General features: G+C 67.1%; 104 protein-coding genes, 1 tRNA gene and 2 riboswitches (1 of these 107 only partly in view). Of the genes, 73 read left to right on the forward strand and 32 right to left on the reverse strand.

The annotated features are described in order from the left end of the window. On the forward strand, positions 1-252 hold a 252-nt coding region (locus AC1DKN_RS17570), incomplete at its 5' end, for an L-serine ammonia-lyase, iron-sulfur-dependent, subunit alpha (protein ID WP_476851260.1). 93 nt (positions 253-345) lie between these two features. Here the strand turns inward: AC1DKN_RS17570 and AC1DKN_RS17575 are convergent. Next, a complete protein-coding gene (locus tag AC1DKN_RS17575; RefSeq protein ID WP_476872034.1) occupies positions 346-915 on the reverse strand; it encodes a TspO/MBR family protein in 570 nt (189 codons plus the stop codon). Positions 916-1029: 114 nt separating this feature from the next. Here AC1DKN_RS17575 and AC1DKN_RS17580 point away from each other — a divergent pair, with 114 nt between their 5' ends. Further along, positions 1030-2103 carry a lipid II:glycine glycyltransferase FemX gene (locus tag AC1DKN_RS17580; protein WP_476872035.1) on the forward strand — a complete coding sequence of 358 codons (1074 nt, stop codon included), beginning with the start codon at positions 1030-1032 and terminating at the stop codon, positions 2101-2103. 30 nt (positions 2104-2133) lie between these two features. Then, complete coding sequence (locus AC1DKN_RS17585; protein ID WP_476872036.1) at positions 2134-3630, forward strand: threonine/serine exporter family protein; 1497 nt, start codon at positions 2134-2136, stop codon at positions 3628-3630. A 195-nt stretch (positions 3631-3825) separates the two neighbouring features. On the opposite strand, the gene AC1DKN_RS17590 is transcribed toward AC1DKN_RS17585, so the two are convergent. Beyond that, on the reverse strand, positions 3826-4665 hold the full coding sequence (locus tag AC1DKN_RS17590; protein WP_476872037.1) for a siderophore-interacting protein: 840 nt from the start codon (positions 4663-4665) through the stop codon (positions 3826-3828). Between the two features lie 51 nt (positions 4666-4716). Further along, positions 4717-5523 carry a uracil-DNA glycosylase gene (locus AC1DKN_RS17595; protein WP_476872038.1) on the reverse strand — a complete coding sequence of 269 codons (807 nt, stop codon included), beginning with the start codon at positions 5521-5523 and terminating at the stop codon, positions 4717-4719. A gap of 124 nt (positions 5524-5647) precedes the next feature. On the opposite strand from AC1DKN_RS17595, the gene AC1DKN_RS17600 reads away from it, so the two are divergent. From AC1DKN_RS17600 to AC1DKN_RS17625, 6 genes are all read left to right on the forward strand, one after another. Next, positions 5648-5989 carry a DUF3263 domain-containing protein gene (locus AC1DKN_RS17600; RefSeq protein ID WP_476872039.1) on the forward strand — a complete coding sequence of 114 codons (342 nt, stop codon included), beginning with the start codon at positions 5648-5650 and terminating at the stop codon, positions 5987-5989. A 93-nt stretch (positions 5990-6082) separates the two neighbouring features. Beyond that, positions 6083-6721, forward strand: a complete 639-nt coding sequence (locus tag AC1DKN_RS17605; protein WP_476872040.1) for a LytR C-terminal domain-containing protein — start codon at positions 6083-6085, stop codon at positions 6719-6721. 158 nt (positions 6722-6879) lie between these two features. Then, the gene (locus tag AC1DKN_RS17610; RefSeq protein ID WP_230008017.1) at positions 6880-7083 is read left to right on the forward strand and encodes a cold-shock protein; all 204 of its coding nucleotides are present in this window, start codon (positions 6880-6882) and stop codon (positions 7081-7083) included. A gap of 59 nt (positions 7084-7142) precedes the next feature. Next, positions 7143-8411: an ABC transporter substrate-binding protein gene (locus tag AC1DKN_RS17615; protein WP_476872041.1), complete on the forward strand. Its 1269-nt coding sequence runs from the start codon at positions 7143-7145 to the stop codon at positions 8409-8411. A 295-nt stretch (positions 8412-8706) separates the two neighbouring features. Beyond that, positions 8707-10344, forward strand: coding sequence for a chaperonin GroEL (gene groL, locus AC1DKN_RS17620; protein WP_079555368.1), 1638 nt, complete (start codon positions 8707-8709; stop codon positions 10342-10344). 135 nt (positions 10345-10479) lie between these two features. Beyond that, positions 10480-11493 (forward strand): RNase H family protein, encoded by a 1014-nt coding sequence (locus tag AC1DKN_RS17625; protein ID WP_476872042.1) that lies wholly within the window; start codon positions 10480-10482, stop codon positions 11491-11493. Between the two features lie 13 nt (positions 11494-11506). Here the strand turns inward: AC1DKN_RS17625 and AC1DKN_RS17630 are convergent, their stop codons facing one another. The 6 genes from AC1DKN_RS17630 to AC1DKN_RS17655 all read right to left on the reverse strand — a co-directional run bounded on the left by AC1DKN_RS17630 (position 11507) and on the right by AC1DKN_RS17655 (position 18622). Further along, on the reverse strand, positions 11507-11794 hold the full coding sequence (locus AC1DKN_RS17630) for a WXG100 family type VII secretion target (protein WP_026538909.1): 288 nt from the start codon (positions 11792-11794) through the stop codon (positions 11507-11509). 190 nt (positions 11795-11984) lie between these two features. Next, positions 11985-13451 (reverse strand): sensor histidine kinase, encoded by a 1467-nt coding sequence (locus AC1DKN_RS17635; RefSeq protein WP_476872043.1) that lies wholly within the window; start codon positions 13449-13451, stop codon positions 11985-11987. A gap of 2 nt (positions 13452-13453) precedes the next feature. Continuing rightward, positions 13454-14164 carry a response regulator transcription factor gene (locus tag AC1DKN_RS17640; RefSeq protein WP_018775770.1) on the reverse strand — a complete coding sequence of 237 codons (711 nt, stop codon included), beginning with the start codon at positions 14162-14164 and terminating at the stop codon, positions 13454-13456. Between the two features lie 78 nt (positions 14165-14242). Then, positions 14243-15889, reverse strand: coding sequence for a DNA repair helicase XPB (locus tag AC1DKN_RS17645; protein ID WP_476872044.1), 1647 nt, complete (start codon positions 15887-15889; stop codon positions 14243-14245). Further along, positions 15886-18378 (reverse strand): helicase-associated domain-containing protein, encoded by a 2493-nt coding sequence (locus AC1DKN_RS17650; protein WP_476872045.1) that lies wholly within the window; start codon positions 18376-18378, stop codon positions 15886-15888. The genes AC1DKN_RS17645 and AC1DKN_RS17650 overlap by 4 nt, the downstream gene beginning before the upstream one ends. Positions 18379-18388: 10 nt before the next feature. Continuing rightward, complete coding sequence (locus tag AC1DKN_RS17655) at positions 18389-18622, reverse strand: hypothetical protein (protein ID WP_079555362.1); 234 nt, start codon at positions 18620-18622, stop codon at positions 18389-18391. Positions 18623-18799: 177 nt separating this feature from the next. Here AC1DKN_RS17655 and AC1DKN_RS17660 point away from each other — a divergent pair, with 177 nt between their 5' ends. From AC1DKN_RS17660 to AC1DKN_RS17670, 3 genes are read left to right on the forward strand one after another with little or no spacing between them, the layout of a single operon-like run. Continuing rightward, positions 18800-19183 (forward strand): cold-shock protein, encoded by a 384-nt coding sequence (locus AC1DKN_RS17660; protein ID WP_018776003.1) that lies wholly within the window; start codon positions 18800-18802, stop codon positions 19181-19183. 8 nt (positions 19184-19191) lie between these two features. Continuing rightward, positions 19192-19797: a DUF3027 domain-containing protein gene (locus tag AC1DKN_RS17665; protein WP_476872046.1), complete on the forward strand. Its 606-nt coding sequence runs from the start codon at positions 19192-19194 to the stop codon at positions 19795-19797. A 44-nt stretch (positions 19798-19841) separates the two neighbouring features. Further along, complete coding sequence (locus tag AC1DKN_RS17670) at positions 19842-21161, forward strand: MFS transporter (RefSeq protein ID WP_476872047.1); 1320 nt, start codon at positions 19842-19844, stop codon at positions 21159-21161. Positions 21162-21222: 61 nt separating this feature from the next. Here the strand turns inward: AC1DKN_RS17670 and serC are convergent, their stop codons facing one another. Next, a complete protein-coding gene (gene serC / locus AC1DKN_RS17675; protein ID WP_476872048.1) occupies positions 21223-22353 on the reverse strand; it encodes a phosphoserine transaminase in 1131 nt (376 codons plus the stop codon). A 359-nt stretch (positions 22354-22712) separates the two neighbouring features. Here serC and AC1DKN_RS17680 point away from each other — a divergent pair, with 359 nt between their 5' ends. The 9 genes from AC1DKN_RS17680 (at position 22713) to AC1DKN_RS17720 (ending at position 33454) form a co-directional block, all read left to right on the forward strand. Continuing rightward, the gene (locus tag AC1DKN_RS17680; RefSeq protein WP_079555358.1) at positions 22713-23408 is read left to right on the forward strand and encodes an iron-dependent transcriptional repressor DtxR; all 696 of its coding nucleotides are present in this window, start codon (positions 22713-22715) and stop codon (positions 23406-23408) included. Between the two features lie 150 nt (positions 23409-23558). Then, positions 23559-23772: riboswitch (cyclic di-AMP (ydaO/yuaA leader) on the forward strand. 4 nt (positions 23773-23776) lie between these two features. Further along, the gene (locus AC1DKN_RS17685; protein ID WP_476872049.1) at positions 23777-24598 is read left to right on the forward strand and encodes a M23 family metallopeptidase; all 822 of its coding nucleotides are present in this window, start codon (positions 23777-23779) and stop codon (positions 24596-24598) included. Between the two features lie 136 nt (positions 24599-24734). Further along, positions 24735-24904, forward strand: a riboswitch (cyclic di-AMP (ydaO/yuaA leader). A gap of 295 nt (positions 24905-25199) precedes the next feature. Further along, positions 25200-25958 (forward strand): NlpC/P60 family protein, encoded by a 759-nt coding sequence (locus AC1DKN_RS17690; RefSeq protein ID WP_230009730.1) that lies wholly within the window; start codon positions 25200-25202, stop codon positions 25956-25958. A 219-nt stretch (positions 25959-26177) separates the two neighbouring features. Further along, positions 26178-26678 (forward strand): HNH endonuclease, encoded by a 501-nt coding sequence (locus AC1DKN_RS17695; protein WP_026266867.1) that lies wholly within the window; start codon positions 26178-26180, stop codon positions 26676-26678. 94 nt (positions 26679-26772) lie between these two features. After that, a complete protein-coding gene (gene mobA, locus AC1DKN_RS17700; RefSeq protein WP_230009569.1) occupies positions 26773-27444 on the forward strand; it encodes a molybdenum cofactor guanylyltransferase in 672 nt (223 codons plus the stop codon). Positions 27445-27465: 21 nt separating this feature from the next. Then, the gene (locus tag AC1DKN_RS17705) at positions 27466-27753 is read left to right on the forward strand and encodes a DUF6457 domain-containing protein (RefSeq protein ID WP_079555354.1); all 288 of its coding nucleotides are present in this window, start codon (positions 27466-27468) and stop codon (positions 27751-27753) included. After that, on the forward strand, positions 27750-29321 hold the full coding sequence (locus AC1DKN_RS17710; protein WP_476872050.1) for a molybdopterin molybdotransferase MoeA: 1572 nt from the start codon (positions 27750-27752) through the stop codon (positions 29319-29321). The genes AC1DKN_RS17705 and AC1DKN_RS17710 overlap by 4 nt, the downstream gene beginning before the upstream one ends. A gap of 134 nt (positions 29322-29455) precedes the next feature. After that, complete coding sequence (fdhD, locus tag AC1DKN_RS17715; protein WP_476872051.1) at positions 29456-30328, forward strand: formate dehydrogenase accessory sulfurtransferase FdhD; 873 nt, start codon at positions 29456-29458, stop codon at positions 30326-30328. A gap of 90 nt (positions 30329-30418) precedes the next feature. Continuing rightward, entirely contained in the window at positions 30419-33454 is a 3036-nt protein-coding gene (locus tag AC1DKN_RS17720) for an alpha-mannosidase (protein WP_476872052.1), read from the forward strand. Between the two features lie 258 nt (positions 33455-33712). Here the strand turns inward: AC1DKN_RS17720 and AC1DKN_RS17725 are convergent, their stop codons facing one another. Genes AC1DKN_RS17725 through AC1DKN_RS17735 form a run of 3 tightly spaced genes read right to left on the reverse strand, consistent with a single transcriptional unit; the run spans position 33713 to position 35974 of the window. Next, entirely contained in the window at positions 33713-34456 is a 744-nt protein-coding gene (locus AC1DKN_RS17725) for a hypothetical protein (protein WP_476858028.1), read from the reverse strand. Positions 34457-34499: 43 nt separating this feature from the next. Then, the gene (locus tag AC1DKN_RS17730) at positions 34500-35231 is read right to left on the reverse strand and encodes a hypothetical protein (protein WP_476858029.1); all 732 of its coding nucleotides are present in this window, start codon (positions 35229-35231) and stop codon (positions 34500-34502) included. Further along, entirely contained in the window at positions 35228-35974 is a 747-nt protein-coding gene (locus tag AC1DKN_RS17735; protein ID WP_476872053.1) for a hypothetical protein, read from the reverse strand. The genes AC1DKN_RS17730 and AC1DKN_RS17735 overlap by 4 nt, the downstream gene beginning before the upstream one ends. 278 nt (positions 35975-36252) lie before the next feature. Here AC1DKN_RS17735 and AC1DKN_RS17740 point away from each other — a divergent pair, with 278 nt between their 5' ends. Beyond that, positions 36253-37920, forward strand: a complete 1668-nt coding sequence (locus AC1DKN_RS17740) for an ABC-F family ATP-binding cassette domain-containing protein (RefSeq protein ID WP_223914280.1) — start codon at positions 36253-36255, stop codon at positions 37918-37920. After that, positions 37917-39830, forward strand: coding sequence for an ABC transporter ATP-binding protein (locus AC1DKN_RS17745; protein ID WP_476872054.1), 1914 nt, complete (start codon positions 37917-37919; stop codon positions 39828-39830). Before AC1DKN_RS17740 ends, AC1DKN_RS17745 begins: the two co-directional genes overlap by 4 nt. A gap of 46 nt (positions 39831-39876) precedes the next feature. Here AC1DKN_RS17745 and AC1DKN_RS17750 read toward each other — a convergent pair whose 3' ends face one another. From AC1DKN_RS17750 to AC1DKN_RS17760, 3 genes are all read right to left on the reverse strand, one after another. After that, positions 39877-40284 (reverse strand): NUDIX hydrolase, encoded by a 408-nt coding sequence (locus tag AC1DKN_RS17750; RefSeq protein ID WP_223914278.1) that lies wholly within the window; start codon positions 40282-40284, stop codon positions 39877-39879. Then, complete coding sequence (locus AC1DKN_RS17755) at positions 40281-40868, reverse strand: DUF6314 family protein (protein ID WP_476872055.1); 588 nt, start codon at positions 40866-40868, stop codon at positions 40281-40283. Before AC1DKN_RS17755 ends, AC1DKN_RS17750 begins: the two co-directional genes overlap by 4 nt. A gap of 1 nt (position 40869) precedes the next feature. Then, positions 40870-40942, reverse strand: a tRNA-Arg gene (locus tag AC1DKN_RS17760). 82 nt (positions 40943-41024) lie between these two features. On the opposite strand from AC1DKN_RS17760, the gene AC1DKN_RS17765 reads away from it, so the two are divergent. Then, positions 41025-41822 (forward strand): DUF998 domain-containing protein, encoded by a 798-nt coding sequence (locus AC1DKN_RS17765; RefSeq protein ID WP_476872056.1) that lies wholly within the window; start codon positions 41025-41027, stop codon positions 41820-41822. 75 nt (positions 41823-41897) lie between these two features. Here the strand turns inward: AC1DKN_RS17765 and AC1DKN_RS17770 are convergent, their stop codons facing one another. Next, positions 41898-43499: a chitinase gene (locus tag AC1DKN_RS17770; protein ID WP_476858034.1), complete on the reverse strand. Its 1602-nt coding sequence runs from the start codon at positions 43497-43499 to the stop codon at positions 41898-41900. A 519-nt stretch (positions 43500-44018) separates the two neighbouring features. Here AC1DKN_RS17770 and AC1DKN_RS17775 point away from each other — a divergent pair. Genes AC1DKN_RS17775 through AC1DKN_RS17785 form a run of 3 tightly spaced genes read left to right on the forward strand, consistent with a single transcriptional unit; the run spans position 44019 to position 48080 of the window. After that, positions 44019-46052 carry a glycosyltransferase family 2 protein gene (locus AC1DKN_RS17775; RefSeq protein ID WP_476860156.1) on the forward strand — a complete coding sequence of 678 codons (2034 nt, stop codon included), beginning with the start codon at positions 44019-44021 and terminating at the stop codon, positions 46050-46052. Then, positions 46049-46558, forward strand: a complete 510-nt coding sequence (locus AC1DKN_RS17780; RefSeq protein WP_476872057.1) for a DUF7793 family protein — start codon at positions 46049-46051, stop codon at positions 46556-46558. Before AC1DKN_RS17775 ends, AC1DKN_RS17780 begins: the two co-directional genes overlap by 4 nt. Beyond that, positions 46548-48080, forward strand: a complete 1533-nt coding sequence (locus AC1DKN_RS17785; RefSeq protein WP_476860158.1) for a putative bifunctional diguanylate cyclase/phosphodiesterase — start codon at positions 46548-46550, stop codon at positions 48078-48080. Before AC1DKN_RS17780 ends, AC1DKN_RS17785 begins: the two co-directional genes overlap by 11 nt. Positions 48081-48223: 143 nt before the next feature. Here the strand turns inward: AC1DKN_RS17785 and AC1DKN_RS17790 are convergent, their stop codons facing one another. Further along, positions 48224-48373: a hypothetical protein gene (locus AC1DKN_RS17790; protein ID WP_164468567.1), complete on the reverse strand. Its 150-nt coding sequence runs from the start codon at positions 48371-48373 to the stop codon at positions 48224-48226. A gap of 208 nt (positions 48374-48581) precedes the next feature. On the opposite strand from AC1DKN_RS17790, the gene AC1DKN_RS17795 reads away from it, so the two are divergent. Further along, positions 48582-49607: a hypothetical protein gene (locus AC1DKN_RS17795; RefSeq protein WP_476872058.1), complete on the forward strand. Its 1026-nt coding sequence runs from the start codon at positions 48582-48584 to the stop codon at positions 49605-49607. Positions 49608-49864: 257 nt separating this feature from the next. Here the strand turns inward: AC1DKN_RS17795 and AC1DKN_RS17800 are convergent, their stop codons facing one another. Then, the gene (locus AC1DKN_RS17800) at positions 49865-50515 is read right to left on the reverse strand and encodes a hypothetical protein (RefSeq protein WP_476872059.1); all 651 of its coding nucleotides are present in this window, start codon (positions 50513-50515) and stop codon (positions 49865-49867) included. Between the two features lie 101 nt (positions 50516-50616). Between AC1DKN_RS17800 and AC1DKN_RS17805 the strand changes: the two genes are divergently transcribed. From AC1DKN_RS17805 to sucD, 4 genes are all read left to right on the forward strand, one after another. Then, positions 50617-51474, forward strand: a complete 858-nt coding sequence (locus tag AC1DKN_RS17805) for an inositol monophosphatase family protein (RefSeq protein WP_476872060.1) — start codon at positions 50617-50619, stop codon at positions 51472-51474. Between the two features lie 361 nt (positions 51475-51835). After that, positions 51836-54394 carry a DNA helicase PcrA gene (gene pcrA / locus AC1DKN_RS17810; RefSeq protein WP_476872061.1) on the forward strand — a complete coding sequence of 853 codons (2559 nt, stop codon included), beginning with the start codon at positions 51836-51838 and terminating at the stop codon, positions 54392-54394. Between the two features lie 394 nt (positions 54395-54788). Then, positions 54789-55958: an ADP-forming succinate--CoA ligase subunit beta gene (sucC, locus tag AC1DKN_RS17815; protein WP_018776032.1), complete on the forward strand. Its 1170-nt coding sequence runs from the start codon at positions 54789-54791 to the stop codon at positions 55956-55958. 12 nt (positions 55959-55970) lie between these two features. After that, complete coding sequence (gene sucD / locus AC1DKN_RS17820) at positions 55971-56873, forward strand: succinate--CoA ligase subunit alpha (RefSeq protein ID WP_028275595.1); 903 nt, start codon at positions 55971-55973, stop codon at positions 56871-56873. A 183-nt stretch (positions 56874-57056) separates the two neighbouring features. On the opposite strand, the gene AC1DKN_RS17825 is transcribed toward sucD, so the two are convergent. Together AC1DKN_RS17825 and AC1DKN_RS17830 are read right to left on the reverse strand one after the other, a co-directional pair. Next, positions 57057-57539, reverse strand: a complete 483-nt coding sequence (locus tag AC1DKN_RS17825) for an SRPBCC family protein (RefSeq protein WP_476857098.1) — start codon at positions 57537-57539, stop codon at positions 57057-57059. Next, positions 57536-57898: an ArsR/SmtB family transcription factor gene (locus AC1DKN_RS17830; RefSeq protein WP_223914265.1), complete on the reverse strand. Its 363-nt coding sequence runs from the start codon at positions 57896-57898 to the stop codon at positions 57536-57538. The genes AC1DKN_RS17825 and AC1DKN_RS17830 overlap by 4 nt, the downstream gene beginning before the upstream one ends. A 294-nt stretch (positions 57899-58192) precedes the next feature. Here AC1DKN_RS17830 and AC1DKN_RS17835 point away from each other — a divergent pair, with 294 nt between their 5' ends. The 9 genes from AC1DKN_RS17835 to AC1DKN_RS17875 all read left to right on the forward strand — a co-directional run bounded on the left by AC1DKN_RS17835 (position 58193) and on the right by AC1DKN_RS17875 (position 68718). Then, entirely contained in the window at positions 58193-58597 is a 405-nt protein-coding gene (locus AC1DKN_RS17835; RefSeq protein ID WP_476872062.1) for a tautomerase family protein, read from the forward strand. 244 nt (positions 58598-58841) lie between these two features. Continuing rightward, entirely contained in the window at positions 58842-59843 is a 1002-nt protein-coding gene (iolC, locus tag AC1DKN_RS17840) for a 5-dehydro-2-deoxygluconokinase (protein ID WP_223914263.1), read from the forward strand. Further along, a complete protein-coding gene (locus tag AC1DKN_RS17845) occupies positions 59840-60790 on the forward strand; it encodes a Cgl0159 family (beta/alpha)8-fold protein (RefSeq protein WP_476872063.1) in 951 nt (316 codons plus the stop codon). Before iolC ends, AC1DKN_RS17845 begins: the two co-directional genes overlap by 4 nt. Before the next feature lie 39 nt (positions 60791-60829). After that, positions 60830-62758: a 3D-(3,5/4)-trihydroxycyclohexane-1,2-dione acylhydrolase (decyclizing) gene (gene iolD / locus AC1DKN_RS17850; RefSeq protein ID WP_476872064.1), complete on the forward strand. Its 1929-nt coding sequence runs from the start codon at positions 60830-60832 to the stop codon at positions 62756-62758. Between the two features lie 48 nt (positions 62759-62806). After that, positions 62807-64315, forward strand: a complete 1509-nt coding sequence (locus AC1DKN_RS17855; protein ID WP_476872065.1) for a CoA-acylating methylmalonate-semialdehyde dehydrogenase — start codon at positions 62807-62809, stop codon at positions 64313-64315. Between the two features lie 91 nt (positions 64316-64406). After that, the gene (locus tag AC1DKN_RS17860; protein WP_230010006.1) at positions 64407-65318 is read left to right on the forward strand and encodes a sugar phosphate isomerase/epimerase family protein; all 912 of its coding nucleotides are present in this window, start codon (positions 64407-64409) and stop codon (positions 65316-65318) included. Positions 65319-65334: 16 nt separating this feature from the next. Beyond that, a complete protein-coding gene (locus tag AC1DKN_RS17865) occupies positions 65335-66348 on the forward strand; it encodes a Gfo/Idh/MocA family protein (protein WP_476872066.1) in 1014 nt (337 codons plus the stop codon). Positions 66349-66430: 82 nt separating this feature from the next. Then, positions 66431-67306 (forward strand): sugar phosphate isomerase/epimerase family protein, encoded by an 876-nt coding sequence (locus AC1DKN_RS17870; protein ID WP_476851295.1) that lies wholly within the window; start codon positions 66431-66433, stop codon positions 67304-67306. Next, positions 67303-68718 carry a sugar porter family MFS transporter gene (locus AC1DKN_RS17875; protein WP_476872067.1) on the forward strand — a complete coding sequence of 472 codons (1416 nt, stop codon included), beginning with the start codon at positions 67303-67305 and terminating at the stop codon, positions 68716-68718. Before AC1DKN_RS17870 ends, AC1DKN_RS17875 begins: the two co-directional genes overlap by 4 nt. 102 nt (positions 68719-68820) lie before the next feature. Here the strand turns inward: AC1DKN_RS17875 and AC1DKN_RS17880 are convergent, their stop codons facing one another. Beyond that, positions 68821-69270: a MarR family winged helix-turn-helix transcriptional regulator gene (locus AC1DKN_RS17880; protein WP_223915289.1), complete on the reverse strand. Its 450-nt coding sequence runs from the start codon at positions 69268-69270 to the stop codon at positions 68821-68823. 164 nt (positions 69271-69434) lie between these two features. Between AC1DKN_RS17880 and AC1DKN_RS17885 the strand changes: the two genes are divergently transcribed. Continuing rightward, positions 69435-70700 (forward strand): MFS transporter, encoded by a 1266-nt coding sequence (locus AC1DKN_RS17885; RefSeq protein ID WP_476872068.1) that lies wholly within the window; start codon positions 69435-69437, stop codon positions 70698-70700. 46 nt (positions 70701-70746) lie between these two features. Next, positions 70747-71574, forward strand: coding sequence for an aldo/keto reductase (locus AC1DKN_RS17890; protein WP_476872069.1), 828 nt, complete (start codon positions 70747-70749; stop codon positions 71572-71574). A 27-nt stretch (positions 71575-71601) separates the two neighbouring features. Here AC1DKN_RS17890 and iolB read toward each other — a convergent pair whose 3' ends face one another. Together iolB and AC1DKN_RS17900 are read right to left on the reverse strand one after the other, a co-directional pair. Then, entirely contained in the window at positions 71602-72498 is an 897-nt protein-coding gene (iolB, locus tag AC1DKN_RS17895) for a 5-deoxy-glucuronate isomerase (protein WP_476872070.1), read from the reverse strand. A 94-nt stretch (positions 72499-72592) separates the two neighbouring features. Continuing rightward, positions 72593-73333, reverse strand: a complete 741-nt coding sequence (locus tag AC1DKN_RS17900; protein ID WP_223914252.1) for a GntR family transcriptional regulator — start codon at positions 73331-73333, stop codon at positions 72593-72595. 348 nt (positions 73334-73681) lie between these two features. On the opposite strand from AC1DKN_RS17900, the gene AC1DKN_RS17905 reads away from it, so the two are divergent. The 6 genes from AC1DKN_RS17905 to AC1DKN_RS17930 are packed head-to-tail and all read left to right on the forward strand — an operon-like array spanning position 73682 to position 79672. Then, positions 73682-74677 (forward strand): substrate-binding domain-containing protein, encoded by a 996-nt coding sequence (locus AC1DKN_RS17905; protein WP_028275612.1) that lies wholly within the window; start codon positions 73682-73684, stop codon positions 74675-74677. A 52-nt stretch (positions 74678-74729) separates the two neighbouring features. Continuing rightward, positions 74730-75779: an ABC transporter permease gene (locus AC1DKN_RS17910; RefSeq protein ID WP_028275613.1), complete on the forward strand. Its 1050-nt coding sequence runs from the start codon at positions 74730-74732 to the stop codon at positions 75777-75779. 15 nt (positions 75780-75794) lie between these two features. Next, the gene (locus AC1DKN_RS17915) at positions 75795-76712 is read left to right on the forward strand and encodes an ATP-binding cassette domain-containing protein (RefSeq protein ID WP_476851300.1); all 918 of its coding nucleotides are present in this window, start codon (positions 75795-75797) and stop codon (positions 76710-76712) included. A gap of 31 nt (positions 76713-76743) precedes the next feature. Continuing rightward, a complete protein-coding gene (locus tag AC1DKN_RS17920) occupies positions 76744-77847 on the forward strand; it encodes a Gfo/Idh/MocA family oxidoreductase (RefSeq protein ID WP_476851301.1) in 1104 nt (367 codons plus the stop codon). Continuing rightward, entirely contained in the window at positions 77847-78641 is a 795-nt protein-coding gene (locus AC1DKN_RS17925; protein ID WP_476872071.1) for a TIM barrel protein, read from the forward strand. Before AC1DKN_RS17920 ends, AC1DKN_RS17925 begins: the two co-directional genes overlap by 1 nt. Next, on the forward strand, positions 78638-79672 hold the full coding sequence (locus AC1DKN_RS17930; RefSeq protein WP_476851303.1) for a Gfo/Idh/MocA family oxidoreductase: 1035 nt from the start codon (positions 78638-78640) through the stop codon (positions 79670-79672). Before AC1DKN_RS17925 ends, AC1DKN_RS17930 begins: the two co-directional genes overlap by 4 nt. 21 nt (positions 79673-79693) lie before the next feature. Here the strand turns inward: AC1DKN_RS17930 and AC1DKN_RS17935 are convergent, their stop codons facing one another. Beyond that, positions 79694-80467: a gamma-glutamyl-gamma-aminobutyrate hydrolase family protein gene (locus AC1DKN_RS17935; RefSeq protein ID WP_476872072.1), complete on the reverse strand. Its 774-nt coding sequence runs from the start codon at positions 80465-80467 to the stop codon at positions 79694-79696. A 39-nt stretch (positions 80468-80506) separates the two neighbouring features. On the opposite strand from AC1DKN_RS17935, the gene AC1DKN_RS17940 reads away from it, so the two are divergent. The 5 genes from AC1DKN_RS17940 to AC1DKN_RS17960 all read left to right on the forward strand — a co-directional run bounded on the left by AC1DKN_RS17940 (position 80507) and on the right by AC1DKN_RS17960 (position 85336). Next, on the forward strand, positions 80507-81001 hold the full coding sequence (locus AC1DKN_RS17940) for an SRPBCC family protein (RefSeq protein WP_223914246.1): 495 nt from the start codon (positions 80507-80509) through the stop codon (positions 80999-81001). 14 nt (positions 81002-81015) lie between these two features. Then, a complete protein-coding gene (locus tag AC1DKN_RS17945) occupies positions 81016-81723 on the forward strand; it encodes a FadR/GntR family transcriptional regulator (protein ID WP_079550394.1) in 708 nt (235 codons plus the stop codon). A 193-nt stretch (positions 81724-81916) separates the two neighbouring features. Further along, complete coding sequence (locus AC1DKN_RS17950; protein WP_476851305.1) at positions 81917-83290, forward strand: MFS transporter; 1374 nt, start codon at positions 81917-81919, stop codon at positions 83288-83290. Between the two features lie 27 nt (positions 83291-83317). Then, positions 83318-84094, forward strand: a complete 777-nt coding sequence (locus tag AC1DKN_RS17955) for an SDR family NAD(P)-dependent oxidoreductase (protein WP_018775918.1) — start codon at positions 83318-83320, stop codon at positions 84092-84094. Positions 84095-84202: 108 nt separating this feature from the next. After that, positions 84203-85336, forward strand: a complete 1134-nt coding sequence (locus AC1DKN_RS17960) for an LOG family protein (RefSeq protein WP_476872073.1) — start codon at positions 84203-84205, stop codon at positions 85334-85336. A gap of 4 nt (positions 85337-85340) precedes the next feature. Here the strand turns inward: AC1DKN_RS17960 and AC1DKN_RS17965 are convergent, their stop codons facing one another. Continuing rightward, on the reverse strand, positions 85341-86300 hold the full coding sequence (locus AC1DKN_RS17965) for a matrixin family metalloprotease (RefSeq protein WP_476872074.1): 960 nt from the start codon (positions 86298-86300) through the stop codon (positions 85341-85343). Next, positions 86300-87592, reverse strand: coding sequence for a VIT1/CCC1 transporter family protein (locus AC1DKN_RS17970; RefSeq protein ID WP_476872075.1), 1293 nt, complete (start codon positions 87590-87592; stop codon positions 86300-86302). The genes AC1DKN_RS17965 and AC1DKN_RS17970 overlap by 1 nt, the downstream gene beginning before the upstream one ends. A 234-nt stretch (positions 87593-87826) precedes the next feature. Between AC1DKN_RS17970 and AC1DKN_RS17975 the strand changes: the two genes are divergently transcribed. Then, positions 87827-88063: a hypothetical protein gene (locus AC1DKN_RS17975; RefSeq protein ID WP_476872076.1), complete on the forward strand. Its 237-nt coding sequence runs from the start codon at positions 87827-87829 to the stop codon at positions 88061-88063. Between the two features lie 108 nt (positions 88064-88171). On the opposite strand, the gene AC1DKN_RS17980 is transcribed toward AC1DKN_RS17975, so the two are convergent. Then, a complete protein-coding gene (locus AC1DKN_RS17980) occupies positions 88172-89695 on the reverse strand; it encodes a sodium:solute symporter family protein (protein WP_476872077.1) in 1524 nt (507 codons plus the stop codon). A gap of 282 nt (positions 89696-89977) precedes the next feature. Here AC1DKN_RS17980 and AC1DKN_RS17985 point away from each other — a divergent pair, with 282 nt between their 5' ends. The 14 genes from AC1DKN_RS17985 (at position 89978) to AC1DKN_RS18050 (ending at position 107578) form a co-directional block, all read left to right on the forward strand. Next, entirely contained in the window at positions 89978-90553 is a 576-nt protein-coding gene (locus AC1DKN_RS17985; RefSeq protein WP_476872078.1) for a helix-turn-helix domain-containing protein, read from the forward strand. 102 nt (positions 90554-90655) lie between these two features. After that, entirely contained in the window at positions 90656-91432 is a 777-nt protein-coding gene (locus tag AC1DKN_RS17990; RefSeq protein ID WP_476872079.1) for a hypothetical protein, read from the forward strand. A 240-nt stretch (positions 91433-91672) separates the two neighbouring features. Beyond that, complete coding sequence (locus AC1DKN_RS17995; protein WP_476872080.1) at positions 91673-93118, forward strand: ammonium transporter; 1446 nt, start codon at positions 91673-91675, stop codon at positions 93116-93118. Further along, entirely contained in the window at positions 93115-93456 is a 342-nt protein-coding gene (locus AC1DKN_RS18000; protein ID WP_476872081.1) for a P-II family nitrogen regulator, read from the forward strand. Before AC1DKN_RS17995 ends, AC1DKN_RS18000 begins: the two co-directional genes overlap by 4 nt. Positions 93457-93545: 89 nt before the next feature. Then, positions 93546-94625: an agmatinase gene (gene speB / locus AC1DKN_RS18005; RefSeq protein ID WP_476851378.1), complete on the forward strand. Its 1080-nt coding sequence runs from the start codon at positions 93546-93548 to the stop codon at positions 94623-94625. After that, positions 94622-96298: a thiamine pyrophosphate-binding protein gene (locus AC1DKN_RS18010; RefSeq protein WP_476872082.1), complete on the forward strand. Its 1677-nt coding sequence runs from the start codon at positions 94622-94624 to the stop codon at positions 96296-96298. The genes speB and AC1DKN_RS18010 overlap by 4 nt, the downstream gene beginning before the upstream one ends. A 93-nt stretch (positions 96299-96391) precedes the next feature. Then, positions 96392-96769, forward strand: coding sequence for a MarR family winged helix-turn-helix transcriptional regulator (locus AC1DKN_RS18015; RefSeq protein ID WP_476872083.1), 378 nt, complete (start codon positions 96392-96394; stop codon positions 96767-96769). A gap of 103 nt (positions 96770-96872) precedes the next feature. Next, the gene (locus tag AC1DKN_RS18020; protein WP_476872108.1) at positions 96873-98870 is read left to right on the forward strand and encodes an MDR family MFS transporter; all 1998 of its coding nucleotides are present in this window, start codon (positions 96873-96875) and stop codon (positions 98868-98870) included. A 308-nt stretch (positions 98871-99178) separates the two neighbouring features. Then, a complete protein-coding gene (locus AC1DKN_RS18025; protein ID WP_476872084.1) occupies positions 99179-100912 on the forward strand; it encodes an ABC transporter ATP-binding protein in 1734 nt (577 codons plus the stop codon). After that, positions 100909-102984 (forward strand): ABC transporter ATP-binding protein, encoded by a 2076-nt coding sequence (locus tag AC1DKN_RS18030; protein WP_476872085.1) that lies wholly within the window; start codon positions 100909-100911, stop codon positions 102982-102984. The genes AC1DKN_RS18025 and AC1DKN_RS18030 overlap by 4 nt, the downstream gene beginning before the upstream one ends. A 98-nt stretch (positions 102985-103082) precedes the next feature. Further along, on the forward strand, positions 103083-103514 hold the full coding sequence (locus AC1DKN_RS18035; protein WP_476851383.1) for an acyl-CoA thioesterase: 432 nt from the start codon (positions 103083-103085) through the stop codon (positions 103512-103514). A 59-nt stretch (positions 103515-103573) separates the two neighbouring features. Next, entirely contained in the window at positions 103574-103918 is a 345-nt protein-coding gene (locus AC1DKN_RS18040; protein ID WP_476857119.1) for a hypothetical protein, read from the forward strand. Positions 103919-103986: 68 nt separating this feature from the next. Then, entirely contained in the window at positions 103987-106218 is a 2232-nt protein-coding gene (locus tag AC1DKN_RS18045; RefSeq protein ID WP_476872086.1) for an McrB family protein, read from the forward strand. Next, positions 106211-107578: a 5-methylcytosine restriction system specificity protein McrC gene (locus tag AC1DKN_RS18050; protein WP_476872087.1), complete on the forward strand. Its 1368-nt coding sequence runs from the start codon at positions 106211-106213 to the stop codon at positions 107576-107578. Before AC1DKN_RS18045 ends, AC1DKN_RS18050 begins: the two co-directional genes overlap by 8 nt. Here AC1DKN_RS18050 and AC1DKN_RS18055 read toward each other — a convergent pair. The 3 genes from AC1DKN_RS18055 to AC1DKN_RS18065 form a co-directional block, all read right to left on the reverse strand. After that, positions 107575-107931, reverse strand: coding sequence for a hypothetical protein (locus tag AC1DKN_RS18055; RefSeq protein WP_476872088.1), 357 nt, complete (start codon positions 107929-107931; stop codon positions 107575-107577). The two genes, AC1DKN_RS18050 and AC1DKN_RS18055, sit on opposite strands and share 4 nt — an antisense overlap. Before the next feature lie 133 nt (positions 107932-108064). Next, positions 108065-108556, reverse strand: coding sequence for a very short patch repair endonuclease (locus AC1DKN_RS18060; protein WP_476872089.1), 492 nt, complete (start codon positions 108554-108556; stop codon positions 108065-108067). 147 nt (positions 108557-108703) lie between these two features. After that, a complete protein-coding gene (locus tag AC1DKN_RS18065) occupies positions 108704-109138 on the reverse strand; it encodes a pyridoxamine 5'-phosphate oxidase family protein (protein ID WP_223915503.1) in 435 nt (144 codons plus the stop codon). 268 nt (positions 109139-109406) lie between these two features. On the opposite strand from AC1DKN_RS18065, the gene AC1DKN_RS18070 reads away from it, so the two are divergent. Both AC1DKN_RS18070 and AC1DKN_RS18075 read left to right on the forward strand, forming a co-directional pair. Beyond that, positions 109407-110000, forward strand: coding sequence for a DUF6318 family protein (locus tag AC1DKN_RS18070; RefSeq protein WP_476872109.1), 594 nt, complete (start codon positions 109407-109409; stop codon positions 109998-110000). A 164-nt stretch (positions 110001-110164) separates the two neighbouring features. Beyond that, positions 110165-110941: a hypothetical protein gene (locus tag AC1DKN_RS18075; protein ID WP_476872090.1), complete on the forward strand. Its 777-nt coding sequence runs from the start codon at positions 110165-110167 to the stop codon at positions 110939-110941. A gap of 7 nt (positions 110942-110948) precedes the next feature. On the opposite strand, the gene AC1DKN_RS18080 is transcribed toward AC1DKN_RS18075, so the two are convergent. After that, complete coding sequence (locus tag AC1DKN_RS18080; RefSeq protein ID WP_476872110.1) at positions 110949-112286, reverse strand: helix-turn-helix domain-containing protein; 1338 nt, start codon at positions 112284-112286, stop codon at positions 110949-110951. A 205-nt stretch (positions 112287-112491) separates the two neighbouring features. Between AC1DKN_RS18080 and AC1DKN_RS18085 the strand changes: the two genes are divergently transcribed. Together AC1DKN_RS18085 and AC1DKN_RS18090 are read left to right on the forward strand one after the other, a co-directional pair. Further along, complete coding sequence (locus AC1DKN_RS18085) at positions 112492-114282, forward strand: NAD(P)-binding domain-containing protein (RefSeq protein WP_476872091.1); 1791 nt, start codon at positions 112492-112494, stop codon at positions 114280-114282. A gap of 147 nt (positions 114283-114429) precedes the next feature. Further along, on the forward strand, positions 114430-114807 hold the start of the coding sequence (locus AC1DKN_RS18090; protein WP_476872092.1) for a 2,3-butanediol dehydrogenase. Its footprint extends 678 nt past the window's final position; the window shows 378 of its 1056 coding nt (coding positions 1-378); the start codon lies at positions 114430-114432; the stop codon falls past the right edge of the window.

Raw genomic sequence — 114807 nt, forward strand, 5'->3', positions numbered from 1 at the left:
GCGATGGAACATAACCTGGGCCTGACCTGCGATCCGATCGGCGGGCTGGTCCAGGTCCCGTGCATCGAACGCAACGCGATCGCCGCCGCCAAGGCCATCAACGCCGCCAAGATGGCGCTCTGGGGCGACGGCACGCACCGGGTCTCCCTGGACGAGGTCATCGTGACCATGCGCGAAACCGGCAAGGACATGAGCTCCAAATACAAGGAAACCGCGATGGGCGGCCTCGCCGTCAACGTCGTGGAGTGCTAGGAAGCTGACCGCCGCCGGCCCGGGCTGAGGTGGCGCTAACCGGCTGCTCCGGCCATGCGGCCTACAGCTGTGCGGCCTGCAGCTGTGCAGGCGCTAGTTGTGCAGTGCCGCCCACAGGTTCAGCGAGGATGCGTACACGATCCACGACAGGTAGGGCAGCATCAGCAGTCCTGCCGCCCGGCTGATCGGTCCGAAGAGCACCACCGTCACGGCCACGGCCACGGCCAAAGCCACGATGATCCCGAACGCGATCCACAGCGCAGGCGTCCCGAGCGCCGGGTACAAGGCGAAGAAGACCGGCGTCCAGAGCAGGTTCAGCCCCAACTGCACGCCGTAGGCTGTCAGGGCCGCTTTGGACCCCGGGGCGCGGCTGCGCCAGACCAGCCACGCCGCGACGGCCATAGCGGCGTACAGGACCGTCCAGACAGGCCCGAAAACCCAGTTCGGCGGGGACCACGGGGCCTTGTCCGCGGTCGCGTACCAGCCGTTGACGTGGTTGGCCGTGGCCAGGCCGCCCAAGGCCGCAACGAGCGCCGACGCGCAGAGGAACAGCAGCAGCGCGACCACCTGGGAGAAGCCGCCGCCCGCGCCGCTTCCGACGCCCTTAGAGTGGCCGCCGGGCGCCCCCGGACGGCCTTCCAGCGGTTGTTGCTGAGCCTGCATGAGACCAGCGTAACCGCCTGACCCGGACCGGCGGCAGGGTGCGGACCGATAGACTTGGGGCTGCATGTCCGCATGCCGCCGAAGCTCGTACCGCAATGATTGGATACCGCACCCTTGCGAGAATTCACTGCCCGTTTTGCCTCTGCCGAAGAGATTGCCAACTGGGATGCCCACGTCACCGCGAACCCCAACGGCGGCAATCTCCTGCAATCGGAAGCCTTCGCCGAGGTCAAACAGCACTTTGGCTGGAAGCCCTTGCACCTGGTGTACGAGTCGGCCGATTACACGAGCTACAACCTGGTCCTGGAGAAGTCCTTTCCGGTCCTCGGCAAGCTCTGGTACCTGATCAAGGGACCCGACGTGGCGTCCGTCGAGGACATCCCCGGGATCGTCGCGGCGAACGCGGACTTCGTCAAAAGGGCCAAGCTGGGCGTCTTCGCGATCAAGATCGAACCGGATGTTGTCTTGTCCGACGACGCCGCGCGGATCCTTGAGGGGGCCGGACTGGTCAAGACCCACAACCTGCAGCCGAACGACTCAACGGCGCTGCTCGATATTGAGCCCGAGGAAAACCAGCTGCTGCGCAACCTGCACTCCCGGGGCCGCAACGCCGTGCGCCGCGCCATCCGCGAGGGCGTGGAAGTCCACAACGTCGAGCCCACGGAAGAGAACTTCCGGGCCATGTATGCCCTGATGACCACCACGGTGGAAGCCAAGTCCCAGGTCCGGGTGCGCGAGTACGAGTACTACCGCCAGTTCTGGACCAACTTTCTGAAGCGGGACCAGGGCAGGCTGCTCTTCGTGTACGAAAACGGGGTGCCCTCGGTGGGCGCGTTCGTGATCAACTACGGCCGCAAGGGAACGTACAAGGACGGCGGCTCCCTGCAGAAGCGTGGCCAGTACGGCGACTCGCACCTGGTGCAGTGGACCGCAATCAACCAGGTCAAGGACCTTGGCTGCACCGAATACGACTTCTGCGGCACGCCGCCGAGCGACAAGCTCAAGGACACCTCGAACCCGTTCCATGGCCTGGGCCTGTTCAAGACGAGCTTCAGCAAGACCGTGACCGACTTCGTCGGCTGCTATGACCAGGTCCTGAGCCCGCTGAAGTACAAGGCCTGGATGACGGCGGGGGAGCGCGTCGCACGACAGGTCTACACCCGGCGCACGGGCCAGCAGTTTTACTAAACAGCCGACGAGGACAGTGAGGAGGCCGGAATGAATAACGGATACAGCGGCCACCGCAGGCCGCCCACGGACGGCCTGCCCCGAACGCAGCCGATGTCGCCGGTGGAGGTGCGCCAGAACGCCGCCGCGAAGCGCATGTTGCGCAGGTTGGTACAGGGCGAGAACCCGCCGACGGCGCCCATGAGCATCGTTGACCGGCTCGCCGGTAGCCCCTATGCGAACCCGATGATCCAGGTCGGCGGCGTCGACGCCTCGGCCCGCAAGACGATCGACTTTGCCTTGCATCTGGCGGAATCGATGTTCCGTTACGGCGCCGGAGCCCTGGAAGTTGAGACCAGCATCATCGCCATCACGGCCGCCCTGGGACTGAAGAACATCGAAGTGGACATCACCAACCAGTCGGTGGCCATCAACTATGCCCCCAAGGACCAGACGCCCATCACGTTGCTTCGTGTCGTGCGGTCCTGGACCAACAACTACGCGGGCTTGGCCAAGGTGCACCAGCTCGTCACGGACATCGTCTCCGGCGGCGTGGGACGTGAGGAGGCTGTGCGACGGCTTGAGGACATCACCCACAGTTCCAAGCCATTCCCGCGCTGGATGGTCACCGTGGCATTCGGCGTGTTCTCGGCCGTCTTCGTCGGTGTTCTCGGCGGCGACCTCGGAGCCTCTGCGGTCGCTTTCGTCTCCAACCTGCTGGTGAGCCTGCTGGCCAGGCAGCTAGGGCGGTGGCGCACACCTGACTTCTTCGTCACCGCCTCGTGTTCCTTCCTGGTCACCTTCATCGCCCTGCTGTTATGGCGTTTCGGCGGCATGGTAGGAATCCAGATACCGCCGGCCATCGTGGTGGTCGGCGGAATCCTGCTGCTACTGCCGACCGGACGGCTCGTCTCCTCGGTGCAGGACGCGATCAACGGCTTCCCCGTCACGGCGGCCGGCCGTTTCCTCTCCACCATGCTGACCTTCGGCGCGCTCGTTGCCGGCATTGCCGTCGGCTTCGTAGTCGGGGATATGACCGGCATGGAGGCGATCGATGTCACCGAAACATTCCCTCCGGCGTATCCGTGGTGGGCCGTGGTCATCCTGATCGCCATCGCGGTGCTGATGATCGGCATCACGGAACAGACCAGCTGGAAGCTGCTGCTGCCGACGGCGGCCGTGGGGGTGGTGGGCTACCTGGTCCTCATCGGCGGCGACGCCCTGGGCATCGGATCCCGCTTCGCCCCGGCCCTCGCTGCCGTGGTGATCGGCCTGCTGGCCCGCGTCGTGGCCCTCCGGATGGGCGCCCCACAGCTGGTGGTGGCCGTTCCCGCCGCGCTGATTCTGCTCCCCGGACTCACTATATTCCGGTCGATGTATGTATTGACCATCGAGGAATCGGAGATTCTCATGGGCGCTGGCGGCATGCTCAACGCCGGGGCCATCGTGCTCGGTGTCGCTGCCGGCATCGTGCTCGGCGACACCTTGGCGCGGCCCCTGACGCGGAGCCTGGCGAGCAACGAACGGCGCAGGGCCCGCCGCCGCTAGATCTTGCGAGGAATGCCCGTCCGGCTCCCCTAAGGCGCCGGATTTCCCACTTTTGCCGGGACGCGACGGTGTGTCAGCCCGCCGCGCCGGCGTGTCCCGGCGTCGTGGTGGCAAAGGTGGGGAAACTCCGCAGCGTCAAATCTTGCCCCGCCTAATCTCGCGCCGCTAGATCTTGCCTCGTTAGATCTTGCCCCGCTAGATCTTGCCTATCGGCAGCTTCTTCTCCGCCTGGAAGTCGTCCTCCATCCGGCCCTTGGCCCAGTAGCCCGAGAGGGACACCTGGGCCCGCTCCAGCCCGCGCTGCACGTAGAACACGTCCCGGAGGCCCTTCATGTAGCCCCGCTCGCCGTGGGCAAAGACCTGCACCCGGCCCTCGGGCCACTCGGCGTCGCGCACCGCGGTGACCAGCAGTTCGCTCTCACCGGCGGGTGCGCCGCCGCGCAGCAGCCAGCGCAATTCGACGCCGGCCGGCCCGGCGATGGCCTGGACGTCGGCGTCGCTGTCCACTTCGAGCAGGGCGAGGCCGCGGGCATCTTCCGGCAGGGATTCGATCGCCGCGCCGATGGCCGGCAACGCTGATTCATCGCCGGCAAACAGGTACCAGTCCGCGGCCGGGTCCGGGTTGTACCCGCCGCCGGGGCCGGTGAAAGTCAGGCGATCGCCGGGCTGGGCCGAGGCCGCCCAGGGGCCGGCGAGCCCCTCGTCGCCGTGGATTACAAAGTCAATGGCCAGTTCCTGCGCCTCCGGGTCCACCCAGCGGACCGTGTAGGTCCGGGTGTGCGGCCACTGACTGCGCGGCATGGTTTCCCGGATGGCCCACAAATCCAGCGAATCCGGGTATTCGACGCCGGGTTGCGGAAAGACGATCTTGACGTACCGGTCCACATAGTCGTTGTTGACGAACCCGGCGAAGCCGGGGCCCCCGGCGATGATCCGGACCATGTGCGGGGAGAGCTGCTCCCTGCGCAGGACCGTCAGATCGGTCTGGGGGCGCGAGTTCCGGGTGGCGGTGGTGGCTGCGGGGACGGATGTCATGCAGCTAAGCCTAACCAAGAACCCCCGGCGGGAGCTTTGCGCGGGGGCCTGTTACGGCAACGGCGGAAGCTCCCAGTCGACCGTCCCGTTGCCTTGTTGCAGCAGCAGGGCGTTGGCCCGGCTGAACGGCCGGGACCCGAAGAAGCCGCGCGAGGCCGATAGCGGGCTGGGGTGGGCGCTGGCGATCACGGCTGCGGACCCCAGCAGCGGCCGCACGGACTCGGCATCCTTCCCCCACAGGATCGCCACCAGGGGGGCATGGCCCGCACCGGATACGGACGAGCGGCCGGCGACTGCCCGGATGGCCGCCGCCGTCACGGCCTCCCAGCCCTTGTTCCGGTGCGAGCCCGCCGCGCCGGCACGGACGCTGAGCACCCTGTTGAGCAGCAGTACGCCTTGGTCCGCCCAGTGGCTGAGGTCCCCGTGGACGCGCGGGGGGAAGCCGAGATCGGCCTGAAGTTCCTTGTAGATGTTTGCCAGGCTGCGGGGGATCGGCCGGGTGGCGCCGTCCACGGCGAAGGACAACCCCACGGCGTGCCCCGGCGTCGGATACGGGTCCTGGCCCACCACCAGCACCCGGACGCCGGCCAGGGGCTGCCGGAAAGCCCTCAGCAGGTTTGCCGGCGATGGCAGTACGCCGTGCCCGGCGGCCACTTCGCCCGCGACAAAGGCGAGGGCTTCGCGCAACTGCGCCTCCACCGGCGCCAGCGGTCCCGCCCAGTCCGGAGCAACCAGCGCGTCCAGCGGCCGGCGGGCCAGGTCCGCGAAGCTAAGGGTGTCCGCGGCTGCGGGCTCCAGCTCGAACAGCGCGTCGGGTTCACTGGCGGGGTCAAACTCGGCATCAAACACAGCACCCATTCTTCCCCAGCTGCGGCCCGTTTCTGCGCCCGCCCGAATGACAACCCTGTCATTCGGCCGTAGCATGGGGACTGACTTTTTACCGGATCCAGCCAGGTTTTTTGGAATCAACCAGGAGTGTGTCGTGGCCGAAACAGCGCAAGAGCACGTGCTCGCGGGGGATTCTGCCGTCTTCCCAACCGCCGGCGCGGGCCCGGACGGGGTGTCCGCGGAGTCTGCGCTGAGCGCCCGCGACCAGCAGATGCTGTCCTTGGAGCGGCAATGGTGGAAGTACGCCGGGGCCAAGGAACAGGCCATCCGCGAGCTGTTCGATCTGTCCGCCACGCACTACTACCAGATCCTCAATGCCCTCATCGATACCGAGGATGCGCTGGCCCACGATCCCATGCTGGTCAAGAGATTGCGTAGACTACGTACATCACGCCAACGTGCCCGCACTGCCCGTCGTCTGGGAACAGATTCGTAAAGTCGCGTCACGAGCAGCCGGATGCGCACGTCCTGTTGCGTCCGTTCCGGCCTCGGGCACCCCGTATGAAATCAGCAAGGACGTCGTTTTACCATGACCAAATACGCTCGGGATGAATTTGATCGGGTCCCGGAGACCTCTACCCGGCAGGGAGTCCACCGGGCCGTCGCGGCATCGCGGCGGCGGAGCCTGGCGCCGATCCTGGCGGCTGGCTGCGTAGCCCTGGCCATCGGCCTGGTGGCCTTCCTGATCCTGCCGAAGCTCGGCTTCTCCGCAGGCCAGGCGGCGGCCGTGACGGCCGGTGGCAGCGCGTCCGCATCTGCCAGCAGCAGCCCGTCCGCCACAAGCACCATGAGCCCCAGTCCCACGCCGACGAGCCCGGAGCCGGCCGGCACGGACGCCGCCGCCGCGCCGGCGGCTTCGCCGTCAGCTACGCCGAGCGCCACAGCCGCCGCCGTCGACAAGACGCAGCCGGTGACGATCTACAACGCGACCACCACCGCCGGCCTCGCCACCCGCGTCGGCGGCACCGTCACCTCCGACGGCTGGGTCCTGGGCGAGACAGGCAACTGGGGCGGTGTCCCGCAACAGACGTCGGTGATCTTCTACAGCGGCGTCGAGCAGAAGGGCAATGCGGAGGCACTCGGAGCCCTCCTCGGCGTCGACACCCTCGTGGACTCTGCCGAGTTCAACATGCCCCTTGTCGTCGTTCTCGGCCCCGGCTACCAGTAGCCAATCCGGTTACGCCTCAATAACTATTAGGCGGCGGCCCTGCCCGCCGCCGGCGTTCCTGGGGGACGCTGTGGGTACAGTATCTGCGGATTTCTTTTCGCAGTCCGCGGCGCACATCGAGGTGGGCCGCACGCAAGCTAGCTGAAAGTGTGGACACCATGGCACTGGGAACCGTCAAATGGTTCAACGCCGAAAAGGGCTACGGCTTCATCGCCGTGGACGGTTCCGAGAACGACGTCTTCGTGCACTGGTCCGCGATCGTCGGGGAAGGCTACCGCGCCCTGGACGAGGGCCAGCGGGTGGAACTGGAAGTCGGCGAGGGCGAAAAGGGCCCGCAGGCCGAAAGCGTTCGGCCCGCCTAGTGGTACTGGCTGCCGTCACGAACGCCTCAAGGAACGCGGCCGGGCGCCGTGGAGGACATTTGCCGCTGGGCCGCGCCCTGGCGGCGGGCACCGTAGCGGCCCTGGCCCTGACGGGCTGCCTGGGCCCCGCGGGCAGTGCCCGCGTGGCCAGCGCCGACGCCAGCGGTGACGGCACCCTGCGCATCGGCCTGATCCTGGACAACACGGGCAAGCAGAACTTCCTCAACGCCTCCGAGCTCGCGGCGGCCAAACTTGCCGTCAAGGAGATCAACGCTGCCGGCGGGCACAAAGGCAAACCGGTGGAGCTGCTGCCGGAAACCATCAGCACGGACACCGCCGCCCAGGCGAAAGCGCTGGTTGCCGCCAAGGCCGACGTCGTGATCGGCCCGACCGATTCCAGCCGTGCCCCGGCCGCCATCGACGTGCTGGCCAACGCCAAGGTAGCCGTGATCTCCCCGGCCAACACCGCCGCCGCGCTCAGCAACTACAAGAGCGGCGGCTACTATTTCCGCACCTCGGCCGCCGACATCGCCCAGGCATCCGTCCTCGCCAAACTGGTCAAAGACGGCGGCGCCAGGACCCTGGCGGTGCTGCATGAGGAAGGCGACTACGGCAAAGACGTCGCCGCCGCCGTCGGCGGTGCGGCGAAACAGTCCGGACTGGAAGTCGTGGCGAACGAGGAGTTCACCCCCGGCCAGGCGCAGCAGGCTGTCGCCGCCGCTAAGGCCGCCAACCCCGACGCCGTCATCCTGGTCTCGCGCGACGGCGCACAGGGCGCCATCGCCGAGCTGAACAACGCCGGCCTCGCCGGCAAGAAGGTGGTCCTCAGTGACGGAGCAGTCAGCAAGTACGGCTCTGGCCTGGGCGCCCGGGCGCTCGAGGGTGCACGCGGGATCCTGCCCGGGGTGTTTCCCTCCGCCGCCTTCCAGGCGGACCTCGTGGCCGTTGATCCCGGGCTGAAGGACATGGTGTTCGCCGCCGAGACGTACGACGCCGTCGTCCTGGCCGCCGTCGCCGCCGCCGCCGCAGAGGACGACGCCGGCACCTCCATCGCGGCGTCCCTCGTCGCGGTCTCCGGCGGAACCCCGGCAGCAGGCGGAACCGGGGCCGGCGGCAGCCAGCCGCCCAGCGAGTCATGCACGAGCTACAAGGACTGCGTCGGCGTCCTCCGGGCAGGCCAGCGGCCGGACTACGACGGCCAGTCCGGACGGATCAACTTTGATGCCCACGGCGACATCACCGAAGCGAACTACATGGTTTCGACCTACGGCGAGGACAACCTGCCCACGGTGGACGGCACAGAAGCCGCGAGCAGCAGCGGCGGCTGATCGCTCGTAGCGTATTGTGCCCGCGTGGCGGCCGGTTCCGGCCGGCCACTGCTTGCACTCTCCCCGGGGGAGTGCTAATTATTGATTTAGCACTCCAAGGCACTGACTGCTAACACGACGCCCGGTCCGCCCGGCCGCGAAGTGGGGCAGCCGGTCCAGGAGCTAAAGAAACACCTTGCTGGGGTGAGATCCCGGACCCGGCGGCATACAGAGGCCGCGGGGTTGGGATCGTCCGTCGCGGGCACCACAGCGAAGGTTCATTCTTAACGACTGTCCCGAAAGGACTACTGCCGTTATGGCCAAGATCATTGCATTTGATGAAGAGGCACGCCGCGGTCTTGAGCGGGGCCTGAACATCCTCGCCGACGCCGTCAAGGTCACCCTCGGCCCGCGGGGACGCAACGTCGTCCTCGAAAAGAAGTGGGGCGCCCCCACGATCACCAACGATGGTGTTTCCATCGCCAAGGAGATCGAGCTGGACGATCCCTACGAAAAGATCGGCGCCGAGCTGGTCAAGGAAGTTGCCAAGAAGACGGATGACGTCGCAGGCGACGGCACCACCACGGCAACCGTGCTGGCACAAGCCCTGGTCAAGGAAGGCCTGCGCAACGTCGCGGCCGGCGCTGACCCGCTGTCCCTCAAGCGCGGCATCGAGAAGGCTGTTGACGCGGTCACCGTCGAGCTCCTGGCCTCCGCCAAGGAAATCGAGACCAAGGAAGAGATCGCCGCCACCGCGTCCATCTCCGCCGGCGACAACGAGATCGGCGCCCTGATCGCCGAAGCCCTCGACAAGGTCGGCAAGGAAGGCGTCATCACCGTCGAGGAGTCGAACACGTTCGGCCTCGAGCTGGAGCTGACCGAAGGCATGCGCTTCGACAAGGGCTACATCTCCGCCTACTTCGTCACCGACGCTGAGCGCCAGGAAACGGTCCTTGAGGATCCGTACATCCTGATCGTCAACTCCAAGATCTCCAACGTCAAGGAACTGGTTGCTGTCCTGGAAAAGGTCATGCAGTCCAACAAGCCGCTGCTGATCATTGCCGAAGACATCGAGGGCGAGGCCTTGGCCACCCTGATCGTCAACAAGATCCGCGGCACCTTCAAGTCCGTCGCCGTCAAGGCTCCGGGCTTCGGCGACCGCCGCAAGGCGCAGCTGGCCGACATCGCCATCCTCACCGGTGGCCAGGTCATCTCCGAGGAAGTCGGCCTCAAGCTTGAGACCGCCGGACTCGAACTCCTTGGCAAGGCCCGCAAGGTTGTTGTCACCAAGGACGAGACCACGATCGTCGAGGGTGCAGGCGACGCCGACCAGATCGCCGGCCGCGTGTCCCAGATCCGCGCCGAGATCGAGAACTCCGATTCCGACTACGACCGCGAGAAGCTGCAGGAGCGCCTGGCCAAGCTGGCCGGCGGCGTTGCAGTCATCAAGGCCGGCGCCGCAACCGAGGTCGAGCTCAAGGAACGCAAGCACCGCATTGAGGACGCCGTCCGCAACGCCAAGGCTGCTGTCGAAGAGGGCATCGTCGCCGGCGGTGGCGTTGCCCTGATCCAGGCCGGTGCCAAGGCATTCGCGAACCTGCAGCTCTCCGGTGACGAAGCAACGGGCGCGAACATCGTCCGCGTTGCCATCGACGCCCCGCTGAAGCAGATCGCCTTCAACGCCGGCCTCGAGCCCGGCGTCGTCGTGGACAAGGTCCGCGGCCTGCCCGCAGGCCACGGCCTCAACGCCGCCACCGGCGAGTACGTCGACCTGCTGGCCGCCGGCATCAACGACCCGGTCAAGGTAACCCGCTCTGCCCTGCAGAACGCGGCTTCCATCGCCGGCCTGTTCCTCACCACCGAGGCCGTTGTAGCCGACAAGCCCGAGAAGGGTGGCGCCCCGATGGGCGGCGGCGACGACATGGGCGGCATGGGCGGCATGGGCGGTTTCTAACCACCGGCGCCAGCCATCACCGGCTGTTCGACGACGGCGGTCCCACCTTCGGGTGGGGCCGCCGTCGCCGGTTAAGCGCGGCCCCTGTCCAAGGGGGCGTCGGTGGGCGTCGGCGGGTTCTGGCAGGATAGGTCAGTGACGATTACAGCAGCGGCCGACGGTTCGGCCTTAGGAAATCCTGGCCCGGCCGGCTGGGCCTGGTACGTGAATGACGACTGCTGGCGGGCCGGGGGGTGGCCCCACGGCACGAACAACCAGGGCGAACTGATGGCGGTGCTGGACCTGTTCCGGGCAACGGCGCACATGCCCGGGGAAGACCTGCTGATCCTCTGCGACAGCCAGTACGTCATCAACGCCGTGACCAAGTGGATGCCCGGCTGGAAACGCAAGGGCTGGCGCAAAGCCGACGGCAAGCCGGTGCTGAACGTGGACCTCCTCAAGGACATCGACCAGGCGCTCGTGGGCCGCAAGTACACCTTCGAGTGGGTGCGGGGCCACGCGGGGCACGAGCTCAACGAGGCGGCGGACGTCCGCGCCCGGGCTGCGGCCACGGCGTACCAGCAGGGCGTGGCCGTCCGGCAGGGTCCCGGGTTCGGCACCCCGGAGGGCGAACCGCCAGCGGGCGAACCGCCAGCGGGCGAACCGCCAGCGGGCAAAACACAGCAGGGCATGACACAGCAGGACAAGATGCAGCCCGCCGCCCCGCCCGCAGCCGGCCAGCAGGAACTCTTTGGCGCGCCGGGGACCTACGACGAACCGGACCTCTTCAGCGAACTTGAAGAAGAACCTGCCGTAGACCGGGCGGAGGCCAGCGCCGAAGCCGTCGTCGAGTCCCTCGAACGCGAACTGCTCCGCCCCGAAACCCGGGCAGACCTGGGCCGCACGGGCGTGCTGCTCCACCCGGACTTCACCGAAATCGGCAGCTCCGGCCGGATCTGGACCCGCGACGCCATGATGATGTCACTCGAGGACAACCCGGGCGGAGCCGTGGAGCTGGAACTGTTGGGCGCGGACCGGCTGGGTGAGAAGACCATCCTGCTGACCTACCGCAGCCACACCCGTGAGGGATCAGCCCTGCACAGCTCCCTGTGGGTCCTTGAAGGCGCCCAATGGCGCCTGCGCTTCCACCAGGGCACACCCGAGGCCTGAGGGCGCGTGCGGCTCACGTGAAGCGCTGCGCATTGCCCAGTTCCGCCTGCGCATAGGTGGCGGCAGCGGAGTTCAGCGCGAGGTTGATGGACGCCAGGGACGCCTCGACCCTGCCCTGGGTCAGCGTCCACTCGGCCACGAGGGTTTGGAAATTAGTCGCCGCGGAGCCCCGCCAGCTGCCCTGGAGCTCGTCCAGCCCCCGTTTCATGGCGTGGACGTCCGCGCTGATCCTCTCCACCGTGGCCTGCACGTTGGCGGACTTCAGCTGGAGGAGTTCGGTATCGACGGAGATGATGCTCATGGAAATGCCTCTCGAATGCTCGGGAGGCGGCCGCGGCCCGGCGAAGCACGGTGAACGTCAGCGGGTCTGCGGTGAGGTATTGCGGTGACATTTTCGGTGAGAGCTGGCGGGGAGCGGCTGCCTCATCCGGATCTTCCGGACACCTCGAGCGTAGGCGGGCGGCCCGCCGGCCGGACACCGCCGTCGGCCCCTATGTGGATAAGTCCGCTGTGGACCGTTCCGTGGCCTCTTCGTCCAGGAGCGGGATGCTGACCACCAGCGTGGCACCGCCGCCGTCGGTCTTCCCGACCCGCACGGACCCGGAATGCGAGCCGACGATGGCGGCCACGATCGCCAGGCCAAGTCCGCTGCCGCCGGTCTCCCTGGTCCGGGAGGTGTCGGCCCGGTAGAAGCGCTCGAAAATACGGGCCGCCTCCTCGTCCGGAACCCCCGGTCCGTGGTCCCGGACCTCGATCACGGACTGCCGTGTTCCGTCCGGTGCGGTCCGGACCCCGACGCCAATTTCGACTGGGGTGCCCTCCGGCGTGTAGCGCAGGGCATTGCCGACCAGGTTGCTGACCACTTGGCGCAATTTGGCTTCGTCGCCCAGCACCGGGGCGGCGGCCGGGGCCGCGCCGTCAATCCCGGTGAGGTTGATGGTGCGGCTGCGGTCGCTCGCCTGGGTGTCCACCACGGCGTCGTTGGCCAGCAGCAGCAGGTCCGCGGGCTTCTGCTGCAACGGCCGCTGTTCGTCGATCCTGGCCAGCAGCAGCAGGTCTTCGACCATGGCTCCCATGCGTTTGGCTTCGCTTTCGATCCGCCCCATCGCCGTGGCCACGTCTTCCGGGGTGGACAACGCCCCGTGCCGGTACAGCTCGGAGAACCCGCGGATGGTCACCAGCGGGGTTCTCAGTTCGTGCGAGGCGTCGGCGGCGAAGCGCCGCATCCGCGCCTCGGACGCCATCCTGGCGGCGAAGGCCGTCTCAATGTGCGCGAGCATGGCATTGAGCGAGCTCCCAAGCCGGCCCACCTCCGTGCCCGGGTTCTCCACCTCCACACGCTGGGACAAGTCTCCCGCGGCGATCGCGGCGGCCGTCTTCTCCACCCGGGCCAGCGGCCGGAAGGACCGCGAAACAGTCCAGGTGGCAATGAAGAACGCCAGCACGAGCGTCAGCAGGCCCACACCCACCACCACCAGGGCAGCGTGTTCCATCACCGAATCCACGGGGTCCAGCGGCAGCCCGATCACGACGACGGCGCCACGGTTGTTGTTGTCCACCACGCTGACGGCCACGACCCGCCAGCTGCCGCCCTCGGATCCGCGGACCTGGAACGGCATCTGCTGGCGTTCCCGGGCCTCGACCGAGGAAAAGTTGCTGAGCGCGGGGTGGGATTCCTTGTCGCCGCCGAAGGTGTAGGGCGGAAGACCGGGGCTGAAGAGCATCAGCGAGTAGTCGGTGGGAACGGTGGAGTTGGTCTCCTGCAACTGGCTGAAGGACTGCTGCTGCCGCGCGGATTCGACGGCGGCCCGGAGCTTGTCATCCACCTGGCCCTGCAGGAAGCTGTGCAGCAGCGTCAGCGTGCCCGCCCCGGTAGCCGTGAGGGCCACCAGCATGAGCGCCATCATGATGGCCACGAGCTGCGAGCGCAGCGACGCCGATTTCCAGCGGTACAGCAAGGTCAGCGCTTCTCGGCAGTCCGCAGAACGTAGCCGACGCCGCGCTTGGTCTGGATCAGTGCCGGGGCATCGGGATCGATATCCACTTTGCGGCGCAGGTAGGAGATGTAGGACTCCACGATCGAGGCGTCGCCGTTGAAGTCGTACTCCCATACATGGTCGAGGATCTGGGCCTTGGACAGGACCCGGTTCGGATTGAGCATGAGGTAGCGCAGGAGCTTGAATTCCGTGGGCGAGAGCTCGATCACGGTCCCGCCGCGGCGGACCTCGTGGGCGTCGTCGTCGAGCTGGAGGTCATCGACCCGGATCACGGCGTCGTCGTCGACCTGGGGTTGCGTGCGCCGGAGTACGGCGCGGATGCGGGCCACCACCTCGTCGAGGCTGAACGGTTTGGTGACGTAATCGTCCCCGCCCACGGTCAAACCGGTGACTTTGTCCTCGGTGTCGTCCTTGGCCGTGAGGAACAGGACCGGGAAGTGCTTGCCGGCGGCGCGCAGGCGGCGGGTAACGGTGAAGCCGTCCATGTCCGGCAGCATGACGTCCAGCACCGCCAGATCGGGGGAGTGCAACTCAGCAGCAGCCAGCGCCTCGCGTCCGCTGCCGGCCGAGACGACTTCAAAACCAGCGAAGCGCAGGGACGTGGAGAGCAGCTCGCGGATGTTCGGTTCGTCATCGACGACGAGGAGCTTGGCTTCGGGACCGTTCTTCTTCATGTTCCCATGATGCTCCCAGACTCTGGGAGTTTTCTGAATGGAGGTTGTGTGTTGCATGGCCGCATCCCCGGCACCCGCCTAGCCCGCGGTGCCGACGTCCTTGGCGTCCATGATCCGGTAGGCGTACCCCTGCTCGGCGAGGAACCGCTGCCGCTTCGCGGCGAAATCCTGGTCCAGGGTGTCCCTGGCCACGAGCGAATAGAACCGGGCGGAGCGGCCGTCCTTCTTCGGGCGCAGCAGCCGGCCCAGGCGCTGGGCCTCCTCCTGGCGGGACCCGAATGAACCGGAGACCTGGATCGCGACCGACGCCTCGGGCAGGTCGATGGAGAAATTGGCGACTTTGGACACCACCAGGGTCTGCACCTCGCCGGCCCGGAACGCGTCGAACAGCCGCTGGCGCTCCTTCACCGACGTGTCGCCCTTGATCACCGGCGCGCCCAGGCGCTCGCCGATCTCGTCGAGCTGGTCGATGTACTGCCCGATCACCAGGAGCTGTTCCCCGGCGTGTTCGGCGACGAGTTCTTCGACCACCCGGGACTTCGTCTCGGAGGTGGCACACAGCCGGTATTTGTCGGCGTCCTCGGCCATGGCATAGGCCACCCGTTCGTCGCGGGGCAGGTCCACCCGGACTTCCACGCAATCGGCCGGGGCGATGTAGCCCTGGGCCTCGATGTCCTTCCACGGCGCGTCGTAGCGTTTCGGCCCGATCAGGCTGAAGACCTCGCCCTCCCGGCCGTCCTCCCGCACCAACGTGGCGGTCAGCCCGAGCCGCCGGCGGGCCTGCAGGTCCGCCGTCATCCGGAAGATCGGCGCGGGCAGCAGGTGGACCTCGTCGTAGATGATCAGGCCCCAGTCGTTGCCGTCCACGAGCTCCAGGTGCGGGTACAGCCCGCCGCGCTTCGTGGTCAGGACCTGGTAGGTGGCGATCGTGACCGGCCGGACTTCCTTAACGGAGCCGGAGTACTCGCCGATCTCCTTCTCGGTCAGCGACGTGCGTTTGAGGAGCTCGTCCTTCCACTGCCGCGCGGCGACGGTGTTGGTCACCAGGATCAGTGTGGTGGTGGAGCTGGTGGCCATGGCGGCCGCGCCGACCAGCGTCTTGCCGGCGCCGCAGGGAAGGACGACGACGCCGCTGCCGCCGGCCCAGAAGTTCTCCGCGGCCAGTTGCTGGTAGGGCCGCAGCTTCCAGCCCGATTCGTTGAGCATGATGGGGTGCGGGGTGCCGTCCACGTAGCCGGCCAGGTCCTCGGCCGGCCAGCCAAGCTTGAGCAGCAGCTGCTTGAGCTGGCCGCGCTGGGAGGAATGCACCACCACCGTCTCGCCGTCGATCCGTGGCCCGAGCAGCGGGGCGATCTTCTTGGCGCGGCTGATTTCCTCGAGCACCGGGTAGTCGGAGGTGCGCATGACCAGGCCGTGCTGCGGGTCCTTCTCCAGCCGGAGCCGGCCGTACCGGGACATGGTCTCTTCGACGTCGATCAGCAGGGAATGGGGCACGGGGAAACGGGAGTACGTGAGCAGGGTGTCCAGCACTTTTTCGGCGTCCAGCCCGGCCGCCCGGGCGTTCCAGAGCCCCAGCGGCGTCAGCCGGTAGCTGTGCACATGCTCCGGGGCTCGTTCCAGCTCTGCGAACGCCGCGATGGCGTGCCGGGCCTCCGTTGCGAGTTCGTGGTCGACCTCCAGCAGGATGGTCTTGTCACTCTGGACGATCAGGGGCCCGTCATTCACTGGAACAATTCCTCTGTAGCTTCTACGTCGATAATGCGGTGGATGGACAGGACCCGCTCGATTTCCTTGTCCGGATCGAACACCCGCACCCGCCCGCCATTCACAGCTACCGGAACAACCGTCTCGCGGGTGGCATTCCCCATGCTGTCCACGACGTTCATGATGACCCGCTGCCTGAGGCGGATCGCCTTCAGCAGGGTCTCGAGGCCCAGCTGGGTCGCTTCCTCGCTGCCCGGGGCCGCCGGCGGGTGGGCGCCGGAGCCCGGCGCCCGGGACCCGTTGGCGCGCAGCACGGCCAGCTGGGCCTCGATGTCGGCCTCCGGCGGAGCGGTCCGCGGGGCGGTGTACACCGGCCGGCCGCTGCCGGGCGCAGGGGTGCTGCGGCGCAGCCGGACGATGGCGGAGGCAGCTTCCTCCAGGACCGGGGCGAGCCCCAAACCCCGGAGGGCCTGGGCGGTTTCCCGGGGCGCGGCGTGGGAGACGACCACGGTGGGCGCGATGCGCACCAGCCCGAGGCCAGCCACGGCCGGGGCGTTGAGCAGTTCCAGCAGAGCAGCCTCGTCCTCGCTTTGGATAAAACTGGCCGCGGCCCCCACCCGGAGCCGGGAATGGCGCGCGGCGGTGTCTTCGATGAGGTACTGGAGGGGCTGCGGGATGGCGGTGGCCGAATGCTGGCGCAGGAAGTCCAGCATCGCCGCGGCGTCCTGGCCGGTGTCGAGGGCCCGGCGCACGGAGGAGACGGAGAACCGGTAGATGGTGGCCGGTCCCTGCCCTTCGGCCGTGGCCATGGTCAGGAGCCGTTCGCTCAGTTCGGGGTCGAGGTAGCCCGGCGCCACCGCCGTCAGGTCCGCCTGCAGCAACACGTGCTGCAGGGCCGCCGGCAGGTGTTCGCCCAGGATCCCCAGGGCGTCGTCCGGCTGCTCGGCGGCGATCGCGGCGCCCAGCTGGCTCAGCGCCCCGGAGCCGATCAGGCCAAGCATCTCGGCCTCCGCGAGGATGCCGCGGATCAGCGAGCTGAAGCGCCTGGCCATCCGGGGCTGCGTCCACTCGGCACGCTCCAGCACGGCGGCGGCATCGAGGACGGGGGCCTGCCCGTCGGGCGCCACGGCCTCAAGGGTGAGTTCGTGCAGGATTTCCAGGACCCTTTTCCGGACCACCGGGGCGTCCGGCCGCTGCGCCTCGGCGGAGAGCGCATTGATGGTGGTCCCGGCCGGGCCCCGGTGCCCGGCCGGGCCCGGGGCGGCAGCATTCACCGGCTGGCCCACGAGGGACGGTGCGCGCTCGCTGGCCAGCCAGGCGTTGACCAGCCACAGCCACTGCTCCTGCCGCGGCAGCGACAGCCACTCCAGCTGCGGCGGCTGCACCCACGCAGAACTGTCGACGTCCAGCCGCAGCAGACCGGCCATTCCGCAGAGCTCCGCGAGGACGCCGGCCTCGTGCACGTCCATCCGCAGGGAATCCGCCAGCCGCTTCATCTCCCGGACCCCGACGCCCCCGCTTCGCAGCGTCGCCAGCGGCTGTTCGCGCACGGTGTAGAGCACTTCGCCGACGAGCCGCAGCGTCTCGGCGATGGCGCCCAGCGCGGCGTTTCGGCGCAGCCCCGCGCTCGTATTGCCCAGCCGGGGGACAGGCGGCGTGAGCGAAAAGTTCTCGATGACAAACCCGCCGCGCAACGACACTCCGACGCTGTGCGGCAGTTCGACGTGCGCGGCGTCCAGCGGTACCAGCAGCCCGCGCGCCAGCAGCCAGTCCACGGGGCCGACGTCGGCGCCTTCGTGGAGCACGGACGCCCGGCGCTGCGCCTGCGGGACGGCGCCCATGGCCCAGTTCCCGAACCGGGCCAAAAGGGCGGCGGTCCGGTCCGGTGCGGTAGCCAGGATTTGCTGGAGCGATTCCGGTGTTGCCGTCCAGTGCTGCAGGGACAGGGCGGCTTCCATCGGCGTCGTGGCGGGGGAGATGGACGCCCCGGCGCGGTGAAGTTCCCCCACCAGCTGCACCACGCGCTGCGCGAAAGCAGGCTGGAGCCGCACCAGTTCGGTGTAGCTGCGCCCCAGCCCCGCAGGGTAGATGCCAATCACGTCCTTGAGGCTGCCGACCGGAAGGTAGTGGCGCTGCTTGGCGGCGGCGGGGGTCGCGCCGTGCGGCGGATCGGCGCGGTGGACGAGGGCCAGTTCCTGCAGGGAATGGAGGAGCCGGTCGACGGCGGCAACCGAGGAGCCGTTGATCAGTTTCTTCAGCATCGCCGCCGACGCACTGTGCCCGGTATCGGCGTTGGTGCACAGGTGCAGGGTTTCCAGGACCTGCATCTGCGGGCGGTTGAGCCGTTCGAGGGCCCGCTGGACGCTGACGCGTCCGCTGGCGCGGGCGGCGAGGGCGGCGAAGTCCGGGACGCCGGGAGAAATCAGGTCCGGCCGCGCGGAGAACAGGGCCCGCAACGATTCGTCGCTTCGTGCCTGAAGTTCCTTGCTGAGCGCGCGGATGAGGGACATCGCTCCAACGTTACCTTTCGCCGGGCCCGCGCGGGCGGCGCCGGGCTGCCACCGCGTCGACAACGAGGGCCAGCATGAGCAGGAATGCCACCGGGAGGCCGTAGAGGGCCGTCGAGGTAATCCAGGCGGGCGCCACGGCATTGTTGAAGGCCATCGCCATGACAGCGCCGACGGCAACGAGGGACAGCACAGCAAGGGTGGCCGCTACGATCATCAAAGGCCGCCGGTAACGCGTCAGTGTCATGGGGGCAACGCTAACAGTCCGGCATCGCCCGCGCCTCAAGCCGTTAAAGTGAACCAGGCAGGATAACCTTGGAGATACAGACCAACACGGTCCGGGCAGTCATACCCTGAACCCGCGTATCCATGCGGATGCGGTGACCGCCGGCCGTGTCCCCGCAGAACGAAGAAGGTTGATTACGTGCCTACCGGCAAGGTCAAGTGGTATGACAAGGAAAAAGGCTTCGGATTCCTCGCGGGCGAGGACGGCCAGGAAGTCTTCCTGCCCAAGTCCGCGCTGCCCGAAGGCATCACGGAGCTCAAGGCCGGCACGCGTGTTGAATTTGGTGTAGCCGACGGACGCAAGGGTGCCCAGGCCCTGGGCCTGCGCGTGCTGGACAAGACGCCGTCCATCGCCAAGGCAAAGCGGCCCAGCGCCAGGGACCTTGCCCCGCTGGTCCAGGACCTCGTCAGCGTGCTGGATAACCTGTCCGGGACCCTGTCCGCGGGCAAGTACCCGGAAGGCAACAAGGGCAAGGCGATCGCAGCGGCCCTCCGTAAGGTTGCCGACGAGCTGGACGTATAAGGCTTTTGATGACTCAGGAACCTGATCAGTTGCCGGCGCCGGACGCCGGAACCGCAGCGCCCACCGGGGCCAAAGCAACCGGCTCCAAGCAGGGAATCCGCCCGCGCGCCGGCGTGCCCGTCTGGCGCACCGGCAAGCCTGACGCCTTCCTGGCCGCCGCCGTCGACGTCGCCCGCACCGCGGTGGAGGGCATTGCCCCCGCGGAGCAGATCGGCGAGCACATCGGTGCCCGGAGCGAGGGCGACCGCCTGGTGACCCACCTGTTCGAATCCAGGCTCCCCGGATACCTGGGCTGGCAGTGGTACGCCGTGCTGACACGCAACTCGCGCTCAAAGGTGGTCACGGTGGACGAACTTGGGCTCCTGCCCTCCGAGGACTCCATCCTGGCACCGGCCTGGGTTCCGTGGGCCGAACGGGTCCGCCCGGAAGACGCGCAGGCTGACGAGGCTGCCGAGGCGCCGTCCGGTTCCGAAGCGCCGTCACAGGCGTCCGATGCCGACCAGCAGGATGACGCCGACGCCGACGACGCCGCTGACACCGACGCCGACACTGACGCCGACGGCGCTGACACCGACGACGACGAGCGCGAACGCTCAACGGGCGAGGCCGACTAGCGGTTGGAAGCGTCCGGGAGCGTGTCTGGGGAGGGCTGGGGCTGATGTCCACGTTCAAATCCCTGCACATCCTGAACTACCGGATCTGGTTCGTCGGCGCCCTCATTTCCAACGTTGGCACCTGGATGCAGCGCACCGCCCAGGACTGGCTGGTGTTCGCCCACCTGACGGCGCACGATGCCGGGGCGGTGGGAATCACGATGGCCCTGCAGCTGGGCCCGCAACTCTTCCTGGCACCGGTGGCCGGACTGGTCGCCGACCGGTTCAACCGCAAGCGGCTCCTGGTGCTGACGCAGTCCGCCATGGCGCTGCTGAGCGCGGGGCTGGGCATCCTGGTGGTCACGGGCGCGGCGCAGCTCTGGCACGTCTACGCCTTCGCCCTGATGCTCGGGGTGGTCTCCGCCCTGGACGCCCCCGTCCGGCAGACCTTCGTCTCGGAACTCGTCCAGGACGACTACCTGCCCAACGCCGTGGCCCTGAACAGCGCGTCTTTCAATGTTGCCCGGATGATCGGTCCGGCCGTCGCCGGCGTGCTCACGGCCGTCGTCGGGCCCGGCTGGGTCTTCCTCATTAATACGCTCACCTTTGTGCCCCTGTTGCTGAGCCTGGCGAAAATCCCGTCGTCGTCGCTGCGCCGGCTGCCGCGGGCACCGGCGGGCAAGGGCAGGATCCGGGAGGGGCTGCGCTATGTGAGGTACCGTCCGGATTTGGTCGTGGTGCTGGTGGCGGTCTTCATCGTGGGAACCCTGGGGCTGAATTTCGCCCTGTTCATCGCGGCCATGGTGGGGACCGAATTCGGCCTGGACGCGGGGGCCTTCGGCCTGATGAATTCGATCATGGCCATCGGATCCGTCGCCGGGGCCCTGCTGTCCGCCGGGCGCGGCAAGCCACGGCTGCGGGTCATCTTCGGGGCGGCCGCCGCCTTCGGCGTGACCTCGGGCATCGCAGCGATGGCCCCGAACTACTTCTGGTACGGAGTCGCGCTTGTGCCCGTGGGGCTGTTCGCGATCACCATGATGACGAGCGCAAACGGGTACGTCCAGACCACGACAGAGCCCGTAATGCGGGGCCGGGTGATGGCCCTCTACATGGCGATCTTCATGGGCGGAACTCCCCTTGGTGCGCCGCTCGTCGGCTGGGTGGCAAACACCGCCGGCCCCCGCTGGTCCATGGCGGTCGCGGCGGGCGCCGGCCTGCTGGCGGCCCTGATCGGGCTGGTGTGGATCATCCGCGCGAAGCACCTGAGGCTCCACTTCAACCGCCGCGCCCACGGGCTGCGGTACTTCCGCGTCGAAAGCCGGACCGGGGCGGCCGGTGCCGGCAGGGACGCGCTGCCGGAGGCTCAGCAGGGCGGACGGACCTGAAACGACGACGGCGCCGTCACGGCTTAGGTTCTCAGGGGCCGTGACGACGCCGGACGCAGGGCTACTTCTTCAGTTCCGCCACGACGAAATCGATGCACTCGAGCAGTGCCGAGACATCGTCGGGCTCGATCGCCACGAAGGTGGCGATGCGCAGCTGGTTGCGGCCCAGCTTGCGGTACGGCTCGGTGTCGACGACGCCGTTGGCGCGGAGCACCTTGGCGATGGCCGCGGCGTCGATCGAGTCATCGAAGTCGATCGTGGCGATCACGTTCGAGCGGTCCTCGGCCTTGGCCACGAACGGCGTGGCGTATTCGGACGCTTCGGCCCAGCGGTAGATGCGGCCGGCAGAATCCGCGGTCCGGCCGGCGGCGAAGTCCAGGCCGCCGTTGGCGTTGAGCCACTGCACCTGGGCGTCCAGGGTCACCAGGGTGGCCAGTGCGGGGGTGTTGTAGGTCTGGTTCAGCCGGGAATTGTCGATCGCCGTCTGGAGGTCAAGGAAGTCGGGAATCCAGCGGTTGCCGGCCTTGATCCGTGCCGCCCGTTCCAGCGCGGCCGGGGAGAACAGGCCCAGCCACAGGCCGCCGTCGGATGCGAAGTTCTTCTGCGGCGCGAAGTAGTACACGTCCGACTCTGCCACGTCCACGTCCAGCCCGCCCGCGGCCGAGGTCGCGTCCACGAGCACCAGCGACCCCTCGTCGGCGCCGGCCACCCGCTGGACGGGGGCGGCTACGCCGGTTGAGGTCTCGTTCTGCGGCCACGCATAGACGTCGACGCCGGCCTCCGCCCGGGCGGTGGGGCGGGTGCCGGGTTCGGCCTTGATGATGGAGGACTCGGCAAGGAACGGCGCCTTGTTGGTGGCGGAGGCGAACTTCGAGCCGAACTCGCCGAAGGACAGGTGCTGCGCTTTGTTCTCCACGAGCCCGAAGCTGGCAATGTCCCAGAACGCGGTAGATCCGCCGACGCCCAGCACGACTTCATAGCCTTCCGGTGCCCGGAAGAATTCGCTGAGGCCGCTGCGCACCGAGCCGACCAGGTTCTTCACGGGTGCCTGGCGGTGCGAGGTCCCCAGCAGCTTCGACGATGCCGCGGCCAGGGCGTCCATCTGTTCCGGCCGGACTTTGGACGGGCCGGCGCCGAACCGTCCGTCCTTGGGCAGGAGGTTGGCGGGGATCGTGATGCTGGTGTCGCTCACAGTGGCTCCAATTTTCGGCTGGTTCGTAGCGTGGCTGGGAGGTGGCGGGCAGGGATGGCTACCACGGACCCCCCTTTTCATTCTGCCTGTTTCATTCTGCCTGTTTTATTTTGCCTGACAGCTCCCGGCGATACGGAAAAAGGCCTGTCATAGTCCGGTCATTGAGACGCCGGGGACGGCCGGCCGGCTGGGGCTGGGACAATAGCTCCAGGTCGACCGAAAGATTATCCGGAGTAATTCAAAATAGGCTAGGCTGGCATGCGAACGTACGGCGGTTCCCGCCTGGGCGCATCCTGCATGCAGCCCGCACGCGGTACGGTGGGAATGACGCTAGGACTGCGCTCGAGGAGCTGAGCTGAATGACGGATCTGATCGATACCACGGAGATGTATCTTCGGACCATTCTGGAACTTGAAGAAGAAAACATCGTTGCCCTCCGCGCCCGCATCGCCGAACGGCTCCGCCACTCCGGCCCCACTGTGTCCCAGACGATCGGCCGGATGGAGCGCGACGGGCTGGTGGTTGTTTCCGGCGACCGGCACCTTGAACTGACGGAAACCGGACGGAAACGTGCAATCGGTGTCATGCGCAAGCACCGTCTGGCCGAACGCCTCCTCGCGGACGTGATCGGGCTCGACTGGGCCTACGTCCACGAGGAAGCGTGCCGCTGGGAACATGTCATGAGCGAACGCGTCGAGCGAAGAATCTTCGAGATGCTCAACCACCCGACAGTCTCGCCCTACGGAAACCCTATTCCGGGGCTTGCGGATCTTGGCGGCGTTCCCAATGGCGCCCCCGTGGACAGGCCTGTGAACCTGCTGGAGGCCATGGCCGGCTACGGGGTAACTTCCCGGGTTACGGTCAACCGGCTCGCGGAGCCGATCCAGGTGGAGCCGGAGCTTCTGGCCCAGCTCGACGAGGGCGGAATCAGGCCTGGCGCGCTTGTCTCGCTGGAGCGGGTGGGGGAGTACATCTCGGTCCGCGTCCCCGATATCGAAGGTGCCCTGGAACTGCCGCCCGAGGTTGCCGCGCACGTCTTTGTAACAGTCGCCTGACCAGCCACTACGCGCCGGTCATGGGACGACCCATGAGTTGTCCACAATTGCGGTTACGGATTTATTACCGGGCGGCTTAATCGCCTATAGTTAGTGCCCAGTACCGATACCAAAGCGTTACCTGATCCGAAGCCGAGCCCTGCCAGCGGATCAGTCGCAGAACTACCTCCTGGCAGGGGCGGGGGAACCACTTTCGGCTGCTACTTCGGCAGCCTTGGGGTGAAGTCCGTCAGCGGCAAGCAGCTTCCACCGAAGGATCCCCTGGGATGCATCTGTGCGTGGCTGCTTGCAACGGCGGACCGGGTCTTTGATCTCTCTGACCCGAATCCGACAGCTAACTTCGCAGGCCATCCAGAGAGGAACCGTTCTTGACCACCCAGACCTCCAGGGGCCGTCGCCGCGCGACCGGTCCCGCACCGGAGCCGCGTCCCGTCGTCGCATACACGGCCGAACGCCCGCGGGACGTGCACCGGGATGAACGCCGTCGCCGTCGCAGTCCGTTCCGCCAGGTCACGGACTTTGCCGCGGCCAGCGGGGTCGGGCAGAAGGCCGGGATCGCCCTGGCCGCAACTGGTCTGGTTCTGACCGTGACGGTCCCCGTCACGAGCCCGGTGATGGCTTCGAATCCGGGCGAGTCCGGCGCGCTCTCCGCTGCCGTGCAGCCGGATGTCACCGCTGCCGCCGCCGCCAAAGTCGACTTCAACCGCACGGCCGTCACCACGAAGGGCGATCCGGACGGGAAACTCAAGCAGCTGCTGAGCGCCCAGTCTGTGGGCACCATCACCCGCGCGGCATCGGCCGGCACCCTGGGTGCGCCGCTCGACCAGCTGGTCACGGCCTCGCCCTTCGGCTACCGTGTCAGCCCCATTACCGGGGGCGCGGGGGAGTTCCACCGCGGCCAGGATTTCGCCGCCCAGTGCGGCACGGCGGTCCACGCGGCCGCCAGCGGCACCGTGACCTTCAACGGCTGGCATCCCTTCGGCGGGGGGAACCGCGTGGTCATCGATCACGGCAACGGCCTGGAGACCACGTACAACCACCTGTCCTCGGCCTCGGTCAAGGTCGGCCAGAAGGTTTCCCGCGGTGACGTCGTCGCCATGAGCGGAACCACCGGCGCCTCCACGGGCTGCCACCTCCACTTTGAAGTGATGGTCAACGGCGATGTCGTTGACCCGCTCGGCTGGCTCTAAAAAGACGATGGGCTGCTCTCAACTTCCTGTGACACGCCGTGATCTGAATGTGACATTGGATCCGGACTGCTGTAGGGTTTGAAGCACGCCAACTTTTCCGAAGTTGGCGCTCTTGAGTGGATTGCCTAGCTCTGCCACCGCTCAAGGTCCGTTCGCATTACATCGTCTGGCAGGGGCGGGGGAACCAATTTTGGCCTTCGAAAGAAGGCCTTGGGGTTAAGTCGCAAAGCTTCCCAGGAAGCAGCGCGGCCGGGTGACTCCCATCCGAATCCGACAGCTCACCTCGTAGGCATTGGGAGAGGCTACTTTCGTGTCTTCACGCCACAATTCTGCGCGCATGCGCACCGGCGAGGCTCTGTCGAGCCCGCTGGAATCCACATCACGTGCCGCCCTTGCCGGCGCCCGGATTGGATCACGTTCCGCAGGCTCAATCTCTAGCGAGCCCGGACAGCATGCAGTTTCCGCTTTTGGCGCGTCTTCGCAGTACACCCTTCGCTAAGTAACCCATTTCGGGGCGATCCGGCGTACCCCCAAGATGCCGGAGCGTCCTCAGTCCGCGCCCGAAAGCGCGCGGTCCAAGGATCACGAAAGAGAGAACTTAATGACTACTCGTGCAAACGTTGCACGGCACCGCGCCGAGGTCACCAAGACCAACTCGCTGGCTGTTATTGCTAAGGCTGTCGGCGACAACGCCGGCGGCGTGGGCCGTCAGGCTGCGGTCATCGCCGCAGCTTCCGGTCTGGTCCTGACCAGCGGAATCGCAGCCAACGCTGCTGAAACCAATGTTCAGCGCGAATCCACCTCCGCTTCGGCCCTGGAAGTCCAGTCCGCAGCTCCGGCCACCATCTCGGCCGCTTCCACCATCGCGATCTCCTACGAGAAGCCCGCCGTGACCACCACGCCGGCTCCCGTTGTCGAGGCTCCCAAGCCCGTTGTCAAGGTCCAGGACGCCACGGCCACCCGCGCCGGCGGCACCGAGCTTGGCGTCAGCGGCGGCGTCGCTGCCCAGGCCCCCGCTGGCATCGGAAGCGGCGCAGGCGCGACCATCGCCGCCGCTGCCTACGCACAGATCGGCGTGGCGCAGGACTGCACCGCCCTCGCCACCAACGCCCTGGCCGCGGCAGGCATCCACTACCACGGCTGGCCGGCAGGTTACCTGTCCCTGGGCCGCACCGTGAGCGCCGCCGAGGCACGCCCGGGCGACCTCGCTTACTACCAGAACGGCGGCGTGGGCATGGCTCACATCGCGGTCTACGTCGGCAACGGCATGGCAGTGCACGGCGGCTGGAACGGCGGCACCACCGCGCTGTACAGCGTCAACGTCGGCTCCGGCCCGGTCTTCATCCGCGTCGGCGCCTAAGCACGAACCCCAGCATTCCGAAAGACCCCCGCCTGCAGGCGGGGGTCTTTTGCGTTGCCGTGCAGTGAACTTTCCGCGCCCGGGACCGCACCGGTGAAAAAATATTCGGTGATCCGGCACTTGAGTGTTTACTCTTGTGTTGTCGATCCATAGCCCGACCATGCAGAGGGCAGCCGGCCCTCGTGCCGCTGGCGGGTGCGGCCGTGAAGAGGTATGCGGATGCGCACTCTCGTTCTGAATGCTGGATATGAACCGCTGGCGGTCATCACCTTCCGCCGGGCGCTCGTCCTTGTCCTGACCGGAAAGGCCAGCGTGGTGGCCGAAGGGGACGACCCCGTGGTCGGCCCCCAGGACATTTTGGGCCGCCCGTCCGTGATCCTGCTGAACCGCTACATCCGGCCCAGGTACAACACGATGACTGCGGTGAGCCGCCGCGGCGTGCTGCGCCGGGATGCCCACCGCTGCGCGTACTGCGGCAAGGCTGCCCACACCATCGACCACATCCAGCCCAAATCGCGGGGCGGGGCCGACTCCTGGGAGAATCTGGTGGCGGCGTGCCTGCGGTGCAACAACGCCAAGAGCGACCATACGCCGGCGGAGATGGGCTGGAAGATCGGTTTTGTTCCGGGCCCGCCAAAGGGTGCCATCTGGCAGATCAAGGAACTCGAGAAGCCGACGCCGGCCTGGGATCCGTTCCTGCTGCCTGAATCGGCTGCCTGATCTGCCCCCTTGCTGATTGATCAGCCGGTGAAGACGCTGCCGGCGCACGTGACGGCTTGTTCGGTGGCCGCTGGCGCCGCGCTAGGCTGAAACGATGGAGTTCGATGCCATCATTCTCGCCGGGGGGCGGTCCTCACGCCTCGGCGGCGTGCCCAAATCCGGGCTGGTCTACGACGGCGCCACCCTCCTGGAGCGGTCACTGCGGGCCGCCGGCGCGGCGGGGCGCACCGTCGTCGTGGGCCCCGACCCCGGGGGCCTGCCCGGCGGCGTCCTGACCTGCCGGGAAGAGCCGCCCTTCGCGGGTCCGGCCGCAGCCATCGCGGCGGGGCTGGCCGCCCTGGCCGCCGATCACGCGAGCCGGCACGCAGTAGCCGCGCCCTATACCCTCGTCCTGGCGTGTGACATGCCCCGGTCGGCCGGCGCGGTCCATGCCCTGGCCGAGGCGCTGGCCGCGTCCGGTGCAGGCACGCCGGAAAGGGACGCGGCCGACGGCGTCATGGCCGTCTCGGCCGACGGCCGGAAACAGCCGCTCGCGGGCTTTTATGGCACGGCCGTGCTACATCGTTCTGTCGCGGACGCCGCGTCCCGGGACCGGCTGGAAAACGCGTCGGTGTTCGCCCTTCTTGCTAGGCTGGACGTGCGGGAAGTTCGCGTTCCCCCGGGTTCCACGGATGACGTCGACACCTGGGATGACGCGTCCGCACTGGGGGTATCCGGCAGGATTCCCGACGGCGGTCCGGGCTCCGGCCCGGCTCTGCACAGCTGAACTCGACCATGGAGGCAAACGGTGAAAAGCCAGGACGAAACACTGGAAGACTGGTGCCGTGCCCTGCTCCAGGCCCTGGAGCTGGACGACGTTGAGATTGACGTGAATGAGGTCCTCGCCCTGGCCGGCGTGGCCGCCCATTCCGTGGTGCGCCCGGCGGCACCGCTGACCACATTCATTGCCGGCTTTGCGGCCGGCCTGGCCTCAGGCTCCGGGCAGGCCACGGACTCCGTGTCCATGGAGTCCGCGATGGCCGTGGCCCGCCGGCTCGCCAAGGACTACGCAGCCGCCGAAACTTCCGGGGCATGACGGCTGCGGCCCCGGACGGCAACGGCCCCACCACCGCCGCAGGTGGAGATGGCGTCAGAGATGGCGGTGAAGATGGCGTCAACGATACCGGCGGAAATGGCGTCGGAACTGGCGGTGGAGAGGCTCCCGTAGACGGCCCTGGTGGCCCTCACATCGCGGCGCGCCAGGATGCAGCGGGCGAAGACACTGCGGACCAGGATGCAGCGGACGAGGAGGCAGGGGACCAGGGCGCCGCGGACCAGGACGCCGCGGAGCCGCACAGGCACCTGGCCCACACGTGGCAGGAGGCCCGGCAACTCGCGTTCGAGTGCGCCGTTCCCATCCCGGCCGCCCCTGTTCCGCTGCGGCAGGCGCTCGGCCGGACGCTCGCGGCGGACGTCGTTGCCCGGCAGGACATGCCCCATTACGCTTCCTCTGCCATGGACGGCTGGGCCGTCAACGGCAGCGGCCCCTGGATCCTGGCCGAACCCGGCCAGCGTCTGGCACCACATCAGGCCAGCCCGATTGCCACCGGCGGCCTCATCCCGCCCGGGGCCAAGGCCGTGTTGCGCAGCGAAAGCGGCATCATCGACGTCGACGAGGACGGCCTGCCCGTCCTGAAGCTGGGCGGCACCGCGAAGCCGGGAGACCCGCGCAACGGCGACCACATCAGGAAGGCCGGGGAGGAAGCCGCCGCCGGGGACGTACTGATCCAGCGCGGCACGGTCCTGAACCCGGCCCATCTGGCCCTCGCCGCGCTGGCCGGAAGTGACACCCTTCCCGTGCTCGGCAAGGCCGTGGTCCGCCTCGTTTTTACTGGCTCCGAGGTCGTGACGAGCGGGATACCGGCACCCGGGCAGGTCCGCGACACCTTCGGACCCCAACTGGCCGCCGTGGTAGGAATGCTCGGCGGGATCTGTACCGAAGAAGTGAAAGTCGGCGACACCTACGCCGAGTGGCTCGCCGCCCTCGAGGACACCGATCCTGCCGGTGAAAACCTGCCTGCCGACGTCGTGGTCACCACCGGCGGCACGGGGCGCTCCGGGACAGACCACCTCAGGCGCTCGGTCGCCGAGCTCGGCGGCCGCCTGCTGATCGACGGAATCGCCATGCGCCCGGGCCACCCCGCCGTGCTGGCCGAGCTGCCGGACGGCCGTTACATCCTCGGCCTGCCAGGAAACCCGCTAGCGGCCATGATGGCGCTGTCCACGATCGGTGCCCCACTCCTGGCGGCACTCGGGCACAGCGCGATCCCCCCGCTCAGCGAGGTGCCCTGCGGCTCGACAATTGACGCCGACCCGGGCCGGACCCGGCTCATGCCCTTCCGGCTGCTCTATGGCATGGCATCGCCGGCGCAGCACACCGGCCCGGGAATGATGCGGGGGCTGGCCGCCGCCGACGGTGTGCTGGTGGTCCCGCCCCATGGCGTGCAGCTGGGGGAACTGGTCCCCGCCTTCGCCCTCCCGTGGGGTGCGCCGTTGCCTGACGCGTCGGCAGCGGCCGCCGAACAGAAGCCGGCGGCGAAGCGGACCGCCAGGAAAACCTCGGCCAGTGACGGGCCGGTGGACTGGAGTGCCCTTTTGGGCTGAGTCCTGGCCCGCTGCGCCGGCGCGGAGACAAGGCACGCCGCCAGGATCAGGCACTTACAATGATGGAACCAGCCAAAGATTCAAACAGCCGCTAGCTTCAAACAGCGGCACACTATGTTGCTTAGGAGCACCGGATGGGCCGTGTGACACAGCGCCGCAAGGTGCACAAGATCGTCCTGGACGGGTCCCCGCATGCCCTCGAATTCCCGGTCCGGCACCGAGAGGACGTCCTTGCCGTCGAGGAACCGCTGGAAATCCGGCTCGGCAACATGTCATTCTCCGTCACCATGCGAACGCCGGGCAATGACTTCGACCTCGTCGCAGGCTTCCTCGTCTCGGAGGGGATCATCTGGGCTCCCGAACAGCTGGTCTCGCTCAGGTTCTGCGCCGGCGAAGACGCCGACGGCATGCAGACGTTCAACGTGGTGGAGGCGCAGCTCAGGCCCGACGTCGTACGACCCGATACCGGACGCAACGTCTTCACCTCCAGTTCCTGCGGCATCTGCGGCACTGACTCGATCGATGCCGTACGGAAGTCCTCGCACTACAGCCCGGCACACGATCCGCTGACCGTCCCCGTCGAAACGCTCGCGGCCCTCCCGGACGCCCTGCGGTCCGCCCAGGAGGTCTTCGAAGTCACCGGCGGCGTGCACGCCGCCGGGCTCTTCAGGATCTCCGACGACGGCTCGGCCGAATTGCTGTGCCTGCGCGAAGACGTGGGCCGGCACAACGCGGTGGACAAGGTGGTGGGCTGGGCGCTCCGCGAAGGCCTGCTCCCGCTCCGGGGCACCGTACTGCAGGTGTCCGGCCGTGCATCGTTCGAGCTCGTCCAAAAGGCTGCCCTCGCCGGCATCCCGGTCCTCGCCGCTGTCAGTGCCCCCTCCAGCCTGGCCGTCGAGCTCGCCGAGGCCAGCGGGATGACACTGGCCGGGTTCAGCCGCGGGACCAGCCTGAACGTGTACGCGGGCCAGCAACGCGTAGCCGTTCCGGCGCCCGCGGCCGGCTAGGGGCAACAGTTGGCCAACGGGTTCTCCGCGGCGTAAGTTTTATCCATCGATTGGAGTCGATCGGACCCCCCAGCGCTGAAGAGGATCACATTGCACGACGACCGCCGTCTTACGGAAGTCCGGCTGGACCGCTTTCTGCGTGACCGGATCGGCCCGGCAGTCTACCCGCGCAGCGTGCCGCTGACGCTAAGCAACTGGGACGCGCCGGACGAACCCGTGCCGGTGCTCGAGGCCCTGCGGCAGGAGTTCACGCCCCAGGAACACGGCGTGGCCTGGGGCCGGCCCTGGAGCACCAAGTGGCTCCGGCTCCGGGGTGAGGTGCCGGACGCCTGGGGAACCGCGGCCGGAACCTCCGTGGAAGTCCTCGTGGACCTCGGCTTCAGCGGCGACCTCCCGGGATTCCAGTGCGAAGGCATTGCCTGGCGGTCCGACGGGACCATCATCAAGGCGATCTCGCCGCGGAACCAGTACATCCCGCTCAAGCTCCTGGGCAGTGGCATGGCCGTTGACTTCTACGTCGAAGCCGCGGCCAATCCCGACTTGTCCCAGAACTGGACTTTCGCCGCCACCCCCTACGGCGACAAGGCGACGTCGGGCAGCGAGCCGAAGTACCGCCTCGGCAGGATCGCCATCGCCGAACGCAACCAGACCGTCTGGGAACTGCAGCAGGACATCCTCACGCTCAGCGGGCTGATGCACGAACTGCCCATGGACCTGCCCCGCCGCCACGACATCCTGCGGTCGCTCGAACGCATGCTGGACATCATGGACCCCGACGACGTTGCCGGGACCGCGGAGGCCGGACGGGCCGCCTTGGCCGGAGCCCTGTCCCGGCCGGCCTATGCCTCGGCGCACCAGCTCGTGGCCACGGGCCACGCCCACATCGATTCGGCCTGGTTGTGGCCGGTCCGGGAAACCATCCGCAAGTGCGCCCGGACGTTCTCCAACGTCGTGGCCCTGATGGACGAGAATCCCGATTTCATCTTTTCGTGCTCCTCCGCCCAGCAGCTCGCGTGGATGAAGGAGTACTATCCGGAGCTCTTCGGGCGCATCCGGGACAAGGTCCGCGCCGGCCAGTTCGTTCCCGTCGGCGGGATGTGGGTCGAATCCGACTCCAACATGCCCGGCGGCGAGGCCATGGCACGGCAGTTCCTCGAGGGTAAAAGCTTTTTCCTGGCCGAATTCGGGGTCGATTGCCAGGAGGCGTGGCTGCCGGACACCTTCGGGTATTCCGCCGCCCTGCCGCAGATCATCAAGGCCGCAGGCAGCCGCTGGTTCCTGACCCAGAAGATCTCCTGGAACCAGGTCAACAGGATGCCTCACCACACCTTCAACTGGGAGGGAATCGACGGCACCCGGGTGTTCACCCATTTCCCACCGGTGGACAGCTACAACTCCGACCTCAGTGCCCGGGACCTGGCGCACGCAGAACGGAACTACCGGGACCACGGACGCGGAGGCACGTCGCTGGTTCCGTTCGGGTACGGCGACGGCGGCGGGGGCCCAACCCGCGAGATGCTGGCCGCAGCGCAGCGAACGGCGGATCTGGAAGGATCCCCGAAGGTGCGGGTCGGCTCGGCGGCCAGCTTCTTCAGCCAGGCCCAGGCCGAGTATGAGCCCCTTCCGGTCTGGGTGGGGGAGATGTACCTGGAACTGCACCGCGGCACCTACACCAGCCAGGCCAGGACCAAGCTGGGGAACAGGCGCAGCGAGCACCTCCTCCGGGAAGCCGAGCTCTGGAGTGCCACCGCGGCTGTGCGGACCGGGCACCGCTACCCGGCTGCGGAGCTCAAGCGCCTCTGGCGGCTGGTCCTGCTGCAGCAGTTTCACGACATCCTGCCGGGAAGTTCCATCGCCTGGGTCCACCAGGACGCCGAACGGAACTACGCCGCCGTCGAACGGGGACTGGAAGCGATCATCACGAACGCCGCGGCGGCGGCCCTCGGCACCGGCAGCCGGAAATTCCTGCTCAACGCCGCCCCGCACGAGCGCCTGGGCGTGCCTGCCCTGGCGGCTGCTGAACCGGTCCGGCCCGGGCAGCCGGTAGAGGTCACTGAGGACGGCGGCGGCTACATCCTGGACAATGGCATCATCCGTGCCGTGGTGGATGCCCGCGGACTGCTGGTCTCCCTCACGGACCGGGCCACCGGACGCGAGGCGATTGCTCCCGGCGAGGTGGGAAACCTCCTGGAGCTGCACCGGGACACGCCCAATGAATGGGACGCGTGGGACATCGACGCCTTCTACCGCAGGAACGTCGTCCGTCTGGAACAGGCGCTTTCGGTGGCGCTGGAGCGCGACCCCCGGGGCGAAAACCCGGCCGCCGTCGTGGTGGTGGAGCGGATGGCCGGGTCCTCCGCGGTGACCCAACGGATTACACTAGCGCCGGGTGCAGACTCGCTCGCGATCACTACGGCCGTGGACTGGCAGGAGAGCGAAAAGCTGCTCAAGCTGGGTTTTGCATTGGATGTCAGGGCCGACCGGTCGGCGGCGGAGACGCAGTTCGGGCACGTGTTCCGCCCGACCCATGTCAACACGTCCTGGGAGGCCGCGAAATTCGAAATCTGCGCCCACCGCTGGATCCACGTCGCCGAGCCGGGCTATGGGGTGGCGATCTCCAACGCTTCCAGCTATGGCCACGACGTCACCCGCAATGTCCGGGAGGACGACGGCGGCACCACCACCACAGTGCGGCTCTCGCTCCTGCGGGCACCGAAGTTTCCGGATCCCGGCGCGGACCAGGGCAGGCACGAGCTGCACGTCACGGTCCGTCCGGGCGCCACGATCGCCGACGCCGTCGAAGAGGGCTACCGCACCAACCTGGCGCCGCGGATGGTGCACGGGGCGCACGGGGTGGAACCGCTGGTCACGGTGGTCAATCAGGCCCTTGTCATTGAAGCGGTCAAACTCGCTGAAGACGGTTCCGGGGATGTGATTGTCCGGTTCTACGAAGCACTGGGGGAGCGGTCCACCGGCGCGGTGAAGGCCAATTTCCCGGTCCGCGGGCTGCACGCCGTGGATCTGTTGGAACGGCCCGTCGATGCCCCGGGAGTGACGGCGGGCGGCAATTCCGCCGAGCTGACGTTGCGGCCCTTCCAGCTGGTCACGCTGAGGTTTGTGCGCTAACAGGCAGGGCCGCCTGACGCCGCCTTTCCCGCAGGGGAATCCGGCCGGCAGTGTCGGGGAATCCGAATACTGTCGGGAACAACCGGAAAACCCCTTAAACAGGCTGAGTGGGAGCGGTCCTACCGGACCGCTACCACTCATCCCCCCAATGGCGCTTGGACGGCTGCCTCTGCTTCGCACGGCTGACTTCCGTACACGAAGCGATTGCCGCATTCACACATTCATGATTCTCTCACGGTCTAATGATTTTGTGAATGCCTACTTTTGGTTCTTGCGAAATGTTGCGCGAGCGTTATGAGATTCTTTGGCGGCGAGCCCGGAAGCCCAGAACAGTCCCAGGCCCAGGACATAGCCCAGGACGGCCAAATAGTTGACCGTCTGCTGAGCGAGGGTCCACGCTTTCGGGGCGAAGGAGGCAGGTACGCTGCAGGCGGTGGCGAGGGCGCCGAGGCATGTCAGGAGGGCCGCGGCACGCACCAGCCGCGGCAGCTGGCTCCTGGTGGTGGCCACCAATGCCGGCAGCAGGGCGAGGGAGACGAAAGCAGGATAGGTGCGGCCGGCCGCGGCGTAGAACGGCGCCAGGGCGGCATTGCGTCCCCCGTTGTCCGCGATGTCCAGCATGCCGGCCGAGGACCCGCGGGTGTCCATGAAGAAGAAGGTCACCGCCACGACGACGGCGCTGAGGGCCAGGGCCCAGCGCCCTGCCGGCCCAGCGATGAGGCGGTAGCCGGGCTCGTCTGCCAGGCCCCGCGCCACGCGCAGACCGACCAGCAGGACCGCGGCGAATACGAGGAAGCGCAAGATCAGGTGGGCGAGGTTCCATCCCCCCAGCGCCCCATCGATCGCCTCATAGGGGCCGGGCACCGAGAGCAGGCTGCACAGGGTCGCGAGCACCAGGATCCAGAAGACGGTCCTGTTCCGCCCCTGGAACGCATCCGGAACGCGGAGGAGGAGCACCACGGTGCAGATGATCAGCGTGCCCCACTGGAGGGTTGCAATCATTCCCGGTTCTCCCACATCGCTTGCCTGCTCAGCCCCAAAGTGGTCAGATCATGCCAGCATGCTTCTTCGGCGCACGCTTCGCAAGCGTCTTAGCCAGCCAGATCATGCACAGTCCCAGGACCAGGCACAGGACCGCCGAGTAGTTGATGACGAACCGCATGAACCCGAGGGGCGGAGGGATGACCGGGGAGAGCAGGCTGAGGCAGATGGCCACGGTGCCCACGGCCAGCAACCCGGCGCTGGACCGGACAAGGGCCGGAAGTCCGCTGCGCAGGGTCCGCAGCATCGCCGGAAACAGGGCCGCGGTGATGAACGCGGGGTACAGGCGCCCGGCGGCCCCGTAATACTCCACCAGGGCGGCATTGCGGCCGTCCTTGGCGAACACGGCGACCAAACCCGCCGAGGAGCCGGCGGTATCCATCATGAGGAAGACCACCACCACCACAGCCGAGGCGGCAGCGGCTACTGCGATGCCGATGGGGCCGGTGATGAGCCGCAGGGCGTCACACGCGCTGAAGCCCCGGGCCATCCGGAGACCAAGGAAGAAGATGACGGCGAAAATGACGAAGCGCAGCAGCAGGTTGGCGACGTTCATGCCTCCCAGGGCTTGGTCCACGGCCAGATACGGGGCATCGATGCTGAGCAGGATCGCCAGGGTCATCAGCGCAAGGATCCAGAACAGGGACCGGTTTTCACCCCGCAGGACACTGGGCACGCGGACGAGCGTGGCGACGCAGCACATCGCCAATGTGGTCCACTGCAGGATCGCGATCATCCGAGGTTCTCCCAAATCGTTTGTGTTTGTGCCTGCTCCTGCTCATGGCGCCGCAGCGATTTTCCGAGCGCCTGAAGACGTTCCCCGGCCAGGGCGCTAAGGTCGCCGTCGGAAAGAGCGTCCAACGCGGCTTGCTTCGCCCCGGCCGTCCAGCCGGCCTCAGCCTCGGTTATCAGGCCCGTGGCGACGAGCCCGCCCGTGAAGCCTACGCCCGCCGCGCGGGCCGTCGCGACCGCAAGCTCGGGGGACAGCCGGTTTGCCGTGAGCTGCACGGAGTAATTTTGCGGTGCCACCCCGGTGGCGGCCGAAACCCGGTGGCGCAATTCACCATCGTCAACCGCATCCACCCAGTTCCGGACCGACGTGGCGTGCGGTGCGGGGCTCAGAGCCGGGGTCATTGAGCTGCCCTGGTCACCGTAGCCGCCGTAGGCCGGGGAAGAACGCGAAATGACGGCGCGCAACAGGTCCATAGTGGCGACCTGGCTGACGAGTTCGGCCGGGGTCGGCGGCTGCGGCGGGGCGGCCAGCTCCGCATAATGCTCGAAGGATGCGAGTTCCGCCAGCGGACTCAAATCCAGGGCCCGGCTGATGCTGACCAGGGTGGTTTCGGCCACCTTCCCGCGGACCAACTGCTGGGCGAAGGTGGTGCGCTTGATCCCGGAGATCCGGCAGAGATCGGCTGTGCTCGCGGACGGGGCAACCCGATGAAGCCAGAGTTGGAACGCCTTTGCGGGTAGTGGCATCTAGGGCTTCCTGCGGAGTCGACGGGCAGTATGTCTACTGGCATGCGGTGGGGCAGCGGCGATTGAGGCGGGGGGTGGCGGCGGTGTGGCGGTGCGGGCTGGGATTTTGCGTGAGGTCCTAATTCAACTATGCTAAATGGTCGAACCCGCTGGTCCGTACACCCCCCAAGTCCGGACCGGCGGGTTCTTCTATGCCCGGCCGGTTTTCTGTCCCGTCCGGACCCGCAGTTTCTCCCAGACGGGAGGCCCGTTTTGGGCCGCAGTGAGAGGATGAAGTAATGACTGCAACCCTTGTTGCCAAGGATCTTTCCGGTGGACACGATCACCGCACACTCTTCTCGAAGCTGTCCCTGACCGTAGCACCCGGCGACGTCGTCGGCGTCGTCGGCGCCAATGGTGCCGGCAAATCAACCCTGCTGCGGCTGCTGGCCGGCGTCGACGGTCCGCAGGAAGGCACCGTGAGCCTGGCCCCCGCCGACGCCTTTGTCGGCTGGCTGCCGCAGGAACACGAACGGATTGCCGGCGAAACGGTCGCGGGCTACATCGCCCGGCGCACCGGCTGTGCCCAGGCGACCCTGGAGATGGAATCCACCGCGGAGGCGCTGGGCTCCGGCGCTCCGGGCTCCGACGACGCCTACTCCCTGGCCTTCGACCGCTGGATGGCCTCCGGCGCCGCTGACCTGGAGGACCGCATCCCGTCCGTCCTGGCGGACCTTGGCCTCGATGTCGGCCCCGACGCCGGAATGACTGGCCTGTCCGGTGGCCAGGCGGCCCGCGTGGCGCTCGCCGCCCTGCTGCTGAGCCGGTTCGACATCGTGCTCCTGGACGAACCCACCAACGACCTGGACCTCAACGGCCTGGCCAAGCTCGAGGCCTTCGTGCAGGGCCTGCGCGGCGGCGCCGTCCTGGTCTCGCATGACCGCGAGTTCCTGGCGCGCTGCGTCACCACGATCGTGGAACTGGATCTGGCCCAGAACTCGGTGGCGGTATACGACGGCGGCTACGAGGCCTACCTGGAGGAACGCGCCGTTGCCCGCCGGCACGCCCGGGAACGCTTCGAGGAGTACGCGAACACCAAGGCGGACCTCGTCTCCCGGGCCCGCACCCAGCGCGAGTGGAGCTCCCAGGGCGTCCGCAACGCGATGAAGAAGAACCCGGACAACGACAAGATCCGCCGGGCGGCCAGCACCGAGTCCTCCGAGAAGCAGGGCCAGAAGGTCCGGCAGATGGAGTCCCGCATCGCCCGGCTCGAAGAAGTGGAAGAGCCGCGCAAGGAATGGCAGCTGCAGTTCAGCATCGGGGCGGCACCCCGCTCCAGCGCCGTCGTGGCCACCTTGCGCGACGCCGTCGCGGTGCAGGGCGACTTCACTCTCGGCCCGGTGAATCTGCAGCTGAATGCGGGGGAGCGGATCGGGATCACGGGTCCGAACGGCGCCGGCAAATCCACCCTGCTCCGGCTCCTGCTCGGCGTCCAGCAGCCCGACTCCGGTGACGCGTCCATGGGCGCGTCCGTGGCCGTCGGCGAGATCGACCAGGCGCGCGGGCTCTTGGCCGGCGGACTGTTGCTTGCAGACGCCGTTGAGGCCGTCCTGACGGAGCAGACCCCGGCCGAGGTGCGCACCCTGTTGGCCAAATTCGGCCTCAAAGCCGATCACACCAACCGGGCCGTGGACTCCCTCTCCCCGGGGGAACGGACCCGGGCAGCCCTGGCGCTGCTGCAGGCCCGCGGCGTGAACCTGCTCGTTCTGGACGAACCCACCAACCACCTTGACCTGCCCGCCATCGAACAGCTCGAGGAAGCCCTCGACAGCTATGACGGCGCGCTACTGCTGGTCACCCACGACCGCCGGCTGCTGGAAAACGTCCGCCTGGACGTGCGCTGGAACGTCGAGAACGGCGTCGTCACCGAACTGCACGCCGATGCCCCGAAAGGCAACACCAAATGAGCATGGACCGGGTCGCCTGGAGCTCCCTCTACAACATCACCCGCGCCTCCAGCGGGTCCAAGCCGTTCTCGAAGGAGACCCTGAAGCGCGTCTTCAGTTTTGCCCGCCCCCACCGCGGCAAACTGATCGCCTTCGTGCTGCTGTCCATCGTGATGGCCTTCCTGGCCGTCGCCACCCCGGTCCTCGCCGGGCAGGTGGTCGACGCGATCATCGCCCACGCGGATGCCGGAACCGTGATCTGGCTCGCCGTCCTGATCGCCGTCGTCGCGATCGCCGAGGCCGGAATCGGCTTGGTGACGCGCTGGCTGTCCTCCACGATCGGCGAAGGCGTGATCGTGGACCTGCGCACGAAGGTCTTCGACCACGTCCAAAAGATGCCGATCGCGTTCTTCACCCGGACCCGGACCGGGGCCCTCGTCAGCCGGCTGAACAACGATGTCATTGGCGCGCAGTCAGCCTTCGCCGGCACGCTCTCCGGCGTGGTCAGCAACGTCGTGGCCCTGGCGCTGACCCTCGCGGTGATGCTGAACAAATCGTGGCTTGTGACCGTGCTCGCGATGATCCTGCTGCCGATCTTCCTGATCCCGGCCCGCCGGATGGGCTCCAAGCTGGCCGATCTGCGGCGCGAAGCCGCCGAACACAACGCCACCATGGGCACCCAGATGACCGAGCGCTTCTCCGCGCCCGGCGCCACGCTGGTCAAGCTCTTCGGCCGCCCCGACGAGGAATCCCGCGAGTTCGCCCTCCGGGCCGGCCGCGTCCGGGACATCGGCGTCCGCACCGCCATGCTGCAGTTCACCTTCGTCACGGCGCTGACACTGGTCTCGGCCTTGGCCCTGGCACTGGTCTACGGCCTGGGCGGCTGGCTCGCGCTCGCCGGGCAGTTGAACGCGGGCGACGTCGTCGTGCTGGCACTGCTGCTCACCCGCCTGTACGCGCCGCTCACGGCACTTTCAAACGCGCGGGTCGAGATCATGAGCGCCCTGGTCAGCTTCGAACGCGTCTTCGAGATCCTGGACCTCAAGCCGCTCATCCAGCAGAAGCCGGACGCGGTGGCCTCCCCGTCCGGTCCGCTCTCGGTGGAGTTCGATAACGTCCGCTTCGCCTACCCCTCGGCGGACAAAGTCTCGCTGGCCTCCCTGGAGGACGTGCTGACCCTGGACACCCGCGGCGGCGAGGAAGTGCTGCACGGCATCAGCTTCCGGGTGGAGCCGGGCCAGACGGTGGCCCTCGTCGGCTCCTCCGGGGCGGGCAAGTCCACCATTGCGCAGCTCCTGTCGCGCCTGTACGACGTCGACTCCGGCGCCATCCGCTTCGGCGGCACGACGCCCGGCGCGGGCGTGGACGTCCGTGACCTCACGTTCGACTCGATGCGCGCGACCCTCGGCATGGTGACGCAGGACGGTCACCTGTTCCACGAGAGCATCGCCTCCAACCTGCGCCTGGCCCGGCCGGAGGCCACCGAAGAGCAGATGTGGGATGCGCTGCGCCGCGCCCGGCTCGAAGACATGATCCGGTCCCTGCCCGATGGGCTGGACACTGTGGTGGGGGAGCGCGGCTACCGGCTCTCCGGCGGCGAGCGGCAACGCCTGACGATCGCCCGCCTGCTGATCGCCCAGCCGCGGGTGGTCATCCTCGACGAAGCCACCGCCGCGCTGGATTCGACCAACGAGGCCGCCGTCCAGGAGGCGCTGGGCGCCGCGCTGGAAGGCCGTACCGCCGTCGTGATCGCGCACCGTCTCTCGACGATCCGTGCGGCGGACGCGATCCTGGTGGTGGAGGACGGCTCGATCGTGGAGCGCGGCACCCACCGGGAGCTTCTCGCCGCCGAGGGCCGCTATGCGGAGCTGTACCGGACGCAGTTCTCCGAGGCCAGCGCGGTGGCACAGGAATCCGTGCCCGGCTACTGAGCCGCCGTTTGGAAGCCGGCGTTGGAGGTCCTGGCCGGTGGAGGTCCTAGCAGGACGGCTTGGCGGACAGGGCCGGCAGCACATGGTCCGTCAGCAGCGGGGCGAGGTCGCCGGGCAGCTCGGCGGACAGGTCCAGCCAACGGATCTCGGCGATTTCCGCCGACGGCCGGGCGCTCCACACCCCGGGCGCCGTGAAGACCGTGGCCTCGATCTGGGTGGCCGCCTCGTTGGCGGCATCCGCCAGCCAGCAACCCAGCAGGTCCAGGCGGTCCGGGGCCAGCACGATCCCCACTTCCTCCTGGAGCTCGCGCGCCGCAGCCTGGGCCGCTGTTTCGCCGGCCTCGGGTTTGCCGCCGGGGTGCATGAACTTGTCCGTGCCGCGTTTGCGGACGGTCAGGAGGCGTCCGGAGCGATCGAAAACGCAGACGGCGGAGACGACGATGCGCGGGTTCACCCGGCGCGCCCTGAATCCGGCGCGGCATCCGGCGTCGCATCGGGGGTCACGCGTGGCTTTGTCTCCGGATCCGGGCCTGTTCCTGGTCTTGCTTCTGGTTTTGCTTTCAGCCGTCGCAGGACCGACTCCAGCAGCTGGTCCTTGGCCGGCCCGGTGACGTCCCAGCGGTAGCCGCATTGGTCCGGACCGCGGAAGGTGTACGTCACGCGGTACGTGTCAGGGTCGCACCAGTGCTCGTCCTGATTGGTTTGCCCGGCGAAGCCCATGCGGTGGAAGGGACGGCCGTCCGGGAAGTACACGTCCAGGACATCGGGGGTGTCCGCCGGCCGCAACAGATATTCCCGGCTCGCCGGGCCGGAGAACGGCGCGCCGCCCGGGGGTGCCCAGCGCACGGTGCCTTCTTCACGCCACCACAGGCCGCCGTCGTCGTCGGCAGTGAAGCGTACGACGCCGGTGAAGGTTCCGCTGGTGCCGGTGCTGCGGTCCAGCAGGGTGCGGTCGACGGACCAGGAACCGCGCAGGTAGGCGCGGAGGTCAAAGCCCGGACCCGTGTCCGGGGTTTCGTCCGGGGCAGGAATGTTCAAGTGCCCTCGATTGGAATCGAACCAACGACACCGGCTTTAGGAGAGCCGTGCTCTATCCACTGAGCTACGAGGGCGGGTATCCGCGGGCGGCCGGGGCCGGTCCGGTCGGACACGGATATAAGCATACAAGGTGAGCGCGCGTACTACGCTCTTGGCATGACTGCAGGAACCACCGAGCTTTCCGCCGGAGCCCTCTACTACCCCGATGTGGCCGCGACCAGGTTTTACGTCGGGGCCCTGGCGAAGCTGAGCGTGCTGCAGTATTTCGTGGCCGAGTCGGCTGTGATCGGTGCCTGGGCGGGAGCGGAGCCATACAGCCGCCGCACGGGCTACATCAGCGACCTCGGCGCCGTGGCGTGCGGAGAGTTCTCCGGCCGGGACGTCTGCTCGCCGGCGCACCTGCTGATGAACGCGTCATTTGTGGTCCAAGGCCTTGGCATGGTGGTCGGCGCGTTGCTGCTCGGCTCGGCGCTCCTGTGCTGTGCCGCGCGGACCGCAGTGCCAGTTGGGCGCGGCCGGGTATCGGGGCAGGCGCACGGCCGCGTGCGCTGGGGCGCAGGGGTGGTGGCAGCGGCCGCCGCGCGGCTGCTGACCGGCGCCGCCGGGGCAGGAACGGTCATCGTGGGGCTGGTGCCCGAGGACACGGGATCGGCCTGGCACCTGGCCGGCGCCCTGATGTACTTCGCCGCCGGCGCCCTGGCGCTCCTGATTCTCGGTTGGCTTTGGCTCCGGCAGACGCCGCTCGGGTGGTTCATCCTGGGCTGCGGGGCGGTGTCCTTGGGGGCGCTCATTGCGGGCGGGCTGACGGGCATGCACGTGCCGGAACCCGGTGCCCTGGAACGGCTCATGGGCTATCCCATCACCGTCGGCGTCGCCGCGGCCGGCCTTGTCATCGCCCAGCGGGTCCAGCACGAACGCACGGCGCGCAAGCTCGCCCGGGCCCAGGCCCGCTGAGGCAGGCACGTTGAGGCGGGCCCGTGCAGGCCACAAGGCCCGGGCTGGAGGGCCCGGGCCCGGTGAAGCGGGCCCTTAGGGCGCCGGCGCGGACGCCGTCGCGCTGGGAAGCGGGGTGGCAGTCGCCGTCGCCGGGGCCATGAGCTTCATCAGTTCCTCGTCCCGCAGCTTTGACCACGGCGACTCCGGCGATCCCTGCAGCGCAGCTTCGGGGCTGTCGGTCTGGGTCCACCATTTTGCTTCGAAGACCCGACCTTCGAAGAGCACCCGTGCGCCCTTGCGGTAGACCGTGGCGGGCTGCCACGCCGGGGCGGTCCCGGCCGGCGCCGTCAGCTGCGGGGTAGGCCGGTCAGCGGCCAGGACCGGACCGATAATGCGCCAGGGGGTCGCGGTGCCCTGGAGGACGGGATCATCCGGGGTGTCGGCGCGGGTCCACCATTTGGCCTCGTAGACGTTCGAATGCCATACGATCCGCTCCCCGGCGGTGTAGGCGGTGTTCTCGGACCACACCGGGTACGGGCTGGTGGAGGGATTGTCGCTGACGGCCGGGACCGGCGTCGGCGCAGCCGCGGCGGCAGGCGCAGACGACGGGCTGGCCATGACACCCGCGCCGAGGATCGTGGCGAAGGACGAGCTTCCCTGGTCCACGCCGCTGCAGCCATCGGAAACCTTCGTGACGTCCGGGAAGTTCTGGCTGCAGGTGCGGTCACGGTTCAGGGACCACATGGAAAGCCGGCCGATGCCGCGGGCACTGGCGTAGGCGCTGAGTTCCTGGGCGTCCTTGAGGGTGAATATTTCGCCGGCGACGTCGTTCTGGCCGATCATCGGCGTCAACCCGACTTTGCGCCACACCGTTCCGCTGCCGAGTTCGGTGCCGGCGGCCCGGTACAGGCCGGTCAGTTGCTGATGGGTGGCTTCCGCGGCGGATACCGCGTTCTCGTACATCGACCGGCCCGGCAGCATGCTCCCGCCGTAGTCCATGGTCATGGCGTTCACGCCGGTGAGGTCGACCCCCGCAGCGATCATCTTCTGGACAGCGTCGCTGCCGGTCGCCGTGAGGCCGTTGGGATCCGCCGGCAGCGTCAGCCAGACGCTCAGGGACTTGCCCTCGCGCTGGCGCTCCTGCTGGAGCGCGGCGATGGCCACTGAGCGCCGCTGAAGGGCCGCGGGGTCGGACAGGGCCTCGCCTTCCACGTCCAGATCGATGCTGCTGACCTGGTAGCGGTCGACGACGGTCCGGTACGCCGACTTGAGCTGGGCAGGATCGGTGCACGTGACGGCCAACTCCTGGTTGGCCAGCCCGCCGAAGGACACCGCCACGCTGCCGCCGAGCTGCTGAAGCCGGGCCACCCGCCGGTCCAGGTCCAGTGAGGCCGCGGCGTCGGAGAGGGAGTAGGCCGCCCCCCAGGAAGGTGAGCACGGCTCCTTGGGATCAGCCACCACGAAGGACAGCACGACCTTTTCGGCTTCCTTGGACGCCGGGTCCTCGAATGCGTACCGGGGCGTGGCCGTGACATCGACATATCCCGAGAAAACGGACGGGATGGCCTCGGCCGCCCGGACGTCCTGGAAGTTGCCCCATGCGACAACGCCGCCGCCGGCGGCCGCCACCACGGCGCCGATGAGTACACCCAGCCGGACCACAGATAGTTTGCGGCCTGGGAATCGTTCGGACACGGGGCCCCCCTTGTGCGTCTTTCGTTGGGCAGCCGGGCACGCGCCGGCAGCCGGCATCAGCTCGTGAAATTTCCGGGGTGTCTGATGTCCGGCAAGCCTCTGACCTTGCATTATCATAAGGGCACTCACCGGAACATTCCGGTGCGGCGTGCGGGTTTTGCCGTAGGCGCGCGCCAATATGCCGACTTTGCAGTCTTATGGGGACTAATGCCAGATCAGCTTGTCTTGCCGCGCTTGGATTCGGAAAGCGCGACCACCGAACAAAAAGGTGCGGTCCGGCGCCGTCAATGGGGAGCAGAGCGGCGTTCCGAGCCGCTGTCAATTGTTCATCCGAGACCGTCCCGGCGCAAAATAATCCTTGGCCGCCTGGGAATTCTCACGACGCTGGCGGCCTGGGTAACATACGTTATTTCCACCATTCTGAAAGAGCTCGCGGACAACCCCAATGCGGGTTTCCGGTTTCAGTTTGAGACGGTCTCCTACCTAATCGTCGTAACATTCCTGACGTTTTCCGCCCTCATGTACCTGATGGCCCGGCAGGGCGCCCTGTACCGGTTCCGGGACCATGCCAGGGTGCCGCGCGGCGAGCTTGACCGGCACTTCGCCGAGTACGCCGAGGGCATCACCGTGCTGGTGCCCTCCTACGCCGAAGAACCCCAGGTGGTGCGGGCGACGCTGTGGTCCGCGGCGCTGCAGGAGTTCCCGGACCTCAAAGTGGTGTTGCTGCTCGATGACCCGCCGCATCCCTCAGACCTTGGTGACCGGGTCCGGTTGGACAAGACCCGCGCACTGACCGCGGAGATCGCCGCAGAACTCAGCGTCCCGGCGTCGCGCTTCAATGCTGCCCTGGCCGATTTCCGCAACCGGGAAAAGGCGCACGGGCGCGGCACTGCCGCTGAGGTGGCCCTGCTGATCGCCGAATATGAGGCAGCCGCCGAATGGCTTGAATCGATGGCTGCTGCCGAAACGGTGGAGGACCACGTCGACGAGTTCTTCGTCGACCTCGTCCTGATGGGCCTGGCCCGCGAGCTGAGGCTCGTACTCCTGGGACTGAACGCTGCGCTGGCCCAGCAGACCTCGCCGCCGCGCACCCGGATCGAAGAGCTGTACCTCCGGCTGACCTGGATCTTCAACGTCTCCACCGAAACGTTCGAACGCAAAAAATACGAGAGCCTTTCCCACGAGGCGAACAAGGCCATGAACCTCAATGCCTACATTTCCCTGATGGGCCACACCTGGCAGAAGGAAACCACCGCCGACGGCGTGATCCTGCGCAAGGTGGGCGCCGGCGTCGCCCCGGAACTGGACTGCGAGATCATGGACGTCCGGGACACGACTTACCTGTTGACGCTCGACGCCGACTCGCTGCTTCTGCGCGACTACTGCCTCCGGCTGGTCTACTTCCTGGAATCGGCCGGCAACGAGCGCGTCGCGGTCACCCAGACGCCGTATTCCTCCTTCCGTGGTGCCCCCACCCGCATCGAACGGGTCGCCGGAGCCACCACCGACCTCCAGCACATCCTCCACCAGGGCATGACCTACTACGGTGCGACGTTCTGGGTGGGCGCCAACGCCGTCATCCGCAAACGCGCCCTGGAGGACATCGTCGAGGTGGAAACCAACGGGGCCTTCGAGATCCGGACCTACATCCAGGACCGAACCGTCATCGAAGATACCGAATCCAGCATCGATCTCGGCCAGCACGGCTGGACCCTGGTGAACTATCCGGAACGGCTCAGCTACAGCGCCACGCCCCCGGACTTCGGCTCCCTCGTAGTCCAGCGCCGGCGCTGGGCGAACGGCGGCCTGCTGATCCTGCCCAAGCTGTGGGTCCAGCTCCGCCAACACCGGTCCGAGCGCCGCGCGATCCTGTTCCGGGAGGTGCTGCTGCGGGTGAATTACATGGCCTCCATCGCGTGGGCCAGCTTTGGTCTCGTCTTCCTCCTGGCGTACCCCTATGACAGCCGGCTGCTGAGCCCGATCGTATTCATCGCCGCCCTGCCGTACTTCCTGGCCATGGGCAGCGACCTGCGCGACTGCGGCCACCGCTTCAGCGACATCCTCCGGATCTACGGCTTCAACCTCGTGCTGCTGCCGGTCAACCTGGCGGGCGTGCTGAAATCGCTGCAGCAGGCCGTCACAGGCGACAAGATTCCCTTCGCCCGCACGCCCAAGGTCAAGGACCGCACCGCCGCCCCGGCGATCTACGTCCTGACCCCGTACGCGATCGTCGCCTTCTCGCTGCTGACCGTATGGCGGGACGCGCAAGTGGGGAACTGGGGCAATGTGGCCTTCGCCTCCGTCAACGCCATCCTCGCTGCCGGCGCGATCCGCGCCTACATCGGAGTCTTCAACTCCGCGGTGGATGTCTTCCTCGGGGTGGTTAACTGGCTGTATGTCAGTCCCAGGCCCAAGAAAGTGAAGGAGAGTCCCGTGATTGCCAAGACAGCCGAGGAAGTCGACTGGGAAACGATTCTCTATCACGGCGACCGACGGCTGAACCGTGACCTCCGGGGCTCCGCGGACCGCCGCCGTCGAATTGCGGTCCGATGACGCTCGAGGCCCTGGCCGGGCCCGAGGGGCGGCTGCCGGAGGGCCTGCCGGACACGGCAGCGGCCGCGGCCGGTGTCGTTCTGGGGGCGTCGGCGGTCACCGCGGCCAGGGTGACCGACGGTGCGCTCGCCGTCGGCGGTGCCACCCGTAGCATCGGGGTGCGGATGATCGACGGCGGAATCATCGAGGTCCTGTTGCCCGCCAACCAGGAGATCGAGGGTCCGGAGGCGCGCATCGCCGGCGACATCGTCCGCACGCTCGCCGCGGGACGGCGGATGCCGGTGCTCCTGGTGATCACCGGCGTCGTCGGTGTCAGCATGGAGGCCCGCCGGGTCTACAGCGGTTCCATAGCGGCGACAGCGTTCGCCCTGGTGGGCGAGAGCCCGGTGGACCGGGTCATTGCCCACTACCTCCTGCGGTCCCGAAGCGAGACGATCCCGGCCCAGTTCTTCACCTCCGAATCCGCGGCCGTTGAGTGGCTAAGGCAGTACACCCGTGAAGAATGAATCACCGGACCCCAGGCTGCACGCCCTCGTGGAAGGCATCGTGCGGATCGCCGGCGGCGATCTGAGCACCCGGATCCCGCATTCGGGAGCCCGCGACGACGTCGCCGCCGTCATCGCCGGCATCAACCTGATGGCCGATGACCTGCAGACCATCTACCAGGAGCTGGAAGAGCGGGTCGAAAGCCGCACGGCAATGCTGCGCGAGGCGCAGGTGGAGCTCGAACGCATGGCGCTGACCGACCCACTGACCCAACTCGCCAACCGGACGGCACTGAACTCGGTCCTGAGCCATGCCCTCGCGGAGTCCTCGCGCGGCGAAATGCCGCCGGCCCTCCTGATTCTGGATCTTGATTCCTTCAAGGGCATTAACGACACCCTGGGGCACAGCGCCGGCGACGACGTCCTGCGGGCCATCGCACGCCGGCTCCAGGACGCCGTCCGCGAGACTGACACCGTGGCGCGCCTTGGCGGCGACGAATTCGCCGTCATGCTGCCGAAGTCCAATCTGGTCCGGGCACGCAGGGTGGCGAACAGGATCCTCAAGGCACTCAGTGAGAGCCTCGACGTCGGGGACCTGAAAGTCACCTGCGGAACGAGCATCGGCCTGCGGATCGCGGAACCCGGCCAGTCCGTCGATGACCTGGTCATGGAGGCCGACACGGCCATGTACGCGGCCAAGGCGCAGCAGCACAGCAGCATCAAAGTCTTCGAGCCGGCCCTGCTGTACGCGCGCCGGCTGCAGAGCGTCATGATTACGGAAATGCGCGAAGCCATCCGGCAGGACCAGCTGACCCTGCATTACCAGCCGGTGGTGGACCTCGCGACCGGCAGGATCGAGGGTGTGGAGGCGCTGGTCCGGTGGAACCACCCGGAGCGCGGTCTGCTCATGCCGGACCAGTTCATTCCCCTGGCCGAGGAAACCGGCATGATCGTGGACCTGGGCCACTGGGTGCTGCGCAATGCAGTGCGCCAATTGCGCAAATGGCAGCAGGACTTGCAGGTGGACAGCACCTTTAACGTCCGGGTCAACATTTCCACCACCGAACTGCAAAACCTCGAGCTGATCGAACATGTGCGGGACATCCTCAGGGAGACCGGCGTGGATGCATCAAACCTGATCGTGGAACTGACCGAGTCCATGGCGGTCAACGGCGGCGACGTCGACCAGTATTCGCTCAACGGCCTTCGCCGGCTCGGCGTGCAACTCGAGATCGATGACTTCGGGACCGGCTATTCCTCCATCAGCTACCTGCGCAAGCTGCCGGTGAACGTGGTCAAGATCGACCGAAGCCTGATCAGCGGCCTCGGCGACGACGAGCAACAGCGGGACTTCGTAGCCGCGGTGCTGCACCTCATCCACGCCTGCGGCCTAAAGGCGCTGGCCGAGGGGATCGAGACGGCGGAACAGGCGGAAGTCCTGCGCGAGATGGGCTGCGGCAGCGGGCAGGGCTACTACTTTGGCCGGCCCGCGCCGGCCGGCGAGATCGTGGCGTTGTTTGCGGGGGGTGGAAAGCTCTTGTAGCTCCGGGTTGTTGGGGCGGGGCTGGTTGGTGCTGTGCTTTCGTCTCCATGTCGCCGTGATGCGGTCTAGATGGTGTCCCTTAAATGAAAAGCGGCGGGCCCGGACTTGATGTCCGATGCCCGCCGCAGCCGTTCCGTTTCCGATTAGTTCTTCGGAGTGGAGTTCGGCCACCAGCCGACCGCTACAACGGAGCCCTGGCTCGAACCGCTGGAGGCAGACACTGCTGCTGAGGCGGACAGGCCGGCGCCGGCCAGCGCGCCGGCGACGAGGAGCGTTGCAAGGATTTTCTTCATTTGGACTCCTGATACGTAAGAGGCTGATGTGACTCATGTGATGCAGGTTTAGTATAGGGGAGATCGACACGCCACAAGGTAACAATTTATAAAGAATTGTCGCCGGATGTGATATTCACGCTCGTGTGTGAATCTTGCGTGAACCCTGCGCAGGTCCTTCTTGCGTGGCTGGTTCGATTCCGCTCTCGCGGCAACGGATAATTGAGGCATGCAACGAAACTCAGTTTCACCGTCCTACGCCGCTGCAGAGTTGCAGGCTCGGGAACATCGAAGCAGCCACGACTTCGGCCGTGCGGCCAGCAGCGCCCAGGTGGCCTCGGAAATCGCGACGAACGACGGTGACCTGACGGCTGCCTGGGGCATGCGGCTCTTTCAGGCGGAGAATCTGCTTGACGCCGGCGATTTTGAGGCCTGCGCCGCGCTTGCCGCCGAATTGGTGGATGGCGCCTTCGGAGCTCCGGCTGAAGATGCCCGCGGCAAGGCAAATATCCTGCTCGCAAAAGCCAGGCAAGGCGCCGGGATGTTGGGGCAGGCGGCCGACGCAGCGCGGATGGCCGCGCGTTTATCTTCGGGGGCGGGTGACGTGGAAAATAACGTCAAAGCCCGGCAGGCCCTCATCGCTGCTCTCGCCGAAAGCGGCAGGTTGGAGGAGGCCTGGAGCGAGAGCCTGATGCTGGCCGACGACATATCCAACGAGGTCGACGACCAGCTGGTCGGCAAGGCCTACTGGGTTATCGGCAATGTTGCGTTTCTCTGCAATAAAGTGGCAGAGGGGCTTGAATATCACGAGCTCGCGGCGGAAACTTTTTCGCCGGCTCGAAATCTTGATATTTGGGCCAAATTCAACAAAGCATCCGCGGCAATGCGCCTGGCCGCCGAGGTCGCCGATGCGGACACACTCCGCTGCATCGAACGCGCTGAACTGGCCACGGACGTCATTGGCGGATCCGATGAGGACCACATTTTGCTGAAACTGAACCGCGGTCACTGGAATTTCCTGGCGGGTGACCCGCAGGCGGCCATCGCCATCCTGACCGAGATCAGCACCGTCGCGGAAAAGACGTCACCGCAGATTCTGGGCGAGGCCTCTCTGTTGCTGGGCCGGTCCCATGCTGCCGTGGGGAACGCTTCCGAGGCGCAGACGCACCTGCTGGAAGCAGCCGACCACTTTGAGAAGGCTGGCGCCCCGCAACGTGCCGAACAGGCCCGGGAATTCCTCACGGCCGCGCCCTGAGCCAGCTCTGAGTGGACATGCTCTCCGCTGGACTTGAGGGATGGACATAATGGCAAGATGTCCACCGGCCGGGCCGAACGCTGGACATGTCCCGCGCTCGAGGCCGGGTGCGAGGGACGACTCCAGCCACCGCAACCAAGAATGGACATGTCCCGTGTCCTATGCCGCGGATCGGGAAACAGCCCTGCCGCCGCGACCAGGAATGGACATGTCCGGTGTCCTAAGCCGGGAATAGAGAACTAGCCCTGCCGCGCGAATCAGGACTGGACATGTCCCGGGGTGGCCGAAGCCGCGGCAGCCTTGCGTCCGAGTAACACGGCGGCGACGCCGGCCACGACGCTCAGCGCCAGAAGGACCCAGCCGGCCACGGTGAGCCCGGAGGCCAGGGCGACCTGAGCGCCGTCGAGAGTGTCGGCGGACATCATTTCATCGATCACCGTGTTGCCCCACAGCCGGACCGCAGCAAAGAGCAGCGGCAGCGACCACAGCGCCCAGCGCAGGGATTTCCGGGCCACGTTGGTTCCGATCAGCAGCAGCCAGGTGAAGCCAAAGATCAGCGGGAAGAGCATCCCGGCCGTCTTGTGGACATAGTTCAGCTGGCCCCGGGCATCGGCGTCCATGGCCGCGCGCAATTGCTCCACGAACCCCAGGTCAAAGCCGCCCACCAACGAGTCGGGCATTGCCTGGCCGCCCGACAACTGCGTGAGCTGGTTGAGGGTGAGCAGGTGCAGATACCAGAACAGGAACAGGCTGGCCACGACCCCGGCGATGACAATCAGATTGCTGTTGCTCTGTGCCTTCTGCGGTGTCCGGCTGGTGGTCGGATTGATCACCGGAGGGAGATGGTGCTGGGGGACCGCCGCGTTGGCGCCGTGCTTTTTGATCCGCTGCGCGGGTGTCTTGGCCATGGCTCCATTATCGCCCGTCCTGCACACCCCTCCGCGCCGCCGTCTGCCCGGGTGCCCTCGCCGGCTGTTCACTGCCAGCGGGCGCCGATAGTCTGGGACGCGTGACCGAACTAGGAAAACACCGGCTCGGCCGGCACAGCACCGCAGATCTCGACCCCTCACTGGATGACTACCAACTGGCCGAGGCCCTGGTCCGCGAGGCCGGTACCCTGGCGCTGTTGATGCGGCAGGCCGGGCTTGAGGGCAGGCAGAAGACGTCGGTCTCGGACGTGGTCACGGCCGCCGACCACGCTGCCGAATCCTACGTGCTGGAACAGCTTCGGCGCTGCCGGCCCAATGACGCCGTCCTGGGCGAGGAGGGCGCCTCTGCGGCGGGCAGCAGCGGCCGGACCTGGGTCATTGACCCCGTCGACGGGACCTTCAACTTCCTGCATGGATCCACGTACTGGTGCTCGGCCATTGCCCTGAAGGATTCCTCCGGTGCAGGGCTCGGCGCCATCTTCCAGCCGGAGGAGGACAAACTCTGGCTGGGCGGGACGTCCCGTGCGGCGACGCTCAATGGTGAAAAACTGGTCACCTTCCTGCCCGGCGCGTCCGGTGGCACCGGACGCTCCGACACGCCGCTGGCTGATCTCGGCGCGGCAACCTACATCCACCCGACGTGGCTTGCCGATCCGATGTGTGCCATGCCCTGGCACGCGGCAGCGACGTCGGCGGCCGCGCTGCGCATGTTCGGGTCCGGCTCCTGCGACCTCGGCCGGGTCGCGGACGGAGAGCTCGGCTGCTGGTTCCAGCACAGCTGCCCCGAGTGGGACTGGCTGCCCGGGAAGGCGATCGTGGAGGCGGCCGGCGGCGCGACCGACGTCGTGCGCGTCAACGGACTCGACTGGTTCATCGCGGGAGGCACGACGGCGGTCCAGCAGCTGCGCGCCGCGCTCAGCTCCGGGGGCGTCGGCTAGCTTCCCGCCTGCCGGACCTCCCCGCGGGACATGCTCATTGTTCGCGGCGGGCTCCGGGGGACATGCTCATTTTTCGCTGTCAGGAGCGGGTACAAAGGGAGTATGTCCAGTGGTCACGGGTGGCGGAGGACATGTCCGTTGGGCAGAGCTGTGTCCGTAGCGCATGCTCATTTTTCAGAACAACCTCGGCGGTCTTCAGAACAACCCGGGTCTTCTCCATGACAGCTTCCGCGGGGCATGCTCATTCTTCGCGGCCAGGACTGGGCGCAGGGGGATTATGTCCACTGGGCGCGGGCAGGGGAGGGCATGTCCCGACGGGCGGACACGGCTGTCAGCGCCACCGCCTAGACTTAGATACACCATGGATATGTTGTTTGACCCTTACGCCGACGGACCCTTCCAAGCTGCCTCCAAGGCGGCGGCAGGCACTAAATCGCGCTCCGGGTCCGGCCTGGCGGGCCTGGATTCCGGACCGGATTCCGCCCCGCACGGCGGAAGCCTGCACGGCGCCGCCCCGCACGGCGGCAGCGCGCACGGCGACGGCCCTGACAGCGGCTGGGACCGCCCGCAGCTTCCGAACGCAGGCGAACTCCTCGAGGGGCTGAACCCCCAGCAGGAAGAAGCGGTCAAGCACGCCGGCAGCGCCCTGCTGATTGTCGCCGGCGCCGGGTCGGGCAAGACCCGCGTGCTCAGCAACCGGATCGCCTACCTGATCGCCACGAGGCGGGCGCACCACGGCGAGATCCTGGCCATCACCTTCACCAACAAGGCCGCGGCCGAAATGCGGGAACGGATCGAGGCGCTGGTCGGCGGCCGGGCCAAGACCATGTGGATCTCCACCTTCCACTCCTCCTGCGTCCGGATCCTGCGCCGCGAGGCCAAGAACGTCGGGCTCAACTCCAACTTCTCGATCTACGACTCCGCCGACTCGCTGCGCCTGATCACCCTGGTCGCCAAGAACCTGGACCTTGACCCCAAGCGCTTCGCGCCCAAGGCCATCCAGCACAAGATCTCCGCGCTCAAGAACGAGCTGATCGACGCAGACAGCTATTCCTCCAGCGCCAACTACAACGATCCCTTCGAGCAGGCCGTCGCCGAGGTCTTCAAGGGCTCCACCCAGCGCCTGCGCCAGGCCAACGCCATGGACTTCGATGACCTGATCGCCGAGACCGTCTACATGTTCCGGGCCTTCCCGGCGCTCGCCGACTCCTACCGGCGCCGCTTCCGGCACGTCCTCGTAGACGAATACCAGGACACCAACCACGCCCAGTACGCCCTGGTGCGCGAGATCGTCGGCGAGGGCCCCGACGCGGCCGAACTCACCGTCGTCGGCGATTCAGACCAGTCCATCTACGCCTTCCGCGGCGCGGACATCCGCAACATCGTGGAGTTCGAGAAGGACTACCCGGACGCCCGCACCATCAAGCTCGAGCAGAACTACCGCTCCACCCAGACCATCCTCAGCGCCGCCAACTCGGTGATCTCCCGCAACCCCAACCGGCCGGAGAAACGGCTCTGGACGGCCGAGGGCGACGGCGAGAAGATCGTGGGCTACGTCGGCGAGAACGAACACGACGAGGCCCAGTTCATCGCCAAGGAAATTGACCGGCTCCAGGATGAGGGCAACCTGCGCCCCGGCGACGTGGCCATTTTCTACCGCACCAACGCCCAGTCCCGCTCGATCGAGGACGTCCTGGTCCGCGTGGGCCTGCCCTACAAGGTGGTCGGCGGCACCCGCTTCTACGAGCGCAAGGAGATCAAGGACGCCCTCGCCTACCTGCGCGTCCTGGTCAACCCGGACGACGACGTCAACCTCCGCCGCATCCTCAACGAACCCAAGCGCGGGATCGGTGACCGAGCCGAGGGTGCCGTCGCCGCCCTGGCGGAGCGTGAGCGCACCTCCTTCATGGCCGCCGCGCGGCGCGCCGATGAAGCCCCGGGCATGGCGACGCGTTCGGTCAACGCCGTGCTGGGCTTCGTGAAACTCCTCGACGACCTCGCCGAGGTCGCTTCCGGCTCCGGCGCGGCCGCGGCCCTCGAAGCCGTGCTCGAACAAACCGGCTACCTTGCCGGGCTGCGCTCCAGCACCGACCCGCAGGACGAGTCCAGGGTGGAGAACCTCGCCGAACTGGTCGCCGTCGTCCGGGAATACGAACGCGACAATCCCGAAGGCTCGCTCGGAGCCTTCCTGGAGCAGGTCTCCCTCGTGGCCGACGCCGACCAGATCCCGGACGCCCCCGGCGGTGACGCCGAAAACCTGGCGGCCGCCGTCGCCGAAGCCAAGCGGCTCGGCGTCGTGACCCTGATGACGCTGCACACCGCGAAGGGCCTGGAATTCCCGGTCGTGTTCCTGACCGGCATGGAACACGGGCTGTTCCCGCACCAGCGCTCCGCCACCGATCCCAAGGAACTGGCCGAGGAACGCCGGCTGGCCTACGTGGGGCTGACCCGTGCCCGTAAGCGTCTCTACCTGACCAGGTCCGAGGTCCGCAGCATGTGGGGCCAGAGCCAGTACAACCCCGCGAGCCAGTTCATCGAGGAGATCCCGGCCGAGCTCGTCGAGTGGAAGCGCGAAGGCGCCAGCCGCCAGAGCGGAGGCTGGGGGAGCGGTGCCGGGATCGGGTCCAGCCGCTACGGCGGATCGTTCTGGGGTGCCGGGACAGCCCGCGGCGCCGCGGCCAGCCCGTCCGCCGGCTTCAACGCCGACGTTCCCGCCGCGGTGGCCAAGAACAGGGTCCAGCCGCAGAAGGAAGTTGTCGCCGTCAGCGTGGGGGACAAGGTCAACCACACCAGCTTCGGCAACGGCACCGTCCTGGCGGTGGAGGGCGCCGGGGACAAGACGGTCGCCAAGGTCAAGTTCGACATCGGCGAGAAGCGGCTGCTGCTGCGCTACGCGCCGCTGACCAAGCTGGACGCCTAACTGACCGCGTAGCTGGACGTTTGGCTGAAGACCCGGCGGGAGTCCGGAGACCGGTCCGCCAGCACCCCGTGCAGCCGGATGCACGGGCGTTCGCCGTACTTTACGAACGCGGGTCTGGCACGGCCGCGCCGGCCTTCGGAGCGCCGTCGGACACCCCAAAAACCCCGTAATCTAGCGGTTTTTCTACGCTCCATAGAATAGTGTCCTTACTCACATAACCGGTACTCTGGAACGGGCTGGTCCGATCGAAGGACTAGAGTTCCCAAAGGAGCATTGCGCCGTGTGGCTCGTTTCCAAGCTTGTCGCAGGGTGCGTTTATTCCGCAGCCCGGTAACCGCGAGTACGTGGGGTCCGGCTGTACAGAAACTACTTCGACGTAGAAGGACACTAAACCGTGGACCTGTTTGAATATCAGGCGCGCGATATGTTCGAGGCGCACGGTGTACCCGTGCTTGCTGGCATCGTGGCGCACACCCCTGAAGAAGCAAAGGCAGCTGCCGAGAAAATCGGCGGCGTAACTGTCGTAAAGGCGCAGGTCAAGGCCGGAGGCCGCGGCAAGGCCGGCGGCGTCAAGGTCGCGAAGACCGCTGACGAAGCGTTTGAACACTCCACCAACATCCTCGGGATGGACATCAAGGGCCACACCGTGCACCGGGTGATGATCGCCCAGGGTGCAGACATCGCCGAGGAATACTACTTCTCCGTCCTTCTGGACCGGGCCAACCGCAACTACCTGGCCATGTGCTCGGTTGAAGGCGGCATGGAAATCGAGCAGCTCGCCGTTGAGCGCCCCGAGGCCCTGGCCAAGATCTCGATTGACCCGGCCGTGGGCATCGACCAGGCCAAGGCCGACGAAATCGTCGCCGCGGCAGGCTTCGCCGAGGAACTGCGTGGCAAGGTCGCCAGCGTAATCCTGAAGCTCTGGGACGTTTTCAAGAAGGAAGACGCCACTCTTGTGGAGGTCAACCCGCTGGTCCTGACCGGCGCCGGCGACATCGTCGCCCTTGACGGCAAGGTCTCCCTCGACGAGAACGCCGACTTCCGCCACCCCAAGCACGCCCACCTTGAAGACAAGGACGCTGCTGACCCGCTCGAGGCCAAGGCCAAGGCGCAGGACCTCAACTACGTCAAGCTGGACGGCGAAGTCGGCATCATCGGTAACGGTGCCGGCCTGGTCATGTCCACCCTCGACGTCGTTGCTTACGCCGGCGAGAACCACGGCAACGTCAAGCCCGCGAACTTCCTGGACATCGGCGGTGGAGCTTCCGCCGAGGTCATGGCAGCAGGCCTCGACGTCATCCTGGGCGACCCGCAGGTCAAGTCCGTCTTCGTCAACGTCTTCGGCGGCATCACCGCCTGTGACGCCGTCGCCAAGGGCATCGTCGGTGCACTGGCCGAGCTGGGCCACTCCGCGAACAAGCCGCTGGTAGTCCGCCTCGACGGCAACAACGTTGAGGAAGGCCGCCGCATCCTGGCCGAGGCAAACCACCCGCTGGTTACCCTGGCCGCCACCATGGACGAGGGCGCCGACAAGGCTGCCGAGCTCGCCAACGCAGCGAAGTAGAGGGACTCGACTATGTCTATTTATTTGAACAAGGACTCCAAGGTCATCGTCCAGGGCATCACCGGCGGCGAAGGCACCAAGCACACCGCCCTGATGCTCAAGGCCGGCACCAACGTTGTGGGCGGCGTCAACGCCCGCAAGGCCGGCACCACGGTCCTGCACGGCGACGCCGAGATCACCGTCTTCGGCACCGTCAAGGAAGCCATGGCAGAGACCGGTGCTGACGTTTCCATCGTCTTCGTGCCGCCGGCCTTCACCAAGGACGCCGTCGTTGAAGCCATCGAGGCCGGCATCGGCCTCGTCGTCGTCATCACCGAAGGCGTGCCGGTCCAGGACTCCGCCGAGTTCTGGGCACTGGCCCAGTCCAAGGTGGACGCCAACGGCAAGCAGGTCACCCGCATCATCGGACCGAACTGCCCCGGCATCATCACCCCGGGTGAGGCCCTCGTCGGCATCACCCCGGCCAACATCACGGGCAAGGGCCCCATCGGCCTCGTCTCCAAGTCGGGCACCCTGACTTACCAGATGATGTACGAGCTGCGCGACCTCGGCTTCTCCACCGCCATCGGCATCGGCGGCGACCCGGTCATCGGCACCACCCACATCGATGCTCTCGAAGCCTTCGAGGCTGACCCGGAGACCAAGGCGATCGTCATGATCGGCGAAATCGGTGGCGACGCCGAAGAGCGTGCCGCCGACTACATCAAGGCCCACGTCACGAAGCCGGTTGTTGGCTACGTGGCCGGCTTCACCGCTCCGGAAGGCAAGACCATGGGCCACGCAGGCGCCATCGTCTCGGGTTCCGCGGGCACCGCCCAGGCCAAGAAGGAAGCCCTCGAGGCTGCCGGCGTCAAGGTCGGCAAGACGCCGTCCGAGACTGCCAAGCTCCTGCGCGAGGTCTTCGCGACCCTCTAGGTCCGAAGCACCACGGCAAATAAGCACCACTGCAATACAGCAACGCGGGGTCACTCACGGCCCATTCCGCTCGGTGGGATGGGCGCGGAGTGACCCCGCGTTGTTTCTTTAGGTACGACGGCGGCAGGCCATCTTCCCCGGGAGGTGACCTGCCGCCGTCGTACTCTTTAAGACCCCGAGGTCCTAGACCTTGGCCCCGCTGAGGACTTCCTCGAGCTGTTCGTAGGCTTCGGTCATGCCGCCCTCCATTCCGGACTGCGCCATGCCGTCGCGGGCCTCCATGCTGGGGTAGACCGCGTGGCCGCTGAGCCGCGAACGGCCGCCGCCCAGGTCCTCGAAGGTCAGGGACTCAATGCTCACCACGTCCGGGTAGCCATCGAATTCGAAGGTCTGGATGGCGAAATGATTCTCGCGGACAGTGTGGAAGACACCGGTGAAACCATAGGCGCTGCCGTCCGGCGCGGTGTGGGTGTAGCGGTAGCTGCCGCCGGTCCTGAAGTCGTAGTGGTCAACAGCCATGGTCAGCCGCCGCGGGCCAAGCCACTGTGCGACGAGCTCGGGATCCTTATGCGCCCGGAACACCTCGGACACCGGAAAATCGAATTCACGCTCGAAATCGATGAACGGCAGACCCTCGGGGACGGTCAATTTCAGTGCGTTGCTCATGATGCATCCTTTGCCTGTGTGCCGCTCTGGGCGGCGCGGATTTCAAGCACGGCGTCAAGGCTGCGGAACTGCCCCTCGCGGACCAGCCGGTACTGGTCGATCCAGGCGGTGAGCGCTTCCAGCCGTGCAGGGTTCAGGTGCACGGGCCGGCGCTGGGCGTCACGGGTGCGCGTGACAAGTTGCGCTTGCTCGAGGACCTGGATGTGTTTCGAGACCGCCTGCTTGGTGATCGCGAAGGGCTCCGCCAGTTCATTGACGGTGGCCGGGCCCCGGCTGAGCCGGGCAATGATGCGGCGGCGGACCGGATCGGCGAGGGCCAGGAAGGCCGCGTCGAGCTCGCTGTCGTCGCTGGAATCCACTTGGTGTCCCCACCTCCCGTCCCAACATCTCCGCACCCCAAAGTCTCGGCGACCTCAGGATCTCTACCCAATCTGCATGGTGATCAACTAATTCATTGATCAACCTCTACATTGATAACGCTACGCCGGGCCGATAGTCTGCGCAATACCCCAACGCGGGGTCACTTAGCGCCCATTCCGCACCCGAGGATGGGCGCTAAGTGACCCCGCGTTGCTGTGTGCTGTCACGGAATCCTTGCGCAGCTCCAAATTACTTTGTTAGTATGTCAGGACAAACTAACGAAGGAGATGCGAGTGCCTCTCGTACGAATTGACGTCAACCAGGGCCGCGGCGCGGAGCAGCTCCGCGGGCTCAGCCAGGGCATCCACAATGCGATCGTGGCCGAATTTGGCATTCCGGAGCGGGACTACTTCCACGTGCTGACCGAGCATCCCGAGGGGCAAATTGTCGCCCAGGATGCCGGGCTCGGCTTCGAGCGGACGCCGGGCGTGGTGATGATCCAGATCTTCACCCAGGCCGGGCGAAGCCAGTCCGCCAAGCAGTCCCTGTTTGCCGCCATTGCGGACAGGCTGGCCGCCGCGGGGGTCGCCGGCCAGGACGTTTTCATCGGATATGTCGAGAACACCGCGGGGGACTGGTCGTTCGGTTTCGGGCAGGCCCAGTACGTCACCGGCGAACTCGGCGTTCCCGCCAGGTAAACACCCGGGTATTTCCGGCGCCTGCCCCGCCGCCGCGGCGCCGCGCGGGGCATCATTTGAAGTCCCCGTGTCATGTTGTAAATATGTCAGTACAAACCTTTGACAGTACATGGATTCTAAGGCAAAGTAGTGGTTGTGGCCCGGCTCACGCCAGGCCCCAAAGCACTGAATAAGCACCGCAGAAACGCCGAAGCTCAGGCTGCGCAAAGGTATCGAGTCCACACCAGAAAGGTCCACGATCACCGTGACCCACGAACTGCTCACGATCGGGCGCATCAGTGTTGATATCTACCCGAACGACATAGGGGTGGATCTGGAGGATGTCACGTCCTTCGGAAAGTACCTTGGCGGATCCCCATCCAACGTAGCGGTCGCCGCTGCCCGCCATGGCCGCCGCACCGCCGTCATCACCCGCACCGGCGACGACGCCTTCGGCAAGTACCTGCACCGCGAACTGCGCAAATTCAACGTGGACGACTCCTTCGTCACGGCGGTCAAGGAATGGCCCACCGCCGTCACGTTCTGCGCCATCAAGCCGCCGGAGGACTTCCCGCTCTACTTCTATGGACGCTTCCCCACGGCACCAGACCTGCAGATCAAGGCCGAGGAACTGGACCTGGACGCCATCAGGGACGCCGGGATCTTCTGGTCCACCGTCACCGGACTCTGCCAGGAGCCCAGCCGCACCGCCCAGCTCACGGCCCACGAGGCACGGCCCCGCACCGGGCTCAAGGAAGGCCAGTTCACCATCCTGGACCTCGACTACCGGCCGATGTTCTGGGCCTCCGAGGAGGAGGCCCGGGAACAGGTCGCCAGGATCCTGCCGCACGTCACCGTCGCGATCGGCAACGACAAGGAATGCGCCGTCGCCGTCGGGGAGGGCACCCCGGACGAACAGGCGGACCGGCTGCTCGCGGCCGGCGTCGAAATCGCCGTCGTGAAGCTGGGCCCTGAAGGGGTCATGGCCAAGACCCGCACCGAGCGGGTGGTCTCCGCCCCGGTGCCCGTGGAAACCGTCAACGGCCTCGGTGCCGGCGACTCCTTCGGCGGGGCCTTCTGCCACGGCCTGCTCTCCGGCTGGCCCCTGGCCCAGGTCCTCGATTTCGCCAACGCCGCCGGCGCCCTCGTCGCCTCCCGACTGTCCTGCGCCGACGCGATGCCGACGCCGGACGAAGTCACCGGCCTGCTCGCCGAACGCGGCCGGCTGCTGCCGGGTACCTACGCCACCGAAGGAGCAGCACTGTGAGTGCAAACCCAGCCGTCGCCACCCGTGGGGTGAACGATGATCCCCGCCGCTACGAGCACCTGAGCATTATCCGGCTCGAAGACCCGGAAGCGATTGCCCGCGCCGCCAAGGCCCGGCGCCGCCACCCCGGCGTCAGGGCCCACCGGCAGAACTTCATCGTCGCCGCCGACCACCCGGCCCGCGGCGCGCTCGCCGTCGGAAACGATCCGGTGGCCATGGCCGACCGCCGCCAGCTCCTGGACCGCCTGCAGATCGCCCTGGCCAACCCGGACGTGGACGGGGTCCTCGCCTCGCCGGACATCATGGACGATCTGCTCCTGCTCGGCGCGCTCGAGGGCAAGCTGCTCTTCGGCTCGATGAACCGTGGCGGACTGTCCGGCCTGGTGAACGAATTCGATGACCGCTTTACCGGCCACACCGCGGCCGCGCTCGAGGCCTTGGGCGCCGACGGCGGCAAGATGCTGACCCGCATCTGCCTCGGCGACCCGGACACCGTCGCCACCCTCGAAGCGACTGCGAGGGCCATCGACTCCCTCGCCGAACGCAGGCTGATCGCCATGGTGGAACCGTTCCTCTCCGTCCGCGAAAACGGGAAGGTCCGCAACGACCTCTCCACCAACGCCGTCATCAAGTCAGTCGCCATCGCCGAAGGCCTTGGCGCGAGCAGCGCCTACACCTGGATGAAGCTCCCCGTGGTGGCCGAGATGGACCGCGTCATGGCGTCCACCACGATGCCCACCGTGCTCCTTGGCGGAGACCCGGACGCTGGCCAGGACGAGGTGTTCGCCAGCTGGCAGACTGCCCTCGCATTGCCCGGCGTTCAGGGCCTCACCGTCGGCCGGACCCTGCTCTACCCGCAGGACGGCGACGTCGCCGGCGCCGTGGCAACCGCGGCCTCGCTGCTGCACCACACCGAATCCACCCGCACCAAAGAAGTATCGGAGTAGCTTCCCATGGGAATGAGCACGGCATCAGGAACACGCAGAATGACGGTCGCGCAGGCCGTCGTTGAATACCTGTCCAAGCAGTACACCGTCGATTCGGTCGGCGGCCAGGACTTCCGGGAACGCCTGATTCCGGGCACGTTCGGCATCTTCGGCCACGGCAATGTCGCCGGCGTCGGCCAGGCCCTCAAGCAGTACCAGCAGCTCGATCCGACGATCATGCCGTACTACCAGGGCCGCAACGAACAGGCCCAGTCCCACCAGGCGGTCGGCTTCGCCCGCCACACCCGCCGCCGCCAGACCTTCGCGATCAGCACCTCGATCGGTCCGGGCTCCTCGAACCTGCTCACCGGCGCGGCGCTGGCCACCACCAACCGGCTGCCGGTCCTGCTGCTGCCGAGTGACACGTTCGCGACCCGCGCCGCCGACCCCGTGCTGCAACAGCTCGAACAGCCCTACGCCTACGACATCACCGTCAATGACGCATTCCGGCCGCTGTCGAAGTTTTTTGACCGCGTCTCCCGGCCAGAGCAGCTGTTTTCCGCGTTCCACCACGGACTCCGTGTCCTCACCGACCCGGCCGAGACCGGCGCCGTCACCATCTCGCTGCCCCAGGACGTCCAGGCCGAGGCCTTCGACGTGCCCGAGGAATTCCTGGCCGAACGCGAATGGCGGATCCGCCGCCCGGACGCCGACGACGAGGACATCCGCCGCGCCGCCGAGGCGATCCGCGCCGCCAAGCGCCCGCTGATCATCGCCGGCGGCGGCGTGCTCTACGCCTACGCCAACGAGGAACTCGCGAAGTTCGCCGAGCTGACCGGCATCCCGGTCGGCAACACCCAGGCCGGCGTCGGCGTGCTGCCCTGGGACCACAAGTTCTCCCTCGGGGCCATCGGTTCCACCGGCACGACGGCGGCCAACGCCATCGCCGCCGAGGCCGACCTCATCATTGGGATCGGTACCCGCTACGAGGACTTCACCACCGCCTCCCGGACCGCGTTCCAGAACCCGGACGTGAAATTCCTCAACATCAACGTCGCCGCCCTCGACGCCTACAAGCACGGCACCTCACTGCCGATCGTGGCCGATGCCCGCAAGGCCCTGGTCAAGCTGAACCAGGCCCTCGGCGGCTACCGCATCGGCGCGGACCTCGAGCAGCGGATCGCGGCCGAGAAGAAACGCTGGGACGCCACCGTGGACGAGGCATTCGACACGCGGTTCACGCCGCTGCCGGCGCAGAACGAGATCATCGGCGCCACGAACCGCGCCATGGACGCCCAGGACGTCGTCATCTGCGCCGCCGGCTCACTCCCCGGTGACCTGCACAAGATGTGGCGCGTCCGGGACCCGTTCGGCTACCACGTCGAATACGCCTACTCCTGCATGGGCTACGAGATCCCGGGCGGCCTCGGGGTCAAGCGCGCCGCCCTGGCCGAAGCCGCCAAGGGCGGCACGCAGCGCGACGTCGTCGTCATGGTGGGGGACGGCTCCTATCTGATGATGCACACCGAACTCGTCACCGCCGTCGCCGAGCGGATCAAGCTGATCGTGGTCCTGATCCAGAACCACGGCTACGCCTCGATCGGTTCGCTTTCCGAGTCCCTCGGTTCCCAGCGCTTCGGCACCCAGTACCGGGCGCTGGATGAGGAACACCACAGCTTCGACGACGGCGACCGGCTCCCGGTCGACCTGGCCCTGAACGCCGAAAGCCTCGGCGTGAAGGTGATCCGGATCGAACCGGGGGAGAAGGTCATCGCCGAGCTCGAGCAGGCCATCCGGGACGCCAAAGCAGCCCCCGAACGCGGCGGCCCGATCGTCATCCACGTTGAATCCGACCCGCTGCTGGATGCCCCCAGCTCCGAGTCATGGTGGGACGTTCCGGTCTCCCAGGTCTCCGAGCTCGACTCCACGAAGCAGGCCTTCCAGACCTACACCGACCACAAGGCCCGCCAGCGCAAGCTGCTCGGCTGACCCCCCCTCATCACCACGAACAGCCACAGACCAAGGAAGTCCACCACTATGTCAACGACGACCGTCACCACCATCAGCCACTTCATCAACGGCGCCGAAACCGCCGGTGAGGGCACCCGCACCCAGCCCGTCTACAACCCGGCCACCGGCGCCGTCTCCGCGGAGCTGCGGCTGGCCAACCGGGAAGACCTGGACACCACCGTCGCCGCCGCCCGCGCTGCCGCCGATTCCTGGGGCGACATCTCCCTGGCCAAGCGCACCGCGGTGCTGTTCAAGTTCCGCGAACTCGTCGCCTCCCACGTGGACGAGCTCGCCGAACTGATCACCGCCGAACACGGCAAGGTCCTCTCCGACGCCAAGGGCGAGATCGGCCGCGGACTCGAGGTCATCGAGTTCGCCTGCGGCATCCCGCAGCTGCTCAAGGGCGACTACTCGGACCAGGTCTCCACCGGCATCGACGTCTTCTCCTTCCGCGAACCGCTCGGCGTCGTCGCCGGCATCACCCCGTTCAACTTCCCGGTCATGGTCCCGCTGTGGATGGCCCCGATGGCGATCGCCACCGGCAACGCCTTCATCCTCAAGCCCTCCGAGCGCGACCCCTCCGCCTCAATGCTGCTCGCCAAGCTGTGGAAGCGGGCCGGGCTGCCCGACGGCGTCTTCCAGGTCCTGCACGGCGACAAGGAAACGGTCGACGGCCTCCTGACCCACCCGGACGTGGACGGCATCTCCTTCGTCGGTTCCACCCCGATCGCGAAGTACGTCCACGAGACCGCCACCGCCCACGGCAAGCGCGTCCAGGCCCTGGGCGGGGCGAAGAACCACGCGATCATCCTGCCCGACGCCGACCTCGACAACGCTGCCGACCACCTGGCCGCCGCCGCCTTCGGCTCCGCCGGGGAACGCTGCATGGCCATCTCGGTCGCCGTCGCCGTCGGCGAAGCCGCCGACCTGCTGGTCAAGAAGGTCGAGGAGCGCGCCCTGGCCGTCAAGGTCAACAACGGCACCGTGCCCGACGCCGAAATGGGCCCGGTCATCACGCCGGCGTCCAAGGAACGCATCGTGAAGATCGTCACCGAAGCCGAAACCGCCGGCGCCGCGATGGTGGTGGACGGCCGCGACCTCGTGGTCCCCGGCCACGAAGACGGGTTCTGGGTCGGCCCGACCGTCCTGGACCACGTCACGGCCGGGATGACCGCCTACACCGAGGAAATCTTCGGCCCCGTCCTGGTCGTGGTCCGGGTGGAGGACCTCGACGCCGGCATCGCCCTGATCAACTCCAACCCCTACGGCAACGGCACCGCGATCTTCACCTCTTCCGGCGCCGCGGCCCGGAAGTTCCAGCGCTCCGTCACCGTGGGCATGATCGGCATCAACGTGCCGCTGCCCGTGCCGGTGGCGTACCACTCCTTCGGCGGCTGGAAGGCCTCGCTGTTCGGCGACAAGCACATCTACGGCCCCGAAGGCGTCTCCTTCTACACCCGCGGCAAGGTGGTCACCTCGCGCTGGCCCGAACCGACGCACGCCTCCGGCGCCTCCTACAACTTCCCGTCCAACTGACGCCTCGACTAACCACGATCGACTGCTCCGCAACCGCCGTTTTGAGCGTCCAAAACGGCACCTGCGGAGCACTCGATGAGAAGGAATGGAAATGACAGAGAACAAGCTGATCATCGGCACCGCGCCGGACTCCTGGGGCGTCTGGTTCCCGGATGACCCCCAGCAGACCCCGTGGGAACGCTTCCTCGACGAGGTCGCCGAATCCGGCTACAAGTGGATCGAACTTGGCCCCTATGGCTACCTCCCCACCGATCCGGCCCGTCTCGCCGAAGAGCTCAAGCAGCGCGACCTCAAGATCTCGGCCGGCACCGTGTTCACCGCATTCCACCGCGGGGCCCACCAGTACGACGAAGCCTGGGAGCCGGCCCGCAAGGTCGCCGAACTCACGGCAGCCATGGGGGGCGAACACATCGTGGTCATTCCCGCCATGTGGCGCGACGACGTCACCGGCGAGGCCGTCGAGAGCGGCACGCTCACCGAGAAGGCGTGGAGCGACCTGTTCTCCGGCCACAACCGCATGGGCAAGACCCTCTTGGAGGATTTCGGCCTGAAGCAGCAGTTCCACTCGCACGCCGACTCCCACGTCGGCGCGCAGGAGGACATCGAAACCCTGCTCGCGGCCACGGACCCGAAGTACCTCAACCTCTGCCTGGATACCGGCCACGCCGAATACTGCGGGGCCTCCAGCCTCGACCTGATCAAGAACTATCCGGACCGGATCGGCTACCTGCACCTCAAGCAGATCAACCCGGACATCCTCAAAAAGGTCAACGAGGAAAACATGACGTGGGCCGCCGCCAACCTGGCCGGCGTGATGACCGAGCCGCCGAACGGGCTGCCGGACCTGCGCGCCGTCATCGAAGCCGTGGAGGCGCTCAACCGGCCGATCTTTGGCATTGTGGAACAGGACATGTATCCCGTGGCCTTCGACGTCCCGATGCCGATCGCCAAGCGCACCCGGAACTACCTGCTCTCCTGCGGCTCCCGCACCGCCGTCAACTAGAACTGAGGACAAGATCATGACCAAGACCCTCCGCGTAGCTGTCATCGGCGCCGGCCGTATGGGCGCAGACCATATCCAGCGGCTCAACACCCGCATCCACGGCGCCGAAGTTGCCGCCGTCGTCGACGTCGACCTCGCCCGTGCCCAGGCCGCCATCGAAGGCATCCCCGGCGCCGTCGCCCTCGCCGACGCCGAGGAGGCCCTCAACAACGGCGACGTCAACGCCGTCCTGATCGCCACCCCCGGCTTCCTGCACGAGGACATCCTGCTTAGGGCGATCGCCAAGGACATCCCGATCCTCTGCGAGAAGCCGCTCACCCCGGATGCCGAATCCTCCTGGAAGATTGTCGAAGCCGAGCAGGTGCTGGGCCACAAGCGCATCCAGGTCGGCTTCATGCGCCGCTTCGACGCCGAATACGCCGCCCTCGGCAAAATCATCCGCGACTCCGAACTCGGTGAGCTGCTCATGCTGCACCACCAGCACCGGAACCCCACCACCCCGGCGGGCTTCACCAACGAGATGCTGATCAACGACTCCGTGGTCCACGAATTCGACGCCATCCGCTACTTCACCGGCGAGGAAATCACCTCGGTCCAGGTCCGCCTCGGCAAGGCCACACGGAACGCCCCGGCCGGGCAACACGACCCGCAGCACGTCCTGATCGAGACCGAGTCCGGTGTCCTGGCCGACGTCGAGATCTACGTCAACGCGAAGTTCGGCTACGAGGTGGCCACCCAGGCCTCCTTCGAAGACGGCATCGTCAGCATCGGCGGCGACAAAGGCCCGTACACCCGCAGCAACGGCCGCTGGGGCGGCCACGTCACCCCCGGCTTCGAGGAACGCTTCGGGGCGGCGTACGACGTCGAAATCCAGTCCTGGGTGGACGCCGCCCTGCGCGATGAGATCGGCGGCCCCACCGCCTGGGACGGCTACGCCACGGCCGCCTGCTGCGAGGCCGGCGTCGAGGCGCAGAAGAACGGCGAAAAGGTCGCCGTGAAGCTCAACGCCAAGCCCGCCCTGTACCGCTAAAACCCCGCCGGCCGGCGCCTTCTACTGCAAAGAACGCGCCGGCCGGCCGCACGCCCGCCAGATCCACAATGGAGTGTTCACCGTGAAAATCGCCCTAGATCCCACGCCGTTCCACCACAGCCACGGACTCCTCGAGTTCCCGCGCGTGGTGGCCGACCTCGGCTACAAGTACATGCAGATGACCCCGCACGCCGATTTCATCCCCTTCTTCAACCACCCGAAGGCCGACGACGAGCTCGTGGGCAAGCTGAAGGCGGCCTGCAAGGACGCGGGAATCGAAATCGCGTCGGTGCTGCCCGTGCTGCGCTGGTCCGGCCCGGACGAGGACGCACGCGAGGCGGCCGTCCGCTACTGGAAGCGCGCCATCCAGATCACCGTGGACCTGGGCGTTGGCACCATGAACACCGAATTCAGCGGCCGGCCGGAGAAGGCCGAAGAATCCGAGCGGGCCTTCTACCGCTCCATGGAGGAGCTGCTCCCCATCATCGAGCGGGAGGGGATCGACCTGCTGATCGATCCGCACCCGGACGACTTCGTCGAGGAGGGCCTGGCCGCGATCCGCGTGATCCGCGGGCTGAACTCGAAGAATGTTGGCCTGGTCTACGTGGCCTCGCACAGCTTCCACATGAAGAACGCACCGCTGGAGATCATGCGGGCCGCGGGCGACAAGCTGCGCCTGGTCCACGTGGCCGACACGATGGACCACCACGCCTCACACGGCCTGCGCTACATCACCAACCCGCCCGGCAACCCCGTCCGCGTGCACCAGCACCTGAAAATCGGCGACGGCGACGTAAACTGGGACGAGTTTTTCGGCGGCCTGCAGGAGATCGGCTTCCTGGACCGTGAAGATACGGTGATGGTCTCCAGCGTCTTCGCCGAGGACGACAACGCCGCGGACGTCTCCCGGTACCAGCTGGAGACCATGAAACAGCGCGTCGCGAAGGCGAGCCTATGACGGCGCCCGTCGCCGAGGTGACACGGCCCGTCAACCACAAACGGGCCCTCCGGACCGCGACGATCGTCTCCACTTTCGGCGGACTGCTCTTCGGCTACGACACCGGCGTGATCAACGGCGCTTTGCCGTACATGCAGGTGGACCTGGGCCTCACGCCACTGACCGAAGGGCTCGTGACCTCCTCGCTGCTGTTCGGGGCGGCCTTTGGCGCCCTCTTCGGCGGGCGCCTGGCGGACCGCCACGGCCGGCGCAAAATGATCATGGTGCTGGCCGTGGTGTTCCTCGCCGGCACCCTTGCGTGTACCTTCGCGCCGAACACGGAGGTGATGATCCTGGCACGCCTGATCCTCGGCCTGGCCGTGGGCGGGGCTTCGGTGACGGTGCCGGTGTACCTGGCCGAGGTCTCACCGAGTGCCCGGCGCGGACGAATTGTCACCCAAAACGAGCTGATGATCGTCACGGGCCAGCTGCTGGCCTTCATGTTCAACGCCTACCTCGGCAACAGCTTCGGCGAGGCCGGCGGGATCTGGCGCTGGATGCTGGTCATCGCAACCCTGCCGGCGATCGCGCTCTGGGTCGGCATGAACTTCATGCCCGAAAGCCCGCGCTGGCTGGCATCGATGGGCAGCTTCGGCGAAACCCTCAGTGTGCTGCAGCGGATCCGCTCCCAGTCCGAGGCCAGGGCTGAATTTGAAGAAGTCAAGGCCATGGCCGTGGAGGACTACAAGGCCAAGATGGGCTCCTGGAAGGACCTCAGTGTTCCGTGGCTCCGGCACATCTTCGTGGTGGGGATCGGGCTCGCGGTCATCCAGCAGATCACGGGCGTCAACTCGATCATGTACTACGGCACGCAGATCCTCGCCGAGTCCGGATTCGGCCGCGAAGCGGCCCTCACGGCCAACATCGCCAACGGGGTCATCTCCGTTCTCGCCACGTTTCTGGGCATCTGGCTGCTGGGCAAAGTGGGACGGCGGAGGATGCTCATCACTGGCCAGCTCGGCACCACGACGGCGCTGTTCCTGATCGGCGTCTTCTCTCTCATCCTCCCCGAGGGCCCCGCCCGGGGCTTCGTCGTCCTGGCCCTGACCGTGACATTCCTGGCCTTCCAGCAAGGTGCAATCTCACCGGTCACCTGGCTGATGCTCTCAGAGATCTTCCCGCTGAAGATCCGCGGCCTGGGCATGGGCGCCTCGGCCTTCGTGCTGTGGATCGTGAACTTCCTGGTTGGCTTCGGCTTCCCGCAGCTCCTCGCCGCGATCGGACTGTCCAGCACCTTCTTCGTCTTCGCTGTGCTCGGCGTTGGGGCCATCGCCTTTGCCGCGAAGTACATTCCGGAGACCAAGGACAAGAGCCTGGAGGACCTGGAACACTTCTTCAAACAGGCGGCCGCCAGGGAACCGGTCACCGTCTAGCCGCAGTCAAGAAAGCCCTGCACGCACAAGCCCCGCCCGGGATTCGTCCCCGGCGGGGCTTTCTGCGTTCTTTCTGCGTACTCGCGCGAGGCGGTTGCCGCGCTAGGCCGCGGCGTGCAGCCGGGGGAGGGCGTCGACCAGCGGCGCCAGTTCGGGGACTTCCTGGGCCTCGGCCAGCGCCCGCTCCAGCGTGGCGTCGTGGACCGGCCTGCTCTGCTCGAGCAGGGCGATGCCGCTGGGGGTGAGCTCGGTGTAAATTCCGCGGCGGTCATCCGCGCACAGGATCCGGGTCAGCAGCCCGCGGTCCTCGAGCCGGTTGACCAGGCGCGTGGTGGCACTCGCGCTCAACGCCGTGGCACGGGCCAGCTGCTGCATCCGCATGTGCCAGCCGTCCTGCCGGCTCAGCGCGTCCAGCACGGTGTACTCCACGACCGAGAGCTGCGCCTCGGCCTGCAAGGACCGCTCCAGCTCGGCCTCGATCAGCCCGTGCAGGGCCGCCAGGGTCCGCCAGCCTTGCGCCCGGACCTCGACGGCGTCGTCCTTGATGCCCATCACGTGTTTCCCTTCAACTCGCGTGCCCGGCGGGGTGGTGACGGGCACATCAAATAATAGTTGCTTGCGCGCTGTATCTGCTTATGCAAGAATAAATAACGCGTCTGCAACTACTAGCTTACGCGCCATACCCCATCCCGTACAGCTTTGTAAGGAGCACCTCCATGCCTGTTGGCCTGATAGCCCTCGCCCTCGGCGGGTTCGGCATCGGACTCACCGAGTTCGTCATCATGGGCCTGTTGCCGCAAGTGGCCGCAGACTTCCACGTCACCGAGGCGACCGCGGGCTGGCTCATCTCCGGCTACGCGCTCGCCGTCGTGGTCGGGGCGCTGGGTCTCACCGCCGCCGTGACGCGTTTCGAACGCAAGCCCGTGCTGGCCGTGCTGATGGTGCTGTTTATCGCCGGCAACCTCGTCTCGGCGCTCGCGCCGGATTACTCGGTAATGATGATCGGCCGCATCATTGCCGCCCTCGCACATGGCGCGTTCTTCGGCATCGGCGCCGTCGTGGCCGCGAGCATGGTGGCGCCCACTAAGAAGGCGGGTGCGATCGCGATCATGTTCACCGGCCTGACGGCTGCGAATGTGCTCGGTGTCCCGTTCGGCACCATGCTGGGCCAGGCCGCGGGCTGGCGCTCCACGTTCTGGGCGATCACCGTGATCGGTGTCCTCGCCCTGGCCGGCATCCTCGCCCTGGTGCCCAGAACAGGTTCGGGAGATTCAGCCCCTGGTTCTGCCTCCGGCGGTCTGCGCGGCGAGCTCCGTGCCTTCCGGTCCGGACAGGTCTGGCTCTCCATCCTCGTCACCATCCTTGGGTACGGCGGCATGTTCGGCGCCTTCACCTACATCGCCTTCACCCTCACCGAGGTCACCGGCTTCTCCGCCACCACGGTCCCGTGGCTGCTGATCCTCTTTGGCGTCGGGCTCTTCATCGGCAACACCGTGGGCGGCAAGGCGGCCGACAAGAATGTGGACCGCACCCTGCTGGTAGTGCTCGCCATTCTGGTGGTGGTGCTCGTGGTTTTCGCCCTGACCGCCGGCAACCAGCCGTTGACCATCGCCTCCATGGTGTTGCTGGGCGGCTTCGGCTTCGCCACGGTTCCTGGGCTGCAGATGCGCGTCATGAAATACGCCAGCAGCGCTCCCACCCTGGCCTCCGGCGCCAACATCGGCGCATTCAACGTCGGCAATGCCCTGGGCGCCTGGCTGGGCGGCGTCACCATCACCGCCGGCCTCGGCTACACCTCGCCCATCTGGGCCGGCGCCGGGATCACCTTGTTGGGCCTGGCAGTGATGGCGTTCGCCGCGGCTCACGCAAAGAAGCACGACGCCGACCTGCCGGGAACCGGCGGATCAACCGTGCCCGCCGTTGCAGCGGCGGAAACCAGCACAGACCTTCCGGTCACCGAGGCTGCAGCCGTTGCCCGCTGACCGCTCGAACACAACAGACCGCCCGACCACAACAACAGGAGACACCATGAACTCAAGGCCCCATATCGTCCTCAACAACGGGGTGCGGATGCCGCAGCTGGGCTTCGGCGTCTTTCAGATTCCCGACGCCGAGACCACCGAGGCGGTAGCAGCGGCGCTCGCGGCCGGTTACCGGAGCATCGACACGGCCGCCATCTACGGAAACGAAGCCGGAACCGGCCGCGCGCTCGCGGAATCCGGGATCGCCCGGGAGGAGCTCTTCATCACGTCCAAGCTCTGGATCGACGACCTCGGCTACGAACCGGCCCTTGCTGCCTTCGACGCGAGCCTGGACAAGCTGGGTCTCGACTACCTGGATCTTTACCTGATCCACTGGCCCGCGCCGGCATCGGACCGGTACGCCGACTCCTGGTTGGCCCTTGAGAAACTCCTTGCCGACGGCCGGGTCAGGGCCATCGGCGTCTCCAATTTCGAGCCGGGACACCTGCAGCGGCTCATCGACCTGGGCGGAACGGTGCCGGCCGTCAACCAGGTGGAACTGCACCCGGCCCTTCAGCAGCACGCAGTGACGGTGTTCAACGCGGCGCAGGGCATTGCGACGGAGGCCTGGAGTCCGTTGGCCCAGGGTGCACTGCTGGCGGATCCGGCCATCACGGAGATCGCCGCGCGGCACGGCAGAACCCCGGCGCAGGTCATTCTTCGCGGGCACCTGCAGCAGGGGAGGATCGTCATCCCGAAGTCAGTGACGCCGGCCCGGATCCGGGAAAACCTGGAGGTGTTCGGCTTTGAGCTTTCCGCGGGCGAACTGGCGGCCGTGAATGCCCTTGAGCGGAACGGGCGCACCGGACCGCACCCGGCCACGTTCAATGGCTAGCTGTCAGCGCCTGAGCAGCCGAACGGCCTAGCGGCCGAATGGCAGCCGCGGGTCCAGGTCCTGGCCCTCCCAGGTCTGGCGGATCCAGCCGTGGTGCGGGTCATCGCTGATCAGCCAGTCGCGGACAGGGCCAGGGCCGGCCATGACGTTGAGGTAATACATGTCGTAGCCGGGGGCGGCCATGGCGGGTCCGTGCCAGCCGTAGGGCACCAGGACGACGTCGCCGGTCCGGACCTCGGCCGCAACGTCGATGGGCCGCTCGTCGGAGGCGTAGACGCGCTGGTAGCCAATGGCGTCGTCGGCGCCGGGCCGCGGCGGCGCCCCTGGCGTGACGCGGGTTTCGAAGTAGTAGATCTCCTCGAGGCTGGTCTCGCCGTCCTTTTCCTCGTCGTGCTTGTGCGGGGGATAGGACGACCAGTTGCCGGCCGGGGTGAGGACCTCGCAGACAATGAAGCGGTCCGCCTCCAGCGCGGCGGGGGTGCCGAAGTTGTGGACCTGGCGGGAGCAGTTGCCCGCCCCGCGCAGTTCCACCGGCGTCTCGGCGGCCGTGATGAGGCGGGTCGGGTAGGAAGCTTTGGCCGGCGCGGTGGCCACGGCCACCCGTCCGCCCTCGTCCGAGGTGATGGTTACTGCCTTGCCGGCTCCGGTGTAGAGCACATCGCTGGGGCCGCTGAAGACGCTGTCCCGGCCGGGCAGGGGATAGTCCTGCAGGTCCACGGTCGCCACGAAAGAGCCGTTGAGCGGGATCACGATGCGTTCCTCCGCCGCCGCGTCCAGGCTGACGGTGCCGCCGGCAGCGAGCGTGGCAACCTTCAGCCCGGTATGCGCCCAGCCGTCCACCTCCAGTCCGGAATCGGACGTCCCGATGGAAATGTCCCACTTGCCTTCGGCTGCGGTGCCGAGCGGATAGACCCAGTTGGCCATGGAAGCTGCCCTTTCGTTGTCGCGCCGGAGGCAGGCGCGTGTGTGTGCGGGTTGGAGCCGGTTGCGCCCGTCGCTGGCGCCTAACTCTGGACGCTTACCTCTGGACCAGTGTCATTTCGAAGCTGTAGGAATCCGCCCGGTAGACGTGGTGGCCGGTTTCCACCATGCGTCCGGTGTCGTCCACCGCGGTCCGCTCCATGGTCACCAGGGCGGAGCCGGGGGTGGTCTCGAGCAGCGGCGCCTGGTAGTCGTTGGCGATCATGGCGCCGATCCGCTGTGAGGCCAGGCGGAAGTTCACGCCGCCGTTGCGCAGAATGGCGTAGAGGCCCTGCGAGCCCAGGCTTGCCTCGTCGATAGCGGTGATGTCGTCCCGCACCCAGTTCTCCATCAGGGCCAGCGGCTTGCCGCCCACTTTCCGGAGCCTGGTGAAGTGGTAGACCTTGGCGCCGGCCGGAAGCTGCAGTGCCGTCCGGATCGCGCCGTCCGCCTCCTCATGCGAGAAGCTGAGCACGTCGGTGGTGGGCTTGCTGCCGTTGTTGCTCAGGTCGTCGTAGAGGCTGGAGAGTTCCAGCGGGCGGCGGACCTGGCTGGACACCACCTGGGTGCCGACGCCGCGCTTGCGGACCAGGAGGCCCGAGCGGACCAGCTCGTCCATGGCTTTTCTCATCGTGGGCCGGGACAGGTTCAGCTGGGCGGCCAGGTCGATCTCGTTTTCCAGCCTGCTGCCGGGTTCCAGCAGTCCGGTGTGGATCGCTGCCTCGATGCCCTGGACCACTTGGTGGTACAGCGGCACCGGGGAAGAGCGGTCGATCCGCAGATTCAGTTGATTCGCCACTGGGCATGCTCCCTTGTGCTCCGCGGCGGTCGTCGTGCCGGCCTGCCCGCGTATGTCAGTGTATGTTCGCTTGATAGGACATACTGCCTTTTTCTGATAGTAGCAGGGCTGCCAAGAGGTGCCAAGGGCTGCTGTGACGGGCCTTGTTTGCGGGGGTCGGGCTGTCGGCGCTGGCCCGTCAAGCCCCGCGAATGGGACATTCCGATCACACTTCGTTACGTCCAAACATCCTAATGTCAGGACAAACTATTGACAACTGTGATTGGAGTCACCATGATCGGTTGTAGATGGCTCATGGACCGACGCGATGAAGCGGCCGGCGTGGCCCGGAATCAAAGGAGATTGATCGTGACCAAGTTCTCGTGGCGGAAGGCGACCCTCGTGGCGGCCGTTGTACCCATGCTGGCCCTGAGCGCGTGTTCGAGCACCGGCGGCAAGCCCGCAGACTCAGGCAATGCGGCTGGCGGAGGCCAGGCAGCCAGCACCTCCCGCATCAAGGTCGCCCTTATCACGCACGCCGCAGCCGGTGACACCTTCTGGGATATTGTTCGCAAGGGCGCCGAGGAGGCATCGGCGAAGGACAACGTTGAGCTCCTCTATACGTCTGATCCCGAAGCCGGGCGCCAGGCCCAGCTCATTCAGCAGGCCATTGACCAGAAGGTCGACGGCATCGCGGTCACGCTCGCCAAGCCCGAAGCCCTCAAAGACGTCCTGAAGAAGGCCTCCGACGCCGGCATCCCGATTGTGAGCCTCAACGCCGGTGAATCGGTCTCCTCCCAGCTCGGAGCATTCACCCACTTCGGTTCCAACGAGCAGCTCGCCGGTCAAGCCGTGGGCACCAAGCTGGCCGCGGACGGCTACAAGCACCCGGTCTGCGTGATTCAGGAACAGGGCCACGTGGGACTTGAAGCACGGTGCGCGGGCGTCAAGGCGAAGGTTCCCGGAACGGAGATCCTTTACGTCGACGGCAAGGATATGACCTCCGTTCAGTCCACCGCGACTGCCAAGCTTCAGGCTTCCAAGGACGCCGACGTCATCATCGGCCTCGGCGCCCCCATCACCCTGACTCTCCTCAAGTCGGTCACTGACGCCGGCAGCTCTGCCAAGGTTGCCAGTTTCGACCTCAACGCGGAGCTCGCCCAGAAGATCGTGGATGGTGCAGTTCTGTTCACCGTGGACCAGCAGCCGTGGCTGCAGGGCTACGGAGCCGTTGACGCCATCTGGCAGAACAAGCGCGGCGGCTTCAAGATCGGCGGCGGCCAGCCTGTGCTGACAGGCCCGGCGGTCATCGACAAATCCAATGCGGCCGATGTCCTGACCTTCGCCCAGCAGGGCGTCCGCTAACAGCCCGCTGGCCGGGCCGGCCCAGGCCGGCCCGGCGGCTAGGAGACTTATCATGACCATCACCCAGACCAAGACAAAGTCGCCGGCGCCCGATGAGCGCGTCGCCAAGCGCAGTCCGTTCCAGAAACTGCTCGGACGTCCCGAGGTCGGTGCCCTGGTGGGCGCGATCGTCCTCTTCATCTTCTTCGCGTTGGTGTCCCCGACCTTTACCCAGCCCGGTGCCCTGGCGACCATCCTGTACGGGTCCTCCACGATCGGGATCATGGCGGTGGGGGTGTCCTTGCTGATGATCGGCGGGGAGTTCGACCTCTCCACCGGCGTCGCCGTGATCACCTCGGCGCTGACGGCGTCGCTGTTCAGCTGGTACTTCACCACGAACGTCTGGGTCGGCGTCGGCCTGGCCCTGGTGGTCTCCCTGTCCGTCGGGTTCATCAACGGCTGGATTCTGATCAAGACCAAGCTGCCGTCCTTCATCGTCACCCTGGCGACGTTCCTGATGCTGACCGGCCTGAACCTGGGCCTGACCCGGCTGATCGGCGGCTCGGTGTCTTCGCCCTCGATCTCGACCATGGACGGTTTCGCATCGGCCCGGGCGGTGTTCGCCTCCTCGGTGAGCGTCGGCGGCGTCGACATCAAGATCACCGTGTTCTACTGGTTCGCGCTCGTCGCGGTCGCGACCTGGGTGCTGATGCGGACCCGGGTGGGGAACTGGATCTTCGCCGTGGGCGGGGACGCGAACGCGGCCCGCGCCGTGGGCGTGCCGGTCAAGGCCACCAAGATCGGTTTGTTCATGGCCGTGGGGTTCTGCGCCTGGATTCTGGGCATGCACAACCTCTTCGCCTTCGACACCGTGCAGTCCGGTGAGGGCGTGGGCAACGAGTTCCTCTACATCATCGCCGCGGTGATCGGCGGCTGCCTGCTCACCGGCGGGTACGGCTCGGCGATCGGCGGCGCGATCGGCGCGTTCATCTTCGGCATGGCCAACAAGGGCATCGTCTACGCGCAGTGGAACCCGGACTGGTTCAAGTTCTTCCTGGGCCTGATGCTGCTGCTGGCCACCATCGTCAACCTCATCGTCAAGCGCCGCGCGGAACTGAAGTAGAAGGGCCCCGGAACCATGAATGCCAAAGAGATCGACCAGCAGACCCTGCTGCAGAACGAAAACGATCCCCTCACCCACACCCCGGTGCACCTGCTCTCCCTCGACGGGGTCGGGAAGCACTACGGGAACATCATCGCCCTCTCCGAGGTCACCATGGCGGTGGACAACGGCCGCGTCACCTGCGTGCTGGGCGACAACGGTGCGGGCAAGTCCACGCTGATCAAGATCATCGCCGGCCTGCACCAGCACGACGCCGGGGTCCTGAAGATCATGGGGGAGGAGCGGAAGTTCAGCTCCCCCCGGGACGCCCTGGACGTCGGGATCGCCACGGTCTACCAGGACCTCGCCGTGGTGCCTTTGATGCCGATCTGGCGGAACTTCTTCCTTGGCTCGGAACTGACGTCCGGCTTCGGCCCGTTCAAGAGCATGGACGTCGAGAAGATGAAGGACATCACGCTCAAGGAACTCGCCGCGATGGGCATCGACCTGCGCGACGTCGAGCAGCCCATCGGCCAGCTCTCCGGCGGTGAACGCCAGTGCGTCGCGATCGCCCGGGCCGTGTACTTCGGCGCGAAGGTCCTGATCCTGGACGAGCCCACCGCGGCCCTGGGCGTGAAGCAGTCCGGCGTGGTGCTCCGCTACATCCTGCAGGCCCGCGACCGCGGCCTCGGGGTCATCTTCATCACCCACAACCCGCACCACGCCTTCCCTGTCGGGGACCGGTTCCTGCTGCTCAAACGGGGCAAGTCGATCGGCTATTACGACAAGAAGGACATCACCCTGGACGAGCTCACCGCCCAGATGGCCGGCGGCGCGGAACTCGCCGAACTCGCCCACGAACTCGAACAACTCGGCGGCCACAGCGACGTCGTCAAGGAAGTCCAGGGCGAAGTCGCCGACGTGTCCCAGACCACCGGCAAGACCTACGGGTAACGGCCGCCCCAACTCCTGAAAGGACAAGCCTTTGGCTTATCTCAACCGCAACGCCTCCGACGCCGTACTGCCGGTGCGGATCGGACTTATCGGCTCGGGCTGGATGGGCGCCTTCCACGCCGAGAGCATTGCCCGCCGGGTCCCCGGCGCCGTCCTTGCCGCCATCGCGGATCCGAACCTGGAATCTGCCGGGGCGCTGGCTGGCGCCCTGGGCACCGCGAAGGTGACCGCCGACGCTGCCGATCTCCTGGCCGACCCGGCGATTGACGCCGTCGTCATCGCCAGCCCCGCGCGTTTCCATTCCGCCCTGATCGGCCAGGCCGCAGCGGCCGGAAAGCACGTCTTCTGCGAGAAGCCCGCCGGTCAGGGGCTCGAGGAGCTCGACGCGGCCCTTGACGCCGTCGACGCCGCCGGGGTGCACTTCCAGATCGGCTTCAACCGCAGGTACGCCGCAGACTTCCAAGCGGCCAAGAAGGACCTCGCCGCCGGAATCGTGGGGCAGCCGCAACTGCTTCGTTCGCTGACCCGGGACCCGGGCACGGGGAGCATCGGCCACGCCGCAAGGATCCCCGCGTGGACCATCTTCCTCGAAACCCTGATCCACGACTTCGACACCCTGAACTGGTTCAACGAAGGCGCCGAACCTGTGGAGGTCTATGCGGTTGCCGACGCGCTTGTGGAGCCGGGACTGCGGGACCAGGGGTTCCTGGACACCGCCGTCGTGACCATCCGCTACAGCAACGGCGCGATCGCCGTCGCCGAGGCAAACTTCAGCGCGCTGTACGGTTACGACATCCGCGGCGAGGTTTTCGGCTCCAAGGGCATGGTCCAGGCCGGCCGCGCCACCGAAACCGCTGCCCGCCGGTTCACAGCCGAGGGGATGTCCGCCGACACCCCACGGCTGAACGTCGAGCTCTTCCGGCAGGCCTACACAGACGAGCTGGCGGACTTCGCCGACGCCGTGCGCGCCCGGCGTGACGGTACCGCTCCGGAGTCGAAGCCCTTCACTCTCACTCCGGGAGCCAGCGACGCCCGGCGCGCACTGGCCGTGGCGCTGGCCTGCATCGAGTCCGTCAAGCGGGGGACCCCGGCAACGGTCAACACAGTGGCCGTCAACGAGAACGTGGTCCTCTGATGCGGCTCGCCGTGTGCGCTGAGATGGTCTTTACGGACTTGCCGTTCACGGAGCGGGTGCGCCGGCTCCACGAGGCCGGCTTCGACGTCGAACTCTGGGACTCGCGGCCCAAGGACATCGGCGCGCTCAAGGCCACCGGGGCGGTGTTCTCCTCCATGACCGGATACAGCTCCGGCAGCCTCGTGGATCCGGACACGGCGGACGAGGTGGTGCGGACCGCCGAGTCCCTGATCCCCACCGCCCTGGAACTTGGCGTCGGCCGTATGGTGGTCCACCCGGCGGAACTCGTCGACGGCCACGCGGCGCGGCCTGTCTACCGCTCCAGCGGACACATGTGGGCCACCGGCGCCCGGACCCTGGAACGGCTCGGGAAGCTCGGTGAGAAGCACGGGGTGACGTTCTGCCTCGAGAACCTCAACACCATCCGGGACCACCCCGGCATCCCGCTGGCACGGGCCAAGGACACCCTGGCGCTCGTGCAGGCGGCCGGGCACCCGAACGCCAGGCTCATGCTGGATCTCTATCACGCCCAAATGGGGGAGGGGAACCTGGTCGAGCTCGTCCGGACCGCCCTGCCATACCTCGGCGAAATCCAGGTGGCAGACGTTCCCGGCCGTTGCGAACCCGGAACCGGGGAAATCAACTACGCGGCCGTGGCCAGGGCGCTCGCGGACGCAGGCTACGAAGGAACCGTGGGCATGGAAGCGTGGGCCAGTGGCGACAGTTATGCGGCCCTGGAGGCCTTCCGTGCGGCGTTCACCGTGCCCGCACCAAACATGAGAGTAGAAGTATGAAAGACGTAATCCTTGGACTCGCCGGCGTTGGGCGGATCGGGGTCATGCACGCCAACAACATCGCCGCCCTCAACGAGGTCCTGAACCCACAAGGGATCCGTGTCCGCCTACGCCTCACCGACGTCGCCGAAGAGCACGCCCGGACGGTGGCACGCGTTCTCGGTGCCGAATTCCTGCCCTCGGTCCAGGCGCTGCTGGCCTCGGGGCTGGACGGCCTGGTCATCGCCACCGGAACCGGAACCCACCCCGAGCTCATCAAGGCCGGCGTGGACGCCGGGATCCCGGTGTTTTGCGAAAAGCCCGTGGCCCTGAACGTGGCCGACGCCCTGCCGGTGCTCGACTACATCCGGGACCGGAACGGCGTGGTGCAGATCGGGCATCAGCGCCGGTTCGACGCCGGCTACCTGGAAGCCCGCCGCGCTTACCAGGCCGGCGAGCTGGGCTGGATCCATTCCCTGCGTGCCGTCACCTGCGACATGACGCCGCCCCCGGTCGAGTTCCTGGCCAGCTCCGGCGGGCTCTTCCGTGACTGCTCGGTCCACGATTTCGACATCCTGCGCTGGCTCACAGGCCGCGAAATCGTCGAGGTCTACGCCAAGGGCTCCAACAACGGGGATCCGGCCATCGGTGAAGCCGGCGATGTGGACACGGCCCTCGCGCTGGTGACGTTCGACGACGGCACCGTGGGAACGGTTTCGGCGACCCGCTACAACGGGGCGGGCCATGATGTCCGGCTGGAAATCCAGGGCTCCCGCGGCTCGCTGATGGTGGGCCTGGACGACAAGACGGCACTGGCCTCCGCCGAAGCGGGGATCGCTTTCCCCGCGGGGAAGCCGCATCTGACGTTTGCCGAGCGGTTCGAGACGGCGTACCGCTCCGAAATGGAGGCGTTCGTCGAACTGATCCTTGGCCGCCGGGAGAATCCATGCACTCCGGAAGACGCCGTCGCGGCCTCCCGGGTTGCCGATGCCGCCCAGGAATCGCTGGCCACCGGTGCCCCGGTCAAGGTGACGGTGAGCGTCGGCAGCTGATTACGGACCGGGGCGTCCGGCTCAGGGCCGGGGGCGGCACGCCTCGACGAAGGCCCGGAACGGCGCGAGCCGCTCCCCGGCCGGGAGCTCCAGGGCCTCGGGGTGCCACTGGACCGAGGCCACCCAGCGCTCCGGATCCTCCAGCGCCTCGACGGTCCCGTCCTCGGCCACGGCCGTCACCCGCAACCCTCCGGCCACCCGGGCCACGGCCTGATGGTGGCCGGAGGCGATCTTCACGTTCACGGCACCGGAACCGCCGCCGTAGAGCGCGGCCACCCTGGAGCCGGCCCGCACCGCCACCTTATGCCAGGCCCACGGGCCGGCCCCGTGCACCGGCGCGGGCTCGCGGTGCGCCACCGTCCCCGGCGCCATGTCCTGGATGAGCGTCCCGCCGTAAAGCACATTGAGCAGCTGATGCCCGCGGCAGATGCCGAACACCGGCAGCCCGGCGTCGATCGCAAGACGCGCCACGGCGAGATCCAGCGCGTCCTGGGCAGGGCTGACGTCGTAGCAGACGTCACCGCGCAGCTCGCCGTAGCGGGCGGGGTCGAGGTCGCCGCCGCCGGGAAGGACGACGCCGTCAAGGCAGGCCATCGCCGCGGCGAGGCCGCCGTCGTCGGGCCCCGAAGCGTCGAGCAGCACCGGTTCGCCGCCGCCCTCGCGCAGCAGCCCCACGATGTACTCGAACAATGCGTTGGCTTCCGCCACGCGCGGGTCGGGATCGGAGGAACTGCTGAGGCGGACGGGAACGCCGACGCGCGGCTGGCCGCGAAGGGGGTTGCGGGAAGTCTGCATGCCTCATTCTGCAACACGATCGCGGACTAGGATTACTAGATGAATCCCCGCTATCTCGTGTCCCGCAGCCGGTACATCGCCGCCGCCCCCGAAGCCATCTTCGAGGTGCTCGCCACGCCTGCCCTGCACAGCGTGATCGATGGCTCGGACACGGTCAAGGGCGCCCAGCCGCGCGGGCCCGGACGGCTGTACCTCGGCGCCAGGTTCGGCATGCAAATGCGCATGCGGGTGAACTACAAGATCCTGAACAGGGTTTGCGAGTTCGAGGAAGGCCACCGGATCGCGTGGCGGCACTTCTACGGCCACGTGTGGCGCTACCTGCTGGATCCGGCCACAGGCCCGGACGGTACCCCCGGCACGCTGGTGACCGAGCAATGGGACGCGCGGCGGGTCCGTGGAAAGAGCTTTCTCCGGCTGGCCGGCTACCTGCGCCGCCATCCGGTCAATTTGGAACAGACGCTTGCCAAGCTCGACGCCTACATGGCTGCGCACCCGGACATGGGTAATGTGGATGGCAGCACGAAACGAGACTGAAGGTGGGAACTGGGATGGGCCGCAGGACACTGGTCGACGATCTCGTCGACGGCCTGCTGACCGAAATCCTTGACGGAAAGCTCCTGCCCCACAACCCGATTCCGCCCGAGGCCGACATCGCCAAGGCCTACGGCGTCAGCCGGCTCACCGTGCGTGAGGCCCTCAAAGCCCTCCGGGCGCAAAACATCCTCTATGTGAAGGCCGGCCGGGGAACGTTCGTCAATCCCACGGACAACTGGACCGGCCTGGACGCGATCTTCAAGGCAGCCTCCCATGGGAATGCGGCCGACCAGGTCTCGGTGGGACTGATCGAGATGCGCCGCATGGTGGAGACCGGGGCCGCGGCGCTCGCCGCCAAACGCTATACCCCGGAGCAGGCCGAGCGCATGCGCGAGTGCATCGCGGACATGAAGCGCTTCCACGACTCCGGCGACTTGGACCGCTTCGTGGAGGCGGACATTGGTTTCCACGACGCTGTCCTGAAGGCGTCCGGCAACCCCTTTGTCCGGGCCCTGTTCGCCCAGCTGGGCCAGCTGCTGTACGTGACCCGGCGCGAAACGTCGGCCGTCGAGGTGATCCAGCAGCACGCCATCGATTACCACCAGCGGGTCCTGGACAGCATTCTGAGCGGCGACGCCGAGCGCTCGCGGCAGGCGATGGATGAGCACATGGACCAGACCAATGCGGACTACGAACGCTACGTCCGGGGCGCCAAGTCCTGACGTCCGCCTCCGGACCCTTGACGTAATCCGAATCACATTCTAAGATTTTGGCTAGTTCCTGAATCAGATGTCTGACATCTGACTCAACAAGTATCCTGCAGCACGCGCTTCCAGGCGGGCAGGATGACCACCCCAATCCACCGCTTTCCTCACCCGGCACAGCAGCAGGGCAGGAAAACACTTAAGAAGGTCGATGATGACTTCATTAACCCCCAAGTCCTTCGGACTCGGCGAACTGGGCGACCGCACGCTCCGCAAGGTCCGCCGCCGCGTCATGCCCCTGATTGTCCTGCTCTACTTCGTTGCCTACCTGGACCGCAACAACGTCGGATTCGCCAAACTCACCATGAGCGAGGACATCGGCCTGAACTCCGCTGCCTACGGTCTGGGCGCCGGCATCTTCTTCCTTGGCTACGCCCTCCTGGAGGTTCCCAGCAACGCCGGCATGTACCGGTTCGGAGCCCGGAAATGGCTGGCCCGCATCCTGATCACGTGGGGCATCTTCGCCACCGCCATGTGCCTGGTGAACGGTGAAACCACGTATTACATCGTCCGGTTCCTGCTCGGTGCCGCCGAGGCCGGGTTCTTCCCGGCGATCCTGTTCTACCTGACGCTGTGGTTCCCTGCCGCGCAGCGCGTCACCGTGCTGGGCATCTTCATCCTTGCCCAGCCCGTATCCAACGCGCTCGGCGCCCCGGTGTCCGGGCTCCTGCTGCAGATGGACGGCGTCATGGGCCTCCAGGGCTGGCAGTGGCTCTACATCATCGAAGGCATCCCGGCGATCGCCCTCGGCCTGCTGACACCCATCCTCATGACGGACCGTCCGCGGGACGCCAAATGGCTCGAAGCCGACGAGCGCAACTGGCTCACCGCCACCATGGACGCCGAACTGGCCGCCAAGTCCCAGTCGGGCAAGCACAACTTCATGGCCGGGCTCAAGGACAAGCGCACCCTGGTCTACTCCGCCCTGTACTTCGGCCTGGTGTGCGGGATTTACGGCCTGGGCCTGTGGATGCCCACCATCGTCGCGGCCCTGGGCAAGTTCTCCACGGCAGAGGTTGGCTTCATCGTCTTCATCCCCTATGCCGTGGCCGCAGTATTCGTCTACTTCTGGAGCAAGCGCGCGGACCGGACCGGCAAGCGTGCCTGGCACGCCTCGGTCAGCATGGTGCTTGCGGGCGTCGGACTCGTGGCCGCCGGCTACCTGCTCCCGGTCAACCCGTTCCTCGCGATGGTCGGTCTGACGCTCTCCGCCATGGGGATCTACGGGGCGATCGCCCCCTTCCTCTCGATGCCCTCCGCGGCACTGACCGGTGCGGCTGCCGCTTCCGGGCTGGCCCTGGTGAACTCCCTCGGAAACCTCGGCGGCTTCATCTCCCCGTACGCGGTCGGCCTCCTCAAGGACGCCACCGGAAGCAACCAGAGCGGGCTCCTGTTCCTGTCCCTGTGCCTGTGCATCACGGCCGTGGCCACCTACCTGTACGCCCGCCGGCGCCCCGAAGGCGACGCCAGCCTTGACCCCGCGGTCGCAGCGGCTGCCGCCGTCGACCCGGCCAAAGTATCCTGATCCGAAACCCCCGAAGGAATCTTCGTCATGACATCAATTACCCCGTTCCCCACTGAACGCACCGTGGTCCTGACCGGAGCCGCGTCAGCCCGCGGCATCGGCCGTGCCGCCGCCGACCGCCTGGCCAGCGAGGGCTGGTCCATCGCAATCCTGGACATCAATGCCGAGGACGCCAGCGCCGCTGCGGCCGAAATCGGTTCCAACCGTGCGGTCAAGGCCATCGGCGTCGGTGCGGACGTCTCCGACGCCGCGTCGGTTGACCGGGCCATCACCGAGATCGAGGGCTCGCTGCCCCCGATCGTCGCGCTGGCCAACCTGGCCGGCATCAGTTCCCCGACGCCGTTCATGGACACCACTGTCGAGGAATGGGACAAGGTCTTCGCCATCAACATGCGCGGATCCTTCATCGTTTCCCAGCGCGTGCTCAAAGGCATGATCGAGCGCAAGCTCGGCCGGATCGTGAGCATCTCCTCGATTTCGGCACAGCGGGGCGGCGGCACCTACTCAAAGGTCGCCTACAGCGCCTCCAAGGCCGGAATCATCGGATTCACCCGCGCCCTGGCCCGCGAGGTGGGCGAGTTCGGGGTCACGGTCAACGCCATCGCCCCAGGCCCCATCGACACCGACATCATGGGCGGCACCCTGAGCGAGGAACGCAAGGCGCAGATGTCGGAGGGCATCATGATGGGTCGGGTCGGCAGCCGCGAGGAAGTGGCGGCCCTGATCGCCTTCCTGCTCGGCCCGGACGCCGGTTACATCACCGCGGCCACCTATGACATCAACGGCGGCCTCCAGGTCTCCTAACCCGCACGCGCCCCCGTTGCGCTATCACTTTTAGGCCTAAAGATCCCGGAATGGCCACCAAGAGTGATAGCGCAACGGGGGAGCTTGGCCACGGTCTAGGCTGGCTCCATGAACGCCGCCCGCAGCCTTCACCCCAGCCCCCGCACGTTGGAGGTCGAGAGCCTTGCCGGTTTCGACCGGCTGGTCGCGGCGGGGGCGCGCAGCATGCACGGCTGGCATGTCCAGTCGCTGGACCTGCGGGGCCGCCGGGCCCATCTGGAGGCGCTTGAGGCCCAGGGCGCGGTCTTCCTGGGCTGCAGGTTCGACGACGGTGTGGAGGACTTGCTGCGCGGCCGGGGCGCCCTCATCTTTCCCCGGCTCACGGCCGTGCCGTTCAACCCCTACCGCGGGCAGCTGTACACGCCGCAGGAACTCTATTCCGGGATCGCCACCTCACCCTACGAGGACACGCTCGACGCTCGGGTGTACCAGTGGAGCATCCGGCCGGGCCAGCGACGCCGGCTGGATGCGACACTGGCCGCTGCCCTGCATGACCACTCGATCGGCGTGGCCCTCGACGAACTGGCCGGCACCTATCTCCGCGCCGGCCGCACGATGGTGGGGGTCATGGGCGGACACGTTGCCCGCCGCGGCACCGCCGTCTTTGAAGGAGCCGCGCTGCTGGGCCGGCTGCTGGCCCGCAGCGGCCGGGTGGTAGCCACGGGCGGCGGCCCCGGGGCCATGGAGGCCGCGAATTTTGGCGCCTTCCTCAGCGAGGCACCCGAACCGGACTTCCGGCGGGCCCTGGCCGACCTCTCGGCGGTGCCGTCCTTCCGCCCCTCGGTGGCCGCCTGGGCGCGGACGGCCGCGGCGGTCGCCCAACGCCACCCGGAGGGTGTGCCGTCGCTGGGGATTCCCACATGGTTTTACGGCCATGAACCACCGAACTTCTTCGCCACGCATGTGGCCAAATACTTCGCGAATGCCATCCGGGAAGCCATCCTGCTTGAACTGTGCAACGGCGGCATTGTCTTTTTGCCGGGTTCGGGCGGCACGGTCCAGGAGATCTTCCAGGACGCCTGCGAGAACTACTACGCCGCTCCGGAAACCGTCACTCCCATGGTCCTGGTGGGGCACGAACACTGGCTGCGGCGATTCCCGGCCTGGCCCCTCTTACAGAGCCTGGCGTCAGGGCGCCGGATGGAGGGAAGGATCTTCCTGGTCGATACGGTCGAAGAAGCCCTTGAGGCGCTGGAGCGCTAGGGGGTCAGAGATCCTTGCGGCACTGGGCGTGGCCAAGCTCGTAGAGTCCGTTCAGGTCGCCGGCGGCAAGCCCGTCCGGGGCTCCGATCTCGGGGTACATCAGCTGGGCCGGGTCATTGACATGCTCCAGGCCCATCACATGGCCGAGCTCGTGCAGGATCACGGCCGTGGCATAGGCCGCTCCCTCGGAGCGGTCCAGGTCTTCCGCGATTTGCGGGGCATCCAGCTCCAGGCTGCCGGTGACGAAGCTCTTGGGGCCGTCGCCGAAACTGAAGTGTGTGCTTCCGCCTGTGCCGATCACCGGGCCTTTGAGCTGCGGTGCCTGCTCCGGGGTGGTCCAAGCGATCAGCAGCGGCGCCCACCGGTCCCCGTAGAGATCCTTTTGGTAGGGCGCACGTGTGGACGAGGGGGCCTCGGACGTGGGGCCGTCATTGATGAAGGTGATTCCGGTGGCCTCCGAGATCGTCCGGATCGAGTCGTCCACGAGCCGCTCGGCACCCGGCGGGGCCAGGGCGGCATTGATGACGTAGTGCAGCGGGCGGCACGGCGAGTAACCCACCGGAGTGCCGTCGTCATTGGTTGCGAGGAACTTGTACGAGGTGCTGGCGGCCTCCGGTTTCCGGGCCGCGCCGAGGGGGTGGTCCTGCTCCTCGAGCCCGGGCGGGGGAGTGTCCGTCCGGTCTTCGCCGGCCGGCACGGCAGGCTGGCCGGATTTCTGGCCAGCCTGGGGCTGTGCCTGCAGGTCACTGCCTGCTTTGTTTTCTGCACTGTGCCCTGCGTTGTTCCCCGTTCCTCGGGAGACCTCGAAGAGGCCCGTGAACCTCGGATCGCCGTAGACGAGTCCGGCGGTGAGGAAGGCGCCGGCGGCGATCACCGCAGCGGCGGCGAGGTTCCTGATGATCCGCAGAGCGGTGGCTGGCCGGCTGTGCCGAGGTCCGCGGTCCCGAAATTCAGGGCCGTCCACTAGCCAACCACGGCGCCGAAGGCCATGCCCAGCAGGTACGTCACGCCCGCGGCACCCATGCCGATGGCCAGCTGGCGCAGGCCGCGGGTGGCGGGCGAGGTACCGGAGAGCAGGCCCACGACGCCGCCGGTGAGCAGCAGCGCCAAGCCGACGAGGGACGCGGAAACCACCAGTGCGGCGAGTCCTGTCATGCCCAGCAGGAAGGGAATGATGGGCACGATCGCGCCGGAGGCGAAGAAGCAGAAGCTCGACGCCGCCGCGCCCCAGGCGGTGCCGACCGCCTCGTGCTGGTCCTCGCTTTCGGGCAGTTCCGGACGCAGGGACAGGCTGGGATCGCAGTCGCAGTCCAGCAGGCCCATCCGCTCGGCGACGCGGTGCTCGGCGGCCTCCCGGGACATGCCGCGGGCCAGGTAGACGAGGAGGAGTTCGTTGTGCTCGATATCGAGCAGCGGCGCCGCCGCCAACGTGATCTGGGTGGGTCGGGTCGCGGCGAGGAGCTCCCGCTGCGACCGCACGGAAATGAACTCGCCGGCCCCCATGGACAGTGCGCCGGCCAGCAGCCCGGCGACGCCGCTGAGGAGTACCACCTGGCTGCCCACGCCCGAGGCCGCCATGCCCATGACGAGGGACAGGTTGCTGACCAGCCCGTCGTTGGCGCCGAAGACGGCGGCGCGGAACGTTCCGGCCAGCCGGTTGCGGCCCCGGGTGGCCAGCCCGCGGACCACTTCTTCGTGGATCTGCTCGTCGGCGACCATGGCCGGGGTGGCGAACGATTCGGTGGCGTACGGGGAGCGGCTCTCCGCCCGCTGGGCCAGGGCCAGGACGAAGACCGAGCCGAAGTGCCGGGCCAGGAAGCCCAGGAACCGGCTCCGGAGTGAGGCGTGCCGGTCCTTGCCGGCGTGATCGCCCAGCAACTGGAGCCAGTGCGCTTCATGGCGTCCCTCGGCCTCGGCCAGCGCCAGCAGGATGGCGCGTTCCTCCCCGGCGCGGTTCTGCGCCAGGTCCCGGTAGACGGCCGCCTCGGCACGTTCATCGGCGAGATACTGTCGCCAGCGCTTGATGTCCGCTGCGCTGGGCGCTGCGCTCGCGTCTGTTGCGGGCGACGGGCTCGGTGGGCTGACGGGAGCGGCAGTGGAGGGAGCCGCCGCGGGGGCAACAGAGGCGTGCGGCGAGGCGGGGCGCGGGTCCGTGTCGCGGACCGAAGAGGGCTGTGTCGGGTGGTGCTGCGAAGAATCGTTGCGGTCCGATTCGGTGTGCTGAGACACGAAAAACTCCTGGGTTTGGTCGGGCATGGTCCGGCCCCATTGCGACTCCAGAGTACCCCGTATTTCCGTGCTTTTCCGGCTGGCCATCCTCAGTGGAAAGTTTAGGGAGGCCGTAACTGCCCTGCCCCGGCGGGACCGTCCGCAGCCGCTTTCCGGCAGCAATTGTGAGCCCTTGACCGCCCGGGTCCGCGGTGTTCGAATGAAACCCAGGGCGGGCTCCCCGGGGCCTTGCCGCCACCGAAGCCGCATGGAGGTTGCATCATGGATAGCACCGCATCACATCCCATCCAGCCGGCCCGGGAGTCACTCGAGTCCGATCCCGCCTACGACTACGCCGAGGACGCGCCCGTCAGTGATGCCGCGAAGACCGAGGACGAGGAGCTTCTCGAAGAGGCCGACCGGCTCGTTCCCCTGGACGCGGAAGACTTCCTGGGCGACGAGAAGCCGGTGGTGCCCGTGGAAGGTGAAGAATTCCTTGCGCCGGAGGAAAATGAGTGATCCTCCCGCGGCCCGTTAAGTTGCCTGAAGGCCGACGGCGGCGCCCCCGAGTGGGGAGCGCCGCCGTTGACCTTTAACTTGCGGTCAAGACCCTGCCGGGCCTGGGCCCTAGTGCGTGAGGGCCGGGGCCTTTTCTTCCTCGGCCGCGCGGCCGGCGACACGCCGGCGCCAGTTCTGCATGACCGCGGGATCCGTCGGCTTGGTCAGCAGCGACACCGCGATGTAGACGACCGCGGAAGCCGCCAGGCCGTAGTAGATCGGCTCGTTGGCGTAGATGCCGTCCAGCGGAACCTCGGCGTTGATTTCCAGGATGATCATGGTGCCGAGCGTGATGACCGAGCCCACCGCCATGGACGCCGCGGCGGCGACGCCGGTGCCGCGCTTCCAGACCAGGCCGCCAAGGATGGCCACGAGCAGGCCGCCAACCAGGATGTCGTACGCAATGGTCAGGGCCGCGACAACGTCCTTGGTGACGATGGCGATCACGATTGCCACGATGCCCAGACCCAGGACCCACATGCGGTTGGCCTTGACGTCGTGTTCCGGGTTGTCGGTGTCATCGGTGTTGACCGTCTTGCCGAACCAGCCGGCAACGAACGGCAGCACATCGGCGCGGGCCACGGTGGCGGCCGCGATCAGGGCGCCGGAGGCGGTGGACATCATGGCGGCGACGGCGGCGGCCAGCACGAGGCCGCCGATGCCGATGGGCAGCAGGTGGGTGGCGACCTCGGCGTAGACGACGTCCTTGCCCAGGGCCTTGACGTCGATCTGCGGCAGGGCCACCCGGGCGCCGAGGCCGATCAGGGCACCGGCAGCACCGTAGAGGATGCAGTAGATGCCGGCCGTGGCGCCGCCCCAGCGGGCAACTTCAGGCGTCTTGGCGGTGAACACACGCTGCCAGATGTCCTGGCCGATCAGCAGGCCGAGGGTGTAGACCACAAAATACGTGATGATCGTCTGGGTGCCGATGCCGTCGATCTGGAAGAAGCTGGCGTCCACCCGGCTGCGGATCCCGTCGAGGCCGCCGGCGGCGTTGAGCGTGAACGGCAGCATCAGGAAGAAGATGCCGACCGTCTTGATGACGAACTGGACCTGGTCGGCCAGCGTGATGGACCACATGCCGCCGATGGTCGAGTACACCAGCACGATTGCCCCGCCGACGGCGATCGCGAGGGCGCGGTCCCAGCCGAAGAGCACCACGAAGATGGTGGCGTAGGCGCCCGTGGAGGTGGCGCAGAGCATCAGCGTGTAGGCAAGCATGACGATGCCCGAGGTCTGCGTGGCGTTGCTGCCGTAGCGCAGGGTCAGCATCTGGGAGACGGTATAGATCTTCAGCTTCTGGATGGTGCTGGCGAAGAGCAGGCTCAGCAGCAGGACGCCGGCGCCGATGGCGACGACGAGCCACATGCCGGAGATGCCGAACTTGTAGCCCAGGCCCACGCCGCCGACGGTCGAGGCGCCGCCCAGGACGACGGCGGCCATGGTGCCGGTGTAGAGGAACGGACCGAGGCGGCGGCCGGCCACGAGGAAGTCGCTATTGTTCTTGGTGCGGGACTTGCCCCACCATCCGAACGCCAGCATGGCGGCCAGGTACACCACCACGATTGCGATGTTGACGAAAGTTGCGTCCATATAAAGGCTCCTTGGAGCTGGTTGACAGCGGATGCGGGCCTGCCGGGCCTCAACAGTATGTTCGGCAAGGCCGCTGCTGCGGGAAGTGGTTAGAGGAGGATTTCCGTCGGAACCCCCGGTTTTGCCTTATAGGCAACACATGTTGCCCAGAAGAGTATGCTGTGACTCCGGTAACAGTCAAGACGCCGGGCGTGGTGCCGCCGCCTCCGCGTCACGAAGGCCTGCTCCCGCTAGGATTGCTCCAATGATGGGGCCAAGCGGCCGGCCGTGAAAGGTTCCTAAATGAAGGCACTACCAGTTGAACCGAGCAATGTTCCCGTTGCCATCGGTTCGCGGATCCGCGCCGCCAGGCAGTCCCAGCGGCTCACCATTGAACAGGTCGCAGACGCCACCGGGCTCACCAAGGGATTCCTGAGCCGGGTCGAGCGGGACCTGACCTCGCCCTCGGTTGCCTCCCTGGTAACGCTGTGCCAGGTCTTGTCCATCTCTATCGGCGACCTCTTCGCCGCCCCCGAAACGCACCTCACGAAGCAGAGTGAGGGCCCTCGAATCTCCCTCGGCGGCGAGGGGATCGTCGAGCGGCTGCTGACCGCGCGCTCCGAGCGCCGCGTCCAGATCATCCAGGCCGTGATCGAGCCGCGCGGGCGCGGCGAGTCCGAACTCTATGCCGTGGACTGCGACGTCGACGTCCTGCATGTGGTCAAGGGAAGCATCCGCCTGATCCTCACGAATGAGGAATTCGAGCTCAGCACCGGAGACACCGTAACGTTCCCCGGCCGGGAACCCCACACCTGGGTCAATCCCACGGACGACGCCGTCGAGGTGCTGTGGGTGCTCGTGCCCGCCGCCAGCCGCTGAAGGCATGAACGCATCCGTAACCACCGCAAAAGTATCCGCACGGCGCACGCCGGAGATACACAGGACGAGCGGAATCCGCTCGCGTCATCAACTGGGGGATCCATGAACCGCAACAACGTCTTTCTGTCCCTGGCCGTGGCCGCCGCGCTCGCGGCCGCCCTAGGCCTGAGCTCGTGCGCCGCCGCGGGCCAGCGGGCCGGCGAAACGGCAAGCGGTCCCGCCAGTGAATCCGCGGCCCCGGCGCAGCAGGAACCCGGTGCGGCCGCCCCGACCGCCTCCTCTGCCGCTTCGGCGCTGCCCTCGGCTGCCCCGAGCGCCTCCGCTACCCCCGTCCCGGCCGCGCCCACGGCCACGGCCAGCGCGGTGGCCGGCGTGAAAACCTTCACCTTCCCGGACGGGCACCTCTCCTTCTCCTATCCGAGCGGCTGGTCCGTCCGGTTGGTGGGCTCGCCCGAGAATGCGGCCAAGCTGCGGGGCCTGCAGGCGGTCATCGCCGACGCCACCGGCAACGAACTGGCTTCCATCACCAGCAGCACCAGCGCCAGCAACGCCTCCGGCCCGGTGGCCCGCACCGTGCTGGACACCGCTCCGGTGCCGGGGCTGAAAGATGTGGACGGCGAACAGCTGGCCTTCGGCTTCGCGTTCGATTCCCTTGCCGACCAGTCCGATTTCCACATGAGCGTGCGCAAGCAACGCGACTTCGCGCCCGCGGTCTCTGACTCCGGCTCCGCCTACGTCAGCTTCGCCAACGGCGGGGCGGAAGCCAGGGTGCTCTTCGGCAGCCCGGCGTTTGCCTCCGTCGACGCCGCCAAAGCCTGGATGACCACGGAGCAGTACAGCCAGCTCAAGCGCCTGCTGCTCACCCTCAAGTACAGCTGACCTCCCTTTCCTTGGTGAGATCGGGCGCGGTGAGATGTACGTCACATCCCGGCAATCTGCCGGAAACGGCAATTTAATGCCCGGAGCCGGCACGTAACGTGCCCGCAAGAATGGGAAAGCCTTCCCGAAACACGCCGTGAGTAGCGTCAACGGCGGGGGGACGCTCGTCAGTCCCAAACGTCACATGGTCTCGCCGCATCGGCGCCCTCGGAGCGCCGGCACTCGAGGAAGGCTCCCGCTATGAAGTTCTCTGTGCTTGCAGTAGGAATGGCAACAGATCCGCAGGTCCTTGACCCCGGATCGACCGCGTGGATGCTCACGGCGTCCGCTCTGGTCCTCCTGATGACCCCCGGGCTTGCGTTCTTCTACGGCGGGCTCGTCAGAATGAAGTCCGTCCTCAACATCATGATGATGAGCTTCGGCGCCATGGGCGTGGTGGCCGTCGTCTGGGCCCTGTGGGGCTATGGCCTGGCCTTCGGTCCGGATGCGCTGGGCGGCTTCGTCGGGGATCCCTTCACCAACTTCGGCCTGAGCGGGCTGACCACCAGCATCGGCTCCAAGGCGGCAGGCCTGCCGGACATGATCTTCGTCGGCTTCCAGGCCACGTTCGCCATCATCACCGTCGCACTGATCAGCGGCGCGGTGGCCGAGCGCGTCAGGTTCGGCCCCTGGCTCCTCTTTGCCGCCCTTTGGGTCACGCTCGTTTACGCGCCGATCGCGCACTGGGTCTGGGGCGGCGGCATTTTCGGACCTAACGGCATCATCGGCAGCAAGATCTCGGCCCTCGACTTCGCCGGCGGCACGGTGGTCCACATGAACGCCGGCATTGCCGGACTGATGCTTGCCGTGGTTCTGGGCAAGCGGCTCGGCTTCATGAAAGACCCCAACATCCGCCCGCACAACCTGCCGTTCGTGATGCTCGGCGCAGGGCTGCTCTGGTTCGGCTGGTTCGGCTTCAACGCCGGCTCGGAACTCGCCGCCGACGCCACGGCCGCCCTGGCCTGGACCAACACGCTGCTCGCCACCAGCGCCGCCCTGCTGGGCTGGCTGCTCGTGGAGCGGCTGCGCGACGGGCATGCCACCTCGCTCGGCGCCGCCTCGGGAGCCGTCGCGGGACTCGTGGCAGTCACCCCGGCCTGCGGATTCATCGACCCCATCGGCGCCATCCTGATCGGCGCGATCGCCGGGGCCGTCTGCGCGCTCGCCGTCGGGCTGAAATTCAAGATCGGACTCGACGACTCCCTGGACGTCGTGGCCGTGCACTTCGTCGGCGGCCTGTGGGGGACCCTGGCCCTCGGATTTTTCGCGCTTCCGTCCACCAAGACGGCCGGCGGCCTGTTCTACGGCGGCGGCCTGGCGCAGTTCTGGCCACAGATTCTCACCGCCCTGATCGTCACGGCATGGAGCGCCGCCATGACCACACTGATTGGCTTCGCGATCCACAAGAGCATAGGCATGCGCGTTTCCGAAGCCGACGAGCTCTCCGGCATTGACGTGACGGAGCACGCCGAAACGGCGTATGAGCTCCTCATGGTCGGCGGCAGCTTCCACCCCGGTGACCCGCATGCCCGGACTGATGCGGCCGAGGCCCACGCGACGGCCCACGCCGGGACCCCGGCCGAAGCCCCAGCCGGGACCAAAGCCGAGGCCGAGGGTGAGGCCGTCCGCGGCAGGGTGTCGTCATGAAGCTCGTCACGGCGATTGTGCGGCCGGAGCGGGTCGCGGCCGTTAGCGCGGCCCTGGAGCGGGCCGGGGTCAACGGCCTGACCGTGAGCCAGGCCAGCGGCTACGGCCGGCAGCGGGGCCATACCGAGGTTTACCGGGGCGCCGAATACAGCTCGGACCTGCTGCCCAAGGTGCGGCTCGAAGTCCTGGTCGACGAGGGCGCCCTCGGCGCCGTCATGGCTGCCATTGAAGAGGGAGGGCGCACGGGCCGCTTCGGCGATGGCAAGATCTGGATTATCGAGGTGCGCGACGCCGTCCGCGTCCGCACGGGGGAGCGGGGCGCGTCGGCCATCCGCTGAGGTTGGTAAACAACTGATGCGCAATACGAAACTTCGAGTGTATGATGGCTGTCACAACCGTCGGTCAATCCTCGAAGGAGAGGCTTCTTTTGGAAGAGCTGCGCATCGAGGCCAATGGCAACCTTGGCCCCATCGATTCATCCCGCGTCCCACGCTACGCCGGGGCTGCCACGTATGCCCGCCTGCCGCGCCTGGACCAGGTGGCCAAGGCAGACGTCACGGTGGTCGGCGTGCCGTTCGACACCGGCGTCTCCTACCGCCCCGGCGCCCGCTTCGGGGCCAACCACATCCGCGAGGCCAGCCGCCTGCTGCGGCCGTACAACCCGGCCTGGGACGTCAGCCCCTTCGAGAACATCCAGGTTGCCGACGCCGGCGACATGGCGGTCAACCCCTTCAACATCAACGACGCCATCGAAACCATCCAGCAGAACGCCTTGGACCTGACGGCGTCCGGCAGCAAGCTCGTCACCCTCGGCGGCGACCACACCATCGCCTTGCCGCTGTTGCGCGCCGCCGCCGAGCGCGCCGGCGGCCCCATAGCCATGCTGCACTTCGACGCGCACCTGGACACCTGGGACACCTACTTCGGCGCCGAGTACACCCACGGCACACCCTTCCGCCGCGCCGTCGAGGAAGGCATCCTGGACACCGAGGCCATCAGCCACATCGGAACCCGCGGTCCGCTCTACGGCAAGAAGGACCTCGACGACGACCACCGCTTCGGCTTCGGCATCGTCACCTCCGCCGACGTCTACTACCAGGGCGTCCTGGAGACGGTCGCCAAGGTCCGGGACCGGATCGGCAACCGCCCGCTCTATATCTCAGTGGACATCGACGTCCTTGACCCCGCGCACGCCCCGGGCACCGGCACGCCGGAAGCCGGCGGCATCACGAGCCGCGAGCTGCTGGAAATCATCCGCGGGTTCCGCGGCATGAACCTCGTCGGTGCCGACGTCGTCGAGGTCGCCCCGGCCTACGACCACGCCGAGATCACAGGCGTGGCGGCAAGCCACGTCGCCTACGAACTCGTAACACTGATGGCGGACCGCGCCGTCGAAGGGGACCGCTTCGGCGCCCCGAACGGCTACGCTGCCCAGGCCCTCGGCCAGGAATCCCGCCGACCCGCCGGCTTCAGCTCCTCTGTGGCTTCGCCGGTGGCTTCGCGATGACCGGCGTGCGCAACGGCGGGGACCTCGTCGTCGAAACCCTTGAGGCGCTCGGCGCCAAGACGGTCTTCGGCATCCCGGGCCAGCACGCCCTGGGCCTGTTCGACGCGATGGGCCGCGGGAACCTGCACTTCGTCTCCTCCCGGGTCGAGAACAACTCGGCCTTCGCCGCCGACGGCTACTCCCGCGCCACCGGCGAAGTCGGCGTGCTGTTCCTGTCCACCGGCCCGGGCGCGCTGACGTCCTTGGCCGGGCTGCAGGAGGCTTACGCCACCGGCGTTCCCATGGTGGTCGTGGCCAGCCAGATCCCGCTCGAGGGCCTTGGCGCCCGGCGCAAGGGCATGCTGCACCAGCTCGATGACCAGAAGGCCTCGGCCGCGAACGTCACCAAGTCCCAGCGGCTGATCCAGCACGCCTCCGGCATCCCCTCGGCCATCCAGGATGCCTGGACCGAGGCGATCTCCTCGCCGCAGGGCCCCGTGTGGCTCGAAATCCCGCAGAACGTCCTGCTGGACCCCATCGTGGTGCCTCCCGTGGAGGACGCCCTCGCCGAAGCGGCCGACAACCCGCCCCGCGTGGAGCTGGTCCGCGAAGCCGTGAAATGGCTCTCGACGGCGGAACGTCCCGCCATCATCGCCGGCGGCGGCACCCGCCGCGGCCATGCCGAAAAGTCGCTGCTCTCGATTGCGGAGAAGCTGCGGGCGCCGGTCATCTGCACCCCGGGCGGCAACGGCGCGTTCCCGTGGAACCATGAGCTCTCCCTGCAGTCCTGGATCGAGGACCAGTACATGACGGAGGTGCTCGAGGACGCCGACGTGCTGATCGTCATCGGCTCCTCCCTGGGCGAGGTCACCTCCAACTACTTCACCTTTGAACCGCGCGGCCGGATCATCCAGATCGACGCCGAGCCCCGCGTCCTGGAGTCCAACCGCCCGGGACTGGGCATCCGGGCGGACGCCGGCCAGGCCCTGGCCGCCCTCGACGCCGCCCTGACTGAACCGCACGGCGAACGTGCCGACTGGCACGGCACGGCTCCCGAGGTACTCGTCAAGGACACCCTGGCCAAGGTCAAGGCCCGGCTCGAGTCCCAGGACCTCGGCAAGGAACTGAAGTTCATGGCCGACATCCGCGAGGCCGTTCCCGCGGCCATGCAGACGTTCTGGGACATGACCATCTCGGCCTACTGGGGCTGGAGCTGCTGGGATGCCCGCGACGGCCAGTTCCACTCCGCGCAGGGCGCCGGCGGGCTGGGCTTCGGCTTCCCCGCGGCGATCGGCGGCGCCGTCGGGCTCGAAACCACCGACGCATCCGCCGGCGCACCTGCCGGACACGCCAGAGTGCTGGCCGTCTCCGGCGACGGCTCGGCGATGTACTCCATCTCCGAGCTCGCCACCGCCAAGCAGCACAACGTCCCGGTCACCTGGCTCATTGTGGACGACGGCGGCTACGGCATCCTGCGCGAATACATGGTCGGCGCCTTCGGCAAGGCCACGGCCACCGAGCTCGCCCGCCCCGACTTCGTCAAGCTGGCAGAGTCCTTCGGCGTCCCGGCCGTCCGGGTTGCCCCGGAGGACGTCGGGGACGCCCTGAAGGCGGGCTTCGCTGCGGACGGCCCCAACGTCGTCGTCGTCGAAACCCTGCTCCAGATGTTCGGCCCCACCCACCTGGCCACGTAGGCGCACCAACACCACAGCAGCACCGCTGCGCAGCGCGGACCGGCCGGGTCTGCCCCTCACCGCGAGGGGCAGACCCGCGGGCAGGACACCGGAGTGGCGCTTCAAGGCGTTCTGCGCTTTGTGGGGGAGGGCGAATCCCGGGCCACGCATCTTGCGGAGCGGCTCGGCGTCAGCGCTCCGGTCCTCAGCCGGCACATCGCCGACCTCGAAGAGCACGGCTATGTGGTCCGCCGGCCGGACCCGGAAGACGGCCGCGCGCAGCTGATTGCCCTGTCTGCCGCCGGCACGGAGAAACTGCGTCTCATCGAGGACCAGCGGACGGCCACCATCCAGGACCTGCTGCAGGACTGGAGCCAGGACGACGTCGAACTGACGGCGCGCACCCTCGAAAAACTTGCTGAGTCCCTCCGGACCTCAGCCCGGGCAACGACGGCCGGACCCACGAATACGACCGAAATTGTTGAGGAGTAGATATATGGCTAGCCACGCCGCCGCCACAGGGCCGTCCCCGGCCCCGTCGGACGTTCCGCAGGGGGCATCCCGCGCATCCCAGACCGCCGCAGAACCTGTGGCGATGACCCACCGCCAGATCATGGAGGCCCTCACCGGGCTGCTGGCGGCGTTCTTCACCGCCATCCTGAGCAGCACGATCGTCGCCAACGCGCTGCCCACCATCATGTCCGAACTCAAGGGCACCCAGACGGACTTCGCCTGGGTGATCACCGCCGCGCTCCTGGCCAACGCGGCAACCACCCCGATCTGGGGCAAGCTCGCGGACCTCTTCAACAAGAAGGTCCTCGTCCAGCTGAGCATCGTGATCTTCGTGGCGGGCTCCGTTATGGCCGGCCTGTCCGAGACCATCCCGCTGCTGCTGACCGCCCGTGTCATCCAGGGCATCGCCATGGGCGGCCTCACCGCCCTGGCCCAGGCCATCATCGGCTCCATGATTCCGCCGCGCGACCGCGGAAAGTACTCCGGCTACATGGGCGGCGTCATGGCCGTGGGCACGGCAGGCGGCCCGCTGCTCGGCGGCTTCATTGTCGACAGCCCGCTGGGGTGGCGCTGGACCTTCTTCGTCTGCGTTCCGCTCGCGGTGGTCGCGCTCATCCTGCTGCAGGTCACGCTCAAGATCCAGCACGTCAAGCGCCCCGCCAAGATCGACTGGCTCGGCTCCATCCTGTTGACCTCCGGCGTCAGCCTGCTGCTCATCTGGGTCTCCTTCGCCGGCAATCCCGACTACTACGACTGGTGGTCGTGGCAGACGGTCGCCATGGTGGGCGGCGGCATCGTGCTCCTTGGCCTGCTCGTGCTGGTGGAATCCAAGGTCGCCCAGCCCATCATCCCGCTCAAGATCATCTCTGAGCGGACCACCGCCCTCGCGATCCTCGCCTCGGTGGCCGTCGGAGTGGGCATGTTTGGCTCCTCGACTTTCCTTGGCCAGTACTTCCAGGTGGCACGCGGCGCCACCCCCACCGAGGCCGGCCTGCTCACGCTGCCCATGATCGCCGGCAACCTCATCGGGTCGGTCGCCTCCGGCATGCTGATCAGCCGCACCGGCAAGTGGAAGCGGTACCTCGTGGCCGGCGCCATCTTGCTGATCGGCGGCCTGGGCCTGGCCGGCAGCATGGACCACACCACTGACCTGTGGCTGACCGGTATCTACACCGCCATCCTCGGCGTCGGTCTGGGCCTGCTGATGCAGAACCTCGTCCTCGCCGTCCAGAACACGGTCCAGGCCAAGGATATCGGCACGGCCAGCGCCTCTGTGGCCTTCTTCCGGTCCGTCGGCGGTGCGATCGGCGTCTCGGTCCTCGGCGCCGTGCTGGGCAACCGGGTCAAGGAGCTCGTCGTGGAGGGGCTGGCCTCGGCCGGCATCCAGGTTCCCGCCGGATCCGCGGGGGCCAGCATGGACCTCAAGGACATGCCGGCACCGATCCGCGACATCATGCGTGCCGCCTACGGCGACGCGATCGCCGAGGTCTTCCTGATCTCCGCAGTCGTCGGACTCGTGGCGCTGGTGGCCATCCTGTTCATCAAGGAACGCCCGCTGCGCCGCACCGTCGACGTCCGGCCGGAACCCGCCGAACTCGCAGGGGACGCCCCGGATGCCGGGATGGCCGCGATGGCCGGTGCCACGGCCCCGGCTCTGGGGAACACGGGTTACACAGGGAACGACGCCGCCGAGGAAGCTTCGCCCGCCGGCGGAACCGGCATCGTTGACCTGGACCGGGAATTCATCGAGGTGCTCAGCCGGGAGCGCGCCGAATCCCGCTTCCCCGATGCCGCCCGCCAGCGGACCCGGACCTTGGTGGCCGAGGACCGGCCCGAAGCCGCCGACGTCGTACCTGTGATGCTCCAGACCCAGCGGCTCCTCGCGGAGCAGCAGCTGCTGCTGGCGGACGCCCTGCGCGCCGTGCACGAGCAGGCCGCCGAGCAGCGTGCGATCGCCGCGGAACAGGCCCGGGTTGCCGGGGAGCTCACGGCCCTGCGCCGGCAGCTCGCCAAGCAGCGCAAGATGCAGCGCGCGGCTGCCGACTACATCGCCACCCACGGCCGGCACCGGACCGAGTAGCGCCGGCTCACAGTACCGGACCGCAGAGGCTCCGCGGCCGCCCGAGCGGCGGCTGCGGGGCCTTCGTGCGGCGAGACGGTTGCGGGGGAGACCACAGCAGCCGCTTAAGTACGCCGTTTGGATGATATTGAGCTCCCGATGTTCCTCCCGGGCGAGGGTTTTCGTAGAGTTGGGTGGCTAAGGCTGTCGGTCCCATGGGCTAGTCTCCAATCAGCCTTCCAATAAACTTCACTATTTAGCTCTCCCCTACTTTGCTCTCCCCATAATTTGGTCTCCCTATAATTCAGTCTTCGTAAGGACTCGTGGGCATGCTCGTTACCCTCATGCGGCGCTATTCCAAGCCGTATCTGCCATACATCGCGGCTGTGGTCATCTTCCAGGTGGCCTCGACCATCGCGGCTCTGTACCTCCCCAGCCTCAATGCCCAGATCATCGACGAGGGGGTCTCCCGCGGCGACACGGACTACATCTGGCGCACCGGCGGCGTCATGCTCGGCGTCGCGCTGATCCAGGTGGCCACCGCTATCGCCGGCGTCTACTTCGGCTCGAAGGCGGCGATGGCGTTCGGCCGGGACCTGCGCCGCGGCGTGTTCCGCAAGGTGAGCAGCTTCTCGGCGCGAGACGTCAACCTCTTCGGCGCCCCCACCCTGATCACCCGGGGCACCAACGATGTGCAGCAGGTCCAGATGCTCATGCTCATGGCGCTGAACTTCATGGTGGCCACACCCATCATGTGCATCGGCGGGATCTTCATGGCCCTGCGCGAGGACCTCAACCTGTCCTGGCTCGTCTGGGTGTCCGTGCCCCTGCTCGTGGTCGTGGTGGGCTACCTCGTGGTCCGCCTCATGCCGCTCTTCCGTTCCATGCAGGAGAAGATCGACCGGCTCAACGGTGTCCTCCGCGAGCAGATCATCGGCATCCGCGTGGTCCGGGCCTTCGTGCGCGAACCCCACGAGGCCGAGCGCTTCGGCGCGGCCAACCAGGACCTCACCGACGTCTCGCTGAAGATCGGTTCCCTGTTTGTGCTGATGTTCCCCGCCATCGGCATGATCCTGCACATCTCCACGGCCGCCGTGCTCTGGTTCGGTGGCCAGCGCGTCGATGCCGGCGAGATGCAGGTCGGCTCCCTGACGGCCTTCCTCCAGTACCTCCTGCAGATCCTCATGGCCGTCATGATGGGCACCTTCATGGCCATGATGATTCCCCGCGCCTCGGTCTGCGCCGACCGGATCGGTGAAGTGCTCGACGTCGAACCCTCCATCCACGAATCACTCACCCCGGTGGCGCCTGCGGCAAAGGCCGGCCGCGTCGAATTCCGCAACGTGACCTTCGCCTACCCTGGCGCCGAGGCTCCCGTGCTCAGCAACATCAGCTTTACGGCCGAGCCCGGACAGACCGTGGCGATCATCGGCTCCACCGGCGCCGGCAAGTCCAGCCTGCTGGCCCTGCTCCCGCGGCTGTACGACGCCGAGTCGGGCGAGGTCCTGCTCGACGGCGTCCCCGTCACCCATCTGGCCCGCGCCGAGATCACGCAGCGCGTGGCCATGGTGCCGCAACGGCCCTACCTGTTCTCCGGAACCATTGAGCACAACCTGCGCTTCGGCAAGCCCGAGGCCACGGACTCGGACCTGTGGGAGGCGCTGACGGTCGCCCAGGCCGCGGAGTTCGTGCGCGAAAAGAAGGGTGGCCTCGCAGCGCGGATCGCCCAGGGCGGTACCAACGTCTCCGGCGGCCAGCGGCAGCGGCTGTGCATCGCCCGCGCGCTCGTCACCGAACCCAAGGTCTTCCTGTTCGACGACTCGTTCTCGGCCCTTGACGTCGCCACCGACGCCAGGCTCCGGCGGGCGCTCAAGGCCAAGACGGCCGATGCCACGGTGATCATCGTCGGCCAGCGGGTGTCCACCATCGCCGATGCGGACCAGATCCTCGTGCTGGACAACGGCAGGATCGTGGACCGCGGAACACATGAGGAGCTGTTGGAAAGCTCCAGCACCTACCAGGAAATCGTCGAATCCCAGCTGAGCGCGGAGGCAGTGGCATGAGCACCAACGAGAAAGTCTCCACCACGCCGGCCACCGCAGCCGGCCAGGCCGCTGCCGATACGGACGCCACCGACCTGATCGAAGATGACTTCATCGAGGAGGAGTACACGCCCGGCGAGGCCGACGGCGGCATGTTCGGCGCCGTGCCGGCCAAGAAGGCCCAGCACTTCTGGCCCTCGGCCAAACGGCTCATGGGACTGCTGAAACCCGAGCGCGCCGGCATCACCGCCGTGCTCGCCATGGTGACGGTCGCCGTCGTCCTCAACGTCATTGCCCCGAGGATCCTGGGCCAGGCGATGGACGTGATCTTCGCCGGAGTGGTCGGCAAGCAGCTCCCGGCCGGGGCCACCAAAGAACAGTTCATCGAAGGACTGCGCTCCCAGGGCCAGGACAACTTCGCCGACATGCTCGCCAAGATGGACGTCGTGCCGGGCGCCGGCATCGATTTCCAGAAGCTCGCGTTCCTCATCAGCGTGGTGCTGGTGATGTATTTCGTCGCCAACATCTTTCTGTGGCTCCAGGGCTATGTCCTCAACGTGCTGGTCATGCGCGTGGTGCGCACGCTGCGTGATGACACCGAGAAGAAACTCAACAAGCTGCCGCTGAACTACTTCGATACCCGCCAGCGCGGCGACATCCTTTCCCGTGTCACGAACGACGTCGACAACATCCAGCAGGCGCTCCAGCAGGCCTTCGCCCAGCTCGTGAACTCGGCCCTGACGGTCATCGGGATCGTGATCATGATGTTCATCGTGTCCTGGCAGCTGGCCCTGATCGCCCTCGTCGCCCTGCCGCTCTCCGGCGTGGCCGCCGGCATCATCGGCGCCCGCAGCCAGAAACTCTTCGCCGCCCAGTGGAAGAACACCGGCGAGCTCAACGGCCAGATCGAGGAATCGTTCTCCGGCCACGACCTCGTCCGCGTGTTCGGCCGCGACGCCGACATGCTGGCCCGCTTCGACGAGCGCAACGAGGAACTCTACAAGGCCAGCTTCGGAGCCCAGTTCGTCTCCGGCATGATCATGCCGGTCATGCAGTTTGTCTCCTACCTCAGCTATGTCGGGATCGCCGTCGTCGGCGGGCTGCGCGTGGCGTCGGGCAGCATGAGCCTGGGCGACGCCACGGCGTTCATCCAGTACTCGCGCGAATTCACCCAGCCGCTGGGCCAGATGGCCGGCATGGCCAACATGCTGCAGTCCGGTGTCGCCTCCGCCGAGCGGGTTTTTGAATTCCTCGACGCCGACGAACAGGACGCCGAGACCGCCACCGAGCACCTCCCGGCGAAGACCGACGGGCACGTCGAGTTCAAGCACGTCACCTTCAGCTACACGCCGGACAAGCCGCTGATCGAGGACCTGTCCTTCACGGCCGAGCCCGGCCACACGGTGGCGATCGTGGGACCGACCGGGGCGGGCAAGACCACCCTCGTCAACCTCGTGATGCGCTTCTACGAGCTCAACTCCGGCAGCATCACCCTGGACGGGGTGGACATCACCCGGCTGAGCCGTTCGGAGCTGCGCGCCAAGGTCGGTATGGTGCTGCAGGACGCCTGGCTGTTCGGCGGAACCATCTACGAGAACATCCGCTACGGCAAGCTGGACGCCACCGAAGAACAGATCATGGCGGCGGCCAAGGCCACGTTCGTGGACCGCTTCGTCCGGGCGCTGCCGGACGGCTACAACACGGTGATCGACGAAGAGGGCAACAACGTCAGTGCCGGCGAAAAGCAGCTGATCACCATCGCCCGGGCCTTTGTGGCGAACCCGTCGCTGCTGATCCTGGACGAGGCCACGAGTTCCGTGGATACCCGCACCGAAGCCCTGGTCCAGAAGGCCATGGCGGCGCTGCGGACGGAGCGCACCAGTTTCGTCATCGCCCACCGCCTTTCCACCATCCGGGACGCGGACACCATCCTTGTCATGGAGGACGGGCAGATCGTCGAGCAGGGCCGGCACGCCGAACTGCTGGCCCTGCAGGGCGCGTACTACCGGCTGTACATGTCCCAGTTCGCCGGTGAGGACGCAGACTCTGCCGTGGCGGATTCCGCGGAGGACGCGACGGCGGTGCACAGCTGAGCGCCGCAGGCCCCGCCGGGAAGGGCCCCGCCGGGAAGGGTGCAGCCGCTGGGGAGAACACATCCACGGAGCCCTGGCGCCTCGAGGTGGAGGTGCCGATGCGCTGGAGCGACATGGATGCCTACGGGCACATCAACAACGTCCAGATTGTCCGGATCCTCGAAGAAGCACGGATCGCGGCTTTCGGCCCGCCCCGGGGTCCCGGGCTGCCGGGAACCGAACCGCTGGTGCCGCTCTTCAATGAAATTCCGGAAGGGACGCTGGCGCTCGTCGTCGAGCACAAGATCAGGTACGTCAGGACCCTTGAGTACCGGAACGTGCCCGCCGTCGTCCAGTTGTGGATCGGGGCGATTAAGGGCGCCAGCTTCGACATCCACTACCTGGTGCAGGATCCCGTCACGCGGGAGGACTGTGTCCGGGCCACGAGCCATCTTGCCTTTGTGGACGAGGCAACCGGCCGGGTGTTGCGGCTGACGCCGGAGCAGAAGGATCGGCTGGCTCCCCACACCCGCGCCCACCCGGTCCCATAGCCTCTGTTCCGGTTCCCGGCACGGCTCCTAGAATGAACAATCCCGACGCATAAGGAGGCGTGGTCGCCGTGAACATGGGCAAAGACATGCACAAGAACATGCATCACAACCTAGGCAACACCTTGCACCAGAACATCCACAAGCAGCACACCCGCAAGAAGAAGTGGAACGAACTCTCGCCGATGGCACGGTTCGGAACCATCTCGGCTGGCATCGTCCAACTCTCGCTGCTGGTCGCAGCCCAGACGGACATCAGCCGACGCCCGGCTGCGCAGATCCGCGGCAGCAAGGCCATGTGGCGGCTCGCCACGCTGGTGAATTTCATCGGTCCGGCCACGTATTTCACCTTCGGCGTGAAGCGCCGGCCCGGCGCGAAACCGGGTCTGCTGCCCGCCCGTCCATAATCTACTGGCCGGTAGTTTAGGGGCGGCGTTAAATGGGCGCGTTCAGTTTAAGCCTGTAAATTGAACGTATGACCCCAACCAAGAAGCCTGCCCTGCACCGCGCCCTCGGTATCTCCAAGGAGATTGAAGACGCGGCGTGGTTTGTGCTGGGCCCGGGGTTGCTCGGCAAGGCGTCCCCCCTGGACGGCCGCACCAAAACGTGGTCCGTCCAGGCTGCCGCGGAGTTGCTGGAACGCCTCGAACGGGGCGTTCCGGATCCCAAGGCGCCGATGATGACTAACCTGCGCCAGAACCTGGAAGACGCAACCCGCGGGGCGAAGCAACTGGCCGTGGAGCTACTCTTCCTCCAGTCCCTGCCGCTTGCCCACGAGGTCAAGTCGCTGAAGGTCAAGCGGGCCCGCGTCGCCGAGGCGGCATCCTGGCTGGAGCCTGCGCTGGAGCTCCCCGACGAGCTCTACGCGGGCATGACGGACCACGGCGTGATCCGGGACCGCACCGCGGAATTCAACTGGACCATCTGGGACCACCTGAAATGGCTCTGCCGCTTCGTGCAGCATGTCGCACAGCGGCCGGCCCACGTCGTCCAGGCCGCGGTCAAGGATCCGCTGGCCTTCCACCGGCTGGTCGCCGGCACCCCGGATGACCAGCCGGCCATCCGCCGCAGCATTGAGTTCCTGGTCTGGCCCAGCTATTTCGAACCCGTGGTGGCCGATGTCGAACGGCAGGAGATCCGTGACGCTTTCGCTTCCCTCGTGGGCGGGGCCAAGGGGGACAGCGACGAGGACATTTCGGCGGACATCCACCGGATCCGCCTGCACCTGGACCAGCAGGCCGGGCAGCGGATCGACTGGTACTCACGCCAGCTGGTGAGTCAGTGGCGGAAGGTCGGCGACCCCGGCCGCCGCGCCTGGCTCCTGCGCACCCACCACGACAACGCCGAGCTGCTGGGGGAGTGGCGGGACGAGGAAGCGGTGACGCTCGACGTCGAACACCTCCGCCTGCTGGACCCCGGCGTCTCCGCGGGGCTGGTCCAGAATGCCGTTGACGAGGACTACAAGCACCTCGGCTACGTGGAGCGTGAGGACACCAAGACCGCAGTATTCGCCTTCCTGACCGTCATGAAGCCGGGTGACCTTGCGCTCTACCAGAGCTCGGGCAAGGTCCGGATCGGCGTGGTCCTCGGCGAACCGGAGCATGCCAAAGACAACCGCCAGCTCCGCCGCAAGGTCCGCTGGTTCGATGAGGAACACGACGCCACCGGGCTGCCCCGCCACGTGCAGCGCCAGCTGACCACTTCCGGCAACATCGTGGACATCACCCGCGTGATCCAGGCGCTTGAGGCGCTGCTGCCGGCTGAAGCGGAAGCCGAGGACGGCGACGGCGCCGCGCCGGATCCCGCCGTCGAACCGGCCTGTGACGGGTTCCGGCCGCTGACGCCGGAGTTCGCCGCGTCCTTGCACATGGACCTCGAGCCGCTGCAGGAAATCGCCGAACTCCTCGAGGAGAACCGGCAGCTGGTGCTCTACGGTCCGCCGGGAACCGGCAAGACGTACCTCGCCAAACACCTCGCCGCCGAGCTCGCCGGCGACACCACGGACGAGCGGGTCAAGCTGGTCCAGTTCCACCCGTCGTACGCCTATGAGGATTTCTTCGAGGGCTTCCGCCCGGACAAGACGGACGAGGGACAGGTGTCCTTCAAGCTCGTGGCGGGACCTCTGCGCCGGCTCGCCGAGGAAGCGGCCAAGCCCGGCAACGAGAGCAAACCGTACTTCCTGATCATCGACGAGATGAACCGGGCCAACCTGGCAAAGGTGTTCGGCGAGCTGTACTTCCTGCTTGAATACCGTGACGACCGGATTTACCTTCAGTACAGCCCCAACGAGCCGTTCACCCTGCCGGACAATCTTTACATCATCGGCACCATGAACACCGCGGACCGTTCCATCGCGATGATGGACGCGGCCATCCGGCGGCGCTTCTCCTTCATCGAGCTGCACCCGAAGACGGAACCGGTGAAGGGCTCGCTGCTGCGCTTCCTCCAGGCCCGTGACCTGGACACGACCCCGGCCCTGCTGCTTGACGCTTTAAACGACGCGATCGACGAGTGGGACCGCGACCTCATGATCGGTCCCTCGTACTTCATGAAGAAGTCCGCGCAGACGCCTAAGGGCCTGCGCAGAATTTGGAAATACGAGCTCATGCCGCTGCTGGAGGAGCACTATCACGGGCAACTCAACCGCGCCCAGCTCGAGGAACGGTTCGGACTGGAACAACTCCTGGGCCGCCTGGCGCATGCCTAGGCTGGCCGGAGACGCCATAGCACTGGACCGCAGTTCGTCGGACCGCGAGGCCTCGGACCACCGGGGTTCATCCGGAGCCGGTCCGGCCGGTCGCGGTTCATCAGGTCGCGGTTCATCCGGACGCGGCGGGGCGGAGGCCTGCCGGCACATTGTCCTCGACGAACTCTCCGTCGGCGTCGTGGAGCGGCTTGATCCGGACACTGCCGCCTACGTCAACGCCAGCGGCCTGGCGAAGGCCTCGCCGATGGGCATGGGCCTGTACCGGGTCGAACCGGTGGGGACCGTCGGCTCGGTGCGCACTCCCGCCGTGCAGCTGGAGGTGCGACCGAAAGATCGGCTCGGTCTGAGCCGTTTGCTGTTCCTGCTCGGCTACGCGGGGGACCAGGGGTTCCGGGACGATTCTGTCGCCGCGGTGGAGCACACCGACCTTTGGAGCGCCCTGGCCGAATCCCTGGCGCAGCTCGCTGACCGGGCGCTGAGCCGCGGCGTGCTGCAGGGGTATCTCATGGTGGAAGAATCCCTCCGGACCGTCAAGGGCCGGATCCGGATGTCGGACCAGATTTCCCGCCGGCCCGGCATGCTGGTTCCGCTGGAAGTCTCCTACGACGAGTTCACCGAGGACATCGCGGAGAACCGGATTCTGCGCGCCGCACTGGAACGGATGTCCCAGGTGCCGCGGGTTCGGCCGGAAGTCCTGAGCCGCCTGCGCCAGCTCAAGGGAAAGCTCGACGCCGTGACGCGCCTTCAGTCCGGCGCGCCGCTGCCGCAGTGGCGGCCCAGCCGGATGAACACCCGCTACCACGCCGCTCTTCGGCTCGCCGAACTGATCCTGCGGAACGCGTCGGCGGAGGCCGGCGACGGCAAGCAGCAGTCGGCGTCGTTCGTGGTGGACATGGCAAAGGTGTTCGAGGACTTCGTGGGAACAGCCCTGCGCGAAGCCATGGCCGCCTACCCCGGAGAAATGCGGTTGCGCTACAACGCCCTGCTGAACGAGGCCGTCCGCGACTCGGACCGCATTGTGGTGCAGCCCGGTGCCGTCCACTTCCTCGGCGGCCGGCCCGTGATGGTGTACGACGCCAAGTACAAGGCCGCGGCCGACATCGGCGCGTCCCTCTCGGGCGACCACTATCGGATGCTGGCCTACTGCACATCCTTGCGGGTGCCGACGGCGTGGATTGTTTACCCGGGAGCCGGGGAAATCAAGCTGCGCCGAATTCTCAATACCGACATCGACATTGTTGAGTTCCCGCTGGATCTGTCGCTACCGCCGTCGGAAATCCTGGCCGCCGTGGCAGATCTTGCCCAGCAGTCGTGGGGCGAAGTGCTCCGGCAGGCCAGTATCGACAGGTCCGCCGGCTAGGCGGATTCCTGCTGGTCGGCCACTGTTCGCAAATGTTCCAGCAGCGCCTTTTCCGGCTGGCCCGGGTTGTTGGCGACGTGCCACTGGAGTTTCTCCCGCACGTCAGCTTCTTCCGGGTTGGTGCCAGCCAGAACCTCATCAATGATCGAGGCTGCCTGCCGGCGCAGCGGCTCCAGATCCGGGTTCGCTCCGCGGAGCGGGCGGGGCCGGAAGCCGTGGAGCCTCGTGTGGCCGAGGCGACGGAACGGCAGAACTGTGGGGTCTGAATCTGTGGGGTCTGAATCTGTGGGGCTGGAATCTGTTGGCGCAGCAGCCGTTTCGGGCTGGTCGTTGGACATCAGCAAGTGCGGCATCGTGCGCTCTCCCGTGTTTGCAGTACGCGTTGGTACTGACCGAATAATGCCTATCGCCCCCGGAGTCGAATATTAGCTGAGGTCGTTCAGCCTGCACTGGAGGTGGGCCGCGCGACACGCGGGGCGTTGCTGCTCAGCGAAGATCCTCAGGAGGGCTCGTCCCGGGCCGGGCCGGGCTGTGCAGGAAAGGACTGTGGAGGGGAGGGCCCTGGAGGAAGGCATCGAGGCGGAGCTCCAACGCCGATCGGTCCTTCAGTTCGCACTCCCACACGGTGAGGACTTCCCAGCCATCGAGTTCGAGCTGAAGCCGCTGGGCGGCGTCGCGGTTCCGGGTGCGCGTGCGCTTGGTTTCCCAGAACTCGGCGTTTGCCTGGGGTGCGTGCTGGCCCACCCGGCAGTCGTGGAAATGCCAGAAGCAGCCGTTGACGAAGATGACTTTGCGGCGGCCGGCGAAGACGAGATCGGGGTTGCCCGGAAGTTTGCCGCCGCCCGCGGTGCCGTGCAGGCGGTAGCGGTATCCCTTCGCGTGCAGCAGCCTGCGGACCAGCATTTCCGGCTTGGTGTTCTTGCCCCGGATCCTGGACATATTCCAGCTGCGCCGCTCCGGAGTCAGCTTGTCCGCCATTGTTTAAGTCTAGGCGGGTGCCAAGTCTTGGCGCCGGGCAACAGCCGTCGGGCAGCAGCCTCGGGGCGCGGGTCTGAAGCGAACCGGGGGGCGTCGACCGGGGAACTGCGGGCCGGGGAACAGCGGGTCGGTAGCCGCCGTCGGGCGTTAGATTTCGCGCTCCGGGTGTTCGCCGAACTGGAAGTGGCGTCCGCTGAGCGACGTCGGCGTAATTTCGACGTAGAAGTCCTTCAACGTTGGAACCCACGGTTTCAGCCCGAGGGCCTCGGCGTCGGCGATATCCGCCGATTGGTCGAGCACGCGCGCAGTGCCGCGCAGGACTACTGACCATGCTTCGTCGGACAGGATCCCGTCGGTTTCGAAGAGCACCTTCGAGTTGATGGTGAGCTCGGCCAGTTTGTTTCCCGGGGCGGTGCGGAGGAACAGTTTCCGGCCGCTGGCCGCGTAGTTCACCGGGAAAATGTCGGGTTCTCCGGCCACAGTGACCACGAGCCTGCCGTGCTTTGTGCCCTCAATCAATGTCCAGGCTTGGTCGTCGTCAAGTGTGAGGATCGGATTGCCGTCTTCGTGTTCGAACATCATGGGTTCATTGTTCTGAATCAGGCCGTCGCTGGCTAGGGGCTAAAGGACTGGCAAGGGACTGCCGGGGTGTTCTGCCGGTCCGAGGGGCGGGCATATGCTGCCTGTGGATAATTTTGACCGGCAAAATGTGATCTCAGTTACCCTTAAGCCACAAATTGGCTTCGATCGTCTTGATTTTCTATCGGGGGAGTAGCTGACCATGACATCTCGCACTTCGCTTTCCGGTCCCTGGCGAGCCTGTGCGGTCGCTTGTGTGTCGATCTCCCTGATGTCGGCCACAGCGTGCAGCGGGGGCGGAACGCCGCCTCCCGGATCTCCACCTGCTGCTTCGCAGAGTCCCTCAGGGCCGGCCACCCCGAGCGCAACTCCGACACCTACTGCCAGCTACAAGCCCGCCGACGCGACCGGCAAGGCGCAGAACGTGCCTGTACCCGAGTTGCCGGAAGCTGCGAAGGCGGAGACGAAGGAAGGACTGGAGGCGTTTGCGCGGTACTGGTTCAAACTCCTCAGCTACGGGTACGAGACCGGCGACGTGGGCCCCCTGGAAAGCGTCACCTCTACCGCATGCTCTCCATGCGGAGAGGCCAAGCGCGACATCATCCCTTGGCATCAAGACGGACGCTGGCTGATAGGTGGTCAGATCACCACTCCTGCTGTGGAAACGACATTTTCAGCTGGAGCCGACGGGCTTTACAAGGTTGCTGTCCAGGTTCATCAAGTCCCGTTGACATACGTCAGGGCCGACGGGAGTGTCGCGCAGAAGGGAGAGCAAAGAGACGATACGGGCAACCTTCTCCTCGTTGCATACCGCAACAACGCTTGGCATGTTGATGATGTCGGAAACATTGTCGGTAAGCAATGAGGACTCTTCGACCTCACCGTCTTGGGCGCGCACTCCTAGCGGTGTTCCTCTTGGTGTGCGCATCGGCTCCCCCAGCCTCTGCGGACGGAGCGGGGGACCCTTCTATTTCGGGTGGGTGGGGGCACAAGGACGCGCATGTAGGAGGTTGGGCTTGGGACCCAGCATTGAATGACTTCGTTCGAACCCAGGCTGGAGTTCAGAATTCAGACCCCTTCCAATACAAATACGAACTCCAATGCCATCTGGGCGGAGGCGACTTTGATGCGGATTGTCTTGCAGTCCTCGTCGATTGCAAGAACGGCCCCGACGGCAAAGAAGGTATTCCGGTCGTTTGGCTGAAGGCGCCAGCTGGAATCGCGAACCCGACATGGTCATTTCACTCCGGCCCAACGTGCCTCTTCGATCCCCGGCCGGCGGATTTGCTGCCCAGAATTGCCGCAATGATCCAGAGGGAGTTCCAGCGGCTTCCCATAACTGCGGGACTGTCTACGGCCCAACCCAGCCCCAACACGCTCCGGGGCGCCGAGACCAATTTCTTCGCCAGCGCCGCAGATCAGCAGTTCGACATCACAATCCTGGCCCAGGCCGTCCACGTCACCGCTAAGCCGGTGCAGTACTCCTGGAGCTATGGCGACGGCTCCTCTCTCGGCCCGCAAGCGGTGGCCGGCGGACCGCTTCCACAGGATCGCTGGGGCGAGAAGACCCTGACGAGTCACGTGTACACCCAGACCGGCGACTTCCCGGTGGTTTTGACGACGCATTTCCAGGGAACCTACTCCGTCAATGGCGGACCGCCGCTGCCCATCCCCGGCCAAGGGCAATTCACCTCGCCGCAACAGACCGTCAGTGTCTGGCGGACGATCACCAGGAACTACGCAGACACGTGCCTGCAGAATCCCCAAGGCCAAGGCTGCCCGGGGGTCGCCCCGCCGCCGCCCTAATCCGTGGCTAGGCTCGCAATTCCCGGTCCACCCGTTCCATCCGGGCATTCACGAGCTGGCAACGCGGGTCGTCCGGCCCCATAAGGGCAGCCACGGCAGCCGCAGTCGCCGTATCGAAGGACCCCATGTCGCTCGTGCACCACTGCAGCATCAGCCGGGCATCACCGCTTGACCGGACGGAAGCTCCCACGGCCGTGTTGAGCTCGTCGCGCATGAACCCGAGCGCCAGATTGACCGAACGGGTGAGCAGTTTTGCCGGATACGCCGCGAACGCCTCGGCAACCCGACCGTCCCGCAGATGACCGGCCACGTCGGAAACGTCGGTCACGACGTTAAGGGTTGAAGAGAATCGGTAGGGGTTCGCTTCCAGGACATCGCCCAGAATGGCGCGGATCCGGTGCATCTCGGTCCGGATCGCCGCACCGGTGCCCGCATCGCCATGGATCTCGTACGCCAATTCTTCGGCACTCCAGCCCTGATCACGTGAGGCCAGCAGGGCCAGGATCTCGGCGCGGCGCACAGTCAGCGGACGGCTGATGCCGCCGTCGACCGCCGCGGATGGCGCGTCCCCCAGGAGCCGCAGCACGAGCTGGGGTCGGGCGCCGCCGTCGCGCACTGCCCGCTCGCCACCCGGGGACCGCTGCCCCGAGCGCCCGACGCCGCCGTCGGGAAACGGGGCCGACTTCAGCAGCTCCTCTGCGAGCCGCACTCCGCAACGCACCAGCCGCAGGCTGTCCGGCGTGACCGATTCGAACGGGCCAGAGACGTCCAGGACGCCGACGATGTCGCCGGTCAAAGGGTCGCGAATGGGGGATGCGGTGCAAGCCCAGTCATGGTGGGTCCGCACGAGGTGCTCGGCCGAGAAAAGTTGCGCCGGCGCACCCGTCACCAAGGCCTCGCTGATGGCGTTCGTGCCCACCCCTGATTCGGACCAGTCGGCGCCCTCCACGAACTCCAGCGAGTCCGCGAGCCGCAAGGCCTGCTTGCTGCCGACGCGCCACAGCACTTCGCCCTCGTGGTCGGTGACGATCAGCAGATGGCGTCCGGTCACGGTCTCATCGGCTAGAAGCTGTGACAGCGCCGGCATCACCGCAGCCAGCCGATGGCCGGCGCTGAGGGATCGCGCCTCGGAGACTTCATGCCGGTGCAGGGGCCGGTGCTGGTCCGGATTGATGCCCAGAGCCAGGGAGCGCTGCCAGGACTTGATAAGCGACGGCGAGAGGTGCGGATCCGGAGTGCCAGAAATCGTGGTCTCGTGCGCCGCCCGGAGAATTCGGGCGTACTCCGCCGGTGCAGAAAACCTGAGGTCCGAGGGATGCGTGATGGGGCCGTTGCCCTGCCGCATGCTCATTCCCTCAACTCGCCCTCGAATCGTCGCACCCGGCTGGGTCCCTGCCGCCGTCGGCCAACCTGCGCGCCCGCCGACAGCTTGAGAGCTCCGTGTAACCCGATTGTAACCCCCTGCGACTTTTACTTGTGATGCGGGTCACTCCGTGGTCTAGGCGCCACGCAACGGGAGCGGCCCCCTGTCAGCAATGGAAAGAGGAAACATGCCTGAGACACCAAACGGCGTCGCCGGGGCGTGGCTGGCGCAGTTCGATGAGGCACTGCGCAGCCACAACACGGACGCCGCACTGGAACTTTTTGACGACGACTCGTACTGGCGCGATTTCGTCTCCTTCACCTGGAACCTCAAGACGCTGGAGGGCAAAGAGGACATCCGGCGCATGCTCGAGGCGACCCTGGGCGACGTGCAGCCCAGCGACTGGACCCTCGCCGAGGACGCCACCGGGGACGCCGCCAATGCCGAGGCCTGGGTGAACTTTGAGACCGCCCAGGCCCGGGGCTACGCCCATCTGCGCCTCCGGAACGGCAAATGCTGGACCCTGCTCACCACCATGCAGGAACTGAAGGGCTTTGAGGAGAAGAAGGGCCCCAACCGGGACAAGGGGGTCGCCCACGAGATCACCAAAGGACGCAAATCCTGGCTGGAACTGAAGGAGGAGCAGGAGGCGAGACTCGGCTACGAAGACCAGCCCTACACCGTCATCATCGGCGGCGGCCAGGGCGGGATCGGGCTGGGCGCGCGGCTGCGGAGGCTCGGAGTGCCCACCATCATCATCGAAAAGAATGAGCGCGCGGGTGACTCCTGGCGTAACCGCTACAAGTCCCTCCACCTGCACGATCCGGTCTGGTACGACCACCTGCCCTACATGAAGTTCCCCGACGACTGGCCGGTTTTCGCGGCCAAGGACAAGATCGGCGACTGGCTGGAAAACTACACACGGATCATGGAACTGAACTACTGGTCCAAAACCGAGTGCACCAACGCCCGCTTCGACGAAACGTCCCAGGAGTGGGTGGTTGAGGTGATGCGCGACGGCGAACCGGTCACCCTGCGCCCGAAGCAGCTCGTCTTCGCCCTGGGTGTATCGGGGTACCCGAGCGTCCCCACGTTCGACGGCGCCGAGTCCTTCCTGGGGGAGCAGTACCACTCGTCCAAGCACCCGGGCGGTGGCGACTGGACCGGCAAGAAAGCCGTGGTCATCGGCTCCAACAATTCGGCCCACGATATCTGCGCCGACCTTTGGGAACACGGCGCGGACGTCACCATGGTCCAGCGGTCCTCGACGCATATTGCCCGCAGCGAATCCCTCATGGACCTCGCTCTCGGCGGGCTGTACTCCGAAGAGGCGCTGGCCAACGGCGTCACCACGGAGAAAGCCGACCTGCTGTTTGCCTCCTTGCCGTACCGGATTCTGCCCGAAGCCCAGATTCCTGTTTATGCGGAGATGGCCCGCCGGGACGCGGAGTTCTACTCCCAGCTCGAGGCTGCCGGCTTTGATCTGGACTTCGGCGTTGACGGCTCCGGCTTGTTCCTGAAGTACCTGAGGCGCGGCTCCGGCTACTACATCGACGTCGGCGCCTCGCAGCTGATCATCGACGGCCGGGTCAAGCTGGCCAATGGCCAGGTCAGCAAGATCACCGGCAACTCCGTCGTGATGGCCAACGGAACGGAGCTGGATGCCGACGTCATTATTTACGCCACCGGGTATGGGTCGATGAACGGCTGGCTGGCTGATCTGGTCTCGCCCGAGGTGGCGGACGCCGTCGGCAAGTGCTGGGGGTTCGGATCGGAGACGCCGAAGGATCCGGGGCCGTGGGAGGGGGAACTGCGCAACATGTGGAAGCCCACCAACGTGGAGAACCTGTGGATCCACGGCGGCAACCTGCACCAGAGCCGGCACTATTCGAACTATCTTGCCCTGCAGCTCAAGGCCAGGATGGAAGGACTGCCGACGCCGGTCTTCGAGCTGCAGCCCACGCATCACGCGCGCTAACCGCACGCGCTGACTCACGGGGTCGTGACAATCTCAGGCACGGCCACCAGACTGGGGCTACGGCCCCGCTGTGAAAATCCAACTTTTATTCCGTGGATGCGCCTGACCGGGCGCATCCACGGTCCTGGACTGCGAAGGTGAAACACCATGAAAGCAGCACGATTCCACGCCCGCGAGGATCTCCGGATCGAAGACATTCAAGAGCCGGAGCTGCGACCGGGAACGGTGAAGATCGCCGTGGCCTGGTGCGGTATCTGCGGCACCGACCTCCATGAATTCCTGGAAGGACCCATTTTCACCCCGCCGCCCGGCCACCCCCACGGGCTCACCCACGAGGCCGCCCCGGTCACCCTCGGCCACGAGTTCTCCGGCACCGTCGAGGAGCTGGGGGAAGGCGTCAGCGGTCTGGCTGTCGGAGACAACGTCGTCGTGGAGCCGTACTACGTGTGCAATGAATGCGGTCCCTGCCTCAGCGGCCACTACAACCTGTGCACCAGGTTGGGCTTCATCGGCCTGGCGGGCGGC

The sequence above is a fragment of the Arthrobacter sp. 01N444 genome (assembly GCF_056399305.1).

Coding starts and splice junctions, on each gene's coding strand:
- AC1DKN_RS17575 (WP_476872034.1), bottom strand. CDS start 915: ATGCAGGCTCAGCAACAACCGCTGGAAGGCCGTCCGGGGGCGCCCGGC.
- AC1DKN_RS17585 (WP_476872036.1), top strand. CDS start 2,134: ATGAATAACGGATACAGCGGCCACCGCAGGCCGCCCACGGACGGCCTG.
- AC1DKN_RS17590 (WP_476872037.1), bottom strand. CDS start 4,665: ATGACATCCGTCCCCGCAGCCACCACCGCCACCCGGAACTCGCGCCCC.
- AC1DKN_RS17595 (WP_476872038.1), bottom strand. CDS start 5,523: ATGGGTGCTGTGTTTGATGCCGAGTTTGACCCCGCCAGTGAACCCGAC.
- AC1DKN_RS17605 (WP_476872040.1), top strand. CDS start 6,083: ATGACCAAATACGCTCGGGATGAATTTGATCGGGTCCCGGAGACCTCT.
- AC1DKN_RS17610 (WP_230008017.1), top strand. CDS start 6,880: ATGGCACTGGGAACCGTCAAATGGTTCAACGCCGAAAAGGGCTACGGC.
- groL (WP_079555368.1), top strand. CDS start 8,707: ATGGCCAAGATCATTGCATTTGATGAAGAGGCACGCCGCGGTCTTGAG.
- AC1DKN_RS17630 (WP_026538909.1), bottom strand. CDS start 11,794: ATGAGCATCATCTCCGTCGATACCGAACTCCTCCAGCTGAAGTCCGCC.
- AC1DKN_RS17640 (WP_018775770.1), bottom strand. CDS start 14,164: ATGAAGAAGAACGGTCCCGAAGCCAAGCTCCTCGTCGTCGATGACGAA.
- AC1DKN_RS17650 (WP_476872045.1), bottom strand. CDS start 18,378: ATGTCCCTCATCCGCGCGCTCAGCAAGGAACTTCAGGCACGAAGCGAC.
- AC1DKN_RS17655 (WP_079555362.1), bottom strand. CDS start 18,622: ATGACACTGACGCGTTACCGGCGGCCTTTGATGATCGTAGCGGCCACC.
- AC1DKN_RS17665 (WP_476872046.1), top strand. CDS start 19,192: ATGACTCAGGAACCTGATCAGTTGCCGGCGCCGGACGCCGGAACCGCA.
- AC1DKN_RS17670 (WP_476872047.1), top strand. CDS start 19,842: ATGTCCACGTTCAAATCCCTGCACATCCTGAACTACCGGATCTGGTTC.
- AC1DKN_RS17680 (WP_079555358.1), top strand. CDS start 22,713: ATGACGGATCTGATCGATACCACGGAGATGTATCTTCGGACCATTCTG.
- AC1DKN_RS17690 (WP_230009730.1), top strand. CDS start 25,200: ATGACTACTCGTGCAAACGTTGCACGGCACCGCGCCGAGGTCACCAAG.
- AC1DKN_RS17695 (WP_026266867.1), top strand. CDS start 26,178: ATGCGCACTCTCGTTCTGAATGCTGGATATGAACCGCTGGCGGTCATC.
- mobA (WP_230009569.1), top strand. CDS start 26,773: ATGGAGTTCGATGCCATCATTCTCGCCGGGGGGCGGTCCTCACGCCTC.
- AC1DKN_RS17710 (WP_476872050.1), top strand. CDS start 27,750: ATGACGGCTGCGGCCCCGGACGGCAACGGCCCCACCACCGCCGCAGGT.
- fdhD (WP_476872051.1), top strand. CDS start 29,456: ATGGGCCGTGTGACACAGCGCCGCAAGGTGCACAAGATCGTCCTGGAC.
- AC1DKN_RS17725 (WP_476858028.1), bottom strand. CDS start 34,456: ATGATTGCAACCCTCCAGTGGGGCACGCTGATCATCTGCACCGTGGTG.
- AC1DKN_RS17730 (WP_476858029.1), bottom strand. CDS start 35,231: ATGATCGCGATCCTGCAGTGGACCACATTGGCGATGTGCTGCGTCGCC.
- AC1DKN_RS17735 (WP_476872053.1), bottom strand. CDS start 35,974: ATGCCACTACCCGCAAAGGCGTTCCAACTCTGGCTTCATCGGGTTGCC.
- AC1DKN_RS17740 (WP_223914280.1), top strand. CDS start 36,253: ATGACTGCAACCCTTGTTGCCAAGGATCTTTCCGGTGGACACGATCAC.
- AC1DKN_RS17745 (WP_476872054.1), top strand. CDS start 37,917: ATGAGCATGGACCGGGTCGCCTGGAGCTCCCTCTACAACATCACCCGC.
- AC1DKN_RS17765 (WP_476872056.1), top strand. CDS start 41,025: ATGACTGCAGGAACCACCGAGCTTTCCGCCGGAGCCCTCTACTACCCC.
- AC1DKN_RS17775 (WP_476860156.1), top strand. CDS start 44,019: ATGTACCTGATGGCCCGGCAGGGCGCCCTGTACCGGTTCCGGGACCAT.
- AC1DKN_RS17780 (WP_476872057.1), top strand. CDS start 46,049: ATGACGCTCGAGGCCCTGGCCGGGCCCGAGGGGCGGCTGCCGGAGGGC.
- AC1DKN_RS17790 (WP_164468567.1), bottom strand. CDS start 48,373: ATGAAGAAAATCCTTGCAACGCTCCTCGTCGCCGGCGCGCTGGCCGGC.
- AC1DKN_RS17795 (WP_476872058.1), top strand. CDS start 48,582: ATGCAACGAAACTCAGTTTCACCGTCCTACGCCGCTGCAGAGTTGCAG.
- AC1DKN_RS17800 (WP_476872059.1), bottom strand. CDS start 50,515: ATGGCCAAGACACCCGCGCAGCGGATCAAAAAGCACGGCGCCAACGCG.
- pcrA (WP_476872061.1), top strand. CDS start 51,836: ATGGATATGTTGTTTGACCCTTACGCCGACGGACCCTTCCAAGCTGCC.
- sucD (WP_028275595.1), top strand. CDS start 55,971: ATGTCTATTTATTTGAACAAGGACTCCAAGGTCATCGTCCAGGGCATC.
- AC1DKN_RS17825 (WP_476857098.1), bottom strand. CDS start 57,539: ATGAGCAACGCACTGAAATTGACCGTCCCCGAGGGTCTGCCGTTCATC.
- iolD (WP_476872064.1), top strand. CDS start 60,830: ATGACGGTCGCGCAGGCCGTCGTTGAATACCTGTCCAAGCAGTACACC.
- AC1DKN_RS17855 (WP_476872065.1), top strand. CDS start 62,807: ATGTCAACGACGACCGTCACCACCATCAGCCACTTCATCAACGGCGCC.
- AC1DKN_RS17860 (WP_230010006.1), top strand. CDS start 64,407: ATGACAGAGAACAAGCTGATCATCGGCACCGCGCCGGACTCCTGGGGC.
- AC1DKN_RS17865 (WP_476872066.1), top strand. CDS start 65,335: ATGACCAAGACCCTCCGCGTAGCTGTCATCGGCGCCGGCCGTATGGGC.
- AC1DKN_RS17875 (WP_476872067.1), top strand. CDS start 67,303: ATGACGGCGCCCGTCGCCGAGGTGACACGGCCCGTCAACCACAAACGG.
- AC1DKN_RS17880 (WP_223915289.1), bottom strand. CDS start 69,270: ATGGGCATCAAGGACGACGCCGTCGAGGTCCGGGCGCAAGGCTGGCGG.
- AC1DKN_RS17885 (WP_476872068.1), top strand. CDS start 69,435: ATGCCTGTTGGCCTGATAGCCCTCGCCCTCGGCGGGTTCGGCATCGGA.
- AC1DKN_RS17890 (WP_476872069.1), top strand. CDS start 70,747: ATGAACTCAAGGCCCCATATCGTCCTCAACAACGGGGTGCGGATGCCG.
- iolB (WP_476872070.1), bottom strand. CDS start 72,498: ATGGCCAACTGGGTCTATCCGCTCGGCACCGCAGCCGAAGGCAAGTGG.
- AC1DKN_RS17910 (WP_028275613.1), top strand. CDS start 74,730: ATGACCATCACCCAGACCAAGACAAAGTCGCCGGCGCCCGATGAGCGC.
- AC1DKN_RS17915 (WP_476851300.1), top strand. CDS start 75,795: ATGAATGCCAAAGAGATCGACCAGCAGACCCTGCTGCAGAACGAAAAC.
- AC1DKN_RS17925 (WP_476872071.1), top strand. CDS start 77,847: ATGCGGCTCGCCGTGTGCGCTGAGATGGTCTTTACGGACTTGCCGTTC.
- AC1DKN_RS17930 (WP_476851303.1), top strand. CDS start 78,638: ATGAAAGACGTAATCCTTGGACTCGCCGGCGTTGGGCGGATCGGGGTC.
- AC1DKN_RS17935 (WP_476872072.1), bottom strand. CDS start 80,467: ATGCAGACTTCCCGCAACCCCCTTCGCGGCCAGCCGCGCGTCGGCGTT.
- AC1DKN_RS17940 (WP_223914246.1), top strand. CDS start 80,507: ATGAATCCCCGCTATCTCGTGTCCCGCAGCCGGTACATCGCCGCCGCC.
- AC1DKN_RS17945 (WP_079550394.1), top strand. CDS start 81,016: ATGGGCCGCAGGACACTGGTCGACGATCTCGTCGACGGCCTGCTGACC.
- AC1DKN_RS17950 (WP_476851305.1), top strand. CDS start 81,917: ATGATGACTTCATTAACCCCCAAGTCCTTCGGACTCGGCGAACTGGGC.
- AC1DKN_RS17955 (WP_018775918.1), top strand. CDS start 83,318: ATGACATCAATTACCCCGTTCCCCACTGAACGCACCGTGGTCCTGACC.
- AC1DKN_RS17960 (WP_476872073.1), top strand. CDS start 84,203: ATGAACGCCGCCCGCAGCCTTCACCCCAGCCCCCGCACGTTGGAGGTC.
- AC1DKN_RS17970 (WP_476872075.1), bottom strand. CDS start 87,592: ATGCCCGACCAAACCCAGGAGTTTTTCGTGTCTCAGCACACCGAATCG.
- AC1DKN_RS17975 (WP_476872076.1), top strand. CDS start 87,827: ATGGATAGCACCGCATCACATCCCATCCAGCCGGCCCGGGAGTCACTC.
- AC1DKN_RS17980 (WP_476872077.1), bottom strand. CDS start 89,695: ATGGACGCAACTTTCGTCAACATCGCAATCGTGGTGGTGTACCTGGCC.
- AC1DKN_RS17985 (WP_476872078.1), top strand. CDS start 89,978: ATGAAGGCACTACCAGTTGAACCGAGCAATGTTCCCGTTGCCATCGGT.
- AC1DKN_RS17990 (WP_476872079.1), top strand. CDS start 90,656: ATGAACCGCAACAACGTCTTTCTGTCCCTGGCCGTGGCCGCCGCGCTC.
- AC1DKN_RS17995 (WP_476872080.1), top strand. CDS start 91,673: ATGAAGTTCTCTGTGCTTGCAGTAGGAATGGCAACAGATCCGCAGGTC.
- AC1DKN_RS18000 (WP_476872081.1), top strand. CDS start 93,115: ATGAAGCTCGTCACGGCGATTGTGCGGCCGGAGCGGGTCGCGGCCGTT.
- AC1DKN_RS18010 (WP_476872082.1), top strand. CDS start 94,622: ATGACCGGCGTGCGCAACGGCGGGGACCTCGTCGTCGAAACCCTTGAG.
- AC1DKN_RS18020 (WP_476872108.1), top strand. CDS start 96,873: ATGACCCACCGCCAGATCATGGAGGCCCTCACCGGGCTGCTGGCGGCG.
- AC1DKN_RS18025 (WP_476872084.1), top strand. CDS start 99,179: ATGCTCGTTACCCTCATGCGGCGCTATTCCAAGCCGTATCTGCCATAC.
- AC1DKN_RS18030 (WP_476872085.1), top strand. CDS start 100,909: ATGAGCACCAACGAGAAAGTCTCCACCACGCCGGCCACCGCAGCCGGC.
- AC1DKN_RS18035 (WP_476851383.1), top strand. CDS start 103,083: ATGCGCTGGAGCGACATGGATGCCTACGGGCACATCAACAACGTCCAG.
- AC1DKN_RS18045 (WP_476872086.1), top strand. CDS start 103,987: ATGACCCCAACCAAGAAGCCTGCCCTGCACCGCGCCCTCGGTATCTCC.
- AC1DKN_RS18050 (WP_476872087.1), top strand. CDS start 106,211: ATGCCTAGGCTGGCCGGAGACGCCATAGCACTGGACCGCAGTTCGTCG.
- AC1DKN_RS18055 (WP_476872088.1), bottom strand. CDS start 107,931: ATGCCGCACTTGCTGATGTCCAACGACCAGCCCGAAACGGCTGCTGCG.
- AC1DKN_RS18060 (WP_476872089.1), bottom strand. CDS start 108,556: ATGGCGGACAAGCTGACTCCGGAGCGGCGCAGCTGGAATATGTCCAGG.
- AC1DKN_RS18065 (WP_223915503.1), bottom strand. CDS start 109,138: ATGATGTTCGAACACGAAGACGGCAATCCGATCCTCACACTTGACGAC.
- AC1DKN_RS18070 (WP_476872109.1), top strand. CDS start 109,407: ATGTCGGCCACAGCGTGCAGCGGGGGCGGAACGCCGCCTCCCGGATCT.
- AC1DKN_RS18080 (WP_476872110.1), bottom strand. CDS start 112,286: ATGCGGCAGGGCAACGGCCCCATCACGCATCCCTCGGACCTCAGGTTT.
- AC1DKN_RS18085 (WP_476872091.1), top strand. CDS start 112,492: ATGCCTGAGACACCAAACGGCGTCGCCGGGGCGTGGCTGGCGCAGTTC.